The following is a 115343-nucleotide window of genomic DNA, read 5'->3' as shown; positions in this document are numbered from 1 at the left end:
TTAACCGGCTCGTTGGAAAGCCCGCTTTTAGTATCAAAAGAAGGCGTTAACCAGTTATTAATAGGTGCTTACGCTACACTTGATGGCCAGCAGGGCGGCGATGCCGCTATTGGCGGCGGTGGCGCATGGGAAGCATCGCCAGATAACTGGATCTATGGTGGTGTTGCCGGCGGCGATGCTAACAAAGGTAGCGACCCGGGCGACCAAACCCCCATAGAGCTAATCCAAAAATACAACAGTGATGCAACCAATGGCTTTTTTAACAGTAAATGGAAGGCAGATTATGAAGGAATATCACGCACTAATGTTTTGATAAATACCATAGGAAAGGTTACCACCTTTTCGGCGGAAGAAAAAGCAAACCTGCTAGGACAGGCCCGTTTTTTACGCGCCCACTATTACTTCGATCTTAAAAAAATGTTTAATAACGTGCCTTACATTGATGAGCATACAACTGATTTTAATCAACCAAATAATACTGATATATGGTCTAAAATTGAGGACGATTTTAAGTTTGCATACGAAAATATGCAAGGCGAACAAGTTGATGCAGGTCGGGCTAATAAATGGGCCGCGGGGGTATATCTTGCTAAAGCCTATTTGTATGAGCATAAGTTTGCGGAGGCCCGCGACCTTTTTGAGACCGTTATCAATCAGGGTACAACAGCATCAGGCGCCAAGTATGCTTTGAACGATCGTTTTGAGGATAATTTCAGGGCAGCTACCAATAACAGCCCCGAATCTGTTTTTGCAGTACAGGCAGCCGCCAATGCCGACCCTAGCGGGCCGTCTAACGCTAATAACGGCGATATGCTAAACTTTCCGTACGGTACAGGCAGTCCGTTTGGTTGTTGTGGCTTTTACCAGCCATCCATAGATTTGGTCAACCATTTCAGAACAGATGCGACGGGGTTACCTTATTTAGATAACTACAACGATCATCCAATAAAGACGGATATGAATTTATCCTCGGCGCAGCCCTTTACACCTGATGCCGGTAATATAGACCCCCGTTTAGACTGGACAACAGGACGCCGCGGGATTCCATATCTTGACTGGGGTAATCATCCTGGAAATGATTGGGTAAGGAACCAACCTTATGCCGGCCCGTACTCACCTATTAAAATGGTGTTTGGCCAAGCCGCTCAAGGTACCGAAGGTGATATGCTTTCCTGGGCGCCGGGCTCGGGTATTAACAACAACATTATCCGCTTTTCTGATGTACTGTTGATGGCCGCAGAAGCAGAAGCACAAACAGGAGGCTTAACAAGGGCTTTGGCCTTGGTAAATATGGTGCGCGACAGGGCATCTAAGCCGGTTGGCTTCGTTTACGAATACAAAAATCCGGATAAACCAACCGCAGGTTTTTCAAGTACTCCTGCGGCTAATTACAAAATAAGAACGTATCCTTCTGGTTATTTTAGTAGTAAAGACTTGGCTTTGAAAGCTATCTATTATGAGCGTAAAATCGAGCTGGCTTTAGAGGGGCACCGGTTTTTTGATTTAGTGAGGTGGGGTATCGCCGCACAAGAATTGAACGCTTATATAAGTTACCAGGGCCAGTTTACCCAAGATGTTAGAGGAGGCCATTTTACAACTGGCAAAAATGAATATTATCCTATACCGCAAAGGCAGATAGACTTAAGCGGTGCTGGTGGGGCCGCTATTTTAAAACAAAATATCGGATATTGACGAATAACCGGATCGTAAATCAGGCTATTTATAGAGTTAGCTTGGTTTACGATTATTGTTGTCACCTCGAATACTTAAATGAAAGTTTAAGGTAAATATTCATTTAAGATAGATGAGAAAGATGAGTGGATGAAAAAGAAGCTGGTTAAAGTCCAGTCTAAACACAACCTGGATTAGGCTTATTAGTCGTTATTAATAACGATGTGACGTTGATTGGATAGACCTTACGCTAAAGAGTAAAATTGCACTCTCAAAAATTGACAATAAATCATCCTATATGGTGGTCGGAATTGAATTAACACAAATCCTTCAAAGCACAAAAATTAGACAATTAAGTACAGCCTTATATAAGACTTAATAGTTTGGCATTATCAATTTATGCAGTAAGTACTGCGGCGTAACAAAAATGGAGCGGGGGGGATTTAAACAGTTTTTCGCCAGTTGTTGTATTACAGGGGTTTGTATTTCACCGTTACGTACAGGTCTCTAATAGGTAGCTAGAGGGGAATAATAAACTGTTTTCTCTACAACGGGCCAATTTGATAAACATTTCTATAAATGCTATAGGTTCCTAAATCAAGAAGGTTTTATTAGCTTTGGTTTATGCAGGAAACTATGCAGTCCCGGTTAGAGTCTTCCAGAAAGGAACTGCTGGACCTGGGTCTTAGAAACCCTTTAAGCTGTAATCAAGATGTTCACTCACTGAACAGATTGTATTACAGTAACTTATGATATTTCGGTGACCTGTTTTTGAATTATTATAGGCGGAGAAGGAGGGAAACAAAGACGATTATCTTGCGCTGTCTAAATCAATGCTTTATATATCTTAAACTTACTCGGGTCACCAAATAGGGTACCTGAAAAAAATATTCAAAATTGCTAATGCTTATAAAGTAAATGTCGTTATAGAATTAAAGACTATCAAGTATTGCTCCGTATCTTTAGTATCAACCCCAACTTACTAAAATCTTAATATTATCAACGCCTGCTTTCTACAGTGTACACAAAGCTATCTGCCTTGTAATAACCCAGGTTATATTCAAGCGGGCGCTCGCCCTGGTCAAATACAAACCTTTTACGTAATAAAACAGGGCTGCCTGCTGTTATGCGCAGTTTTTCGGCAATATCTTCTTCGGCGGCATGGGCGCTTATTTCTTCTTTTGATAAGGTAGCTACTGTAGAATATTCCATCTCCAGCAGTTCGTAAAGCGGTCGTTTAAAATCCTCGTCGCCGGTTAGGCCAATACGGGGGTGGAAGTAGGAAACGAAATATACGAACGGTTCATTGGGTTTACCGCGGACACGTTCCATTTTAAGTACTTTACGGTCTGCTTTTATTTCAAAAAAATTAGCCAGTGCTTCATCAGCATCAACCCACGTAACGTGTAGTTCGAAGTTTTTTATGGTGATGCCTCGCAATTTCATCTCTTGCGAAAAACTGAGCCAGTTGTTTGATTTTGAGCTTACCGTAGCTTGGTTAACTTTGGTACCTACACGCTTCTTGCGGATCAATAACCCCTCAAATACCAACTTGTTTATTGCCTGGCGCAACGTAGTGCGCGATATGGCAAGCATTTTGGCAAGTTCTACCTCGTTAGGCATCAATTTTCCATTCTGAAATTCATCCTCGTTAATTAGTTTCCTTAAAAGTTCTTCGGCCTGTATATGCAGGGGGATAGGGCTTTTATGATCTATAGAATATTTCATGACGGTTTATAATTACACAATAATAACGAATTTAATTAAGTGTATAATTTGTACATACATATCAAATGGCTTGATTTCGCATAATTATAGCTAATGTGTACGTTTTACACCATCTAAAAAATATATTTAGATAAATTTGGTATTTTAAATTTTGTTCATATGTTTGTACATTATAACCACAAGCCAATTATAAATTTGCATTTCCTGATAACATAAAGAGCCCTTTCGAAGGGGTTTTATTTAGGATTTATATGTGCATACATTACTATAAAAATGAATATCGATTTAAAAGATTACAAGCAACTACCAGATCTTAAAAACCAAGGCAGGAAAACATCACAGTTTTTAATGCCCGCAAAATTAACGGATACATTTAACGATGGGGGCGGTTATAATGTGTACCCGGCATCAGCATTAGGTAACGGTAAAATATTTAACGGTTTCGATTCCCTTGCCAAATATATCATCGGTAACAAAACAGTACTGATAGATGGTTACGTGGGTGTTTTTTGGGATAGAATACAGAATGGCCTGGAGAACTGCTTTGCCGAACAAGGGCTTACCGTTAATTGGATCCACACGGCCGATCACCTAAAACCTGCAGATGAAGTAAATAAATTGGTTAACCCATTTTTGGGCGAACAATCGTCTGTATGGGGTACTAAAACTACGCTATCGCTGAAAGACCTGTTCGAGGCCGGCATTACGGAACAAGTTGCCGATAAAAATAGCGACATCAATATTATTATAGGTACAGGCGCTGCATTATCCGGCTGGGATGTGCCTGTTATTTATTTCGATATCCCTAAGAACGAGATCCAGTTTAGGATGCGCGCGGGTAGCATCACCAACTTAGGGGCCACTGAAGCTAACGAGCCATTCCAGATGTACAAACGTTTTTACTTTGTGGATTGGGTGATGCTTAACAATTATAAAAAAGCGCTCCTTAATAAAATAGCCGTAATAGCCGACGGCCAATGGCCTGACACCATTAACTGGATGCACAAGGCTGACTTTGCCGAAGGATTAAGCAAATTAAGCAAATCTGTACTTCGGGTGCGCCCATGGTTCGAGCCCGGTGCCTGGGGTGGCCAGTGGATGAAAGAACACATCAAAAACTTAAACACCGATGTTGTGAACCTGGCATGGTCGTTTGAACTGATCGTGCCCGAGAATGGTTTGGTTTTTGAAAGTGACGGTAATTTACTGGAGGTATCATTTGATACCATCATGTTCAGTAATAATCAAAATATTCTGGGTAAACATGCCGCCCGTTTTGGTGATGAGTTCCCTATCCGTTTCGATTTCCTGGACACTTTTAAAGGCGGTAACCTTTCAATCCAATGCCACCCTAAACTAAAATATATTCAGGAGAATTTTGGCGAGAACATCACGCAGGACGAAACCTATTACATTTTAGATTGCGATAACACCGCGCAGGTATATCTCGGTTTCCAAGATAGCATTAACCCCGATGAATTTAAAAGCGTGCTGGAAGAAAGCCAGAACTTGGGCGAGGCAATAGAAATAGAGCAATACGTACAGGCCCATCCAGCTAAAAAGCACGACCTGTTCCTGATCCCTAATGGCACCGTGCACAGCGCGGGCTCGGGTAACCTGGTGTTAGAAATAAGCGCTACACCTTATATCTTCACCTTTAAAATGTACGATTGGGTGCGCCTTGACCTTGACGGGAACCCGCGCCCCATCAATATAGACCATGCCTTTAACAACCTTGATTTTAGCCGCAAAGGCAAACAGGTTTACCGCGAACTGATCTCGAAACCAGAGGTAATTGAGCAGGCCGAAGGTTACCAGCTGGTACACATGCCAACCCATGCCGATCATTTTTATGATGTGCACCGTGTAGAATTTGATAAGCAAACTACTATTGAAACCCATAATGTTTGCCATGTGCTGATGCTGGTAGAAGGCAAAGCTATAGCTATCGAAACCGCCGATGGTACAAAACACGATTTTGCCTATGCAGAAACATTTGTAGTGCCCGCGGCAGCCGGTTCATATACCTTAACCAACCTGGGTAAAGGGCGTGCAAAAGTTATTAAAGCCTTTTTAAAATAAACAAAATGATTGACACGATAACTCATATCCAAAATAAAAAAAGCACCACCTATTTATACCTGGTGTGTGTAGTGGCCGCGCTTGGCGGTTTCCTGTTTGGGTTTGATACCGCCGTAATATCCGGCACGGTTAGCCTGGTGAAAAACGATTTTAGCCTGAATGCCGTAAGCGAAGGCTGGTTTGTTAGCTGCGCATTGCTGGGGTGTATCATAGGCGTAAGCTTTTCAGGTAAACTGAGCGATAAATATGGCCGCAAAATAGTATTGATACTATCGGCAGTAATGTTTTTAACATCGGCGCTGGGTTGTATGTTTTCAAACTCTTTTACGGTATTGATCATCTTCCGGTTAATTGGCGGGCTTGGTATTGGCGTGGCCTCTATGGTGTCGCCATTATATATCTCAGAATTTTCTCCATCGCGCTACCGTGGTATGATGGTGTCGCTTTATCAACTGGCTTTAACAATTGGTATTGTACTGGCTTATTTCTCCAATGCTTACCTGGCAAACCATGCGTCAGATGCTTACGGGGATGGCAGTATGCACACCATTTTTTCGGCACAGGTTTGGCGCGCAATGCTGGGCCTTGGCGCAATACCCGCGGCTGTGTTTTTGGTAAGTCTATTTGTAGTACCCGAGTCGCCAAGATGGCTGTTGCTTAATGGCGAAGAACAAAAAGCGAAAGACATCCTGATAAAAATTGACGGTGCAGAAGCTGCCGCCAACGAAATTAACGCCTTTAAAGCGCAGGACGATAACGACGATACTTCGTTAAAAGAATTATTTAAACCCGTTTACCGCAAAGCATTGTGGATAGGGTTGTTACTGCCGTTCCTGTCGCAGGTATGCGGTATAAACGCGGTGATCTATTACGGGCCAAGGATTTTGGAACAAGCCGGGTTTACCTTAAATAACGCCCTTGGCGGCCAGGTAACCATAGGCCTGGTAAATGTGGTATTTACTTTTGTTGCCATTTTTACTATAGATAAATGGGGGCGCAAACCCCTGTTGTTTGCAGGCGTAGGCGGCGCGGTGGTATCGCTGGTTATCATAGGGTCGCTGTTTGCGTTGGGCGTAACTTCCGGCCCCTGGATCCTGATATTCATATTGGCTTTTATCGCCTGCTTCGCGTTTTCATTTGGCCCGGTATGCTGGGTTGTGGTAGGCGAAATATTCCCTAATGCCATTCGTGGTAAAGCAATGGCACTGGCAACGTTATCCTTATGGATAGGTAATTTTTTAGTTGGGCAGTTAACCCCCTTAATGCTGGAAGGCCTGGGCTCGTCATGGACGTTCTGGATCTTCGCCATCTGCTGTTCGCCGGCATTATGGATCACATGGAAACTCATCCCCGAAACTAAAGGCCGCTCGTTAGAAAATATCGAAAATTACTGGAAAGAAACCTATAAACGCGAAGCATAGAGAAGAATGCGCGCACCAATAACCTCTAAATAAATAAACCAACAAAACCCATTAATTATGAGATTAAAACTATTACACAAACTAAAAAAATTAAAGCGGCTTTATACAAGGCCACTTGTAGCCGGGCTGCTTGGTTTGGCTGTGCTGCCTTGTTATACGGCAAATGCCAAAGCGGTAAGTATAACCCATAAAGTAAGCAAAAGTGCTTTCAATATTACAATAACAGGTAGGGTTTTGGACGATACAAACCAACCGTTACCAGGTGTTAGTGTGGGTGTATCAGGCACAACTATTGGTACCGTTACGGATGTTAACGGCCGCTATTCTCTTAGCATCCCCGATACTGATGCCGGTAAAAGTTTAACATTCAGTTTTATTGGATTTGCCAAACAGGAAGTTGCCATTGCCGGTAAAACCGAGATCAACGTTAGCCTTAAGGCCAACAACACCAGCCTTAACGAGGTGGTGGTTGTAGGTTACGGTACACAAAAACGTATCAACGTAACCGGTGCGGTAAGTACCATCAGTTCAAAAAACATCGAGAACAAACCGGTGCTTAATACCTACCAGGCGCTGCAGGGCGAGTCACCCAACCTTATCATCCAGCAAACCAACCTTAACCCGGGTAGCGATGTAACTGTGAATATCCGCGGTGTGGGCACGCTTGGCGACAACACGCCACTTGTGGTTATCGATGGTAACTTAAACACAATCAACCCAAATGATATTGCAAGCGTATCCGTATTAAAGGATGCGGGTTCGGCAGCTATTTACGGTTCGCGTGCGGCTAACGGGGTTATTTTGGTTACTACCAAAGGCGGTAAATTTAACTCGAAAGCCACGGTTAGCTATAATGGCAGCTATGGTATACAGGATGCAAATGTATTGGTACACAAGGTTGATGCCTGGGATAATGCTTATTACAAAAACCAGTCACTTATCAACTCAGGGTTGCCGGCTGCCTACACGCCCGACCAGATCCAGGCTTTAAAAGATGCGGGTAACGGTACGTGGGATATCGAACACTTGTTGAAAAAAGCACCGTTGCAATCCCACAACGTGAGCATTACTGGTGGTGGCGAAACCAACTCGTACTACATATCTGCAGGTTACCAAAACCAGGGCAGCAACCTGATAGGTAACGGCGGCACAGGTGCCGATTTTGGCTACCAGAAGTACAACCTGAGGTTAAACCAAACTTCGATAATTGGCAAGTTCAGGACCAACATTATCTTAAACTACACCAAAACGCGCAACAAAAGCAACAGCGTTGGCGATAACAATATTTTTGCCGATGCAAACCGCGTACCTCATAATTATAGTTGGAAAGACGAGAATGGAAACTATCTGACTAACCCCGTTGCATCTCAATACAACGAGTATGGCGTGCTCGAAAAGGGCGGTTACAACCAGGCTGATAACGATGAGATCTTCGGTGCGTTCAACGGTCAGTTAAGTATCACCAAAGATTTGAAACTTACTGGTGAGTTTGGTGGAACCATACAAAACAATGGCACTTTCTTTCGCCGTACACAGGTTAATTACCTGCCTGCCGGTGTATACGGTAACGACCTTACCGTGTTAGACGGTAACAGCAAATCATTACTTACCAACACAAAACTTTACGCCGAGTACAACAAAAAAATAAGCGACCACACGTTTAAGATCCTTGCAGGTGTATCAAGCGAAACGTATAACCAAAAGGGGTTTCAATTGCAAAAAACACTAACAGACCCATTATTAGGCACCCCTACCACGGGTACTATTGTTGATACGCAAAACTCAAATAACAGTATCGCGGTAAACTCAACCAGCTTGCTGTCAGCATTTGGACGTGTAAATTATTCGTACAAAGACAAATACCTGTTAGAGGCGATGTTCCGCGAGGATGCCTCGTCAAAGTTCGCTGCAGGAAACAGGGCAAGTTTCTTCCCGTCGGTAAGTGCCGGCTGGATAGTAACCCAGGAAAGTTTTATGGAGCCTGTTAAAAACACATTAAGTACTTTTAAAATAAGGGCATCATATGGTATTGTAGGTAACCAAAACGTGGGTAACTACCAATATCAAACTACCTACTTTAACTACGCCAATGCATATGGTTTTGGTAATAATATAGTAGGCGGTGCAGGTACCAATATTGCTAACCGCGATATCACCTGGGAGAAAGCAGCTAAACTGAACATTGGTTTTGATGCCGGCTTATTTAACGACAGGATAACCGCTACCTTCGATTACTTTAGGGCTACTACCAGCAACATCCTTGCACCAAGGGCCGATGTGCCGTTCATTTTTGGCGCGGGTTCTCCAGACTATAACGTAGCCAAGGTACGCAATACCGGTTGGGAAGCATCTTTAACCTATAACTTACGCAGTAAAGACCTTACCCAAAGCTTTAGCGTTAACGTTGCCGATAACCAGAACAAACTGCTGCAACTAACCGGCGATGCAACCCAAACCATTTACAATCAGGATGTATTCCAATTGATCAGGAAGGTAGGTGAGCCGGTAACCCAGTACTACGGTTACGAAACAAACGGTTTTTTCCAAAACGAGGATGATATAAACAACTCTCCGAAAATTGCAGGTAACTCCGTACAACCCGGCGATTTGAAATTTAAAGACCGCAATGGCGATGGCATCATCGACGAGAAAGATAAAACTGTTTTGGGTAACCCGTTCCCGCGTTATACGTTTGGTTTTACCTACCGCGCGTCTTATAAAGGTTTCGATCTTTCGATATTCATCCAGGGGGTTGGCAAACGCGACGAGTTTTTGCGCGGCGAACTTATAGAGCCGTTCCATTACGGGTACGGTGCAACAGTTTACGAGCACCAAACAGATATATGGTCGCCAACTAACCCCAATGCCCGGTACCCCATATTGGCTAACATTGGGTCGCCGTCAAACACTAATAACTGGCGTACAGGATCTGACTTGTATAAATACAATGCGGCCTACGTACGTCTAAAGAATGTAAATATTGGATACAGCTTTAGCCCGACAGTGACAAAGAAACTGGGTATACAACGCCTAAGGTTGTCGCTTATAGGCCAAAACCTGGCAACGCTAAGCAAACTTAAATTCATTGACCCGGAAACCTCAGAGTTTGGTAACAACCTAAACCCCGGTTCGTCATCTAACAGTGCAAGGCAATACCCGCTGCCGGTATTTTATGGTGCAGGCCTCGACTTAACATTCTAAACAGATAATATTTAAAACATATAGATATGAAATTTTTAAAAAAGCTTTTGATCGTATCTGTTGCGGTTTTTGCGGCATCGGGTTGTAAAAAACTCGACATCGCGCCAACAGACCGTTTCTCTGACCTTACCTTTTGGCAGGTAGAAGCAAACGTTTACAACGCCCTGTATAATAATTACAGCCTTATTTATAACAGCGGCTTATATTTTGATGCCGAGGCGATATCTGATAACGCTTATTCGCCATCGGGCGACCTTAACCTTATTGCCAGTGGGAATGCCACATCGCAAACAGGTAAATTTGCCGGCGATTGGAACAACTATTACTCGGCCATAAAATCGTGTAATATTTTCCTGGCAAACGTGGATAAAAACACAATTATATCAGCGGCAACTAAAACAAGGCTAAAGGCCGAAACTCGTTTTATCCGCGCGTTTGAGCACTTTAACCTGGCTAAATGGTATGGCGATGTACCCATTGTTGACCATGATGCCACGCCCGAAGAAGCGCAAACCATTGCCCGTTCACCAAAGGCAGAAGTTATAAAATTTGTGATGGATGAACTGGAAGCAGCAGCTAACGATCTGCCGTCAAAAGATGCTATCGCTGATACAGAAAATGGCCGTATTACTAAAGGCGCGGCACTGGCTTTAGAGGCCAGAGTGTTGCTTTACCAGGGCGACCGTATGGCCGACGTGGTAACCGTGTGCGAGAAACTGATGAACAACCAGGGCACCAACGGTAACTACGCTTTAGAAACCAGTTACAGCGCGTTATTCAGTGACCCTAACGTAAATAAAAACACTAAAGAGAGCATCCTGTCGCTGCAATATGTGCCTACGCTTCGTACATGGAATAACTTTTGGGATTTTGCGCCACGCACAGTGGGTGGCCGCGTCAGCAATATGGCCCCAACGCAAGAGCTTGTTGACGATTACATTATGCTGAACGGTAAAGGCATCAAGGAAACAGGTTCGGGCTATGTGGAAAGCAACCCGTATATAAATCGCGACCCACGCTTAACCGCTACCGTTGTGTATGACCGTTATACCTGGGTAAATGCAAATAACTCAACAAAAACCATTTACATAAAACCGGGCACAGACCCTGTACAACCCGGCCTGGATGAGTACAACGCGGGTTCGCAGGCGGCATCTGCTACGGCTTACTACTGGCGCAAATATTTCGACCCAAGCGCGCTGGCAAACTTTGTATCTGGTAACAACCTGCACCTGATAAGGTATGCCGAGATCCTGTTGGATTATGCCGAAGCCAAACAAAGCCTTGGCCAGATGGATGCAACCGTTTGGAACAAAACCATTGGCGCTTTACGTGCAAGGGCCGGCTTTAACGAAGCTGGTGCATTAAACTACCCCGGGGCTGCCGATATGACCAACATCATTCGCCGCGAAAGAAGGGTGGAACTCGCCATGGAAGGCTTGCGTGTTGACGATATCAGGCGATGGAAAACCGCCGAAACTGTTATGAACGGTTACGCGCACGGTGCCAAATTCTCGGTAGATCAAAATACCGATAACGGGTACATCCGTACTCAGTTACGCAAGTTTAACCCGGGTAGGGATTACCTGTGGGCTATACCCGCGCATGATATCGACCTGAACAAAAACCTGAAACAAAACCCGGGTTATACCAACTAAACCAATTAAAAAATTACAACGATATGAAAAAATTGATGAGGGCAGGTGTAATGCTGCTTGCCGTAATTGCAGTAAGTTCCTGCAAAAAAGAGAACCGGCCCCTTGACCTTAGCCTTACCCCGGTTGGTACACTGGCTACGCCTAATGATAATGCCGATGTAAAGCTCGACCCTACCAGTGCGGCAAATGTGCTGTTCAAATGGGATGCCGCGTCTACAGATGATGGCGGGGTGATCTTATATGAAATTGCCTTTGATAAAGAGACCGGCGATTTTAGCAAACCGGTGTACAAAGTTGTATCAGACGGTGGCGGTGCCAAAACGGAAATAACGCTAACCCATAAAGATCTTAATAAGATAGCTAACTCGGCAGGCATTGCCTCATCAAGCACTGGCAAGTTAAAATGGACGATTATCGCATCAAAAGGTACCAATGCGAAACCATCATCGGCGTCGCGTACACTACAATTAGAGCGCCCGGCAGGTTTTGCAGAAAACCCTGCGGAACTTTACATCACCGGTTCGGCGACCGAAGGTGGTGCGGATATTTCTAAAGCTGTAAAGTTGAGAAAAATAGAAGACGGCATTTTTGAAGCCTATACCTCTTTAAAAGCAGGCGATTATTACCTTACGGATAAAAACACAGACGGCGGGAAAAAATATTATATCGAGAACGGCCTGATCAAAGAGGGTACAACTGCAACTACTGTAACAGGGGCGCAAAAAGCGTTTCGCTTAAATTTTGATTTTACATCGGCAACTGCCAAATCTGTCGAGATCCAGTCTATCGGGTTGTTTATGTCTGCCTACAATACCGAAATAGGTACATTAAACTACATTGGTAACGGTACATTCGAAACGCCTAAAACCGCTGTAGAATTCTACCAGTTTTCGTGGGGACGTGATGAACGTTATAAGTTTATTATACATACTGCAGCCGGTCTGGAGTATGTAGGCAGCAGCGCTCAAAACAACGATGCGCCGGCAGGTAAACCGGCTTCTTATTTTTACTTATTACCGGTAACCAACGATCAGTGGAACAACACCTACAAGTTTGATCCATCTGCCGATAAGAAAAACGTTAAGGTAGATGTAACCTTTGGCCCAGATGCTTATACACATAAAGTAACGGTTATATAAACCGTTGCAAACCAAAGCGCCTGCGGCCTAAAGCTGTGGGTGCTTTCTAATTCTATCATCAATGAAAAAAATATTATTTGGGTGGATAGCCGTTGCTTCGTTGTTAGCGGTATCGTGCAGTAAGGATAAACAAGTTACACCTGGTAACGGTGGTGGTACAAAGCCGCCCGTTGTTGTGCCGCCGGTTACAACCACTTCATACCTCGACCAGGCTAAGCAAACGCGCAGTTTCATTAGCAATAACCTGCTTACCTCGAGCTTTAGCTACAGGGCAAATACCACCACGGGTGTCAACGCGTGTTACGAGTGGTATAACGTAAGCCAGATATATGCCGACGCTGCTTTGGTGGCGGCAGGCGATGCATCGGCATTAACGTACATGAACAAAACCTTTGCTTTTATGGATGGCTTTTGGGATAAGGCCGATCTGCGTGGCGGTTACTTTGCATCTGTAAACCTGAACGGTACAGGTGCCGCCGGCGATAAATATGTTGATGATAACGGCCTTACGGGTATGGTTTACCTGGAGGCTTATGAAATTACCACCGGGGCAGATAAGGCAGCGTACCTTGCCAAAGCCAGGGCATGTGCCGATTGGCTTATCAACAGCGGCCTTTGGGATAATACCTATGGTGGCGGATTTTGGTGGAACACCGCCAAGCCGGATAAACCAACACAATCTAACGGTGTAGCCATGCAGCTATTTGCCAAACTATATACCATTACTGGCGAAACCACCTACCGCGACTGGGCAACCCAGGTAAATAACTGGCTGCGCAATACCATGTACGATTCGGCAAGCGGCTTATACATCTGGAAGATAGACGGCAGTGGCTCAGGTACCAAGCATTTCGAAAAATTTACATATGATAATGCAGTTATGTTAGAGGCCGATATCCTTTATGGCAAGGCTGTTAATGATGCATCCTACCTAACAAAGGCACAAGCCATTGGCAATGCTATGAATAATGTTTTATGGAACGCCCAATACAAAGGCTACATTTTTAATACCGACCCAACCCAAACCCGTGTTAATCCTGCCTGGTGTGGCTGGGGGTCGCAAGGGATGATAAGGTTATACGAGCAGGATAAAGATGAAAAGTGGCTTACCTTCGCCCGTAATAATATTGACGCTTTGAACAAGGCGACCCGCAATGCCGACTCGCACGCCTACTACTTTTTTGCAGCCTTTAACGGTAGCAACCGCTCGCCCGAAATTGAGGGTGTAGACCAGGCATGGATGCAGCGCGTGCAGGCAATGATGGCAAAATACGATAAGTAAATACCCGGTGGCCGCGGCCGCTGTTATAAATAACTACAAATGAAAATAAAGTTCGGTACGGGTGTTGCTTTGATGGCGCTGGCGTTGTCTGCATGCAGTGTAAAGCGTGAAAATGTTTCACGATACGTAGACCCTAATATTGGTACGGCACACAGCCGCTGGTTTTTTTATACGCCTGCAGCCGTGCCTTATGGTATGGCTAAACTGGCGCCATCTACCAACGGGCATTACGGTAACCCGTCTGGCTGGGAAGCAGTAGGGTATGATACCCGCCAAAACTCGATAGAAGGCTTTGTGCATTTTCATGAATGGCAGGTTGGCGGTGTAAGTTATATGCCAACAACGGGGACATTAAAAGTCCGACCTGGTGAGTTGGAAGGCCCCAATATCGGATACCGCTCAAAATTCGACCGGAAGAACCAGGTTGCCGAACCCGGATACTATAAAGTGCTGCTTGATGATTATAAGATAACAACCGAGCTGACCGCGACAAAACGCGTAGGCTTTCAACGCTATACTTTTCCTAAGAATGAGTTGTCGCACATAATATTGGATATTGGAAACAAACAAGGCGAAAGTAGCGATGCTACCGATGCATCCATAAAAATGATAGATGATACGCACTTTGAAGGTTTTGTAAGCACTTATCCCAAATATGTAAACATTTACGACCCTCAAGGCACGGTGAACATGTATTTTTACGGCGAGGTAAGTAAGAAACCCGCATCTGTTTATGCTTTTATTGGCGATGATGTAAAAGAAAACACTGCCGTTTCTAAAGGTAAAGGTGCCGGTTTGGTGCTCAATTATAAAACAGATGATAATGAAGTAATTGAGGTTAAAACAGGCTTGTCCTATACCTCAAATGCCAATGCCAAAGCTAATTTTGTAGCCGAAGCCAATGGCCTGTCCTTTGATAAGGCTAAGGCAAAAGCACAGGAAACCTGGGAGCAGCAATTAGGCAAAATTACGGTTGAGGGTACCGATGCACAAAACAAGACCAAGTTTTATACAGGCTTATTTCATTCGTTATTAGGCAGGGGCATAGCCAGTGATGTTAACGGCGATTACCCGAAACATGGCGGGCAAACAGGCCGCTTACCTACGCAAACGGACAAAAAGCTTAAAGCAGAATTTATAGATACCGATGCTATCTGGGGTGGATTTTGGAACATTACGCAGTTATGGTCGCTCTCTTACCCGGAATGGTACGGCAGCTTTGTGAACACCCAGTTACAGATCTATAAAGATAAAGGCTGGTTTAGCGATGGGGTTGCCAATAGCGAGTATGTATCTGGCGTAGGTACCAACTTTGTGGGGCTTGCCGTGGCCGGAGCATATAATGTAGGCATCCGCAATTACGATGTTAATTTGGCTTACGATGCTGTAAAAGCTAATGAATTAAACTACAAGAACCGCCCTGTAGGCTCGGGCAAGTTAGATACCAGGGCATTTGTAGACCACGGCTATGTGCCGTTCTTTGACCAGAAAGGCCGGGATTTTGTGACAGACTCTACAGGATCGAATTTTGCAGGCTCGCACACTTTAGAGTACAGCTACAGCGCGTTTGCTGCGGCGCAGATGGCCAAGGCGATGGGCAAAACGCAGGATTATAACCAGCTTATAAAGCTATCAAATGGCTGGCGACAGATCTTTAATCCGCAGAATAAATTAATGCAGCCAAAAAGGGCGAACGGAAACTTTATTGAAAAATTCGACCCTTACCAACCCTGGAGAGGTTTCCAGGAGGGCAATGCCGTGCAATATACTTTCTATGTTCCTCAAAACCCCGCAGGTTTAATTGATGCCATAGGTAGAGATAATTTCAACAAACGTTTGGATAGCATCTTCACCGTGTCAGAAAAATTGGGCTTTGGCGGTGGTAAAACTATAGATGCATTTGCAGGCATCAATTCCATTTATAACCACGGTAACCAACCCAATCTGCACATTAGCTGGTTATTCAACTTCTCGGGTAAACCATGGCTAACCCAAAAATGGACAAGGTTGATAGGACAGGAGTTTTATGGCATCGAACCCATCCATGGTTACGGATACGGGCAGGACGAAGACCAGGGGCAACTTGGATCGTGGTACGTAATAAATGCTTTGGGCCTTTTTGATGTGAAGGGCTTTACAGATCTGCGCCCTATTATTGAACTGGGTAGCCCGTTGTTTGATAAGGCTACCATCACCTTAGGCGATGGCAAAACACTAATCATCGAAACAAAAAATAATTCAAAAGACAATGTGTACATCCAGTCGGCAAAGTTTAACGGCGCCCCCCTTAACAATTGCTGGCTGTACCGCGACGAATTGATGAAAGGCGGTAAAATAAGTTTTGTGATGGGCAACCAGCCAAATACCAACTGGGGCACCAAAACGCCGCCACCATCGGCACAATAAAAACAGCTTTTTAACATGGGCAGGAGATAAGATGAAGAGGGCTTGTACGTAGAAACAATTTAACCGATATAAACATCTATTTATGAAAGCTAATCAAAACTCAAAGCTGCTCGCGGCATGTTTGCTGATAGGGGTGTGCCTTTTTGCGTGTAAAAAAGACCAGGCGCCATCAACCGCAAAACCAATTGTCGAAGCAACGGACGTAACAGGCAAAAAGCAAAAAGTGCAAAGTACATCATCTGCTTATTACATTAAGGCGAACGAAACGCACAATTTCATCTACGGCAACCTATTAACCAGTTACAACAGTTACCGGGTTAACACTACTACCCAAACCAACACCGCTTACGAATGGTACAACATCAGCCAGATCTATGCCGATGCTGCCATGGTAAAGGTGGGTGCCACGGCATATGCCCCGTACATGAATAACACCTTCACGTGGATGAACAACATGTGGAACGATGCAAACCCCAACGGTGGCTACTATGCCTCGGCAAATGTTAGCGGTGCAGGTGCCTCAGGCGATAAATACACGGACGATAATGCTCTTTCGGGTGTGGCCTACCTGGATGCCTACGCAGTTACCACAGGCACTACGCAAACCAATTACTTAAACGCTGCAAAGGCTTGTGCAAACTGGCTTATGAACAGCGGTCAGTGGGATAATACCTACGGCGGCGGCTTTTGGTGGAATACCGTTAAAGAAAGTAAACCTACCCAAACCAACGGGTTGGCCCTGCAGCTATTTCTAAGGCTTTACCAGATCACCGGGCAAACTTTTTATCGCGACTGGGCGGTATCGGTAAAAAGCTGGCTTTTGGCCAACATGTTAGACTCCGCCACCGGCCTATACATCTGGAAAATAGATGGCGCCGGCGCGGGCACAAAGCACTTCGAGAAATTTACCTATGATAACGCCATTATGATAGAGGCCTTTTTGCTGTACGGGCAAATTATGGCCGATAATACTTTTATAACCAAAGCGCAAAGCCTTGGCAGCAGCATGAATACCACGCTTTGGAACAGCACCTACCACGTTTACATCTTTAACACAAACGACGGCCGCATAAATCCGGCGTGGTGCGTATGGGGGGCGCAAGCGATGATAAAACTCTACCAGCGCGATGGCAACACCGCCTGGCTGGATTACGCCCAGCAAAATATTAATTATATGAACAGCAAGTTGCGCAATACTGCCAACCTGGGTTATTACCACTTCTGCAATTTTGATGGCAGTAATGTAGAGACCAGGCAGGAGGGAGTAGATCAGGCCTGGATGCAGCGTACCCAAGCCATGCTGTCTGATTATAGATAAGTTATAATAATAGACTAATGAGTTTTAACAAGAAATATTTTCGTTTGATAGTTTGCGCATTAGGGATGGTTGGGTTTTTCCAACCATCCATCGCGCAGCAAAAAAGCAATTCGTTGCTGTATAAACAACGTGCCGAGGCAATGTATGCCAATATCTGGAAGCATTATCGGGTGCCGGGGCAAAAAGGCTTGTTTACCGAAAACTATCCGTCCAATAAAAAGGCTACGCTCGACTATTTCCAGGGGAGTGGGGTAAAAGAGAAGGAAGTGAGCTTTTTATGGCCATTTTCGGGCGTTTTCTCGGCTACCAATGTGCTGATGAAAGTGCCGGGACTAAAAGCCAAATACAATATCTATCAGGATAGTTTGGTGATGGGGATTGAGCAGTACCGCGATACGGTGCGTAAGCCGGCGGGCTACCAGGCATACCCGGTTAAATTTGAAAAGGCCGACCGCTATTATGACGATAACGGGCTGGTGGGTATCGATTATATGGAATCGTACTTTAATACTAAAAACCCGGTTTACCTGCAACGTGCTAAAAATGTTTTCAAGTTTATTTTAAGCGGTTGGAACAATGATGCCGGCGGCGGCGTAACCTGGTTAGAAGGGCATAACGACCAAAAACCCGCCTGCACAAATGGTATGGCTACTTTAACCGCGCTAAAGATATATGAAGGTAGCAAGGATAAATACTATTTAGAGCAAGGAAAACGGTTTTACAGTTGGATGTATAATACTTTGCGCGATAGCACTACCGGTATTATTGTGAACGATATTAAATTAGACTCCAAACAAAACCGAGTGTTTTGGACATATAACACCGGGTCGTTATTAGAGGCCGCTGTAATGCTTTACCAGTTTACCGGCGAAAAACAATACCTGCAACAGGCACAGCAACTGGCTGCAGATAGTTATAAATATTACCGCGCCGTGCCACATGATAAAAATTTAACCTTGCACATCGATCTGCCGTGGTTTGTGACCGTGCTTTTTAGAGGGTACGAAGCATTGTATAAAGTTGACGGCAACTATAAATACATAGCCGCAATTGAGCATGATGTTAACTATGCTTGGAAAAACGCGCGCGATAGAAGTAATTTAACAACCCATAGCTGGCTACCCAAGCTGGATGAGTTAAGTAAACCCAAGTGGCTATTAGATGAAGCCTGTATAGCGGAGCTTTACGCCCGTTTATGTATCCTCAAACGAAATTAATATTGGTTGTATAATTTGATTAGTGTGAACCGTCGGTTGTGAGAGCCGGCGGTTCTTTTTTGTATTATTTGCAATGGCGTAAGGCATGATCGTTACCTTCATTATCTTTCAAAAATCATGAAATTACTGTTCAGATTGAGTTTTTGATGGTTTTGTTTTTCATTTTCGGCAACCTCAAGTTAGTTGCAAAAGTTCAAGCCATTACTATCAAAAGCCTAGATCAAAATGTAACAACAAAGATTTTTTTTGATAATACCTTATTAAAATATTATAAGCCTATATATCCGTGTCTTTTTTAACAAGTTAAGGTTCCACCTGCCGGATATTAAGTAATGACAAAAGCAAGAATGGGATTGATGGCAAAATTAAAATCGTTAAGGACAAATAATAGTCGACTTAATCCGGTGACGGACTTATGGCGATATTTAACCCTTTAAAATATTAAAGGCACCTTCTAATAATTGCTGTATGATATATTTTAGTTAAATACAATCCTATCAATATATTAAATTAAACATGAGCGGGCTGGATTTAAACAGTTTTCGATAGTTGTTGTATTACAGGGTTTTGTATTTTACCGTTAAGTACAGGTCTATAATAGGTCACTTGAGGGGAATTATAAACTGTTTTCTCTAAACTGGACCAATTTTGACAACCATTTCTGTACATGGTACTGGTTCCTAAAATCAACAAGGTTTTATTAGCTTTGGGTTATGCAGGAAACTATACAGTCCCGGTTAGAATCTTCCAGAAAAGAATTGCTGGACCTGGGTCTTAGAAACCCTTTACTCAACTTTAAGATCACAAAAGGTAAAGGTGTTCATATTGTTGATGAAAAAGCGGAGTTTATTTATGATATCCTGGTAAGGCAGCAAAAGTCGATGACCTTCTTGTCACTAAAAGAGGGTGAGAGTTTCCCGGAAGGCGAAACTAAATACCAGGACACCAAATTGCAGACCGATGAGGATGAGCAAAAACTGCAAAGCCGTTTATTAAATACTTATTATTTTGCCCGTACCAGTATCGAGGAGCAGGGTGTGAACCTTTTGTATATTGCCTTGGGGATGTTGCGTTGGTATGATGCGGGAGATAGCGAAACAATGCGTTCGGCGCCATTGGTTCTGGTGCCTGTAAGCCTGGAACGGTCAAGCGCACAAGAAAGGTTTCGCCTGAGATATACTGGTAGTGAGATCGGTGCCAACCTGTCTTTGCAGGCCAAAATGAAAAGCGACTTCAACCTCACCATTCCAGATATGCCGGAAACGGAGGAGTTTGTTTTTAACGACTATATTAACGAGATCCGGTCGCACACAACCAAACAGACTAATTGGTCAATTGATGCGGATGCTGTGGAACTGAGCTTTTTCTCTTTTGGGAAGTTTTTGATTTATAATGATCTGCATACCGGCAAGTGGCCTGCAACGGCCAAACCTGAAAATCATCCAAACATAACAGCGCTGCTTGAAAGAGGGTTCCATGAAGATGTACTGGAGGATGAGCATGACCTGGATGCGGATACTAAAGCCAATGATCTGTTCCGCGTGGTTGATGCCGACAGTTCACAACTGATGGCAATGCTTGCAGTACAGGATGGTGGTAACTTGGTTATCCAGGGCCCGCCCGGCACGGGTAAATCGCAAACGATTACCAATATAATAGCTAACGCTGTAGGGCATGGAAAAAAAGTTTTGTTTGTCGCTGAGAAGATGGCAGCGCTTGACGTGGTAAAACGCCGGTTGGATAATATTGACCTGGGCATGGCCTGTTTAGAATTGCATAGCCATAAAACCAACAAGCGAGATGTATTACAGGAGATAAGGCGGGTAATGGAACTGGGTAAACCTCAAACAGCGAAACTGGAACTGGAGATCCAAATGCTGGAAATTTATCGCGTTGAGTTGAATGACTACTGCCGGGCAATAAACCATCAACTTGCCGGAAGTGGATTAAGCGCGCAGCAGGTGATCGGTTTTTTGTTAAAGATTGACGAAAAGGCGAAAAACCGCAACCTGGTTAAACTCCCGATTGACAACATTACGAGCTGGAACGCGGAGAAGATACGGCTGGCAGAAGAGTGGGCTGACCGTGTCCAGGCCAGGGTAAAAGATACCGGTGCCCCGGCTGATCTGGTTTTTTACGGTAGTAAACTGATGCTGGTATTACTACACGACAAAGGCACCATTTTACAGCGGATGGAAGCTGCCCTTCGCTCAATTTCTGAATTGCACTTGCTACTAAAAGGCATTCAAGAAAAAACAGGGTTTCCGTTGCCTGCCGACGCTGCTAAATTGCCCGCACTGGAGAGTTTGCTAAAAAAAGCTGCCGAATCACCTGATTTGAGCGGGTTCAAAATAGAGGATCCCGCCTGGCAAACCAAAACTGAAGTTATTAAAGAACTTATTGCTACGGGAGAAGAACTAGAAAGCTTGTATCGCAATTATAAGGAAACATTTGTCGCCGAAGCATGGTCGCAGGATATCCTGGAGATCCGGCGCAACATTGTTACTTACGGCGATAAATGGTACCGAAACTTAAATGGTAATTACCGCAAAAGCAAGCAACAATTAGCAGCATTACTTAAGGTAATCTTGCCTGATGAAGCTGGCGAAAAACTAAGGTTGGTGGATGCAATTTCAGAGGCAAGGCGGCTGGAAAATTTCTTGCAGCAGTTCGATGCTTTTGCAGGCAGTTTATTTGGAAACAGATGGTTAAAACAACGTTCCGACTGGCGTTCGTTACAGTCAGCAGCAACTTACCTTGCAGACGTTAAAGACACGGCTCTGTTGCGGTACTTAAGCAAACAGGAAGAGCCATCTGCGGCTGCCGGTTACCTCTCGGCCGTACAGAACATGATGAAGATGGTAAACGATCTGAATACGCAAGCATTGGGCGCTTTAGATATCGAGACGTTACCAGCGGTTTATAAAGATCAGGAAGAAACGTGGAAACACCGGGTTGAACATTTTGCAGAACTGCAATTGGTGATAGACTGGAACCAGTTGTGCGCACAGGCTGACAAGGATGGATTTGGGTTTCTGACGCAGGCCGCTATTGCCTGGCAAGAAGCAGGCGATCTGCTCAAGATCAGCCTGCAAAAAACGTGGTATGAGTATTTGATTGGGGAGGCTTTTAAAAGAAGTCCGGAAATATCCAGGTTTGAGCGGGCAAGCCATGAAGAGGTTATCGGCAAATTTAAAAAGCTGGACCAGGTAAACCTGTATTATAACCGGGCAAGAGTAGCCCTTAAACACTGGGAGGAACTGCCCAAAGGCAATGCGGGTGGGCAGGTGAATATCCTTAAAACAGAATTTAATAAAAAGGCCCGGCATATGCCTATTCGTAAACTGGTAGAAGAGGCAGGCAAGGCCATGCAGGCTATTAAACCTGTATGGATGATGAGCCCCATGTCCATAGCCAATTATTTGCCTCCTGGGGCGATTGATTTTGACCTCGTTATATTTGATGAGGCTAGCCAGGTTAGGCCGGTGGATGCTATAGGTGCAATTGCGCGTGGGAAGCAACTTATAGTCGTTGGGGATACCCGGCAATTACCGCCAACCAGTTTTTTTGACAAGCTCAATACAGATATTGACGAAGAAGAAAATGTAACCGCAGATATGCAAAGCATCTTAGGGATGTGCGACGGACAGGGTGCCCCAACACGGATGCTGAAATGGCATTATCGGAGCCAGCATGAATCGCTTATTACCCTATCTAATCATGAGTTTTATGAAGATAAACTGGTGATCTTCCCCAGCCCGGGTTCAAGGCAAAATTTAGGTCTACGCTTCCACCATTTGCCGGATGCTGTTTATGACCGGGGTAAAACAAGGACCAATCCGCTGGAAGCGCAGACTGTAGCCAAGGCCGTTATTGAACATGCCGCCAAATATCCGGCGCAAAGCCTTGGTGTGGTAGCTTTTAGTACGGCCCAAGCCCAGGCAATACAAGCCGCACTGGAAATTGAGCGTAAAGCCAGCCCTGGTACGGAGAGCTTTTTTAACGGTAAGCCGGAAGAGCCATTTTTCATTAAGAACTTGGAGAATGTTCAAGGCGATGAGCGGGATGTGATCATGATCAGTATTGGTTACGGCCGTACAGAAGAAGGTAAAGTGCCGATGAATTTTGGCCCGCTGAATAACGAAGGCGGCGAGCGCAGATTAAATGTATTGATCACTCGTGCAAAAATGCGCTGCGAAGTATTTACCAATATCACTTCGGAAGATATAAAAGTAAGCGAATCGGCCCGTTTTGGCATCCGGGCACTAAAAAGCTTCCTTTATTTTGCGCAGTACGCCAAATTTGATAAGCCCGATACCATTGTTTCTAATGAGATCAGGCCGTTCGAGGAAGAGGTTGCAGCACAGCTTACTGAGGCAGGGCACATTGTTCGCAGTAAGGTTGGTTCACCCGGTTTTTATTTAGATCTGGCCGTTGTCGATCCGGAAAACCCGGGTCGTTATCTAATCGGTCTTATCTGCGATGGGCAAGCCTATGATAGTGCAGCTTCTGCTACCGACCGTGATCGCCTGCGTTCGCAGGTGCTGGAACTTTTTGGCTGGAACCTATATCAGGTATGGAGTGCCGACTGGTACCGTAACCCTTCCCGTGAATTAACCAGGTTATTAGCTGCTGTTGAGCAAGCGAAACAAGTTACAGAGATCATTGATAAAGAAAACGAAGCCTGGCAGCAGGAGGTAAGCCGTGAAACAGTAGCAGATACCAACATATCTACAGATGAATACCGGTTAGCAGATATCCATATCGAACACATTCGGGAAGAGTTCCAACTATATACTTTTGCGGAGCTGGGTGACTGGATAAGTGAAGTTGTACAAGTGGAAAGCCCGGTACATTTTGACGAAATGGCTAAACGAATTACTGATGCCGGGGGAATTGCTAAAGTAGGGTCCCGGATCCGCTATACGCTAACCCAAGCTTTGGAGCAGGCAAAAGATGAGAATAAAGTGGTTGTCCGGGGTGAGTTTTTGTGGCAACCGGAAATGCAGGTAGCTACAGTACGAGACAGGAGTAAGTTGCCAGCGGCGTATCGGAAATTAGCCTTGATTGCACCTGAAGAAATTTACGAGGCAATACGTCAGGTCGTAGGCAGCGCCATTGCGATCACCGAGCAGGAAGCGATTCCGCTGGTTGCAAAAATGTTGGGTTTCTCACGGGTGACGGATGAAATGCGGCAACAGCTTTCGGAAGCTATAGGCAAAACCATACAGGCAGACATATTGACTTTTGAGGGAATTAATTTAAAGATCGGTTACGTGTAATCAAGATGTTCACTCACTTAAACTATTGTATTACAGTAATTTATAAGCTTTCTGGTGATCTGGCGGTCTCTACATGCAATAGGTCACCAGAAGGATGCGATTATTGAACAATTCGGATAGGTCTTAAAACAAAAACGCCTTAAATACATCATTTAAGGCGTTTTTGAATATTATAGGCGGAGAAGGAGGGATTCGAACCCTCGATACCCTTTTGAGGTATACACACTTTCCAGGCGTGCTCTTTCGACCACTCAGACACTTCTCCGTATCTATTAAATTCCTTAGTAAAATTGGTGCTTCTGGAAAAAGACACTTCTTTGTTTTTTTTAAGGATTGCAAATGTAAAAATAAACCCCAATAAAAAAGCGGAACCTTTTGGGTCCCGCTTTTAAAACGAAAACTTTAACTCACAAAAACTAAACTTATATGCAGTTATTACTAACTATTATAATAGAGCGTAAAACCGAGTAAAGGTTTAATGGGCGTAAAAGTATTTGTGGTTTACGCATATATATCTTTTAAAGCTTATGTTTGCTGCGGATTGCCAGGTAAGGTAATTGCATAAAAAGCGTGTTTTGTTTCAATGCTGAACATCAACGAAATTAAAAAACCTATTGCTGCGGAAATTGATGTTTTTGAAGAGAAGTTCAAAACTTCTATGCAAAGCTCTGTGCCTTTGCTTGATCGTATTACCCACTACATCGTAAAGCGTAAAGGCAAGCAGATCAGGCCCATGTTCGTGTTCTTTTCGGCAACCCTTTGCGGGGGCATAAACGACTCTACCCACCGCGGGGCAGCCCTTGTTGAATTGCTGCATACCGCCACCCTGGTGCACGATGATGTGGTTGATAATTCTTACCAGCGCCGTGGTTTTTTCTCTATCAACGCATTATGGAAAAATAAGATAGCCGTTTTAGTGGGCGATTACCTGCTAAGCAAAGGGCTTTTATTATCTATAGATAACGGCGACTTTAAACTGCTTAAAATAGTATCTGAAGCGGTTAAACAAATGAGCGAGGGCGAATTGCTGCAGATAGAAAAAGTGCGCCGTATGGACATCAGCGAAACGGTTTACTACGAGGTTATCCGCCAGAAAACGGCATCTCTTATCGCATCTTGCTGTGCCTGTGGTGCGGCATCTGCAAATGCAGATGAGGAGACCATCGAAAAAATGCGACTTTTCGGCGAGAAGATAGGCATCGCGTTCCAGATCAAAGATGATATGTTTGATTTTGGTACCGATGATGTAGGTAAACCGCTTGGCATCGATATTAAAGAAAAGAAAGTTACGCTCCCGCTCATCTACGCGCTTAATAATAGTGATAGCAGCGACAAAAAGCGCATGATCCAACTGGTGAAAAACCATAACGACGACCCTAAAAAGATAACAGAGATAATCAACTTTGTTAAACAAAAAGGCGGACTGGAATATGCTGAGACCCAAATGAAGAAATACCAGGACGAAGCCTTTGCTATCCTAAATACCTTCCCCGAGGGCGAAGCAAAAACCGGCCTTGAGCAATTGGTACGCTTTACTACCGAGCGCAGTAAATAAAAAGCCTCTCCGCTGGCGAGGGAGTAATTACATTTCTAACAGTGAAAAGTAAATGTCCTGTACGTTCGAGAGATTTACGCGAGGCAAATAAATCTTTCCTAAAACTTGTTAACTTCGTAACATGCCTTCGTTTGATTTCAGTAGCTTAAAAATAACGCCGTTTGCCATATTGGATGTGTTGCTGTTAGCGATAATTATTTATCAGCTATATAATCTTATCAGGGGTACCATCGCGGCAAATATTTTTATTGGGTTAGCCATCATATACGCGCTGTACTTTATAGTGCCCGAAAGCCGGATGCCCTTACTGGCAGGCATCCTTAAAAAGGTAGCCGATGTAGGTATTATAGCCGTTATAGTGTTGTTTCAACAAGAGATCCGCAGGTTTTTATTGTTGATGGGCAAGAATGCATCCTTGCAGCGTAACAAGGCCTGGTGGCGCTATTTCTTTGGCAAGGCCGAAACTGAGAAGAACAATTACGCCCGTATCAAACCTATTATTGATGCCTGCAAAAGTATGAAGCAAACCCGTACCGGGGCGCTTATCGTTTTTGCTAAATATTACGACGAACAGTTTTATCAAAACAGTTGTGAGGTATTGGATGCAAGGATATCGAAACGGGTGCTCGAAAGTATCTTTCAAAAAAACAGTCCGCTGCATGACGGGGCAGTGGTGATATCAGAAAACAAAATCAAATCGGCCAGTTGTATCTTGCCCGTTACCGAAAAATCTGACCTGCCTGCCCAGTTTGGGTTGCGCCACCGTGCCGGTATAGGTGTTACCGAGGCTAACGATGCCACAGCTATTATTGTATCCGAAGAAACGGGCGAGATCTCGTACGCCAAACAAGGCCGTATAAAAATGGATATCAGCTTCGCCGAACTGGAGAAACTACTTAATAAAGATTTTTAGTTAGAGACAGGCGTAGCTAAAGTAACCCTTTTTGCTTTCGTCATATCCTTACCCGCCACAGGCATATTAGAATAACCCTCCAAAACCACAACAGGCATTTTAGATGTATTATTCAAGTTGAGGATAGGCATCTTATATCCTTCAACAGCAATAAGAAAAGGCTTCTGGTTTTCAAGCCTAAGTTTGCTCAAATCAATATCTTCCTGATTAAAAAACTTGTCATTAGATAACGCCGGAGGATTAGTACGCCATGTGCTGTCCGTTTTAAAGGGCTGGAATAATTTACCGCCAAAGGTAGTATCAAATGGCGCGGGCGTTGTTGCCTTTTGAGCAATTAGCCGGCCTGCGCAAAAAAACAGGGCTATAAATAGTAATGATTTTTTCATAACAGTTTTTGTTAGCACTAAGTTAGCAAATTGTACGCCCATTATAAAAACCGGCAAATGTTAAATAATATTATTTAACATTTGATTATAAGCACAAAAAAAGCCGCCCCGAAACGGGGCGGCTTTTCAATTATATTTACCCTGAATTATTCGGGTTTATTCAGTTCGATAGTGGCTTTATCAATAGCAGCAACTGTTACTGTATCGTTTAGCTTGGCGCGGTCGGCTTTTATGCCGGTTAATATACCCACCACTTGCGGGGCAACACCGTATTTTTTGTATTTCATACCAAAATCAATCATGGCGTTTGTACCTTTTAAAGCTTGTTCGTTGCTTTTGACACGGCCGGTAAAATCAGCAAATTTTTTCATGATGTTAAACTGGGTTTGTGGCTGGCCTTCGGTAAAGGCCTTATAAACGTAATCGTATTGGGCATCGGTACCGCTGGTGGCATACACGTTCAGAATAGCCTGGGTCAATGCACCTTCGCTGTCTTTCTCGTAGGTTTTAGCCAGGGTCAAAGCAGCAGCAGGGTTTAACAAACCAAGCGCAGTTAAGGCCGAACCTTGTACCGCGTATGATTGGCTCTTCAATGCATCTTTAAACAAGTTTGTATTGCCCGATGCTTTTAGCTTACCTAAAACCGTAATTGCAGCAGCCCTAACCAATGTGTTTGGATCTGTTTGTGCCAGTTTGATCAATACCGGTTGTGCGGAGTTACGTACATCATCATTGGTCATATCCGCGCCGCGGATGGCTTTGATCTGTAACTCGTAGTATTTATCGTTTAATGCAGCAATAACCACTTTACGTGCACCTGCATTGCTCTGTTGTTTAACAGCAGCAGTGATAGCCTCAGAACGGTCTAAGTATAAAGGCGCGTTAAAGTACTGGAAGGTAAACTCATCTATAGATTTACTATCCGTCTTTTTAACCAACAGCATTTTATCACCGTCTACATTTACCAGGCTTGGTTTTGTAGCCGAGTGGAATACCAAACTATCAGCTTTATTACGGATCCAGAATTTGCGGCGGTCCATTTTACCACCTGCGTAAACATCAATAGCAATTGGTAAAATAAACGCGTTACCATCTTGTGTTTGGTTCATATAAACCGTTTGCGTTTTGGTAGCGTCATCCCATTTGTAGGTGATGTTCAAGATAGGGTGCCCTGCGCCAAAGTACCATTGGTTAAAAAACCAGTTCATATCGCGGCCGCTTGCTTCTTCCATCGCTAAACGCAGTTGGTGTGCTTCGCCGTTTTTAAACGCGTTTGTTTTTAAGTAGATGTTTAGGCCTTTGTAAAATGCGGCATTGCCAAGATAGTTGCGCATCATGTATAAAATGCTGCCACCTTTTTGGTAAGTAACGGCATCAAATACTTCCTCTTTGTCCTTGTAATGGAAACGAACCAGGTCCTTAGTTTTAAGGTTTGGCTGGCTCAGGTAGTTCTGCCTGTCATCGTTAATGTGGGCATCACCTGCATCTTTACCGTATTTGTGCTCGGCCCAAATAGTTTCGCTAAAATCAGCGAATGATTCGTTAACGGTTAGGTTGCTCCAACTTTCGGCAGTAACATAATCACCAAACCACTGGTGGAACAATTCGTGTACGATAGTGCTGCGGCCCTGGCTGTAGTAAGCATCAATAAGCTCGCGTTTGGTAGCTTGTACATATTCGCCGTGCAGGGTAGCACTGGTGTTTTCCATCGCGCCGCTCACGTAATCGCGTACTACAATTTGCGAATATTTATTCCACGGGTAATCAACACCCAAAGTTTTCGAATAAAAATCGATCACCTCTGGTGTAAAACCGAATATGTCCCTTGCGTAAGGTGCGTATTTAGGCTCCAGATAGTAGCTAACTTCTTTGCCTTTCCACGTATCTTTTGTGATCTTGAAATCACCAACAGCCATCATAAACAAGTACGGCGAATGTGGCAATTCCTGTTTCCAGGTATCGGTACGGGTACCATCGGCATTAACTTTTTGCGAAGCTAAACGGCCGTTTGATAGCGTAACGTATTTAGCCGGAACGGTCATCACTATCTCGTCGGTAGTTTTTTGGTTGGGCTTATCAATAGTAGGGAACCATGCAGATGAACTTTGGGTTTCGCCCTGCGTCCAGATCTGGGTTGGCTTATCTTTTTCGGTACCATCCGGGTTTATAAAGTATAAACCTTTGGCATCGGTTATAGCCGCGCTGCCCTGTGCTTTAAGCAGGTTTGGTTTTGAAGTGTAATCGATGTAAACGGTATAAGTTTCGTTGTTACGGTAAACCCTGTCCAACCGGATGTTGATAGTAAGGCTATCGTAAGTAAATTTAAGCGGGGTATTTTTGCCGGCGTTAACAATAGATACGTTTTTGATATCCATACCCTGCGCATCTAAACGAAGCGAGTCGGTTGGGTAAAAGTGTGGTTTTAAGGTTGCCCACTCTTTACCATACATAAAACGTTTTTTGTAATCGAAACGCACATCAAGTTTTGTGTGCACCAGGTCGTTATATTTCGGCGTGGTTTCGCGGTAGATACTTAGGGCCGGGTCTGCTGCAGGGGCCGCAGTTTGCGCTACGGCAGTGCTTAGTGCACAAGCGCTGATACTACCGATAAGTACGGCAGCGTAAAGAGTTTTCATATATTTTAGTTTGATTGATATGCATGCATAATAAAAGCTAAAATATTAGTTTTTATTTGATTTAAGACTGCTAAATAATATTAATGTTACAGGGAGATTAATATTAAACTCCTAAATTAGCCGTTACCAATTATTGCGCTAATACATCACCAAATACCTATTTGTTATGCAACGCAGAAAATTTATTCAGAACGTGGCTGTTACAGGCACCAGTTTATTAATAGGCTCTAACTTGGCTGTGGCCGGCATTTATAAAGGATCGCCCGCAAAAAAAGTAGTGTTAGGGGTTATGGGCGTTAACAGCCGGGGTGCTTTTCTTGCCTCAAAACTTGCCGCTTTAGCCGATGTGGAAATAGGCTATATATGCGATGTAGATAGCAATGCCATGAACAAATGCATTGCTGATATTGAAAAGATAACCGGCAAAAAACCGCAAGGCATAACCGATGTGCGCAAGCTTTTAGAGAAAAGAGATCTTGACGCACTGGTAATTGCCGCCCCCGATCATTGGCACGCCCCGGCAACCATACTGGCTTGCCAGGCGGGTAAACATGTGTATGTAGAAAAACCCTGCAGCCATAACCCGCACGAGGGTGAGATGGCAATAGCGGCTGCCGCTAAATATAACCGACTGGTACAAATGGGCAGTCAGCGCCGCTCATTTGATAATGTGCAAAAGATGGTGAACGAGCTGCATAGCGGTATTATTGGCCGTGCTTATTTTGCACGTGGCTGGTACGTAAACAACCGCAAAAGCATTGGCATTGGTAAACAAGTGCCTGTGCCTGCAAATTTAAATTACGATTTGTGGCAAGGCTATGCCCCACGCAGGCCTTATGTAGATAACCTGATCCATTACAACTGGCACTGGCATTGGAACTGGGGCACCGGCGAGGCTCTTAATAACGGCACGCACGAAATTGACGTGATGCGCTGGGGTTTGGGTGTCGATTTCCCCGACAAGATAACATCATCTGGCGGGCGTTTTGCTTTTAAGGATGATTGGGAAACCCCCGATACGCAGACGATATTAGCTAACTTTCTTAATAACACCGCGCTATCCTGGGAAGGACGCAGCTGTAATGGTTTTAACTCCGAAGGGGTTGGCCGCGGCGTAGTCTTTTATGGCGATCACGGCACCATCAACTATGGTGGCGGCAATGGCTACCAGGTGTATGATTATGATAACAAACTGGTGAAAGAGATAAAGGACGAAACGCCGGTGGATGCAACAAACAAGGTAAGCCCTACTGAAATGCTGGACCGAGTGCACCTCCAAAATTTTGTGAATGCTATCCGTGGGGATGAAAAACTGAACCAGACCATCATCAACGGGCACCGCTCTACCCTGATACCGCAGTTGGGCAATATTGCCCAAAGGGTGGGCAGGGTGCTAAACCTCGACCCGACCAACGGACATATTCTGCAGGATGCCGATGCCACCAAACTTTGGGGCCGCGAGTACGAACCGGGATGGAATTTAAAAGTTTAACACATCAGCCTGATATACATTATGAAGAACCTGAAAACTTACCTACTGGCGATTGCAATTGCTGCCGGCATGCAAAATGCATCAGCACAAACTAAAGCCGGCTATACCAATTTGTTTAACGGCAAAAACCTTAACGGCTGGAAAATACTTGCCGGCAAAGCCGAATACAAGGTAGAGAATGGCGGCATTACCGGTACGGCGGTGCTGAATAGCGGCAACACCTTTTTAGTTACCGAAAAGCAGTACGGCGATTTTATTTTAGAGCTGGATGCCAAAACAGAAAGCACGCTCACCAACTCGGGCATACAAACACGCAGCCACTATAACCCCGCCGGGCACGAAGGTAAAGGCCTGGTCTACGGCCGCCAATGCGAGATAGACCCAAGCGACCGCAAATGGACGGGTGGCATCTACGACGAAGGTCGCCGCGACTGGCTGTACCCAATGGAGTTAAACGCCAAAGCACAATCTGCATGGAAAAACGGGCAGTTCAATCATATAAAAATTGAATGTATCGGCAACACCACTAAAACCTGGATAAACGGCATTGCTACTGCTTACGTGATAGATACCGTAGATACCAAGGGATTCATCGGGTTGCAGGTGCATGCCATTGATAACGAGAAGCAAGCCGGTAAAAAGATCTATTTCAAAAACATCCGGATAAAAATCACTAATCTTAAACCGCAGCCATTTGCTAAAGATGTTTATGTGGTTAATCTACAGCAAAACATACTTTCTACTTACGAAAAACACGATGGTTGGAAGCTACTGTTTGATGGCAAAACCAATACAGGCTGGCACAGTGCCTCGTCAGCTACATTCCCGGTTAAGGGATGGAAGGTGGAGGATGGTATGCTCTCAGTTATCGGCGCTAATGGGGGCGAGGCTACCAACGGCGGCGATATAATCAGTGATGGACAGTACAGCGCTTTTGATATGTCGTTCGAATTTAGGATGAGCAGGGGGGCTAACAGCGGGGTTAAATATTTTGTTACACTCGACGGGAAAACGCAAGGCTCGGCCATTGGGTTGGAGTATCAGGTTTTGGATGATGCCGTACACCCCGATGCCAAACTGGGCAGGGACGGCAACCGTACCTTAGCATCTTTATATGACCTTATTCAAGCCAAAAAACAGCCGCGGTTCGTCCATTCGATAGGGGCATGGAATATTGGCCGTATAGTGGTATCGCCCAACAACCACGTTACCCATTACCTCAACGGAATTAAGGTATTGGAGTATGATCGTGGCTCAAAAGAATACCGTGACGTGGTAGCACTAAGCAAATACAAGATCTGGAAAGATTTCGGTGAAGCCAAAGAAGGCCATATCTTACTGCAGGATCACGGCTTTGATGTGAACTACAGAAATGTGAAGATTAAGGAGTTGAAATAAATGTCAGTCCGAGCTTGTCGAATGCCTTTCACTCGAACGGTTCGACAAGCTCATCATGAACCGGGCTTGTTATTTCGATCCGTCCCGCATCAGTTAACCTATTCATTACTACGTTTATAACCGAACACTTAACCGTCCGTTTACGAACGCTTGGCTATCCTCCTGTGGTTTTAAGTATCTAACTATCAATAGTTTATTAAATTGGCACGTATGTTATAATATACTTGCGTAGCAAGCTTGCTTGCTACGGTTTGCCAACTAAACTATTACTATAATGTTAAAAAATTATCTGAAAATATCGTGGCGCAACCTTACTAAAAACAAGGTGCATACATTTATCAACGTAACCGGCCTTTCGGTCGGGATGGCAGTTGCTATGTTGATAGGCCTCTGGATCTGGGATGAGTTGCAGTACGATAAGAACTTTGATAACCATGCTAAGATAGTACAGGTATGGCAGCACCAAACCTTTAACGGTAAGGTAGGCAGCCAGATAGCTATGCCTATCCCGCTGGGTACGATGCTTAAAAGCGATTATACAGGAAAAGATAAAGATTTTAAATACACCGTAATGTCCAGCTGGAATTACGAACATATACTGGCTCTTGGCGATAAAAAAATAACCCAGCAGGGTAGTTTTATGCAGGCTGATGCGCCCGACATGCTGTCGCTAAAAATGTTGAAAGGTACACGTGCGGGTTTATCAGACCCATCATCTATCCTCCTGTCAGAAAAAGTTGCGAAAATTATTTTTGGTAACGACGACCCGTTGAACAAAACCTTGAAGCTCGATAATAAACAACTGGTTAAGGTTACAGGTGTGTACGAAAATATGCCGCATAACAGCTCCTTTAACGAACTGACGATCATCCTGCCGTGGGACCTGTACGTTTCGTCGCAAGATTGGGTCCAGCGTGCGTTAACACGTTGGGGAAACAACTCGTTCCAGATCTTCGGGCAGCTAAATGATAATTCCGATATAGAGAAAGTAAACGCACGTATAAAAGGCCTTAAAGAGAAAAATATCGCCCTTGCCGGCGACAAGGTTGGCGCATCGTTTAAACCTGTTGTGTTTTTACACCCTATGGATAAATGGCACCTGCACAGCGAATTTAAAGATGGTTTAAATACAGGTGGAGCTATCCAGTTTGTTTGGATGTTTGGTATCATTGGCACGTTTGTATTATTGCTGGCCTGTATCAATTTTATGAACCTTAGTACCGCCCGGTCAGAGAAGCGGGCGAAGGAAGTGGGAATCCGTAAAACGGTAGGCTCGTTACGCAGCCAGTTGATCGCCCAGTTCTTCAGCGAGTCGTTGATGGTGGTGGCGTTCGCGTTCATCTTATCAATAGTATTGGTGTTACTGATACTACCGTGGTTTAACCAGGTTGCTGATAAAACAATGGGCGTGCTTTGGGCAAACCCTATGTTCTGGCTGCTGGGCTTAGGCTTTAGCTTGCTTACCGGGATTATTGCAGGGAGTTACCCTGCATTTTATCTTTCGTCCTTTCAACCCGTCAAGGTGTTAAAAGGCACATTTAAAGCAGGCCGTTTTGCCGCGCTGCCGCGTAAGATATTAGTGGTGCTGCAATTCACCGTTTCGGTTACGCTGATTATTGGTACTATAGTGGTTTTTCTGCAAGTGCAGCACACCAAGAACCGGGCGGTTGGGTATGATCGTGCAGGTGTTGTGCAGATCAACATGAAATCGGACGATATTCACAAAAACTTTACCGCTGTACGTAACGATCTGCTGCAAAGCGGCACCATCGAAGAAATGGCAGAATCGGGCAGCCCGCTTACCGATGTTTACTCTAACAACAGCGGTTTAAACTGGCGCGGCAAAGCGCCAGATCTGCAGGACGATTTTGCCACCATTCGCTTAACCCACGGCTACGGGAAAGTTGCTAAATGGAAAATATTGGAAGGCCGCGATTTTTCTACCGCTTTTGTAAGCGATAGCACAGCCATGATCGTTAACGAAGCGGCGGCTAAGTTCATGAACTTTAAACACCCCGTGGGTGAGATAGTAGGGTGGGACACAAAATTTAAAATAATTGGTGTAGTAAAGGATATGGTGATGTCGTCGCCTTATGAGCCCGTTAAACCCAGCATTTATTTCTTGAGTAACAGGTTAGAGGGCATGGCACTTATCCGCATCAAACCAAACGTAAGCACACGCGATGCCCTGGCTAAAATAGAAAGCGTATTTAAACAATATGACCCGGGCAGTCCCTTTGATTATAAGTTTGTAGACGACGAGTATAATAAAAAATTCGCTAACGAAGAGCGTGTGGGCAAACTGGCAGGCTTTTTTACCCTGCTTGCCATTTTTATCAGCTGTATGGGCTTGTTTGGCATGGCATCGTTCATGGCCGAGCAGCGCATTAAAGAGATAGGGGTGCGCAAAGTATTGGGTGCATCTGTATTTAACCTTTGGCGTTTAATGTCTACAGATTTTATTATCCTGGTGAGTATCGCTTTGCTGATAGCCATCCCAACCGCTTATTACTTTATGCACGGCTGGCTGCAGGATTATAAATACCGAACCGAACTTTCCTGGTGGATCTTCGCCCTTACCGCGGTGGGCGCAATTGGTATAACCATTTTAACGGTGAGCTACCAAAGTATAAAAGCAGCGCTTACCAACCCGGTAAAAAGTTTAAAAACGGAGTAAACGGATTTAAATAAAATAGCTAACATTTAAAATAGTATGATTAAAAATCATTTAAAAATAGCCTGGCGGATCTTATTACATCAGAAAGTTTTTTCGCTTATCAATATAGCGGGTTTGGCTATCGGGCTGATGGCCTGTTTGCTAATTGTGCAATACATTAGCTTCGAGCTTAGCTACGATAATTTTCAGAAAAATGGGGCCAATATTTACCGGGTAAAACACGAGGCTTATAGCGATGGTAATTTAACCGAGAACCTGGCCAAAACCTATTCGGCGGTTGGCCCGGCGCTAAAGGCCGATTTCCCGGATGTACAAGAAGTGGCAAGGGTGTCAAAACTGGAGGGCCAGGTAAGTGCACAACAACCTAACGGCGAAGTAACGGCTTTTAACGAACGCCGCCTTTACATGGTAGATGCATCGTTCCTGAAAGTGTTTACCTTCCCTATGATTAAGGGAACGTTGGCCGCCCTTAACAACCCCAATTCGGTTGTGCTGACGGAATCTGCGGCGAAAAAATACTTTAGTAACCAGGATGCCATAGGTAAAACCGTCAAAATACAGCAACAGATCTCGGGCACAGATATTACGGCATCGGTTACCGGCATCTGCCGCGACGTACCTGCAAACTCGCACCTACAGTTTGATTTCCTGGTATCTCAGGACCTAAAAGCAGGCGACTGGATCTATCCCGACTTTTATACCTACGTTTTGCTTTCGCCCAACACAACCCGGCAGGCTTTTGAGGCAAGGTTGCCGGCTTTTATGCACAAGCACATTAGCGATGGCAACCCAAGCGCTAACTTTACTTTAGGTAAAACCAATATTGGCAATATCCGCCTTTCTTTACAGCCGCTAAAGGATATTCACTTATACTCCAATCTTTCGCAAGATATAAGTGCAGGCGGTAACGGCAAAATGGTGTGGTACCTGGGTATTATTGCGGCCCTTATCCTGCTTATTGCTTATATCAATTATATAAATCTTTCTACAGCTAAGGTAATCGAGAGGGCCAAAGAGGTAGGCATCCGTAAGGTGCTGGGTTCGCGGCGCATCCAACTTGTAATCCAGTTTTTGTTCGAGTCGGCACTTATCAATGTATTTAGTATAGTAATAGCCGTTATTGCAGTGGTTATAGCCATGCCATGGTTTAGTGCGTTGTGTGGTGTAAACATGCAATTTACCCTTTGGAAAGGGCCTGTATTTGTTTTAAGTTTTACCGGCATTATTATAATCGGCATTATACTATCGGCATTATACCCGGCGCTGGTGCTGTCTAATTACAAACCCATACAGATCTTAAAAGGCAAGTTCCCGAATATGGGGGGTAATATCACCCTGCGTAAATCATTGGTTGTTTTCCAGTTTGCTGCCACTATTACTTTTATGATAGGTACGCTGGTTGTTTACCGGCAGGTTAGTTTCATGAAAAATGCCAAACAGGACATGGATATGAAACAAACCCTGATTGTACTGGCACCGCAAATTGTAAGGGCAGATGATGCCGCGGCCACTAATTATGCAGCTAAAGACAGTGTTTTTCAGGCCGAACTTTTGCGCAACCCGCGTATCCAAAGCGCCACTTCATCATCAAGCATACCGGGGCAAAACATTGATTATGTTATGTCGTACAGCCGCCCGGAGATAGGTGCGGAGGGAAAAAATGTGAGGTTGCCAACATTTGAGATCGGTGGAAAATTTATTTCCCAGTTTAAAATGAAATTAATTGCCGGCGATAATTTTAAGTTTGATTTTATGGCCCGCCGGCAGCCCATGATGCTTAACGAGGCGGCCTTGTTATCATTAGGCTTTAAGAGCCCGCAGGATGCCATTGGTAAAATAGTACAAACAAAAAATGGCAGGGGCCGTGTATTTGAAAATGAAGTTGTGGGCGTTATCAAAAACTTTCATCAAACATCATTAAAAGATGCGTTTACGCCTATTGTGTTCCGGGAGATAGACCCATCGAGCATTACACATTATGAGTTGAAAGTAAATAGCGCCGATATGGCCGGCACTATTGCCCAGGTACAAAAAACTTATAAAGGCGTTTTTACCGGTGCCGCCTTCGATTACTTTTTCCTGGATGAGTTTTTTAACCAACAGTATAAAACTGAACAAAGTTTTGGGCAGGTATTTAGCCTGTTTTCGGGGTTTGCGGTTTTTGTGGCCTGTTTAGGGTTATTTGGTTTAACGCTTATTACCTTATCGCAACGCATAAAAGAAATAGGGATCCGTAAGATACTGGGGGCATCGGTACCTAATATTTTAATGCTGATAACAAAGGATTTTATCGGCCTTATAATTATAGCAAACCTTATTGCCCTGCCGCTGGCATATTGGGGCAGTTACCAATGGCTGCAAAATTACCAGTTTAGGATTCAGTTTAGCCTGTGGTTTTTTGTATTGCCCATGTTAGCCGTTTTATTAATAGCTTTAGTAACCATAAGCTTCAGGGCTATAAAGGCAGCTTTATCAAACCCTGTTAATAGCCTGCGGGCAGAGTAGTCATAACCTTAAATTATAATTATGAAAAAAACAGGATACGCCTTGCTGCTGCTGTTGGCCGTCGCATCTGCCGCAAATGGCCAAACGGCAGTTAACGATTCGGTTCAGAAAAAATATAAATCTGGTTGAGAAAAACCTGGTGGGTTTGATCCAAACCGAAGGTGACGGGCCATGGACCATACAGGACCGAATGGTTCATTATAAAGTAAATGGTATTTCCATCGCGGTTATACGTAATTATAAAATGGAATGGACTAAAGGCTACGGCTTTGCCGACGCTACCCGTAAGGTACCCGTTACCGATAAAACCCTTTTTCAGGCGGCATCCATCAGTAAATCGTTAAACGGTGTTGGTATATTAAAGCTTGTGCAGGATGGTAAGCTGGATCCGGATAGAGATATAAATCAGTATTTAACCACCTGGAAATTCCCTTATGATACTGTCGCTAAAGGCAAGATCATCAACACAAAAAATCTGCTGAGCCATACCGCCGGGTTAACCGTGCATGGCTTTGAGGGCTATAGCACTAAAGATACTTTGCCAACTATTGTACAGATCTTAAATGGTAAAAAACCTGCAAACTCAGACCCCGTCCGCTCCATGTTTGCACCAGGGTTACGCTCCGAATACTCGGGTGGTGACATCACTGTATCACAACTTATGCTGATGGATATAAGCCGCCAGCCCTATGATCAGTTTATGTATCAAAATGTGCTAAAACCCTTGGGTATGGTAAGCAGTACCTACGCGCAACCACCTGTTGATGTCAAACCCGAATTACTGGCTAAAGGTTACCGTGGTGATGGCAGCGAAATGAAAAGTAAATACAATGTTTACCCGGAACAGGCTGCCGCCGGTTTATGGACCAACCCTGCCGATCTGTCGAAATATATTATCGAAACACAATTGGCCTTGCAGGGCAAATCAAGCAAAGTACTTAACCAGGCTAACACAAAATTACGGCTTACACCTTACATGGATAAATCGGCAGCCTTGGGCGTTTTTATAAATGATATGGATGGCACTAAGTATTTTGAACATGGTGGCGCGAACGAGGGCTTCCGTTGCCAGTACTTTGGTAGTTTAGAGGGCGGCAACGGGGTGGTGGTGATGGTGAACTCTGATGATGGCGCTATTATGAACGAGATCATAAACAGCGTAGCCAAAGTTTATAACTTTAAAGGTTTATACCATTCTAAAGTTTATAAAGAAGTAGCGGTAGATAGCACAATTTTGCAAACATATGTAGGGAAATACGAAATGAACCAGGGCCGGATCCTTTCTATAACCCGAGACGGCAATAAATTATATGCACAGGCTACAGGGCAGGGCAAACTTGATATTTTTGCAGAAGCGCAAAATAGATTCTTTTTGAAAACTGTCCCGGTTGAGATAGAATTTATTAAAAATGATAAGGGTGCAGTTGTAACCTGCCGAATTTACCAAGGCGGTGTAAACGATGCAAAAAGGATAGAATAATAACCATCATGAAAATATATAAAACTTTACTGCTTGCCGCGATTATACTGTGCGGTAAAAATTGCTTTGCCCAAATAGCATTGCCAAAAGTGGGCGACCTAACCGTTGTTAATCGTCAATTAAGTTTTGGTGCCGATGGAAGCCTGCACTTGAATGAGGTAGACAATGCCGGTTTTGCATGGATCAATAACAGGCATTTTAAAAGCGGCACAATTGAGTTTGACGTTAAAGGCAACGATAAATTGCAGGGCAGTTTTGTAGGGATAGCTTACCACGGCTTAAACGATAGTACGTACGAATGCATTTACTTTAGGCCGTTTAATTTTAAAGCTGATGATGCTGTAAGAAGAAGCCACGGCGTGCAATACATTGCCACCCCAAAATACGATTGGCCTCTACTCAGGGAGAAATTCCCGAATAAATATGAACAGGCGGTTACCCCGGCGCCCGATCCTAACGGATGGTTTCATGTGCGGATCACCATCGACCCCAAAAATGTGAAAGTGTATGTTAACGGTAACCCCAAAGCTATGCTACAGGTGGAGCCATTGGTAAGCACCGGCGGCACTAAAATTGCCTATTGGGTTGGCAACGGCTCGCCCGGCGATTGGAAGAACTTAAAAATAACCGACGCTAAATAAGCAGAATGTAAGAATCAAGGGACAAGAATCAGGACTGAAAAATAAAAAGCCCGGTGCAATCGCATCGGGCTTCCTTTTTTATCTTGTTTCCTGACTTTTACAGTCTTGATTTAATTAGCAGTATTGCTCAAATGCGCCAATAAGGTTATCGGCAATCATTTGTGCAGGGCGGCCTTCAATTTGGTGGCGCTCTATAATGTGAACCAATTTGCCATCTTTAAACAAAGCCATTGATGGCGATGACGGAGGGTAAGGCAGCATCAGGTTACGGGCAGCATTAACTGCTTCGGTTTCCATACCGGCAAAAACAGTAACCAAGCGGTCGGGGTGTTTTTCATTAGCAGCAGCGGCACGTGCAGCAGGGCGCGCGTTAGCAGCAGCACAACCACAAACCGAATTTACCATTACAAATACAGTTCCTTCGCCTTTAATAGCTGTATTAACTGCATCAGCATCTTTTAACTCTTCGAAACCAACTTTGGTTAATTCTTCCCTCATTGGGGCAACTAAATATTCTGGGTACATAATTTACTTCGCTTATTTTCAGTACAAAAGTACCAATTTCAAAATAAAAATAACCCTTGTTCAGAATAATCCGTAATAATTGACGTTTCCGTTATAATAGCAAGAGGGAGTAGGCGAGCAGGATGTTATGACGGAGATCGCTATATTGCATACTAAGTGTTTTAACCCTAATTAAAACTATAGAATGAACTTAAAATTAAAGATTTAGGTATGGGATTTATAACGAAAAAAAATGACGCCCAGCCGCGTATTGTACAAGTAAAAGCCAAGCACTTTAATTCGTTAAAAGTAACAATAGCCGCCGTACTAATTGTAGTTATGGTACTAATGACCGCTATCACGCGCTTAAACACACAATCGTTACAGCAGAGGCAGGAAAACAGCAGGCTGCAATCGCAGGTAGCTGCATTACAAGGGCAGATCGACAAAGAATCGGAAGACGCCTTGCTGGTAAACGCCGAAAAAGAAGGCAACCGCAGCAAGGCTGTATCTTATATTCAAGATATTCAATCCAAATTAAAAACGATAAATAATTACATGAGCAAACGCGGTTTGCGTGGTTTGTCGTTCCGTAACCTTAACGTTGCCGAGAAACCAAAAAGCGACACTAAGTTATACTCGGATTTTAGCAACTACCTGGATAAGCTGGTAAACAACATCGCTTATATGCCTATGGGCTACCCAAGGCTAAGTTCGTTTACGTCGTTCTTTGGCGCGCGCGGTAACCCGTTCGATTTTGGCGGACGCGAGTTTCATCCTGGGATAGATTTTGCCGGACATCGCGGCGACCCGGTTAAATGTACCGCAAGCGGCAGGGTAGTATTTGCAGGCAAGGCGGGCGGTTATGGTAACTGCATTAAAATACGCCATGCTAATAATATCGAAACATGGTATGGCCATCTGTCAAAAATTAATGTGAAAGAAGGCCAGCGTGTAACCGTAGGCGACCTGATAGGTAAGGTAGGCTCCACAGGCCGCTCAACCGGGCCGCATCTGCATTACGAGATCCGTAAGGATGGGCACCCGGTTAACCCTAAACAGTATTTAAGCTTAAATATTTTATCACTATTGAGGATACTGTAATTAGTTATATTAGCTGCGTAAATTAATACCCTCATAAAATGGAAGACAACTCAAAACAAGAAAAGCCTAAAGAAACAGGCAATGTAATCGTAGTATCTGCAGAACTATTGGCTAAAAACAAAGGCGATCTTACCCCCAAGGAGCGTTGCGAAGCAGACCACGCCGGCCGTTGCGGTAGCTGCGACAACGACGGTTACTTTACCCCCTGCGCATAATGAGGATAGCTGTACTTTGTTTTTGGATAATACTAACCCGTGTTGGTTACTATTTTTTAATACAAGGTAGCCACAGCGGGTTATACTACATTCAAATGAGTAACCTAAAGGACATTTGCCAATACCTTGGCATTGCGGGTTGTTTATTTTTGCTGTACAAACGGCAGCTATCGGCGCCAATAAGGTATTTGATAGTTTTAGCGGTGGCCTATTGTATCTCCTTTGCCTGTGTAATGCTTTACCCTTTCTTAGATGGCGAGGCCCGAAGCAATAGCGACCAGTTTTTATTTGCGTTTAACATTTTCTGGGCTGTGGCATCAAGTGTGATGTTCCTGTTCATGATTTTTTATACCGAGCAATTCTCTACAAAGAATGTAAGCAGCTAAGCGTATACCTGTTGCATTTATTACAAGCTCATTTGCTACCACAACAGGTTGTGCAATTGCCCTGTAATGTTATTGTATCCAATTTCTTTTGGATATTTATATTCACTACTTTTGCATTTCATAAAAACTAATATTATGTCGACAGTAGAAACTGCATACGTTAAGTATAAAGTGAAAGATTTTTCACTGGCCGAGTGGGGCCGTAAGGAGATTGAATTGGCCGAGGCAGAAATGCCGGGTTTAATGGCTTTACGTAAAGAGTACGGCCCGGCCAAAATATTAAAAGGCGCACGTATTGCAGGCTGTTTACACATGACCATCCAGACTGCCGTTTTAATTGAAACTTTGATAGAACTGGGTGCCGAAGTTACCTGGTCGTCATGTAATATATTTTCTACACAAGACCACGCTGCTGCTGCAATTGCTGCCGCTGGTACTTCTGTTTACGCCTGGAAAGGTATGAACGAGCAGGAGTTTGACTGGTGTATAGAGCAAACATTATTCTTTGGTGAAGACCGCAAACCGTTAAACATGATATTGGATGATGGCGGCGACTTAACCAATATGGTTTTAGACCGTTTCCCTGAGCTTATCGGCGAGATAAAAGGTTTATCTGAAGAAACTACTACAGGTGTACACCGCTTGTACGAGCGTATGAAAGCCGGTACATTGCCAATGCCTGCCATCAACGTGAACGACTCTGTTACCAAATCAAAATTTGATAACAAATACGGTTGCCGCGAATCATTGGTAGATGCCATTCGCCGTGCTACTGACGTGATGATGGCCGGTAAGGTTGCTGTTGTTTGTGGTTATGGTGATGTTGGTAAAGGTTCTGCAGATAGCTTGCGTAACTCTGGCGTACGTGTAATTGTTACCGAAATAGATCCTATCTGTGCTTTACAGGCAGCTATGGAAGGTTTCGAAGTGAAAAAATTAGGCACTGCTATTAAAGAAGCTGATATTGTTGTTACTGCAACAGGTAACAAAAACATCGTTCGCGAAGAGCATTTCCGCGCGTTAAAAGACAAAGCAATCGTTTGTAACATCGGTCACTTTGATAACGAGATTGACATGGCCTGGTTAAACGGAGCTTATGGCAACAGCAAAATCGAAATTAAACCACAGGTTGATAAATATACTATAGACGGTAAAGATGTTATTGTATTAGCAGAAGGCCGCTTGGTAAATTTAGGTTGTGCTACAGGCCACCCAAGCTTTGTAATGAGTAACTCGTTCACCAACCAAACTTTGGCCCAAATAGAACTTTGGACTAACGGCGCGGCTTACAAAAACGAAGTTTACACCCTGCCCAAATATCTTGACGAAAAAGTTGCCCGTTTACACTTAGAAAAAATTGGTGTTGAATTGGAAGTTTTAGACCAGGACCAGGCGGAGTACATCGGCGTGACTGTTGAAGGTCCGTTTAAACCGGAGTACTACCGTTACTAAGAAGAAAAAGGTGCTAAATGTTCACGTTCACGGCCGTGAACGCCGGTTAAGTTTTGCAAATTGCTTATAATCAGTTGTTTCAAAATTTCGTGAACTGACAAAATAGCGCCACCAATACATAATAAAAAAGGGATATGGCTTTTAGCCATGTCCCTTTTTTGTTTTATTAATACGTCATGCCGAACTTGTTTCGGCATCCCACAAGTCAAGTCGACTTATGTTTAACATCCGTCCTGAGAGATCCTGAAACAAGTTCAGGATGACTGGCTTTTTAAAGTATCTCATAGGATCCCCTTATCCACGCAAATAACTGCGGACGCAAATCATTTACTGAATTTAATCTGATGTGGTTTTGGAAGCGCTTTGATGTGGCTGCTATGCTTTTGATGATGGGTGGTTCGTCTATTTTAGTGGCCGAGTAAAATTTCAACTCCAGCTGCTTTTGCATGGGGCGGATCACGAAGAACGTTTGCCTGTGTACAAAGGTAATGCAGTTTGGGGTAACGCCTACCAATACGTTGGGCCAGTCGGCAACCTCGGCAAGGAGTTTATCAAACGTAAGTACAAGCTCGTCAGATTTTCCTTTAAAAAGGTCATCAAGATTTATGCGGGCGCAGTGGTGCCACTGGCTTTCCCTGGTTAATTCACGGTCGCATTTTGGGCAGGTGTAAGGCATTAAAAAACTATGGTAAACTTCGTGCCAATATTTGGCTCGCTCTCTACGCTGATCTTCCCGCCGAAGGTTTCTATCTGGGTTTTGGTCATGAACAGGCCAATGCCCTTGCTATCGTGCCCGGCGTGGAAAACGCTGTTCAGTTTAAACATATCGTTGCCGTGCCTCACTAAATCTATCCCCAGACCGTTATCCTCAAAAGTTAGGGTAACATGGCCGTTTACCAATGCCGAGGTAATGTTAATAACAGGCGGCACATCCGGCTTGCTGTATTTAAGCGAGTTGCTCACCATATTGTAAAAAATACTCTCAAGGTACATTTTAGGGAACTCCATACTGGTTACCCCAAAATCTGTAGTGATCCGCGCTTTCTTCTCTATCATCTGGCCCTTAAGCATGGCATCGGTAACCTTTACCATTTCGTTTAGGTCGCAGGTATCGTAAGCGATGTTTTTGCTGTTACGCACTTCTAATACGCGCATCAACTCATTCAGGGTTTCGTTTAATGATTCGCTGCTTTGGTTCAGCATCTGCAAAAACTCATCCTTCTCCTCATCGTCCGCGCTATCGCCAATCATGTTTAATATCATGCGGATGCTTCCTGCCGGGCCGCGCAGGTTATGCGCCACAATCCGGTTAAAATCTTCATATTGGCTAATGCGGTTCTCGAGGTCCAGCGCGCGTTTGTATTCGTCAATATCATAGCAGGACCCAAACCATTTTAATATTGTACCATCCGCGGCAAGCATAGGTTGCGCCATAGATTTATGCCATTTATAAACGCCATCCTCCGCCCTGCGGAAACGGACTTCGGACTTATACGGCTCTCCGGTGGCTAAAGAATGATGCCAGTCTGCATAATCTTTAGGTGCATCATCAGGATGTATCACCGGCTCCCAACCGTAAAGCAAGGTGTCCTCCAGGCTAAGCCCGGTATAATCAAACCAATGTTTGTTATAGTAATCCATGGTGCCATCAGGGCTCGATGTCCAAATGATCTGTGGTATGGAATCTGCCAGGAACTTAAACTCCTGGATCTTTTCGATGGTTTTATCCTGCTCCTGAACAAGTTCTATCTGTTTTATCAGTGCAAGGTTAAGCGCCTCTTGTGTTTCTATCGATTTTTTAAGGGCAAGCTCGGCGTTCTTATAATCATTTATATCCTGGAAAGTACCGTATAGCCTTACACAAACACCCTTTTTTAATTCGGCGTTGCCCAGGGCGCGTACCCAAACTTCTTTGCCATCTGTATTAATTATCTGCAGTTCCTCGTTCCATGGGGTGCCATCGGCAATAGTTTTATTTAAAGCGGCGGTTATGCGGTCGCGGCTGTAGCCTTCCTTATAAAAGTTAATGCCGGTTTCTAATTGCGGTTCATAATCTGCAGGCACGCCGTGGATCTCTTTGGTAACAGATGTCCAGTAAACCTTTTGCTGTAAAATATCAACCTCCCAGCCACCTACGCGGGCAACCTGGTTGGTTTGCTCCAGCATTTCTTTGGTACGCTCAAGGTCTTTTTCAAGGCGATAGCGTTCGGTAATATCAATGGCATTGCCAATAATATAGGTGCCCTCGCGCGGGGATATTTGAAGTGTATTATTATATAACCAAACCTTCAGGCTGCCATCTTTGTGCTTGGTAAGCATCTGGCCCGACGATTGGCCCATTGTGGTTATTTCTTTTAAATAAGCGTTTAAAAACCCGTGCCTGTCTTTAGGTACAATATCAAAAAGGCTCAATTCAACTATTCAACTATTTCATCTGGCGTGTAACCCAATATACCTGCGCCCGCTGCATTCACCGACAGGAATTTACCTTTCACATCATGCGTACACATCAGCCCTTGCGAATTTTCGAAAAACACACGTAGTTTTTCTTCGCTTTCCGCAAGAAACTTATCTTTTAGTACAATGGCAGTTACATCGCGCCCGATGCCAAAAATATGACTCGTTAAAGCTTCGGGGGTAGATGTCCATTCAATGGTTTTATAATCGCCATCGATGGTTTTCATGCGCTGCAAAAAGTTGGTGGTTTCCTTCCCGCTCATCATGCCCTTAAGCTGAGCTTCGGTTTTTGTTAGGTCATCCGGGTGGATAAACTCGAATGAAGACGTGGTAAGCATATGCCGCTCGCTCCATCCCAAAATTTTGGTAAAGGCCGGGTTAACGCGCTTAAAAAAGCCATCCATACCACCCACAAAGATCAGGTCGTTTGAGTTTTGAAAAAGCTTCTCAAAGTTCTTCAGGTCCTGCTTTTTACGGCGCTCAACTATCAGGGATATAACCTCTTCAGATAATAGCTGCAGCGCGCGCTTTTGGTTTTCGTTTAGCGTGCGTGGTTTACGGTCTATAACGCAAAGCGTGCCCAGGGCGTAACCGTCGGGGTCTATTAGCGGGTAGCCCGCATAAAAGCGGATCTCGGGGCCGCCGGTTACCAGGCTGTTGTGTTGAAACCTGATATCGCGCGTGGCATCGCTCACTTCTAAAAACTGGGCATCGGTAATGGTGTAGCGGCAAAAGGAAACATCGCGCGGGGTTTCTTTTACCGGCAAACCCACGGCCGATTTAAACCACTGGCGGTGCTCGTCCAATAACGAAACCAGCGAAATAGGTACCTCGCAAATTATAGAGGCCAGCTCGGTAAGGCGGTCAAACTCGTGTTCGCTTAACGTGTCTAATATATCATAGTCGTCCAGCGCCTTTAAGCGTTCAATTTCGTTGGCTGGTTTAGGGGAGTTGCTCACGTTGCTGCTGCTGTTGTTAAGGTATACGAATATATCGAATCAATAGTTTCCAATATCCATTGGGGAGATTAATTAATAGTTAAACGCCGCTTGCTTTACGTTATTATAGATTATCATTAGGCTATCGGCATAGTTTGATTTTATTTGTAACTTGATCCCGTTTTTAACACCTTATTACAATGAAACTGATCAATAAAAAAACTATCGTAGCGGCAGTATTGTGCCTGGGCGCGGTAACGGCATTTTCGCAGGAAAGCCAAAACATCCCTAAAGATTACCTGACCAAAGAGTTCCATGCCGGCAGGCGCGAGGCTTTGCGCAAAATGATGCCCGCAAATTCGGTAACGGTGATATTTTCCTACCCCGAGCAGGTTTTCTCTAACGATGTAAATTATGTTTTTCATCAAAATCCCGACATGTATTATTTCTCGGGCTATAAAGAGCCGGATGCCGCGTTACTGGTTTTTAAAGATCTGCAGGGCGCGGGTGATACCAGCTATAACGAAGTGCTTTTTGTGCGCAAGCGCGATGCGCAACGCGAGCAGTGGACAGGCCGCCGTTTAGGTGTTGAGGGTGGTAAAACCCAGTTAGGCTTTAAATGCGTTTACAATAGCGGCGAGTTCGCTAAATTCCCTATAGACTTTAAAAAATTTAAAACCGTTATTTATGATGACCTTAATGAAGATGCCGGCGGCGATCTTAAGGAACTGATCAGCACCTTCAAAACCAAAGCGGGTGTAGTTGCTGTTGGTAAAGGCTTAAAGGCCGATCTGGATATTATTACCAAATATGCCCGCCCTGCAAACCTGCCGCAAATAGTGGCCTACATAAAACCACGCGCTAATGACGAAGCGCATAAGAATAGCGCCATCATCCAGGAGTTGTTAGCCAAGCCGGACTCTGCGACATTAGCCGGCGTTAAGGCGAAAATAGCGGCGACATATGGTGATGCCGGCTTATTTGGTGAATACACAACTGCTTTACGAGGTGTTAAACAGCCCCAAGAATTAGCGCTGCTAAGCAAATCTGTACAGCTGTCATCTATTGCACATGCCGAAGTGATGCGTGCCGTAAAACCGAGCATGAGCGAGCGCGAACTGGAAGGCATTTTGCTATACGTGCACAAAAAATATGGTGCCGAAGATGAAGGTTACCCGCCAATTGTTGGTGTAGGCGCAAATGCCTGCATTTTGCATTACGAAGAGAATAACGAAACAATGCTAAACAACCAGTTGGTACTGCTTGATGTAGGTTCGGAATACCACGGCTACTCGGCAGATGTTACCCGTACCATTCCGCCAAGCGGCAAATTCAGCGAGGAGCAAAAAGCCATTTATCAGATAGTTTACGACGCGCAGGAAGAGGTGTTTAAAATGTGTAAAACAGGTGTGCCATATTCTTCGCTTGAAGCCAAAACAGGGGAGGTATTAGCGGCCGGACTTATCAAACTGGGTATCATAAAAGATGCCAAAGAACTGCGTACCTATTACCCGCATGGTGTATCTCACCATTTGGGGCTCGATGTACACGATAAAGGATCGTATGACGGTAACCTGGTAGAAAACATGGTGATTACCGTTGAGCCCGGCATCTATATACCTGCCGGCAGCAAGTGCGATAAAAAATGGTGGAACATCGGTGTACGTATCGAGGATGATGTAGTTATTGGAAAGGACAAAGGCACCATATTGTCATTAGATGCCCCAAGAAAATGGGACGAAGTGGAGAAAATGGCTGCCGAAAAAAGTATCTTTGACGGTGCGAAATTCCCGCCGCTTAAATAGGATTACTTATTATATTAGCAAGCCCCGGTGCAAACCGGGGCTTGCTTGTTTATGGGCCAATCATAAATATGTTTTTATTGTTACTTATGGAATAGTGATATTTGCACAAACACTGCATACTATGGCCCGCTTATCTGTCAACATCAATAAAATTGCTACGCTGCGTAACGCACGCGGCGGCGATAACCCGAATTTGGTACAGGTTGCTAAAGATTGCGAACGCTTTGGGGCGCAGGGCATCACCGTACACCCCAGGCCCGATGAAAGGCATATCCGCTACCAGGATGTGTTCGACCTGAAGAAAATAGTGACCACCGAGTTTAATATTGAAGGGAATTGCCAGGAGCAAAAATTTATTGACCTGGTACTGGCCGCCAAGCCCGAGCAGGTAACCCTGGTGCCCGATGTTTTGGGGCAGATAACATCTAACCATGGTTGGGATACTATTAAAAATCAGGATTATCTAAAGGATATCATTAAGGTGTTTAAAAATGCCGGCATCCGCGTATCCATATTTGTAGACCCGGTTACTGAAATGGTAGAAGCTGCCGCCACAACGGGTACAGACAGGATAGAACTTTACACCGAAGCCTACGCCCATCAATACCCGGTAAATAAAGAAGAAGCCGTTGCGCCGTATATAAAAGCTGCCGAAGTCGCTCATAAACTTGGCCTCGGCATAAACGCCGGCCACGACCTTGATCTGCAAAACCTGCAATACTTTGCGCAAAACATCCCTGCGCTTGACGAAGTAAGTATAGGCCACGCCTTGATAAGCGACGCTTTATACTATGGGTTAGAAAATACTGTGCAAATGTACCTGCGCCAGTTAGTTTAACAGGAGGTGTTTTACGTACAAAGATCTATAGGATAGTAGCTTGTAAAACCAGTGTCACTATCGTATTACCCAATTGTTATTCAACCGCTAATTTGTACCTTTGCGGTAAATTTAAGGGATACCCATTTCAATGAAGCTGAACATAGATTACCAGGAAAAATTCCAGCAAAGGCACATAGCGCCCAACCAGGCCGATACTGATAAAATGCTAAAAACTATCGGTGTAAATACGCTTGACGAACTGATAGACGAAACTGTGCCGGCTAAGATCCGGTTGAAAGCCCCGCTTAACCTGCCGCCTGCCAAAAGCGAGTTCGATTATCTGAACACGCTTAAGCAAACAGCTTCAAAAAACAAGGTGTTTAAATCGTACATCGGTCAGGGTTACTATGATGTGATCGTACCAGGTGTAATTCAGCGGAATATTTTGGAAAATCCGGGATGGTACACCCAATATACCCCGTACCAAGCGGAGATTGCGCAGGGCCGTTTACAGGCTTTGTTAAACTTCCAGACCATGGTTATTGACCTTACCGGGATGGAAATCGCGAACGCATCGTTATTAGATGAAGGTACCGCCGCTGCCGAGGCCATGTTTATGCAATACAGCTTGCGTAAGAATACCGCTGCAAACGTTTTCTTTGTAAGCGAAGAAGTATTCCCGCAAACCATCGATATTTTAAAGACCCGCAGCGAGCCTTACGGCATAAAACTGCAGATAGGCAACCATGCCACTACTCAGCTAACCGACGATATGTTTGGGGCTATGGTACAATACCCTGCAGGTAACGGCGCGGTGTATAACTACACTGATTTCGCTAACGCGCTACACGCCAAAAACATTAAACTAACGGTTGTTGCCGATATTATGAGCCTGGTATTGCTTACCCCTCCGGGTGAGTGGGGTGCAGATATAGTTGTTGGCAGCACGCAACGCTTTGGTGTACCAATGGGTTTTGGTGGCCCGCATGCCGCGTTTTTCGCCACTAAAGAAGAATATAAACGCTCTATTCCGGGCCGTATCATAGGTGTAACTATTGATAGCGCGGGTAACTACGCTTTGCGTATGGCTTTGCAAACCCGCGAGCAGCACATCCGCAGGGATAAAGCAACCTCAAATATTTGTACCGCGCAGGCGCTGCTGGCTATTATGGCCGGTATGTATGCCGTGTACCATGGCCCGCAAGGCTTAAAACTGATTGCCCAACGCATCCACGGCTTAGCGGTGTTGCTGGCTAACTCGCTAACCGAACTTGGTTACGAGCAATTGAACGATACATATTTTGATACTATTAAAGTTGAGCTTGGCGCATTAGCCGGCCCGGTTAAATCCGAGGCGTTAAACAATGAGCTTAACCTTAACTATAAAGGTACGGTAGCTACTATTTCTATCGATGAAACTACATCGCCGGAGGATATCAAAACCATTGTACGTTTCTTTGCTAAGGTTAAAGGCAAAAACTTTGCATACTCAAACTACGAAACACTTAAGAAAAACGTTGAGGGTGTTATCCCTGCCGAATTGCAACGTACTTCTGCTTATTTAACCCACGGTTTGTTTAACTCGCACCACTCAGAGCATGAGATGCTGCGTTACATTAAAGCGCTGGAGGCGAAAGATCTTTCGCTTTGCCACTCGATGATAGCCTTAGGTTCATGTACCATGAAGCTGAACGCTACTACCGAGATGGTGCCCGTTACCTGGGCCGAGTTCAGTAAAATGCATCCCTTTGCACCAACCGACCAGGTTGGCGGCTACATGCAATTATTTGACGAACTGAATAAATGGCTAAGCGAAATTACAGGCTTTGCAGCCATGAGCTTACAGCCAAACGCAGGCGCGCAAGGCGAGTATGCTGGCTTAATGGTTATCCGCGCTTATCATAACGATAGGGGCGACAGCCACCGTAACATCGCATTGATCCCATCATCGGCACATGGTACCAACCCTGCATCAGCCGCTATGGCCGGGATGAAAATTGTTGTGGTGAAATGTGACGATAACGGTAACATCGATGTTGCCGATATGAAAGCCAAAGCCGAGCAATATAAGAATGAACTTTCCTGCTTAATGGTAACATACCCATCAACTCACGGTGTGTTCGAGGAAAGCATCATAGAGATCTGCGAAACTATTCACCAAAATGGCGGCCAGGTTTATATGGATGGTGCCAACATGAACGCGCAGGTTGGTTTAACAAGTCCGGCTAATATTGGTGCCGATGTTTGCCACCTTAATTTGCATAAAACTTTCTGCATCCCACACGGTGGCGGCGGCCCCGGCATGGGCCCAATTGGTGTAGCTAAGCACCTGGTGCCTTACTTACCGGGCCACGCGGTTGTTGATATCGATAACGGCAAAGCTATCCACGCGGTGTCTGCGGCGCCATGGGGTTCTGCATCTATCTTAATTATATCACACGCGTACATTGCCATGATGGGCGGCGACGGTTTAACCAACGCTACCCGTTACGCTATACTGAATGCCAACTATATTAAAACGCGCTTAAAAGATCATTACAGCGTATTGTACACCGGCACAAAAGGCCGTTGCGCGCACGAGATGATCCTGGATTGCCGCTCGTTTAAAACTTTTGGCGTAGAAGTGGTTGATATTGCGAAACGTTTAATGGATTACGGTTTCCACGCGCCAACAGTATCGTTCCCGGTTGCAGGTACGGTAATGATAGAGCCAACAGAATCTGAACCTAAGCACGAACTTGACCGTTTCTGCGATGCCATGATCTCTATCCGCGGCGAGATAGAAGATGTACAAAAAGGCGTATCTGACAAATTAGATAACCCCCTGAAGAACGCGCCACACACCGCCGCTGTTATTACCGGCAACGAGTGGGAGCACCCTTATACCCGCCAAAAAGCAGCATACCCACTACCTTACGTATCGCAGTTCAAATTCTGGCCATCTGTTGGTCGTGTAAACGATACTTATGGCGACAGGACATTGATTTGCTCTTGCCCGCCGTTAAGCGATTACGAGTTTGAAGAAACTGAAGTAACCACGCCTGAATACGGAACATGATTATAGATGTGCATATGCGGGAACGTACAGATGTGCAGATAAATAACTAAATTGAGGCTCCTTATTAAAGGGGCCTTTTTTATGCAATCAATTTATACCGATGATGAAATATTAATCCTAACAGCCGGGAGTTAAATCATACATGACGCTTCGGTGTCAAGATTTGATATTTACTTAAACGAGCACGGGCTGTGTATTGATGTTTATTTCATTTCAATAGAATCTAAACGTATTAACCAAACACATTTTAAACTTAGTTTTATCGATGTGCTGGAGTACGATCTTCGTTGGGATAAAAATTATAGCTTTTATAACGTAGAAAGGTATAAACTGCTAAAGTGCGATATGGGATTTTATCTTAGCCTTGCCCCGGCAGACGAATCGGTCAATGTTTTAGAGGATGACGCAGAAATTATTATAAGCACAAATATCACCGGCTGCTTTCTTTAATTTCTGCCCTTGTTGGTGTTGTCACCAACAAGCCGCCAGTGCATTAACGCATGGATAATTTGCAGTCCTAAATGTTGTTGAGACAACACCAACAACGGCGAAAGTTAGTTTTCATTCCTGTAATTACTGTCATTCCAAGCCGCAGTATTTACTTTGTATTTGTCCCCGTTTTGGATGTTGTTGGTTGAGGGTGTCAACAACAGAGAATTAGTAGCTTTGTTATTAAGAAGACATTGTCGTATATTTAATAACTGTAACCTCAGATGCCGGTTTTTCGTAAACTACTTTATATTTATTGGATACTATTGGGTGTTAGATAAAGTTGCCTGGTTATCGATAATTGTATTTTTAACAGTTGTGCCCCAAAATTTTACAGAAAAAATAGCGTTACAACTTTAAGGAATATAACCTTTTTATTTGCATTTTCGTATAAGAGAACATATGAGCCCTAATAACGACAAACCAGTAAGTGTTTTATTGGTTGATGACGACGAAATAAACAACTTTATCTCTATAAAATTGATAAAGAAGGCTTTGACCAACACGGATATTATGGCCTGCCTTAACGGTAAATTCGCGATCGATACGCTGGCTGACATTCAGTACAAAGACCCTGCAAAACTGCCGGATTATATCCTGCTGGATATTAATATGCCGATTATGAACGGCTGGGAATTTTTGGACGAGTACAAGCGTTTAAACCTCGATCCATTGGGTAAAAGCAAGATCTATATTATTTCTTCCTCGGTCTTTAGCAACGATATTAACAAAGCACGCTCATACCCGTTGGTTAAAGATTTTATTTCTAAACCGCTTAACGTGGAAAAAATAAAGGAACTTTTCGGCGTATCGTCTAATTAAACCGGAATAATCGCAAAAGTTTCATCATCGTATTCAACCTTGCCGATGGCGGTTGCGCGCGCATGGTAAAACAGGCATATATCGCCATCTGCCGCTGCTTTTTTGCCATACGCTATTCTCAGTTCTGCCGAGCGTTGCCCATCGTAGTCATACTTAGCTACAAATTTTCTGATCAGTTGCTCAGGCTCGGGTAGCTCATCGCCACCAAAAAATACTTTTTGGCCTTCGATATCGATCCAAAAAACCTGGTGAAACTTGCTGTGCCCGCCGGATAGTTCATATTTAATGCCTGGCTTATATTCACCATTGCCCGCTACAAAATCTATTTTGACAGTATTTTGCAAAGCCTGGAAGATCTCTACATGATAGGAGCTGGATTTCCCCGTCAATCCGAATTCAAACTCATCTTTTTGGATCACGTGTGTAGCCTGCGGGAAACTTGGTTCAAACTTACCGCTGCGTTCTACCACCAACCCACCTGAATGGTCATAATGCAGGTGCGACATCAATACTAACGTAACATCCTCCGGGTCGAACCCCGCGTTGCGGATATGCTGGTGAAGCAATAGTTCGTCGCGGGTATCTTTATAACCAAGGCCAGCATCAAGCAAGATAAGATCGTCGGCAGTTTTGATCAGGAAAGGGTTTACGTGAATAAAAAGTGAACCCGGACGGTCGCGTTTACTATCGGTTTCAGGATTAAAAGGAATGAATTTCTTAGTAGCATCAACCGAATACGAGCCCTCGCCCAAAGCAAAAATTTCCATAGAGAATGTGTTTGTGCAAATATAAACTACAGAATTTAAGCAGGCGAATATGGGCGGTTTAAGTACGTTTTTGTGACTAAATTGTAACGTTTTAAAACCAGTAACGTCTATTAATCAAACAAAAAATAAAAATATTTTAAATAAAATTTTGATATACGAAAACTATCGTACATATTTGTACGAAGAAATTCGTATAACTTATAACATGGATCTGAAACCGACGGAAAGCGAGCTGGAAATATTACAAGTGATTTGGAAAACGGGGCAATGCAGCGTTCGTGATGTGCACGAGGAACTGGCCAAGAACAAAGATGCAGGTTACACCACAACCCTTAAACTAATGCAGATAATGCACGAGAAGGGTTTGGTAGAGCGCGATACAACCGCCAAAACGCATTTGTATAAAGCCCTCATCAGCCGCGAACAGGCACAGCAAGGCGCGCTGGATAAAATATTATCCACTGTGTTTAAAGGTTCCACATCGGATCTGGTGATACAGGCCCTGGGCCAGCACCGCGCTTCAAAAGATGAGATAGATGCGATAAAGAACTTTTTAGATCAGTTTGAGAAGAGAGATTAGTGGCCCGATAGCTATCGGGAAGAAATTAGAGATCAGGATTGACATAGCTCGATAATTTAGGTTTTGAGTTTAGGATTTAGCTTTTATCATTTAAGACAATGGAAAATATACTGTACAACATCAGCCAGGTTTTGGGGATCACCATCATCCATTCGTTATGGCAGGGGCTGCTTATCTATTTCCTGTTAAGGGTGGTGTTGCTGTTAGCTACCGGGCTTTCGTCCTCAAAAAAATATTTGTTTGCCGTAAGCAGTTTGCTGGCAATTACCGGCTGGTTTGCTTATACCCTGATCACCGAAATTCAGCTTTACGACTGGCTGGCCAAACCAACCGATCTTAAAAATATGCCGCTGCTGGCAGGCTTTCCGCAAAACATACAGCAGTTTGGTAACCAAACCGTGCGCTACTATTACAATATCGAAAAATACCTGCCGTACGTAACCGCTGTATATATATCAGGGCTGTTATTGAACCTGGCAAGAGTAATATTGGCGCATCGCAAAATACAAACCATTAAACGTACTATGAGCCTTGGCGTGCAACTGCAGCAGCAAATAAGCGCCTTTGCTAAAAAACTGGATATCAGCAAAACGGTAAAAGTTGGCTTTAGCCAAATGGTTGATGTGCCTTGTATAGTAGGGTACTTTAAGCCGGTTATCCTGCTGCCGTTTACTTTATCAACCTACCTGGGGTCCGAAGAAATTGAAGCCATATTAATGCACGAGCTGGCTCATATTAAACGTAACGATTACGTTATTAACCTGCTGCAGCAAGTTGTAACCACGTTGTTATTCTTTAATCCGTGCGTGTTACTTATCAATAAAATAATAGGCGAAGAACGCGAGAATAGCTGCGACGATATGGTTGTAGATGCTACGCAAAACCCTGTTATTTATGCTAAAGCCTTGTTCAAGTTAGAGCAAAGCCGCCAAAACGAGTTACAGTTAGCGCTGGCTGTGACCGGTAAAAAGTACCATTTATTAAACCGAATCGAAAGAATCATGAAAACAAAAAAACAAATGCCAAGCGTGCGGCCAACATTAGTGGCCATGCTTATACTAACCTTAAGTGTTGGCGGCTTAGCGCTGCTTAACCCCGAAATTGCACAAGGTAAAATATCAGTAAAAAAGATAACTCCCGAAACAATAAAAGCTATCATAGCAGATACAATCCCCGCAAAAAAAGCGGTTAAATTTCAGGCGAGGGCTGCTAAAGCCACCACCCATAAGGCAAAGACCGAAGCCCGGTTTAGCGCCAAAGTAAGAGCCGAAGACAATGTGACGATTAACTTTGGCCATATTTACAACAACGGCATGAAAGATCCCGAGTTGGACCGCCTGAGCAAGGAAGTATCAAAACATGGCGACGCTATAGGCAGGTACTACGATAGCCCGGCATTTAAAGCCCAAAGCGATCAAATGGATAGGTTGGGTAAGGATGTTGACGCTTTTTATAATAGTGCTAAAGTGAAACAAGCTACTGCCGCGCAAGAAAAGGCCGCCGCCGAGTTTGAGAAGCAATGGGGCAGCCGTAGCGGCAAGATAGACGAGTTAAGTAAGCAAATGTCGGCTTCTGGCGATGTGATGAGCAAGTATTACGAGTCGAAGGATTTTAAGGATATGGACGCTAAGATCGCGAAAAAATATGGCGTGCCGATAGATGGTGTTTTTAGCCGCGACGATAGCAAAAACGATGAAAACTACCGCCAGTACCAGGCCGAGTTAAAAAAGAATATCCCTGCGGATGTATTGCAGCAACAGGATAAAATGAAGGAACTGGGCAAGCAAATGCGCACGTACACCAATAACCCTGATGTTAAAAAGTCGCAGGATGAGATGCGTGCAGCTGGTGATGAAATGCGTAAAGCATACAACAACCCGGATATTAAGGCTAAACAAGAAGAGATGCGTAAAGTTGGCCAGCAAATGCACCGCTTTACTGCCAGCCCCGATATTGAAAGGGAGAAAAAGTTATTACACGAAGCATCAGAAAAATTAAGGGCTTATACCCAATCGCCGGAGTTTAAAAAGAAGGCGGCCGAGTATAGGAAAACGCATCCAGAGAATGTTTACAACTGGAACAACAGCGAGGATGTAGAAAAACCCGAAGCCCCCGAAAAACCTGAAGCTCCCGAAACTCCTGAAAAAAATTAAGTTATGGTGCGTTGTGTCCCGATAGCTATCGGGCGGTTAATTGAATGAAAGGTTTTATAACTACTCACTTAATCAACCACTCACAATTCCTATTAAAATTAGTAATTTAGTATCCTCAAAAAAGGGGATACTTTTTTTATGCTTCAAAGGCTAACCATACAAAATTACGCGCTGATAGATAACCTCGAGATCAACTTTGATGAGGGGTTAAACATCCTTACAGGAGAAACCGGCGCGGGTAAATCGATCATTTTAGGTGCGCTATCGCTGATATTGGGGCAACGTGCCGAGAGCCGTTACTTTTTTAATCAGCAAAAAAAATGTGTGATAGAAGGCGCTTTTAAAATTGCCGGCTTCCACCTCAATACATTTTTTGAAGATAACGACCTTGATTACGAGGGAGAAACCGTATTGCGCCGCGAGATCTCGGCAGATGGTAAGTCGCGGGCTTTTGTGAACGATACCCCGGTTAACCTCACCACCCTAAAACAACTTGGCGAAAGGCTGATAGATATCCACTCGCAGCACGCCACTTACGAAATAAATAACCCAGAGTTTCAGCTGCTGGTGGTTGATGGCGTATGCCGCCATGATGAACTGCTTATGGGCTATCAAACCAAATACCGCGCGTATAAAAAGTCGTTGAAGCAATTGGATGACCTTATAACGCAAAATGATAAAGCGAAGGCCGATCTTGATTACTACCAGTTTCAATTTGATGAACTGGACAAAGCCGCCATTGCCGCCGATGAGCAGGAAGGGCTGGAGAAAGAACTGGCAACCCTGAGCAATGCTGAGGAGATAAAACGTAACCTAAGCGGTGCGCATTACTTAATGCACGAGGGCGAAACATCTGCCATCATACAGCTGCGCGAGGCGGGTCAGCAACTAAGTACTATTGAACAATATAACCCGGAAGTAGAAGACCTGCACGAACGCTTGAAAAGTACCCTGATAGAACTGAAGGATATTGCTGCCGAGCTTGAAAATATAGAACAGCGCACATTTACCAACGAGGCCCGCGCCGAGGAGGTAAACACGCGACTGAGCATGTTGTTTAATCTGCAAAAAAAGCATCGGGTTAACACCAATGCCGAGCTACTGGCAATTCAGGACGACCTGTCGGATAAGATCCAGCAAGCTGTATTTGGCGACGAAGCAGTAGAGAAACTGCAAAAACAGATTGCTGCCGACGAACTGGAACTGGAGGACATAGCAAGTGAGCTATCCACCAATCGTAAAAAGGCTATCCCGGTAATACAGGACAAGGTACTGGCTAACCTAACCGAAATGGGGATGCCGAACTCGGTGTTACAGATAGAGCAAACGGCACTTGAAGACCTGGCGAAAAACGGTAATGATACCATTCGCTTTATGTTCTCAGCTAATAAAGGCCATGCTTTGGCCGATATGAGCAAGGTGGCATCAGGTGGTGAGTTGAGCAGGCTGATGCTGAGCATCAAATCCATCATTGCCGAGTACACCGCATTGCCAACCATTATTTTTGATGAGATAGATACCGGTGTAAGCGGCGAGGTTGCCAACAAGGTAGGCCAGGTGATGGAACGCCTGTCGCAAAACCTGCAGGTAATTACCATAACCCACCTGCCGCAAATTGCCGGCAAAGGCAAAAGCCATTACTTCGTTTACAAGGACGATTCGGAATCTGTAACCAAAACCCGCATCAAAAAACTCAACGATACCGAACGCGTTTTAGAGATAGCCAAAATGCTAAGCGGCGATAACCCCGGCGAAAGCGCGTTGCAAAACGCGAGGGAACTTTTAAGTATTTAAGATGTACGATTTTAGATGTACAATTTGGGAAGCCAATCTAAAATCGTAATTCTAAAATCGTAAATAAAACATAACTTTGCCCCACTCATAAAACTAAAAACAATGGCTTACAATTTATTAAAAGGTAAAAAGGGAATTATTTTTGGTGCGCTTAACGAGCAATCTATCGCTTGGAAAGTGGCGCAACGTGCAGTGCAAGAAGGTGCTGAAATAGTTTTATCAAATGCTCCTATAGCTTTACGCATGGGCGAATTGAATAAGCTTGCCGAAGAATGCAAGGCACCGGTAATAGCCGCGGATGTAACAAGTAACGATGATATCAGCAACTTGATCACCAAAACAATGGAGCATTTTGGTGGTGGTGTAGATTTTGTATTGCACTCTATAGGGATGAGTGTAAATGTGCGTAAAAACATAGCCTATCCCGAAAATAATTATGATTTTACCCACAAGGGTATGGATATATCCGCTTTAAGCCTACACCGTATTTTACAGGCAGCCATGAAACACGATGCCATCAACGAATGGGGTTCAGTTGTTGCCTTAAGCTACATAGCCGGCCAGCGTTATTTCCCGGGATATAATGATATGGCCGATAATAAAGCATTACTTGAAAGTATTGCGCGCAATTTTGGCTACGAATACGGAGTTAAAAAAAATGTGCGTGTTAATACCATTTCTCAATCGCCTACCCGTACTACAGCAGGTAGCGGCGTAAAGGGTTTTGATGGCTTTATTGACTTTGCAGAAAAAATGAGTCCGTTAGGAAATGCTGATGCAAATCAATGTGCAGATTACTGCGTGAGTATGTTCTCTGACCTAACTAAGATGGTTACTATGCAAAATCTTTTCCATGATGGTGGTTTCTCCTTCACGGGGGTAACACAAGCTGTGATAGATCAGATGGGGAAATAATTTTAGTACGATGATGCTTAGTCTTCGAGCGGATCAGACTAACAAGAACTTTAAACAGAAAAGGCCTCCGGATTTCCGGAGGCCTTTTCTGTTATGCTTTTTTGGTAATTAATCAATATTAGAATCGATCAATACAATTTTAACGTCTATAGAACCTGGTTTAACAGGTGTACCTGTACCCGATGGATTTTGCGCATAAATAGAAACACGACCTACGTCATGCGTAAAGCTATACGCGCGTCCGGCATATACATTTGGAATTTGTTCCCATTCGGTACTTCCCGGTTGAGCGATATAAACCAAAACGGCACCATTTTCACTGTAGGTTTTGTCCAATTTGTCCACAGAAATGTCCATAACATATGAACCCCCTCCATCAGGGATCAATTGCCAATTAGATACGTTAGTTGCATAGACGGTTTGATTAGTATTACCGCCTTGTACAACAGTTTCTTTTTTACATGATGCAGCCGTAAGTGTAATAACAGCCACGCATAGGATAGATAATAATTTTTTCATATGAGATTTTTGTTTTTGATCGTAGGCAACGCCATAACCGTAATCATAACGCTTTTATGATGCCTTTATATATGTAAGAACAAAAAAAACAAAAAAGGTTTAATCAATTTTTTAAAAATATATGATGGATAAATAACGTGCATAGCGTTACTTGTTATAAAACTTCTTTAATATTCAATTTCACCATAAAAAAGCCCCGCTTGCAAATGCAAGCGGGGCTGTAATTTATCCCTTATCCGGTGAAGATTATTTTTGTTCTTCTTCTTCGGGTTTGGCTTCGTTCTTTTTGTCAATCACCTTGATCTGGTCGGCTTCTTTGTCGTAGTCCACCATTAGGGTATCGCCTTCGGTAAGTTCACCTTTCAGGATCTCTTCGGCAATTGGGTCTTCCAGGTATTTCTGTATGGCGCGTTTAAGCGGCCTTGCACCAAACTGCGAGTCGTAACCTTTCTCGGCAATAAAATCTTTGGCAGCCAAAGTAAGTTCGATCTTGTAACCCAGGCTGTTTACACGGCCAAATAAGAAACCAAGTTCAATATCGATAATTTTGAAGATCTCGTCTTTACCCAATGAGTTAAACACGATAACATCATCGATACGGTTCAAAAACTCGGGAGCGAAAGCGCGTTTCAAAGCGTTCTCTATCACACCACGAGAGTGCGAATCTGCCTGGGTTGTTTTAGCGGCGGTACTGAAACCAACACCTTGTCCAAAATCTTTCAACTGGCGTGCGCCGATGTTAGATGTCATGATAATGATGGTGTTCCTGAAATCAACCTTGCGGCCTAGCGAATCAGTCAACTGGCCTTCATCCAATACCTGTAGTAAGATGTTAAACACATCCGGGTGGGCTTTCTCTATCTCATCTAACAAAACAACGGCGTATGGTTTACGGCGTACCTTTTCGGTAAGCTGGCCGCCTTCTTCGTAACCTACGTAGCCCGGAGGCGCACCCACTAAACGTGACACCGCGAATTTCTCCATGTACTCGCTCATATCAATCTGTATAAGCGCGTCTTCGGTATCAAACATAAAGCGTGCAAGCTCTTTGGCAAGTTCGGTTTTACCCACACCCGTAGGGCCCAGGAATATGAACGAACCGATAGGCTTTTTAGGGTCTTTTAACCCGGCACGGGTACGTTGTATGGCACGGGTAAGCTTTTTAATAGCTTCGTCCTGCCCAATAATTTTGCTTGCAATGGTATCACCCATGGCTAATAGCTTAGCGCTATCGGCCTGGCCAACACGTTGTACCGGGATACCGGTCATCATGCTTACCACTTCGGCAACATTATCTTCGGTTACGGTGTAACGTTTAGATTTTGTTTCGGCCTCCCAAACGGCTTTAGCCTGTTCAAGCTCTTCAAGCAAATGTTTCTCGGTATCACGTAGTTTGGCCGCTTCCTCGTATTTCTGGCTGCGTACAACTTTGTTTTTCTCCAGTTTTATTTGCTCAATCTTTTGCTCGATATCCAAAATTTCCTGCGGAACGTGGATATTGGTCAAGTGCACACGAGAACCAGATTCGTCCAGGGCATCAATAGCCTTGTCAGGTAAAAACCTGTCGGTAATGTAACGGGTAGTTAAAGAAACACAGGCGTTTATAGCTTCGTCTGTATAAGTTACACCGTGGTGTTCTTCGTATTTCTCTTTAATGCGGTTCAGGATCTCTACAGTTTCGGCAGGGGTGGCAGGTTCTACCATTACCTTTTGGAAACGGCGGTCTAAAGCGCCATCCTTTTCGATGTATTGTCGATACTCATCAAGGGTAGTCGCGCCAATGCACTGGATCTCGCCACGTGCCAACGCAGGCTTAAACATATTTGATGCATCAAGCGAGCCAGATGCGCCACCTGCGCCCACAATAGTGTGGATCTCATCTATGAATAGGATCACATCCGGAGATTTTTCCAATTCATTCATCACAGCTTTCATACGCTCCTCAAACTGGCCGCGGTATTTTGTACCTGCCACTAATGAGGCAAGATCTAAGGTAACCACGCGTTTGTTAAACAATACACGCGATACCTTACGCTGTACAATGCGCAAGGCAAGGCCTTCGGCAATGGCACTTTTACCAACGCCCGGTTCGCCTATCAAGATAGGGTTGTTCTTTTTCCGGCGCGATAAGATCTGAGATACACGTTCAATCTCTTTTTCGCGGCCAACAATAGGGTCAAGCTTGCCATCTTCGGCAGCTTTCGTTAAATCGCGGCCAAAATTGTCAAGTACCGGTGTTTTTGATTTAATGTCAGAAACTTTTTTAGGCTGGCTGAAAGAGTCGTCTTCTTTAAAGTCGTCATCGCCGCCAGTTGATGAACCCGGCATTTCGTCTGTAACATCATTTTTGTTAGATTCTACTTCGCTTTTAAATACCTCGTAGTTTACATTAAACTGCATCAGTATCTGCGAAGCTATGTTATCCTCGTCGCGCAGGATAGACAGCAGCAAGTGCTCGGTGCCTATCACATCACTTTTAAAAATTTTAGCTTCGAGGTAAGTTATCTTCAAAACCTTTTCGGCCTGTTTGGTTAACGGGATACTGCCAATATGTACATTAGTGCCAATTGTACCTTTAACAGCATCTTCAACGGCGCGGCGTAATTTAGCGGTATCAACGGTTAGCCCCTTTAATAGTTTTATTGCCACCCCATCGCCATCGCGAATAAGGCCAAGCAAAAGGTGCTCAGTACCAATATAATCATGCCCAAGGCGCAACGCCTCTTCCCTGCTGTACTGTATCACATCCTTAACCCGTGGCGAAAATTTAGCTTCCATATATACCTTTCTGATTATTGATCGTCCTAATCTATAAATTTGTTTTTATCTGTCAAGACGATTGTTGTAACATTTATCAACAATATTGCCAACTTTTTTGCTTTATCGTAAACAGACAGTTTGATGATATAACCCCTGGCCAAATAAAATTTAAAGAATTGCAATTTTGCCTGTAAAACCCACAAAACGCCTGATTACTAATATTAAACGGTTAAACCCTAACTATTTGATAAGCCCGCCATCAAATAGTTTAACCCAAATCGAATTATAAATAATTACCCTGATAAAGCAGGGCAATTAGTCATTGTTTATGACAATACGGCATACACTGTAGAAAGGGTTGCCAGTATAAATGCACTTTTAACAAACCAAGCGATTTACATTGAAAGATACAAATTATAAGATGAATTTGTGGTGAAAATTAAGCACAGCCTGTTAATAACGCTCTTTTGATTATAGGGGCCTGCCTTGCACATAAATTTTGCTGGCAGTTTTTAACCGTGTTTTAATAAAAGCCTCGTCCCGTATGTATAGGGTGTTGTGCTCGGTTTTACGGTTGGCATTAACTAACTCCCTTTTAAATGGGAGGTAGGCAACTACTTTAAAGCCATGTGTAAGCAATCGCTGATGTATCGTTTCTTCATCAAAGCCAAAGTTACTACCGGCGCCGTTTAATTCAATAATAATCGCTTTTAAACCAATTGATTTTAAGGTATTTGCAGCACCATTTAAAACTTCGCTTTCAAAGCCTTCAACATCAATTTTTAATAATACAGGTGTTTTTCCATTAAGGATGTTATCGAGTGTATCAACATTTACTTTAATAACATCGGTATCGGCATCTGTTGCTACATGGTTAGCGGTATCGTATGTTTTGGTGAATTTTAGCACGCCTTTCTCTTTACCAAGGCCTATATTTAATGCCGTTGCTTTGTTGCCGATGTTATTCAGCGCAATATTTTGTGTGAGATATCCAAACGTTTGCGGGATTGGTTCTATAGCAATAGTATTTGCCCCCGCTTCGGCAGAGGCCAGCATGGTGTAGCTGCCGATGTTTGCGCCAATATCTATAAATAAATCATCGGGCCTTAACAGGTGCAGCAAAAAGGCCATATCTTCAAACTCGTGCAGGCCACAGTAAATATTGCCTGTTGCGCCGGTTAGGCCTTTCCAAACCCATAACTTACTGTTTTTGGTAAATTGATAAACAACAGGTTGTTTGCGTAAACGCGATAATAATTGCCATTTAAAAAAGCTTGCCAGTGCAGTAATACGGTGTCCCTTTGTAAATGGATGGTTTAATACAAACTGTATTGTCCTTTGCATAGCGCAAAATAGAACTTTATACCTACTCTTTAATTAAAAGAATATTGGCAATGCAAAAAAATCACTTCCCGTAGTATTATTTATGTTTTTAGGTGATATTTGCTTCCTCTAAAATTATAACCAACAATGGCTGACGAAAAGATCATATTTTCAATGGCAGGGGTAAGCAAAGTTTACCCGCCGCAAAAAAACGTGTTAAAAAATATCTACCTATCGTTTTTCTATGGCGCTAAAATCGGCGTTATCGGATTAAACGGATCGGGGAAATCATCGTTGTTGAAAATTATTGCAGGGATAGATAAGACAAATATTGGCGAAGTAGTGTTTTCGCCGGGCTATACTGTTGGCTACCTGAGCCAGGAGCCCGAGCTTGACCCCGACAAAACCGTAAAGGAAATTGTAGAGGAAGGCGTTGCTGCCACTACTGCGCTTTTAAAAGAATACGAAGACATCAACGAAAAGTTCGGCTTAGAAGAATATTACGGCGATGCCGATAAAATGGACAAGTTAATGGCCCGCCAGGGCGAATTGCAGGATCAGATAGATGCTGAAAATGCCTGGGAGCTTGATACCAAACTGGAGCGCGCCATGGATGCCCTGCGCTGCCCTGAGCCGGATACCAAAATTTCGGTTCTATCGGGTGGTGAGCGCCGCCGCGTAGCATTATGCCGCCTGCTTTTACAGGAGCCGGATGTTTTATTGCTGGATGAGCCTACCAACCACTTGGATGCAGAATCTATCGACTGGCTGGAGCAGCACCTTAAACAATATAAAGGAACCGTTATTGCCGTAACGCACGACAGGTATTTCCTGGATAACGTTGCGGGCTGGATCCTGGAGCTTGACCGCGGCGAAGGTTTGCCCTGGAAAGGTAATTACTCGTCATGGCTGGATCAAAAATCGAAACGTTTAGCACAAGAAGAAAAAGGAGAGAGCAAACGCCAGAAAATTTTGGAGCGCGAACTGGAATGGGTGCGTATGGGGGCTAAAGGCCGCCAGGCAAAAGGTAAAGCACGTTTATCAAACTACGAGAAACTGGCCAGCGAGGAAACCAAAGAAAGGGAAGAAAAGCTGGAGCTGTTTATCCCGCCGGGCCCGCGTTTGGGTAACATCGTTATCGAAGCAAATGGCGTAACTAAGGCTTATGGCGATAAAGTATTGTTCGAGAACCTTAACTTCTCGTTACCGCCTGCGGGTATTGTGGGCATCATTGGACCCAACGGTGCGGGTAAAACCACGTTGTTCCGTTTAATAACCGGGCAGGATCAGCCGGATGCAGGTACTTTCCGTGTAGGAGATACGGTTGCCCTGGGTTATGTCGACCAGATGCACGATGACCTTGACCCTAACAAATCTGTTTGGGAAAACGTTACCGATGGCCTTGATAATATTATGGTTGGTAATCGCCCGCTTAACTCGCGTGCTTACGTATCCAAATTCAACTTTAACGGTGCCGATCAGCAGAAGAAGGTTGGCGTACTATCCGGTGGTGAGCGTAACCGTGTCCACCTGGCTATCACGCTTAAAAAAGGGTCGAACGTGTTATTGCTGGATGAGCCGACCAATGATATTGACGTAAATACTTTACGTGCTTTAGAAGAAGCACTTGAAAATTTTGGGGGCTGTGCCGTTATCATCAGTCACGACAGGTGGTTCCTTGATAGGGTTTGTACCCACATCCTGGCGTTCGAAGGTAATTCGCAAGTGTACTTCTTTGAAGGTAACTACAGCGATTACGAAGAGAACTACAAAAAACGTGTAGGCGATGTAACCCCAAAACGTTTGAAATATAAAAAGCTGACGGTGTAGGTTAGAGCCAAGAAGTTAGAATCAAGAGATAAGAAAGCCCGGTTGTGTAAGCAGCCGGGCTTTCGTTATTTACACCTTTAACGCAGGATATTTCTTTTTGTATGTTTTAAAAACTATCCATAGCCCGGCTCCTGCAAGTAGTAACACCCAAAGATTTGCGAGGCCAAGTATCAGTTCAACAAACAGATACCATCCATTGCTTAAAGCCATCAACAGACGGTTACCAAAAGGCATTTTGTAAGCCGACGGATCGTCATTGGCGATACGCTCCTTATAAATAGTATTGCTTTGATAAAAGTTTAGGCTTACTACGCTATAATTTACCGCCTCGTCTATCCGCTGGTTATTGATCTGGCCATCAATCATATCATCTTTTAGCCAAAGCACGGCTTCGGGGTTTTTGATCTTTATTTTGCCGTTTTTTTGCTGGGCCACCATTTCGCGGCGGTTCTTTAGTTTAAGTTTCGCTGATAGATAATCAAGCGATTTATCCTCGATATCCATCTTGCGCGAGGTAACGTAGATCCCCATGTGGCTGATGTGGCTCATAAAATCTTCGAGTTTTTCTGACGGGATCTTCACCGTCATATCGGCGGTGGTGTTAAATGCCGATACCCGCATAACCGAATCGCTGCTCAACCTGATGTCTTCGCTCCGTTCAACAGACGAAGCCATTTGGTGATGCACTACCATGCCATTTAGTTTGGCTATGACACGCGAGATGGAGTCGCCTGTTTGCTGCACATTTTTAACCTTAAAACTCATGTCGGCGGTTTTTACGAGTTTAGTAGTTGCCATGGTATCAGCAGAGGTGCTTGCTGTGTCTGCGCTGCTGTTGCCATTGTTTACAACTTCGTAGCCACCATCCCGGCCTTTACAGGCTGCAAATAAGGCCACAGCCATTATCGCGATAAAGATCTTAGTTTTCATAATTGTTTGATTTAGTTGATTTAGTATTTATACCGATCATCAAACAATAGTAACCCTCTTAAATATTAATAACCAGAATGTTACAAAGAGAGGGAGGGGAGAAAGAGAGGTATGAAACAAAAAAAACAAACTATGTCGTTTTGCAGCGATAGCGCGGTAGTCTAAGAGGAAAATCGGATATGCTGAGATTGCCACGTTGCTAAGCTTCTCGCGATGGCATAGTTGAATAAAATAGATTAAAAAAACAAAAAGCCCCGCATCTCTGCAGGGCCTTCGTAAATCTAACAAGTCGCTATTACGACATTTTTAGTTTCTTTTGAATATCGGCTACGTAGCCTTTAAATTTTTTATCGGTATCTATCAAATCTTCAACCGTTTGGCAGGCGTAGATAACGGTAGAGTGGTCGCGGCCGCCAAAGAAGCTGCCGATAGATTTTAATGAGCTTTTGGTGTGTGCCTTTGCAAGATACATAGAGATCTGGCGGGCCTGCACAATCTCGCGTTTGCGGGTTTGTGATTTTACCATTTCGATAGGTACTTCAAAGTACTCGCACACCAGGCTCTGGATATATTCCATCGAAATTTCCTTGGCAGAATTTTTTACAAAATTCTTAAGCATTTGCTTAGCCAGGTTCAGGTCTATCTCTTTACGGTTTAAGGTACTTTGGGCCAATAATGATACCATGGCGCCTTCCAGTTCACGTACGTTATTATCAATGTTATGGGCAACGTACTCAATCACATCGTTAGATAACTCGATGCCATCCTGATAAGTTTTGTTTTTAAGGATAGCCATCCGGGTTTCCAGATCAGGTATCTGAAGATCTGCAGAAAGGCCCCATTTGAAACGGGATAGCAAACGTTCTTCTAAACCGGCAAGGTCCTTTGGAGCTTTATCTGATGTGATGATCAGTTGTTTGCCACTTTGGTGCAGGTGGTTAAAAATATGGAAGAAGAAATCCTGTGTTTTTTCTTTACCTGCAAAGTTGTGCACATCATCCATGATCAATACATCAATGGCTTGGTAAAAGTTCACAAAATCGTTTATGTTATTGTGCTTTAGGGCATCAACAAATTGCTGGGTAAATTTCTCACAGCTTACGTAAAGTACAAGCTTATCTGGCAGGGTACGTTTAATTTCGTTACCAATAGCTTGGGCAAGGTGGGTTTTACCAAGGCCAACGCCACCATATATCATCAACGGGTTAAATGATGTGCCGCCAGGTTTGGCAGCAACAGCATAACCTGCAGAACGCGCTAAACGGTTGCAGTCGCCCTCAACAAAATTCTCGAAGGTGTAGTTGCGGTTTAGCTGCGGGTCTACATTCAGCTTTTTAAGGCCCGGTATTACAAACGGGTTCTTAATGTCTTTATTTATCGAAATTGGTATTGGCATAGACTGATTTTTTGATTCAGCACCATTTCCATTCGAGGGCATGTTGGTAGTGTACGGTTTGCTTGATGATTGCTCTACAACAATGTTATACTCTAAGCGGCCTTCGTCGCCTAATTGTTTCTTTATTGTTTTGCGCAGCAAGCCTACGTAATGCTCTTCCAGCCACTCATAAAAGAATAAACTTGGTACCTGTATCGTCAAAACGCTACCTTCCATACGCAAAGCTTTTATTGGTTCAAACCAAGTTTTAAAGCTTTGTGCCGGTATGTTGTCTTTTATTATCTGAAGGCAGCTATTCCAAACGTTAGTACAAGTTTTTTCCATATAAGTATTAAGTAATATCCTGATTTACAGTCCCCGAGCAAGCCAAATTTTCAGCCGTTTCTGAACATCGAATATTCTAAAAAAAAGCGGATAAAAAAATAAATTTTAAGAAATATATTTATAAAAATTACGCCCTTTTGTTGCAAATATTAAAGTTATTAACATTATATTTCGCATGCATAAACCCGTTTTATGCGTCAGTTTCGCAGAAATGAGGTTTTAAAAGTTTAAACATCGTTACTGCTAAAAATGTGGATTAAATCCCGATAGATAGTTTCAGGAATTTCTTAATTAGCATGACAAAAATTATCAATATTCTCCAAATATTTCTCGCAGGGTATCGGCTATCTCGCCGAGGGTTGCATAGCACTCAACGGCGATTAAAATATAGGGCATCAGGTTGTCTGTTCCGCGGGCTGCAACTGCTAAATTCTGCAATGCTTTTTCAACTTCTTCATTATTCCGCTGCTCTTTTAAACGAATAAGTTTATCCATTTGTTGCCTGCGGATGGAATCGTCAACCCTAAACACCGGAGGATTTACTTCTTCGGCTTGGGTAAATTTGTTTACACCAACCAGTGTTTGGTCGCCGCTTTCTATATCGTTTTGGTACTGGTAGGCTGCGGCTGCTATCTCCTGCTGAATGTAATCCTGCTCAATGGCTTTTACCGATCCGCCCATCGCGTCTATCTTATCTATATATAATTGCGCGGCGGCTTCCAGTTCATCGGTCAATGCTTCTATAAAGTACGAACCTGCCAGCGGGTCAACCGTATCGGTAACGCCACTTTCAAAAGCAATGATCTGTTGGGTACGCAAGGCGATCTTAGCTGCAGCCTCGGTTGGTAAGGATAATGCCTCGTCGTACCCATTGGTATGCAACGACTGCGTGCCACCCAGCACCGCCGCCAGTGCCTGCATGCTTACGCGCACTATGTTGTTCATAGGCTGCTGCGCGGTTAGCGTAGAGCCACCCGTTTGGGTATGGAAGCGAAGTTTCTGCGCCCCCGGGTCTGTGGCGCCAAGTTCTTTGGTGATATGCGCCCACATGCGGCGCGCCGCACGGAACTTTGCAATCTCTTCAAAAAAGTTATTGTGGCAATTAAAGAAGAACGAAAGGCGCTTGGCAAATACATTTATATCCAGCCCTTTTTCTAAAGCAGCCTTTAAATAGGTTTTGCCATTGGCCAAAGTAAAGGCCAGTTCCTGCACGGCGGTTGAGCCTGCCTCGCGGATGTGGTAGCCCGAGATAGATATGGTATTCCACTTGGGCACTTCTTTACTGCAATACTCAAAAATATCGGTGATCAGGCGCATGGATGGAGTGGGCGGGTAAATATAAGTGCCCCTTGCCGCGTACTCCTTTAATATGTCGTTTTGTATAGTGCCCGAGATCTGCTTAAGATCGGCCCCTTGTTTTTTTGCTAACGCGATGTACATGGCAAGCAGGATGCCCGCCGTGGCATTGATGGTCATGCTGGTGGTAATATCCTTTAATTGGATCCCATCGAACAATATTTCGATATCCTTTAAGGAATCTATCGCTACGCCCACTTTGCCTACTTCGCCATCGGCAAGGTCGTGGTCGCTGTCATAACCTATCTGGGTCGGCAGGTCAAACGCTACCGAAAGGCCCATGGTGCCCTGGCTTAATAAGTAATGGTAACGCTTGTTGCTTTCTTCGGCGGTAGAAAAACCTGCGTACTGGCGCATGGTCCACGGTTTGCCGCGGTACATATCTTTCTGGATGCCCCGGGTGTAAGGGAACTGCCCCGGCAACTCCGTCATGCCCGATGGCTCTGTGTAAACCTCTTTTAACTCGATGCCCGAAATGGTGGTGAATTTTTTATCGGCCATTTGCAGTTAAAATAAATGTTCAAGGTCTTTCCTGATCATATCTATCGCGATATCGTAAGGGCTATCTTCCAGTTTGCTCAGGTGCGTTAGTACAACTTTGCCCAGGTCTAACCCGGTGGCATTTTCGGGCAGGCCTTTTACGGCGTTGGTCACCAGGTTTAAGGTATCGTCTTTTACGCGGCGAATAACTGCCCAGGCTTGCGGGCTCACATAAATTTGCTGGGTAACGTTATGCTGATATTCGGTACGAACTTCGTTTAATATAATGCTGTGCAGTTCGGCGGCGCTATAGCCGTTCCCGTTCAGGCGGATAAGCATGTTCGAGGGGTTTATCCTGTCGGCAAATAAAACTAGACGCTCGTAAGCTTGCAAACGCAGGGGCAGGGTTTGGGTTGTCATGGCTTTTTTAAACTCCAGCACCTGCAGGTTTGATGTTTTATCCAGGTAGGGTTTAAACAGGTAAAAGGCTATATATACAACACCAATGCCGGCAACGGTGTATTTTAAAATATCTAATAGTAAACTGTATAGTTGCATTTTTTATAATGTTATGCGGAGGTCATAAATAAATCGGTTGGTGCAAAAATCCGCATTTTACCTTATATTTGTGTAGTTAATAAAAAATAAGATGAGCGCGATTGTTGATACCCTAACTGCCCCGGTAACTTTCTCAGAAGGTGCCGTTAAAGAACTTTTTAAATTAAGAGACCAGCAAGAACTAAACGATGATTTTGGCCTGCGCATTGGCGTTGAAGGCGGCGGCTGCTCCGGCATGAGTTACGTTTTAGGTTTCGACCAAAAGAAAGACGGCGATCAGGAGTTTTTGATTGATGGTATTAAAACTTACATGCATAAAGCGCACGGTTTATACCTTGCCGGTATGATGATAGATTTTCAGGATGGATTAAATGCCCGTGGCTTTACTTTTAATAACCCTAATGCGGCAAGCACCTGCGGTTGCGGTACTTCGTTTTCGGTATAACCATCTGCTATAAAATATTGAAAAAGGCCTTCGTTATTTAACGGAGGCCTTTTTTGTGGGGTTATTTGTCGTTTTTGATAACCTCGATAGTCTTCCTCATCCAATCGATATAATTGCCGCCGAAACCTACCGCGCTGTATTGAATAACGCCTTTCTTATCGATGATCACATTTGTGGGATACAGGGTGATGCCATACGCATCGCAAAAACGGCGGGCATCGGCAACCTGGCGGTAATCAAAAGGGTGTTGTTTTGTAAATTCTTTGATCTCGCCGGCATCATCAAGGCCAACCGCTATAAATATAACGTTCGGGTCGGATGCGTTTTCGGCCATTAATTTGTTTAGCTCAGGGATCTCTGCCTTGCAGGGCGGGCAGCCAATAAACCAGAAATTTAGCACCACAATTTTACCTTCGGCCATTTTATTATCAACTTTTTTGCCGTCCATGTCGCGAGTGGTAAGCATGTTTAGTTTATAACCTATCGGGAATGCATCTGCCGCGCGGGGCTGCTGGCCTAAGTTTACCGATGATTGTTGCGCCGGGCTTAATGCTGGGGCTGTTCCGAGTGCGAACTGGCCGCCCGTTCTCTCTATAATATGCCGTTTTTCTTCAGCTGTTAAACGGTGCAGCATGTGGGTTGTATCTTTAACAGTATATCTGCTGTGGATGGAATAATCGCCGGATTGGATGAGTGGCTTCCACTCCTTATACTCCAGCATGCGCCCGGTAGAGTCTTTTAGGTGGAGGTTTTCATCCGTAAGGATGTTATGCGGCGCCTTTTGTTGGGCATTAGCCGCAAAGCAGGCAAATAAAATCAACAGTGTTGTTAGCAGACGCGGCATAGGTAGATTGTTTCTATGAAATTAAGTTTTGTTTTTTTAAGATGCAAATGCTGCAAATAAAATTAACAGTTTGCCTGTAACAAACCGTCATATCTCATAGTCATACTGCCGAGTTTTTTTATATTTAAGGCATGCCGGTAAAAACCACCTACAAAGAAAATATAGCCATTGCGTTGCAATCCATTAGTGGCAACAGGTTGCGTACATCGCTTACCGCGTTAATTATTGCTATCGGCATAATGGCTCTTGTGGGTATTTTAACAGCTATCGAAGGGGTAAAGCAATATACTAATGATGCCTTTGCAGGCTTGGGTGCCAACTCATTCACGATACAAAACCGGGGCAGCGGTATCAATTTTGGTAACGGTGGTCACCGTAAAATATATCCTGCCATTAACTATGACCAAGCCGAGCGTTTCGCCAAGCTTTACAAGTTACCCGCTCGTATCAGTATAGACATTAGTGTTACCGGCACGGCCATCGCCAAATACAACAGCATAAAAACCAACCCTAATATATCTGTTACCGGTAGTAATGATAATTACCTGGCTATTAAGGGCCACAAACTGGCACTTGGCCGTAACTTTTCGGCATCAGAGTTAGAGCACGGGGCTAACGTAGTTATTATTGGCGATGAGTTAAGGCTTAAACTTTTTAAAGGCGAGGACCCGATAAATAAATCGATATTATTAGGCAGCAGCAAATTCCGGGTTATAGGTGTTGTTGCGCCAAAAGGTAGCAACAGTTTTGGAGGCGATAAATTTTGTATCATCCCGGTGCAAAAGGCCAGGCAAATTGCGGCTACCTCAAAACCATCTTTTGGTGTAACGGTAAACGTGAATAGCCCCGATGTGCTTGACGCCAACATTGGCGAGGCTACATCACTGATGCGCAACATCCGCGGCATCCACATAGGCCAGCCCGAAAATTTTGAAATATCACGAAGTGATTCTATTCAGCAGGAATTATCAGGCCAGCTGGCGGGTATAACTGTGGCAGGTTTTGCTATTGGTGCTATTACCCTTATTGGCGCGGCCATAGGGTTAATGAACATTATGCTGGTATCGGTAACAGAACGTACCCGCGAAATTGGTTTACGTAAAGCCATTGGTGCCACACCATCCGTAATACGCAAACAGTTTTTGATAGAGGCTATTGTAATTTGCCTCATTGGCGGCGTTATGGGCATTATACTAGGGATGGCTATAGGCAATCTTATAGCCGTACAAATTAGCGGCACCTTTGTAGTGCCATGGTTCTGGCTGTTCTCGGCACTTATATTGTGTACTTTAATAGGCCTGTTATCCGGTTTTTACCCCGCCAAAAAAGCATCCAAACTTGACCCGGTAGAGGCGTTGAGGTACGAGTAGTAACAGAGGCAAGAATTTTAGCGTCAGGAATCAAGAAAAAATAAAAGGGCTAGATAAATTATCTAAGCCCTTTTATTTTCCATTGTTCGATCCTGTTTCTTGATTCGTGCTGTCTTTTCCCTACAGCATTATATTTTTCAGCGGATAATCAACAAGTATTTTTTCGAGGTAAGGCAGGCTAAGCACATTCTCAAAAGCTGTGGCATGGCGGGGGTGGTGCATATCGCTCGAGATAAAATCAACCATTTCGTTATCTATCATTTGTTCGGCTATCTTCTTGCTATGTTTACCATAATAACCTGCCAATGATATGGTGTTTAGTTGCAAATCGCACCCCCAGCTACGGATGGTTTTCATTTGCTCAATATCCATGTAGCCGTACCTCTCCGGGTGTGCAAGAATGGGCTTATAGCCTTTATCTTTCATTTTTTGAATAATTGATATGACGTTTGGCGGTTGATTGACGAACGAAAGCTCAAACAATACAAAGTTATCGCCCATGGTGAAAACTTTGCCATCATCAATACGTTTTTCGAAAGTCTCATCAAAGTAATGCTCGGCTGCTGCTGCTATATCAATGTCGATATTTTGTGCTGTTAGCTCTGCCTTTAATAAAGCCAGCGCGTTGCCAATGGTGGTTTCATCGTTGCGATAGTAATCTATCATAACGTGCGGGGTGGCAATTATTTTTTTGATCCCCAGCGACATCATTTTTTTTATCAGGAAGATAGATTCTTCCACGTTTTGTGCCCCATCGTCAATACCGGGTAGCACGTGCGAGTGCATATCTGTTATAATGCTGCTGTAGTCTAAATTTGCAGTTCTTGCAACTTCTTTCTTCTTGAATAATCCGAACATTTTTAGCGATTAGTGTACTGGCCGTTATAATAATCCTGGTAGTGGCCGCTGGTAACATCATTTAACCATTGCTCGTTTGCAAGGTACCATTCCACCGTTTTTTCCAGGCCTTCTTCAAAGGTAATAGATGGTTCCCAGCCCAATTCGTTTTTAAGCTTGGTGGCATCTATCGCGTATCTTAGATCGTGCCCGGCGCGGTCTGTTACATAGGTTATCAGTTTTGCCGAGTCACCTTCGTTACGCCCCAGTTTTTTATCCAGTATAGCACACAACAATTTAATAAGGTCAATGTTTTTCCACTCGTTATGGCCGCCAATATTATAGGTGGTACCTATAGCTGCTTTATGAAATATCACATCAATTGCCCTTGCATGGTCTTCCACCCAAAGCCAGTCGCGCACGTTTTCGCCCTTGCCGTAAACAGGCACAGCTTTGTTCTGCTTGATGTTATTAATGGCAAGGGGTATAAGCTTCTCGGGGAAGTGGTACGAGCCGTAGTTGTTTGAACAATTTGATATTACTGTGCCCAGGCCATAAGTGTCATAATAAGCACGAACAAAATGGTCTGAACTCGCTTTTGATGCCGAATACGGCGAATGCGGGTCGTAAGCGGTTTCTTCGGTAAACATATCCGTATCGCCCAGGGTACCGTAAACCTCATCGGTTGATACATGGTAGAAACGCTTTTTATCGTACTGGCCTTTCCAAAGGTTTTTAGCGGCGTTTAATAAATTTACCGTACCCACAACATTGGTCATCACAAACTCCAGCGGGTTGGTGATAGAACGGTCTACGTGCGACTCTGCCGCAAGGTGGATCACCGCGTCCGGCTGTTCCGTTTCAAACAGATTGTTAATAAACTCAAGGTCAACAATATCGCCTTTTATAAAGCGGTAGTTGGGTTTGTCCTCAATATCTTTAAGGTTGGCCAGGTTACCTGCATAAGTAAGCTTATCCAGGTTGATAATGGTATAATCGGGGTAATTGGTTACAAAACGGCGCACCACATGCGACCCAATGAACCCGGCACCGCCTGTAATAATTATCTTTTTCATGGACTATTTTTTATAACGGATTCTCGGCAATGTATTTTTCCCAAGCCCATGCTGATGACATCATGGTGCTTAGGTCAAGTTCTGCCGTCCAGTTCAGTTTTTCGGTAGATTTGGTAACGTTGCCCCAAACCTTTTCAATATCGCCACCACGGGGGGCACCTATCTGGTAGTTTAGTTTTACGCCCGTAGCATCTTCAAAAGCGTGTACCACTTCTAAAACCGTTGAGCCATTACCTGTACCAATGTTAAATACATCGTAACCGGTAAAAGTTTCTTTCTCCATTAACTTTAACGCGGCAACGTGAGCCTTAGCCAAATCAACTACGTGGATGTAATCGCGAATGCAACTGCCATCAGGAGTATCATATTTGTCGCCAAAAACAGTAATTTTTTCGCGTTTGCCAATGGCCGTTTGGGTGATGAAAGGGACAAGGTTTTGCGGAACGCCGTTTGGCAATTCGCCAATTAAAGCGCTATCATGAGCGCCAACGGGGTTAAAATAACGTAAGGCAATTACTTTATAGTTAGTGCCGGCAGCAACCATATCTTTTAAAATCTCTTCAGCTATTTGCTTGGTGTTACCGTAGGGAGATTCGGCCGGTTTAACCGGCGCGTCTTCGGTTACCGGTAAAACATCCGGCTGGCCATAAACTGTACAGCTTGATGAGAATACGAAATTTAAGGTTTTACCATCGTATGCCTTAAGCAGGTTTATAAGCGAAAAGAAATTATTGTAATAATATTTCAACGGGTTTTCTACCGATTCGCCAACCGCTTTTGAAGCAGCAAAGTGGATGATGCCTGCAACATCGGGTTGTTTTGCTGCAAAATCTTTTACAGCGGCTTCGTCACACAAATTAAATTCGTAAAAGGCGGGTTTGTATCCAATAATGCGGGCCAGTTGGTCAAGCATTTTTATATTGGAATTTGATAGGTCGTCGATGATGATCGGGTCGTAACCTGCGTTAACTAACTCAACAACGGTGTGGGTGCCAATAAAACCTAAGCCGCCCGTTACTAAAATTTTCATAGGGATATTTTTAATAGATTTAAGGATAGGCGCATACCTTGCAGTACGCGCCCTATGAAATGCCGAAAATACTATTGTTTATTGAAGTACTTGAAATCTTTATGCAGTATTTCTTTCTCAGGCAGCGATTTAAAGTATTCGTAAGTTATTTTTAAACCTTCGCTGCGCGATACTTTCGGCTCCCATCCCAAAATTGCACGTGCCTTTGTAATATCCGGGCGGCGCTGTTTAGGGTCATCGGTAGGTAGGGGCAGGCTTATCATTTGCTGATCAGTACCGGTAAGTTTAATGATCTCTTCTCCAAATTCGCGGATGGTAATTTCATCGGGGTTACCAATGTTCATCGGTTGTGCGTAATCGCTGTGCAGCAGGCGGTATATACCTTCTACAAGGTCATCAACATAACAAAACGAACGGGTTTGTGAGCCATCGCCAAACATGGTTAATGGTTCGCCGCGCAGGGCCTGGCCAATAAAGGCAGGCAAAACGCGTCCGTCGTTAAGGCGCATACGCGGGCCGTAAGTATTAAAGATGCGGATGATCCTGGTTTCTAAACCATGGAAAGTGTGGTATGCCATGGTAATAGCTTCCTGGAAACGCTTAGCTTCGTCATAAACCCCGCGTGGGCCTACGGGGTTTACATTACCCCAGTACTCTTCTGGTTGCGGGTTTACGTTAGGGTCGCCGTACACTTCAGATGTTGAAGCAATAAGCATCCTTGCGCCTTTGCTGCGTGCCAAACCTAACAGGTTATGTGTACCTAATGACCCTACCTTTAATGTTTGGATCGGGATCTTCAAATAATCTATAGGGCTTGCCGGCGAAGCAAAATGCAGGATATAGTTAAGCTCGCCGGATACATGTACAAATGTGGATACATCGTGGTTGTAAAACTCAAAATTCTCCAGTTTAAACAAATGTTCGATGTTGCGCAGGTCGCCGGTTATCAGGTTATCCATACCAATAACATGGTAATCTTCCTTAATAAACCTATCGCACAGGTGCGAGCCTAAAAAACCGGCTGCGCCGGTTATTAATATTCTTTTACGTTCTTCCATTAGCTAATTATTTTTCTGCCTATACTGTTGTAATAAAAACCAAGGTCAACCATTTTTTGCAGGTCGTAAAGGTTACGCCCATCAAATATAACCTTGTTTTTTAAGCGATTAGTTATTTGATCAAAATTAGGATTGCGGAAAGCCGACCATTCAGTAACAATAAGTAAGGCATCAGCATCATCTAAAATTTCGTAGGCATCAGTACCGTAGGTGATCTTATCGCCCACCAATGCTTTAACATTTTTCATCCCTTCAGGGTCGAACACGCTGAGGGTTGCCCCTTCTTTCAAAAGCTCATCAATAATGTATAAAGCAGGTGCTTCGCGGATATCATCCGTTTCCGGTTTAAAGGCAAGGCCCCACATGGCAAATTTTTTGCCTTTAAGGTCGCCGTTGTAATATTTTTTCAGTTTTTGAACAAGTACCTTTTTCTGGATCTCGTTAACTTCCATTACCGAGTTAAGGATCTTAAAGTCGTATTTGTTCTCTTCGGCCGATTTTGCCAAAGCCTGTACATCTTTAGGGAAACAGCTGCCGCCATAGCCAATACCCGAGAACAGGAAGCGGTTACCAATACGATTATCGGCACCAATACCACGGCGCACCATATCAACATCGGCACCAACCAGTTCGCAAAGGTTGGCAACCTCATTCATGAATGATATTTTGGTAGCCAGGAAAGAGTTGGCGGCATATTTTGTTAATTCGGACGAGCGCTCGTCCATAAATATCACCGGGTTGCCCTGGCGTACGTATGGTGCGTAAAGCTCCGCCATTAATTTGCGTGCGCGTTCGTCAGTAGTACCAACAACCACACGGTCGGGTTTCATAAAATCTTCTACAGCTACACCTTCGCGTAAAAACTCGGGGTTTGATACTACCGCAAATTCTACGCTGGTGTTTTCGTTCATTACCGCTTTAACTTTATCGGCAGTACCGACCGGCACGGTGCTTTTTGTTACTATAACTTTATAGTCGGTAACTAACTTTGCAATGTCTTTAGCTGCGCCCAAAACGTAGCTAAGGTCGGCAGAGCCGTCGCCACCCGGAGGGGTGGGCAACGCCAGGAAAATGATCTGCGCATCGGCAATTGCCTCGGCCAGGTTATTGGTGAATAATAACCTTTTTTGGCTGATGTTACGGTGAAAAAGTAACTCCAGGCCCGGCTCGTATATTGGAAGTTGACCTTCCTGCATCATTTTAACCTTTTGTTCGTTAATATCAACACAGGTTACCTCATTACCGGTTTCTGCTAAACATGTGCCTGTTACCAGGCCCACATAACCTGTTCCAACAACAGCTATTTTCATAAATACTTTTGTTATTAATGTTATTACTTTTATGCCGAACGAAGATAGGAATACAAATTAAAAAATGCTTGTACTGTACAACATCGGCATCAACTTATACTACACACTTGTGTATATGGTTTCACTTTATAAAAATAAAGCCAGGTTGTGGATAAACGGCCGCAAAGATCAGCAGGTACAACAGTTAGAATCCAGCATTTGGTTCCATTTTGCCTCATTAGGCGAGTTTGAACAGGGAAGGCCGGTTTTAGAGGCTGTTAAAAACGACTACCCACTGTACAAAATTGTAATAACTTTTTTTTCGCCATCGGGATACGAGGCACGTAAGAATACCCCGTTGGCCGATGCTGTGTATTATTTGCCTCTTGATACGGCAGGCAATGCCCAGCAGTTTGTGGATGCGATTAAGCCCGTAATGGCCATATTTACCAAGTACGAATATTGGTACCACTTTTTTAACGAATTGCATAAGCAGCATGTGCCTTTATACATGGTATCGGGCATCTTCAGGCCCGGGCAGGTGTTCTTTAAATGGTATGGCGGCCTGCACCGCAAAATGCTAAAAATGGTAACCTGGTTTTTTGTACAGGATATACCCTCGAAACATTTATTGCACGATGCGGGCATCACCAACGTAACCATTAACGGCGATACCCGGTTTGACAGGGTATGGGCAAACGCAGGGCAGCCAAAATCATTAAAATTTATTGCTGAATTTAAAAACGGACAAAAGCTATTCATAGCAGGCAGCACGTGGCCGCAGGATGAAAAATTGTTACCAGAGCTGATTGCCCGACACCCCGACTGGAAATTCATTATTGCCCCACACGAGATAGGCGAGGATAAGATAACCGGATTGATGAGCTTGCTGCCAAAAGAAACAACCGTAAGGTTTTCACAATTACCGCCGCAATCCGTACCTTACACTACACTCATCATCGACAACATTGGCATGCTCTCCTCGCTTTATCAATATGCGGATATAGCTTACATAGGCGGGGGCTTTGGCGCGGGCATCCACAATACACTGGAAGCCGCTGCTTTTGGTATGCCCGTAATATTTGGCCCGAAATACGATAAGTTTAAAGAAGCTAAAGATCTGGTGGAACTTAAGGCAGGGTTTGCTATTAATAGTCAGGACGAATTAAACGCCATTACAAGTTTGTTAATGAACGACGAAACCGCCCGCTATGCTGCTGCTGTAATCGCGAAAAATTACGTAGCGCAAAATGTGGGTGCAACCGAAGCAATAAGGGCGTATATAAAGGAGAGGCACTAAAAGAGTATAAACGAGAAATCTTCTACACCATGCAAGTCTGCTCAACGCTTTTATAAGATTTCTCTATCGTTAGAAAATGACACGCATATTAAGAGAGTAATTCTTAATATTGCCGCTATGGGCTTTTTGGACATCCCCGGCTTAGGTAAGGCACACTTTCATGAATACGGCAGCGGCAGCAAACCACTGTTGGCGTTTCACGGGTATGGAATGACGGGCAGGCAGTTCCATGTGCTCGAAAAATCCATCCTTAAAGATTACCACGTTTACGGTTTCGACCACTTTTTTCATGGCGAAAGCAAACTGGGCGATTGGACAGAGCAGCAAATAATTGAAGGTATGCCCAAGCCAATGGTAAAGGCTTATATGGAAGAGTGGTTTAAACTGTATGGAATGCAGCGGTTTTCAGTAATGGGGTATTCCATCGGTGCTAATGTAGCCCTGATATTGGTTGAAGAATATGCCGACCTGATTGATGAAATTATCCTGATGGCGCCCGACGGCTTATCGGTATATAAAGGCTTCAATTTTTTAACATTTAAGCCAATAGGTAAGTACCTGTTTAAGCGCGTTACCAAAAGCAAATGGCTTGCACCAACACTGCTCAAAAATCTTAAAAAAGTAAAGTTTATTGACGAGAGCCTGTATCACATTGCCTACAATGAAATTGATACCGAACAAAAACGGCAGGATGTTTATTATACCCTAAACCTTATCCGTTTGTTAAAGCCCGATACCCATAAAATAGCAGCGCTCATCAATCGGCACAATATTAAATGCAGGCTGATATTTGGCAAGCACGATAATTTGTTCCCGATGAAGGCTGCAAAACCGTTTATTGATCTGCTGCCAAATGCCGAAGTGCACGAGGTAAATATGGGGCATTGGCTGGTTACCAAACAATTGGATGAGTATTTATTAAATTTACCGCAATGATACCTGCCCGCCGCGTAAAACTTTTTAGCAACTGGTTTGCCATGTATATGCGTTACCGTATGCGCAAAGCTTTTAACCGGCTGGTGGTTGCAAATAAAGTTGTTATAAAACCAGGGCATTCTATCTTGTTGCTATGTAACCATTTTGGTTGGTGGGATGGTTTTTTGGCCAACTACCTGGCGTATTGGCACCTGTTTCGTAAATCGTATGTTATGATGCAGGAAGACCACCTGAAAAAGCGTATGCTGCTGAACCTGTTCGGCGGATTTTCGATAAACAGATCATCGCGTGAAATGGTTAAATCCTTGCAATACGCTGCCGGTTTGCTCAATGATCCCGAGAACCTGGTGGTGGTATTTCCGCAGGGCGAATTGATATCCAACCATACCAACGAAATTAAGGTAGAAAAAGGCATCGAACGCCTCATTAAAAATATAAAAGGCCCCTGCCAGATCGTGTATAACTGCGCGCTGATAGATTATTTTGAAAGCCTTAAACCGTCTGTATTTTTCCACCTGTTTGATTGCGGCGTAGCAGGCGAAGTGCCCTTTGATGAGCTGGTAGAAAAAATTAACGCCTTTCATCACCAAGCCCTGAAAGCGCAGATAGATGTGGAGCATTAATCTATAAATCCGAAATTTCATGATTTATCCGCAGAAAAATAAATTAATCACATGGTTCTTTCACAATTACATCGTGCGGATCGTAAAGGGGGATTTCCACGCGGTAAAGTTTAATGCGGTAGAGGTAGAGAGGGGTAAGTCGGTATTGCTATTAGCCAACCACTTTAGCTGGTGGGATGGTTTTTTAATGTACTACATAAACCATAAAGTATTTAGGAAGCGTTTTCATGTGATGGTGATAGAAGAAACGGTTAAAGAGGTATCCTTATTTAAATATATGGGGGCGTTTTCGGTAAGTAAAAGCTCCCGCGAGATGCTGGCTTCGCTTGATTATGCCGCGCAGTTACTGAACGACCCTGAAAACCTGGTGCTGATATTCCCGCAGGGTAAACTATATTCCAACTTTGTTGATGAGGTTGATTTTCAAAAGGGGCTCTCGAAAATAATGCACCAGGCGGCCGGAAAGTTTCGAACCATAATGGCCGCGACATTTATTGAGAACCTCCAATATAGAAAACCGACTGCAAGCGTTTACTTAAAAGTGGAGGGCGATCTGTCAGACGTACAAGCCGCCTATCAGCAACATTACGACAACGCCAAACAGCAGCAAACCAAAATAGTAGTATAGTGATAATTGCCCTATTAGTAACCTTTATATTCCTGATACTGCGCTTTACGGTTACGCTGTTCAATTTTATTTCGAACCCAAAATTACCGCGGATAGGCAAGCATTACGAGGATAAGGTTTCCATCCTCATCCCGGCCCGCAACGAGGCGAAAGACATTATCGCCTTACTGCAATCCATTGTTGAGCAGGATTACAGCAGCTATGAGGTAATTATCCTGGATGATAATTCAACGGACGATACTTATACGCTTTGTGACAATTTTGCGGCGAAAAATAAGCGTTTTAAGGTAATAAAAGGCGATGTATTGCCTGCCGGATGGCTTGGTAAAAATTATGCCTGCCACCAACTGGCCCAACACGCCACCGGCGATTATTTCTTGTTTTTAGACGCCGACGAAAAAGTTTACAACGGCTTAATAAATAGTGCGGTCCACCGTATTAACTTGTGCAGGTTAAGTTTGCTGAGCCTGTTTACAAACCAAACCATGATAACCCCCGGCGAAATGATGGTGGTGCCCCTGATGCATTATATATTATTGAACCTATTACCGCTCAGGCTGGTTTACCTGGTTAAAAGTGCCGCTGTAGCAGCAGCCAGCGGGCAGTTTATGCTATTCAACGCCGGCGATTACAAACAATACCAATGGCACCAACAAGTGAAAAATAAGGTGGTAGAAGATGTAGAGATCATGAAACTGGTAAAGGCCTCCAAGCTGAACGGCGAAGCATTACTTGCCAACGGGATGATAAGTTGCCGCATGTATAAAGGCTATAATGAAGCGATAAACGGGTTTGGAAAAAACTTTTTGGCCGCTTTCAACTACAATATCATTGGCTTTTTGATTTACCTGCTGTTGATTATTGGCGGGCCCGCCATCGTGGTCATGACCATGAACCTTAATTTTATATTGATGATGGTTGGATTGATTGGGTTAACCCGTATCATGATCTCGCTATCAGCCGGGCAAAACGCTTTGCTTAACCTGTTTTTACACCCGGTACAGATGTTTAGTTTATTGCTTATAGGCATAACATCCATACAGAAATACCTCACTAAAACTACAGTATGGAAGGGCCGCCGCATATGAGCAACCCGCCACGGATAGCCATCGGTATCATCATCCTGTTCCACATAGTTGGGTTGGTTGGCTTATCATTGCCGGTAAGCAGGCCGTTGTTTTTGCTGATAGTCCCTTTCCATTTATTGCTTATGCTTGGCGTTATTATATTCAGTCACCATAAACTGAACAGTAGCTTCGGGATATTTATCTTAATTATATTTTGGCTCGGCTTTTTAGCCGAGTGGATAGGGGTGCACAAAGGCTGGCTTTTTGGTAATTATACCTATGATAGTACGCTCGGCATGAAACTATTCGGCATCCCGCTGATGATAGGCGTCAACTGGTTTTTACTAATCTATGTAACCGGCGTAACGCTGCAACGCAGCCGTTTAAGAAGCATTTTTTTTAGAGTGATAGCAGGTGCCGGTTTGCTAACTACACTTGACGTGTTGATAGAACCCATCGCCATTAAGTTTGATTACTGGCATTGGCTTGACGGAAGCATCCCGCTAAAAAATTATCTGTGTTGGTTTTTAGTAAGCGCAGTAATGCTGTATATTTTTGAACTGTTCCGGTTTAAAAAGCAAAGTGTTGCCGCACCTGTTTTGCTGGTAACGGAGTTTGTATTTTTTGGGCTGTTAAATTTGTTGGTGCTTTTGTAATCTCGTCAATCCTGAAAATCGACGTAATTCCGGTTTAAAAACAATGACCAACCTTTTACCGTTAACCTTTCGCCTTTCACTTTATAAATAGTTATTTTTGTACTACAATGGGTGATTATCAGCTACAAGTTACTATAGACCAGGATTCGGGCTTTTGCTTCGGGGTGGTTTACGCTATTGATATGGCCGAAGAGATCTTGGCCGAAGATGGTTACCTATATTGCCTGGGCGATATTGTGCACAACGACGAAGAGGTGGAGCGCCTGAAAGCCCTTGGCCTGCGTATTATTGAGCACGAAGAACTGGTTAACCTGCGCGATGAAAAGGTACTGATCCGTGCGCATGGCGAAGCACCCGAAACTTACAAGATAGCCTTAGAGAATAATATTACACTGATTGATGCATCGTGCCCGGTAGTTTTAAAACTGCAGAACCGCATCAAAACATCATACGATAATAACGAGAAGATCCTGATCTTCGGGAAGCATGGCCATGCCGAAGTGGTAGGCTTGCAAGGCCAAACCAATGGCGATGCCTTGGTTTTCCAGGATATTACCGAGCTTGACGATGCCGAACTGCCCGCCAGCTTTACGCTTTATAGCCAAACTACCAAAAGCATGGAGAAGTTTTACAACGTAAAAGAGCAACTGCTATCGCGCGGGTACGAGGTTAAGGCCAACGATACTATTTGCCGCCAGGTGAGTAACCGTGATAAGGATTTGCCCGCTTTTGCGGTAAAGTTTAATAAGGTGGTATTTGTATCGGGCAAAAAATCCTCAAATGGTAAAGTGCTTTATGAGGTATGCCGCAAGCATAACCCGAACACTTACTTTGTATCATCCATTAGCGAGTTGAACCCAACTATGTTTAGCCAAGGCGATAAAATAGGCATTGCCGGCGCTACATCAACCCCTATGTGGTTGATGCAACAAGTAAAAGCCGAACTGGAAAGCTATTAGCAGCACGCTTATTGCTTTATAAAATTGTGGTTCAAAAATCCCCATCATATACCGGTTTATTTATTGCCCTGCTTGTGCTGGGTAGCTGGATTACGTCAACTGTTTTACTGATGCAATGGCAGATTGATTTTACAAATCCGCTGCTGTATTTGATGATCCTGGTGCAAATGCACCTTTACACCGGCCTGTTTATTACCGCTCACGATGCCATGCACGGCACTATTGCACCTAATAATGTTTTAAACAATAGTATCGGATTTATTTGCACGTTTATGTACGCCTCGTTCTGGTACCCTAAACTATACACTAAACACCACCAGCACCATAACCATGTACACACGGATGCCGACCCGGATTACCATAAAGGGACGTTTTTGAGATGGTATGTACAATTCATTCGTAACTATCTGTCCATCTGGCAAATTGTGATTATGGCGATTGTATTTAATGTGCTAAAGATTTGGATCCCGCAGCTTAACCTTTTATTGTTTTGGGTGGCGCCATCGCTGTTGAGCACATTGCAGCTATTTTACTTTGGTACCTACCTGCCACACAAAGGCGAACACGATAATAAACACCAATCGCGCAGTTTACGGCGCAACCATTTCCTGGCATTTTTTAGCTGTTATTTTTTTGGTTACCATTACGAACATCATGATGCTCCCTGGATGCCCTGGTGGAGGTTGTGGCAAGTGAAAAAATAACCAATACGTTTGTTAGTTATCTTTCTAAATTAACATTAGCCTGATATTTAATACTTACAATCACAAATACTTATTTTATTTTTGCACCCGTATAAATTATGGCAAAAAAGGGAGTTTTACTGGTAAACTTAGGTACGCCGGATAGTCCGTCGACAGCGGATGTACGCAAGTATTTGAACGAATTTTTGATGGATGGGCGCGTTATTGACGTTAGTGCAGCGCTACGCACCGTATTGGTAAAAGGCATTATCGTCCCGTTTAGGGCGCCAAAATCGGCTAAACTTTACCAGGCTATCTGGGATAAAGAAACAGGCTCGCCATTACTACACTATAGTTTATTACAACAAGCCGCTTTACAGCAGCGCCTTGGCGATGGCTACATGGTTGAGCTGGCTATGCGTTACCAAAGCCCCTCTATAGAATCTGCCTTGCAGCGTTTAAAAGATGCTTTGATTAGCGACATTCAGGTGATCCCGCTCTTCCCTCAATATGCATCAGCAAGTACAGGGTCTGTACAAGAAAAAGTGATGGACCTGGTTAAGGAATGGCAAACCATTCCTACAATATCATTCCTAAATTCGTTCCACGATAACGAACTTATGATAGAAACTTTTGCTGATAATGCTGCGAAATATCAACCCGAAACTTACGACCATATTCTGTTCAGTTTTCACGGTTTGCCACAGCGCCAGCTAAAAAAATGCGACCATACGCACAGCTACTGCCTGCAGGTTGATGGTTGCTGCAATACTTTAAATGATACCAATAAATTGTGCTACTCGGCGCAATCGCACGATACGGCCCGCCTGATTGCCGGCAAAATGAATTTGCCAAAAGACAAGTACACCGTTTGTTTTCAGTCGCGCCTGGGCAGCGACCCATGGGTGCAGCCCTACACCAGCGAGGTGATTGCCCATCTGGCTAAAGAAGGTAAAAAGCGCCTTTTGGTATTTTGCCCCGCCTTTGTTGCCGACTGCCTGGAAACCGTTTTTGAAGTAACCCGCGAATATGGCGACGAATTTAAAGCGCTCGGTGGCGAACATGTGCAATTGGTAGAGAGCTTAAACGACTCCCCAAAATGGATTGAAGCGCTTGCGGGGATGGTTGAAGAATAGAACAAGAGATAAGAATCAAGAGCCAAGAATCAAAACAAGTGCCCTTTCCCCCGCGCGTCATTGCTTCGTAACTCGCAATAACGGGTTGTTGAAATAGATTGTTATTTTATAATATCCGCAGTTATCTTTGCCGATAACAAACAGAGCGGTATCCCGCCGCCCGGGTGGACACTTCCTCCGCAAAAATATAACCCCTCCACTTTTGACGATTGATTGGCATGCCTCAAAAATGCCGCGAATTGATTGTTGGAACTTGTGCCATAGATAGACCCTTTATAAGAAGATGTTTTACTTTCGATGCTGCGCGGATCAAGGATGCTCTCGCTGACTATTAATTCGCTAATTCCTTCCCTCAAAATCCGCGATAACTTTTCAAGGATGTTTGCTTTTGCATCCGCTATCAACTTATCCCAATCCTGCCCGTTATTAGCGGGGACGTTGATCATCACAAACCAATTTTCGCACCCGGCGGGCGCATCGTCTGTTTGGTATTTAGAGCTGATGTTGAGGTAAACTGTAGGGTCGTGGTAAATATCCTGCTGTTTCCAGATGTGGTCGAACTCGGCCTTGTAGTCCGCGCTAAAAAATATGTTATGAAGGTCCAGTTCAGGGAATTGCTTTTTTATCCCCCAGTAAAATATTAATGCCGAACTGCTGCGTTCCTGGTTCAATATTTTCTGCGGATGTAGCTTTGGGTATTTGCCAAGCAGACGGTTGTAAGTAAACCAAACGTCCATATTGGAAATTACCACGTCAGCCAAAATATTTTCGCCTTTGGCGCGGACGCCTTTTGCTATTCCGTTGATGACAACAATTTCATCCACCTTATAATTGTAATGGAACTTTACATCCAGTTCTTCGGCAAGCTTCACCAGACTTTGGGTAATGCTGTACATACCGCCGTTGGGGAAGTATGCACCAAAATGATGCTCGAGATGTGGGATAACATTCAACGTGGCCGGCGCCTGGTACGGATCGGAGCCATTGTAAGTAGCATATCGGTCAAAGAATTGCACTACCCGCGCATCCTTAAACCCCGAAGCATTTGCCTTGTGCATGGTACGGAACGGGTCTATCTTAGGAAACCTGATTATAGACTTTATTGTATCCCACCGCAAATAAGTCTTTAATTTATGCAGCGATCGCTCTAAAAATACGTGGTTGGTAATGCTGTAAATATCGCTGCTGTTTGCCAGGTGTTTAATAACGGCAGTAGCAGGTTCGCCGGTTTTATCCTGGATCTCTTGCGCAAACTGTTGGGTATCGGCGTAAGCGCTTAAGCGTGTGCCATCCTCATAAAAATATTTGCAAACAACACTAAGTTTTTGGTAGGTGAAGTAATCGGCCGGGTTTTTACCGGCAAGGTGAAAAAGTTCGTCCACATATTGCGGCATGGTGAAAAGGCTTGGCCCGGCATCAAAACGGTAGCCATCCTGCTCAAATTGCGAGAGTTTACCACCGGGGTAACTGTTGGCCTCGTAAACGTCCACCGCGTAACCCTTAGCCGCCAACCGGATAGCCGTTGCTATACCAGCTATACCGGCACCAATAATTACAGCTTTTTGTTGAGGCATGGGGTAAAGATAAGGAAACCCCCTAACCCCCTGAAGGGGGAATAGAATATAAAGGATGTTTAAATGCATGGTGAGCAAAGGCATCTGCGCGCCCTTCGGCAAGCTCTCCCAAGGAGTCTCTCGGACAGGGTGACCCCCTTTACGTCATTTTCCCTCCAAAGTCCCGCCGGGATTGGTAAACCCAGGGTAACAAATTTTGATGCTGATCCTTCTGACCCGGAAAGATAAAAGACAATGACCCTCCCGATGGCTATCGGGAGAACAGCTAAGGGTAATACCTCAATGACAATGATGGTGGCGCTATTTTGTCAGTACATGTAAAAATTGAAAACGCTGATTATGAGTTAGATACGAAAATTCACGCGCATGCATGGCCGTGAACGTGAACATTTTGCAGTTACGGCGGGCGTTTAAGGGCGTTTTAAGGGCGTTTTTTGGTAGTGCTGGTCGGGTCGAAATAAAGCATCTAAATAACGCTTTTTTTGTCCTTTTGGGCAGGGTGACAACCCTCTTGACGTCATTTTCCCTCAAAGTCCCCCGGGGATTGGTAAACTTAGGATGACAAAGGGGGAAACATAAAATGACAATCTAACAGATTGTCATTTTATGTTTAGTGAAGAACTAATCTCTAACTATGCTTCTACAGCCTGCCCTATCAAATGCTTTTCAGCTAAATACTCTGCAATTTGCACGGCGTTTGTGGCGGCACCTTTACGCAGGTTATCTGATACTATCCAGCAGTTAAGGGTGTTATCCTGGCTTTCGTCGCGGCGAAGGCGGCCGATAAATACGTCGTCCTTATCGTGCGCGTCAAGCGGCATTGGGTATTTCAGGTTAGCGGTATCGTCAACCACAACAATACCCGGCGAGTTTGCTAAAAGTTGGCGTACTTCGCTTAGGTCAAAATCATGCAAAAATTCAATGTTAACCGACTCTGAGTGGCCGCCCATAACCGGGATGCGCACAGTGGTTGCAGTAACCTTAATGCTGTCATCACCCATTATCTTTTTGGTCTCCAATATCATTTTCATCTCCTCTTTGGTGTAACCGTTCTCGGTAAACACATCAATCTGAGGGATCACGTTAAGATCGATAGTATAAGGGTAAACCTTTGGCCCGTCGATGCCCTTACGCTCGTTAAATAATTGCTCAACCGCTTTTACGCCGGTACCTGTTACCGATTGGTAGGTTGATACCACAACGCGTTTAATTTTATAAGTATCGTGCAGTGGTTTTAAGGCCACTACCATTTGTATGGTTGAGCAATTTGGGTTCGCGATGATCTTGTCATCAGCGGTAAGTACATCCGCGTTAACTTCGGGCACAACCAGTTTCTTGGTTGGGTCCATACGCCACGCCGAGGAATTATCGATAACGGTAATGCCTGCTGCCGCAAATAAGGGGGCCTGCTCTAAAGATGTGCTGCCACCGGCACTAAAAAGCGCAACGTCCGGCTTTTGTTTTATCGCATCCTCAACAGAAACCACCTTAAATTGCATACCCTTAAAAGTGATCTCTTTACCAATACTTTTTGCGGATGCTACGGGAATTAATTCTGTAACGGGGAAGTTGCGTTCTGCAAGAACCTGCAACATTTTAGTGCCTACCAACCCGGTGGCACCTACTACGGCGACTTTCATTTCTGTTTTTAAATTATGTGTATGTTGATCAAATAGTCAATTCACCCCCAGCCCCTCTCTGCTTCAAAGAGGGGAGACCTTGATGATATCTCCTCTTATTTGACCCTCAATGCGCGGAGCGAAGAGAGGGTGGTCGAGCGTAGCGATGACCGGGTGAGTAACTAAACTCCAAATATGCGATTTTTTTCGGAAATGTCTACTAAATTGGTATGCAAAATTTGCCGGGGGTTTAAAGCCGTCGTCGTAAAAAGCTATGATAATTTTACAAGTTTATTGCGCTTTTACACATGAAACGGGTAAATCTTTAGGCGTTAAAATTCGGGTTCAGACAAAATAATTTACCTTTGTACCCAAACCTGTGACTGCATGAGCGAAAAGATTTTAGTGATTGGTGCCAATGGCCAAATAGGTACCGAACTGGTAACCGCATTAAGGAATATACATGGTGCCGAAAATGTCATCGCGTCAGATATAAACAGCCCAAACTACGCGCTGCGCAATACCGGCCCGTTCGAGTTTGCCAACGTGCTGGATAAAGATAACCTGCATCATTTGTTTGAAAAGCACCGCCCTACACAAGTGTATTTGCTGGCAGCCATATTGTCTGCCGTAGGCGAGCAAAAGCCCAAAATGGCCTGGGACCTTAACATGACCGGCCTGCTTTACGTGCTTGATTTTGCCGTTGAATTTAAAACTTCAAAAATATTCTGGCCAAGCTCTATAGCTGTTTTTGGGCCACATTCGCCACAACATAATACACCACAATATTGCGTTATGGACCCTAACACGGTTTACGGCTTTAGTAAACTGGCCGGCGAACGCTGGTGCGAGTATTACTTTACCAAATATGGTGTTGATGTGCGCAGCATCCGTTACCCCGGCCTTATTGGCTGGCGTGCAAACCCGGGAGGCGGCACTACAGATTACGCCGTGCATATTTTTCACGAGGCATTAAAACAAGGAAAATACCAGGGCTTTTTATCGGCACAAACCGCATTGCCAATGATGTATATGGATGATGCCATCCGCGCTACCATTAATTTGATGGATGCGCCTGCCGAAAACCTGAGCATCCGGTCGAGCTATAACCTGGCAGGAATCAGCTTTACACCAGAGCAACTGGCCGAAGAAATTAGAAAGCATATCCCCGATTTTGAAATGAGCTACGCCGATAACGACCCGCGCCAGGCCATTGCCGATAGCTGGCCAAAATCGATAGATGATACGCAGGCGCAGCAGGATTGGGGCTGGCAGTTAGATTATGATCTTCCTAAAATTACGGAGGATATGCTAACCAATTTAAAAAATGTAATTTAGAGCCCCCTAACCCCCTGAAGGGGGAACAAGTAGGCTTATGGTATAACAATAAAAAAATATCCGGCTCCCCCTTTAGGGGGCTGGGGGGCTAATATGGGAAGAGCATTCGAATTCCGTAAAGAAAGAAAATTTAAGCGTTGGGCCAAAATGGCCGTGCAGTTTACCCGTTTAGGGAAAGAGATAGTAATGGCGGTAAAAGCCAACGGCGGCGATCCTAATACCAACTCGCGCCTGCGCACGGCTATCCAAAACTCAAAGGCAGTTAACATGCCTAAGGATAGGGTGGAGGCCGCTATTAAACGTGCTACGAGCCGTGATGAAAAAGATTACGAAGAAATTGTTTACGAAGGATACGCGCAGCATGGTGTGGCTATTTTGGTAGAAACCGCTACTGATAACCTTAACCGTACCGTAGCCAACGTACGTAGCTATTTTACTAAATATGGCGGTACGCTGGGCAAAACAGGTTCGCTGGATTTTATCTTCAGCCGCAAATCTGTATTTACGTTTGACCCGGGCGACCGCGACCTGGAAGAACTGGAATTTGAATTGATAGATGCCGGATTAGAAGACCTTTTTGTGGAGGCCGACGAAGAAGGAAACGATATTGCCGTATTACACACCGCATTTGAAAACTTTGGCAAAATGCAAAAGGCGTTAGAAGAGATAGGTATCGAAACCAGATCTGCCAAGTTGGAACGAGTTGCACAATCAAACATATCGGTAACCGAAGAACAGTCTGTTGACGTTTTCAAGATCATTGACCGTTTAGAGGAAGATGACGACGTGCAGGCAGTTTATCATAATATGGCGGAGTAATAAATTTGAAGATTTGAAATTGAGGTGATTTGAAATTTGCCTATTCATTTTCAAATTTTCAAATCAATAAATTTTCAAATTCAAAACATGCCACTATTCTCATCAAGCAAACAAAAAAAAGAAGTCAAGGTAACCTTCGCTAATGGTTTGCTTTTTGTGGAAGGTGCCGATGGCAAGCAGCAAGCTTTCCCGCTGGAGTGGTTCCCCAAACTGATGAACGCTACTGAAGAGGAGCGCGGGGACTGGAAACAAACAGCAACCGGCATCCATTTTAATGCCCTGGACGTGGATGTAGCACTTTAATTAATCAATTTAAAGATGTGGCAATTTGAAAATGAATTAAATTTTCAAATTTTCAAATCAACAGATTTTCAAATTATCAAATGACTTTTGAAGAGTTTTTTAATAAGAAGCGGATAGACCTTGTTGCCTTAAGGGCGGCAGAGCCGGGCCTGTTTACCGAATTTGAAAAACACTTTACCCAAATGGGCGAGAAAAGCTTTGACCATACCAAAAAATATTGGTTTAATAAATTAAGGTTGCAATATCACCCGGCACCCGAGCAAAAGCCGGAAAAGATGCACCTTGAAAATCAACTGGCCGAGCAAACCATTGTAGAAGCGCTTACAGAAAGCATCCCCGCGCCATCCACGGGCTTTAAACCAAGATTTAAACCTGGAATGGTAAGCAAGCCTGCGCCAACCAGCGATGTAAAAGATCTGCCATATAAAGATAGCGCTACTTCAACACCGGAAGTTAACGAGGCTGCCCAGACGAAAGATCAAAATCCTCCTTTTCAGCAAGAAAAGGCTGCTATGCAAGATATGGCGGATAATACAGCGCGAACAACTGATACAGGAGAAGTAAAGGCGGAAACACCTGCATCCAAACCAGGGTTTAAACCACGGTTTAACATAAAAATGACCCAGGGAGATGGGCCGCAAACTAAAGATTTTGATAAGGAAGTTGAGCCGGGAAAGAGTAGCAATGAGCCGGAGGGATCATCTGAACCTACTACGCCAAAGCCTGCATTTAAACCACGCTTTAAAATGCAGATGGCCGCGCCCAAACCTGCGGACGCGGAGGAAGTAAAACCTGAAGCAGAATCTGCGAAAGAAGCTATCGATCCAAACCCCGAAGTAAACGTTGCCGCCCCAAAACCGGGTTTTAAGCCGCGCTTTAATATGAAGGCAATGGCACCGAAACCTGACGAGGCCGAAGCGGCAAAAGCAAAAGAGCTTGCCGAAGAAACTAAATCTGCCGAAGAAGAAAAACCCGCTGTTGAAGATGCACCTGTTGCTCCAAAGGTTGGTTTTAAGCCGAGGTTTAATGCTAAAACAACCAAACCACAAACTCCACCCCAAGAATAATAATATATACTATTGATATGGAAGCTGAAGAACTTTTTAACAAAGACAGGGGCGCGGAAGATAAACAGCCGAAGAAGGATAGCCCGCTGGTAAGTTTAGAACGCGACCTCAAATTTTTTAACGAATCTATCCGGGAGGTAGCCGTTGAAATTATGGTTGAAGGCTTGTCGTTACACCCGATATTCATTGCGCATCAGCATGAAATTAAGCTTGGTGAGCTGATCCTTGACAGGGTAGAATTAAACACTGCCTGGAGCATCCACGCTTCAACTATCGAAGAATTTACAGAACGCGGCATTATCAAAGCCGAATTAAAAGAACGTTTCCTAACCACCTACAAAAACCCCAACGACTTTATGTGCCTGTTTGTGGTAGTACCCGAGGGCGCAAATTTTGTATATTATCCGTATGTAAAAGGGTAAGGCTTGTTGAACGTTTGAAAGTTGAAATGTTGAAACGTTCCTTTATATTTACATTTCAAAAGCACCTTAACGTTTCAACCTTACAACATTTCAACATCTTCACCATGTCTGATAAAAAGATCCTGATATTAAACCAGCAGCAAATACAGCAAAAGATAGATCGTATTGCTTACCAGATACTGGAAGATAACTTTGATGAGACCGAGATCCTGATCGCAGGCATTCTGCCTCGCGGCAACCATATAGCACAACGATTAAAAACCATTTTAGATAAAATTGCACCTTTTACAAGCCGTTTATTAACTATTGAGCTGGATAAACAAAGCAGCCAGCTTCACGCTAAAACTAATTTTGATGTGCAGGAGTGCAGTGATAAAGTAATTGTTTTGGTGGATGATGTGCTGAACAGTGGTAAAACCCTTGCCTATGGCTTCGGTGTGTTTTTGGATGTGCCACTTAAAAAATTACGCACTGTGGTATTGATAGACCGTAACCACAAGAACTTCCCGGTAACTACTGATTATGCCGGTATAGCGCTTTCCACCGTTATAAAGGAGCATGTTGATGTTGTAATTGATGTGGAAGGACAGGAAGATGCGGTTTATCTGAGATAGAAAAGCCATATAAGTAAATTGTCAAACGACAAGGTTAAATTATTTTAACCCCAAAACTTCTATCAAACCTTCTACACTCATGTCAATACCGCTAACCGTGTGGGTAGCCTGCAAATAAAAATCTTCGCGTTCGGCTAATTTGTGTTCAATGAACTCTACCAGTTCGTCGCCTTTTTTGCCTTGCAGAACAGGGCGTGGGGTTTTAGCGTTTTCCAGGCGGTTGCCTAAGGCTTTGGGAGAAAGCTGGATATAAAGGGTTTGCCCATGGCTGTTCATCCAGTCCATATTATCAAAGAAGCAAGGCAGGCCGCCGCCGGTTGATATTACGGTATTCTGTGGATAGTCAGTTGTTTTTAAGATCTCACATTCCAGTTTGCGGAAGGAATCCTCGCCATGCGATGCGAAGTACTCAGCTACAGTGGAGCCAATTTTTGCTTCCAGCGCATGGTCAAGATCGATAAAATCGTAGCCTAAGCCCGCTGCCAGTTTGCGGCCCCAGGAGGTTTTGCCGCAGCCCATAAATCCCACTAAAAATATCAGTCCCATTATTACTTGCTCAGGTAGGTTTTAACAATATCGTCGTACTTGGGCATGTTATGAAAATGCCATTTATTTACCACCACGCCATTTTTTATCAGCATAATACCGGGATTAGATCGCACCATACTTTTCAGCGGAACGCCATCAGCATAAAATAATTCGCTAACCAATTTATGTTCTTTGGCGAATTTTTGTGCACCCTCGGGCGCGTTAGAGGTAAGGAATATGGTACGGGTATTGTAATTCTGGGTTAGATTGGCAGCCAACGCGTTAATGCGGTTCACTGCTTCGGGGTTGGTTTCATCCAGATTATACGCTACTACCCACAAACTATAAAATGGGCTCGACAGCAATTCTTCATTATAATTATTCCCCTGCGCATCCTGGATGTTCAGGTCGCGAATCTTAGGTTCAAATCCTTTTTTGATCAGTTTGCTTTCCGGGGTACCCTGTACTTTCCAGGTGGTATCCTTCCAAATGCCCGATTTAAGGTATTCCTTGTCCGACATCGTTTTGGTATCCTGGGTGTTCTTGTTTTTCAATACATAAGTAACCTCAAATTCATCGGGTGCGGCACCCGGCGGGGTTTTCATCGCTTGCAAAATATTAGCGCCAACCTTGTAGGGTAAAAAATCTAAAACTGGCAAAAAGTTATAAGTGTAAAGCCCAAAGCCTATGGAAATAATGGTAGCACCAATTAAAAGCCTGTCGCCGGTTTTGGCATTGGTTAAAGCTTTTACGCTTTTGCGGTTTACAAAAAGCACCAGCACCAAAAGCAATAATATCAGGTCTTTAGTGAACGATTGCCAAGGCGTAAGCGGTATAGCGTCGCCAAAACAACCACACGTTTGCACCACGTTAAAGTATGCCGAGTAAAACGTTAAAAAGGCAAAAAATATGATGAGCAACAATAACCCCCAAATAACCTGTATGGCGCGCGCACCAACAAGCAGGGCAAAACCGAGTATCATTTCCAGCGCGCAAAGCAATATGGATAAACTTAAAGCAAACCCGTTAAGCCACGTCATGTGGAATACTTCGAAATATTCTTCCAGCTTATAAGAAAAGCCAAGCGGGTCATTAGCTTTTATCAGCCCCGAAAAAATGAATAGCAAACCAACCGCTATACGGCAAAACCAGATCAGTTTGTTTCTCATTGCACCCCCAGTTTTATAAGCGCGAACACCGAGTAATTCAGCATATCCTGGTAGTTGGCTTTTACGCCTTCGGATGCAAGGGTTTGGCCCTTGTTATCTTCTATTTGTTTTACGCGGAGTATTTTCATCAAAATCAGATCGATAAGGGAGCTGATGCGCATATCACGCCAAGCCTCGCCATAATCATGGTTTTTGGCGAACATCAGCTCTTTGGTTTCTGTCACCTTGTTGTCGAAGATCACTTCCACCTCGGCAGCATCCAGTTCATAGGGTGTCTCGGGGCCGCAATCCAGTTGCATCATAGCAATAACGCAATAATTTACAATGCCAATGTATTCGCCTGTAATGTCCTCGTCAATTTTAGAAACCTTTTTTTCTTCGAGCGTACGGATGCGCTGGGCTTTAATAAAGATTTGGTCTGTGATAGATTCTGGTCTTAGGATGCGCCACGCGGTACCGTAATCGCGGGTTTTTTTGACAAAAAGCCCCCTGCAAATATTAATGACCGCTTCGTATTCTGCTGCTGTGTTTCTCAATTTTTGTTGTAATGTTTTAATGTTACAAAGTTGGAATGTTGACGTTGTGAGATAGGAAAATTTGAATAAAGTTCACTTAACTTTACAACTTTCAAACCATTCAACGTTTCAACAAAACAAAGTGGCTAAAGATACATTTTTTCAGAAAAAAGTAACCGTAAATGCGGGCGGTAAATTGATAGACCTGTCCACTCCAAAAGTGATGGGCATCATAAACATCACGCCCGATTCTTTTTTTGCAGAAAGCCGGAAGATAACTGCCGAAGATGTGCTTTTACAAGCCGAAAAAATGCTGTTGGAGGGCGCTACATTCCTGGATATTGGTGCCTATTCGTCGCGCCCCGGTGCTGAAGATATTTCGGTACAGGAAGAAACTGATCGCCTGCTGCCCGCTGTTGAAGCTATCTCAGCTAATTATCCCGAAGCCATTATTTCAGTAGATACATTTCGCGCAAGCGTTGCGGAAGCGGCCATAAAAGCAGGGGCGCATATCATCAATGATATATCCGGCGGTAGCCTTGACGAAGATATGTTTGCCACCGTTGCCCGCCTGCAGGTGCCCTATATTTTAATGCACATGAAAGGCAACCCGCAAACCATGCAGCAACTGGCGAATTATGAGGATGTTTTTGCCGAGGTGTACAACTACTTTGTGCAGAAGATATACCAGTTAAAGCAGTTAGGCGTGCACGATATCATCCTTGATCCCGGTTTCGGTTTTGCTAAGAAGGCCGAACATAGCTATGAGCTGATGAACCGTATGCAAGGATTTCAAAGCCTGCAACTGCCAATACTCGCCGGGATCTCCCGCAAAAAAATGATCTACGGCTTGTTAGATACCAACGCCCAACAAGCCCTTAACGGCACTACCGTTTTAAATACCATTGCTTTAATGAAAGGCGCGAGCATTTTGCGGGTGCACGATGTTAAAGAAGCTATTGAAGCTGTGAAATTATACCAGGCAATTACTTCTTGATCCTGATGAACTGATAGGTTGGCCCGTCAGCTGCTGAACTTCCAATGTTAATGGTGTCGGCTTTAACGGCGAAAGCATCAGTATAATCTGGGTTTGTAAATGTAATTGAACCTATTTTGTAGCCCTTATATTCATCTGTAAGGTTTAGTCTGTACTCGCCGCGTGTTTCAGTTTTAGAAGCGTCTGTTTTAAGGTACTTGCTGTTAGTAGTGAATTGGTAGGTAACTCTTTTATCAGCCTCAACTACTACAGCCGGGCCAAAGCCGCCGGATACCGACCTTAATTCCCATGTTCCATTAAGCGTAGGTAGAGCAGGGTGATCTTTTTTGCAGGATGCCAGGCAGGCTATCACCGCAACCATTAGTAAAGCTTTTTTCATTTTGTTTAGTTTATATAACCCTTACGGCTACATTCTTTGCAATGAAACACGTATAATATTAAATGATAGTCAACTTTGTGTTAAATAATTACGAGAAGCGTGATTCGCAATACACTAATTTTTGATAAGTTCTGTCATTTTTAGAATAGCGTCCACATACTCGCGGTTGTTGGCGAGGCGTGGTACTTTATGCTGACCGCCGATTTTTCCTTTTTCTTTCATCCAGTTAAAAAAGGTGTTTTGGGCGACGATCTTTACCTGCGGGCGGCGCAGGGCCATATCTTTAAAGCGTTTTGCGTCGTAATCGGAGTTTACGCGGCGCAGGGTTCCATCCAGGAGGTCAACAAAACGTTCAAATTCTGCTGGGCGTTTTTCAAATTCTATCAGCCACTCGTGCGCGCCGCATTCTTTATCGTTGAAGTAGATAGGAGCGGCGGTATAATCCCGGATGATGGCACCGGTTTGCGAGCACGCTTCGGCAAGTGCCCGTTCGGCATTGTCGATGATCAATTCCTCGCCAAAAGCATTTATAAAATGTTTGGTGCGGCCGGTTATTTGGATGCGGTAGGGCACAAGTGAAGTAAAGCGCACCGTATCGCCTATCATGTATCGCCATAAACCGGCGTTTGTAGTAATGATAAGCGCGTAGTTTTTATTCAGTTCAACCTCATCAAGCGTCAGCGTATTTGGGTTTTCCTGGTGCAGGTTTTCAAGCGGTAAAAACTCGTAGAATATACCATAATCAAGCATCAGCAGCAAGTCGCCGGGCTCTTCCAGGTCCTGGATGCCAAAGAAACCTTCTGAAGCATTGTAGGTTTCCAGGTAATACATGTCATTATTCGGGATCAGTTTCCTGAATTGTTCGCGGTAGGGCGTAAAGTTTACCGCGCCATGGAAATAAAGCTCGAGATTAGGCCAAACTTCCAGCAAGTTGTTTTTGCCGGTGATCTCCAGGATGCGTTTAAACAGCAGGATGTTCCAGGTAGGCACACCGCTGATGCTGGTCACGTTTACATCCTTAGTGGCATAGGCCATCTTTTCAATCTTTTCTTCAAAATTATCCAGCAGGGCGATGTCCAGATGCGGGGTTCGATAAAACTCGGCCCAAAGGGGCAGGTTTTTCATGATCACGGCAGATAGGTCGCCAAAAAAAGTATCAGAGTTTAACTGACCTATTTGATGGCTGCCGCCAAGTGTTAAACTTTTACCGGTAAAAATGCGGGCATTTGGGCGATTGTTAAAGTAGAGCGTAAGCATATCCTTTCCGCCCTTAAAGTGGCACTCCTCTAACGACTCTTCACTTACAGGAATAAATTTACTCCTATCGCTGGTGGTGCCCGACGATTTAGCGAACCAGCGGATCTCTGACGGCCAAAGTACATTTTGCTCGCCCTTTAGCATCCGCTCGATGTAGGGTTTTAGCGTATCGTAATTTTGGATGGGCACGCGCTCTTTGAACGTGGCAAGGTTTTCAATGCTTTTATAGCCGTATTGCTTGCCCCACTCGGTGTTTTCAGCACCGGCAATAAGCTGCTCAAACCATTCCTCCTGTACTTCGTTGGGGTATTTCATAAAAAGCTCTATCTGGTGGATCCGCTTTTTCATGAACCAGGTAAATACGGAGTTAAAAATGGTCATAGTAGAGAGTCAAGATGTTAGAATCAAGAGTCAAGATATAAAAAAATAAAGTTAATCCTAAAAGGTTTATCAGCCAATGGTGTTTACTCTTGATTCTTATTGAGGGAATGTTTTTCTTTTCAATACAAAATTGGCACCCAGATAAACCTTACGTACCATTTCGTTTTCGGCCAATACTTCGGGCACGCCCGATTCCAGGATCTTGCCTTCAAAAAGCAGGTAGGCGCGATCTGTAATGGATAGCGTTTCCTGTACGTTGTGGTCGGTAATCAAAATACCGATGTTGCGATGCCTCAATTTGGCAACCATCGCCTGGATCTCTTCTACCGCTATCGGGTCAACGCCGGCAAAAGGTTCATCCAGCAGGATAAAGTTCGGTTCGGCAGCAAGGGCACGGGCAATTTCAGTACGTCGGCGTTCACCACCAGATAGCAGATCCCCTCGGTTACGGCGGACTTTGTGCAGGCTGAACTCGTCTATCAACTCTTCCAGTTTATCCTGCTGCTGATCCTTGGGCATTTTACCCATTTCCAACACCGCCTTAATGTTGTCTTCTACAGAAAGCTTGCGAAAAACCGATGCTTCCTGCGCCAGGTAACCAATTCCTTTTTGCGCGCGGCGGTACATAGGGTCGGTAGTTATATCCTGGTCATCCAAAAATATCTTGCCTTCGTTAGGTTTTATCAAACCTACTATCATGTAAAACGATGTAGTTTTACCCGCGCCATTAGGCCCAAGCAAACCCACAATTTCGCCCTGTGCAACATTAAAAGTCACATCGTTCACAACAGCACGTTGCTTATATTTCTTGATTAAATTTTCTGCTCGTAATATCATGTAGCCCCCTCTAAATCTCCCCCGGCAGGGGAGACTTTTTGAAATAATAGTTTTAAAGCCCTCCCTCTCGGGGAGGGTTTGGGTGGGGCGCAATCCCCTTTATATTTAATTGTATGCTGCGTTGCTCGCGCCACACGTTTTCTTCAATAGTGTAACAAATATCGAAAGGTACGCCTGGTTTTAATTGCGGTAGCAATTCGCCCTGGTTAAAGGCAATGCTGCTAAACGCTGTCGATCCTGGTTGCATTACAAACATTTTAACATGCGCGCTGCCAACTAAACCCGCATTACCGCTAACATACACATTTTTGCTCAGGAAAACCGGCGCCATGTTCTCCGGCCCGAAGGGCGCAAACTGGTTCATCACCCGGAAAAACTTAGCGTCGATATCCTTCAATTCTATCTCCGCATCTATGCTTACCTGCTGTACCAGTTGCTCATCGGTAATGGTTGAACCAACCACTTCTTCAAATTTTTCTATAAAGGCAGGGACGTTCTCCGGGTGCATGGTTAAACCAGCCGCGTATTTATGCCCGCCAAATTGGGTGAGCAGATCGCTGCATCCGCAAAGTGCTTCGTACAGGTCATAACCCAAAACCGACCGTGCCGAACCTGCCACATGCCCGTTTGAGCGGGTAAGCACCACGGTTGGGCGGTAATATTTTTCGGTTAAACGCGATGCCACAATGCCAATAACACCCTTGTGCCAGTCTTGGTTGAACACCACGGTAGATTTACGGGCGATCATCACCTCATCATTATCTATCATGCTCAGCGCCTCGTCGGTAATTTGCTGGTCGTGCCCTTTACGTTCGGTATTGCGGACGTTGATCATGTCGCCTTTTTCTTTGGCGGCATCTTCATGGCAGGCTATCAAAAGTTCAACGGCATGCTTAGCATCGTCTATCCGGCCGGCGGCATTTATCCGCGGGCCTAACAAAAATACCACATCACTAATAGTATAAGTGTTGCCACGGCCTGCAACCTGCATCAGGGTTCTTACACCGATGCATGGGTTTTCGTTGATCTTTTTAAGGCCTAAATGGGCAAGCACCCGGTTTTCGCCGGTTAGGTGAACAATATCGCAGGCTATGCTGATGGCTACCAGGTCGAGGTACTCGGCAATGCTTTCAAAAGGCAGGTCGTGCTTTTCTGTCCAAGCCTGGATCAGCTTAAAGCCGATACCCGCACCGGATAATTCTTTATAAGGATAACCGCAATCGGCACGTTTAGGATCGAGCACGGCGATAGCGGCGGGCAATACCTCGCCGGGTAAGTGGTGATCGCAAATAATGAAATCTACCCCAAGGGTGTTGGCGTAAGCGATTTTATCAACAGACTTTATACCACAATCCAGCGCAATAATTAAACTGAAGCCATTTTGGGCCGCATAATTAATGCCTTGGGTAGAAATGCCGTAACCTTCTTTATACCTGTCTGGAATGTAGTATTCTATGTTTTTGTGGATCTTTTCGAAAAAGCTGTAGGTAAGTGCAACAGCCGTTGTGCCATCCACATCGTAATCGCCGTAAATTAAAATTTTTTCTTTTTGGGCGACGGCTTGCTCGATACGTTCGATGGCCTTTTCCATATCCTGCATCAGGAATGGATCGTGCAGGTGTAGCTCGGTAGGGCGAAAAAAGTATTTGGCTTCATCAAAATTATTGATGCCACGCTGTACCAATAAGGTCGATAAAACAGGCGTTATGTTGAGCCGTGCAGTAAGTTCCTGTACGGTTACCGCATCTGCCGCATCTTTTAACACCCAACGTTTAGTCATAAATAATCTGTCGCTTAAAAAGAGTAAAGATAGTTAATTCGCCCGAACCCGAATTTCCAGAGTTAACGAATTTTTGGAATTTACGGTATCGTCAATTTGATAAATTCTTCAAATTTTTTGATTCGAGATCGGTAATGCAAAATAAATTAGGAAGCTACTGAACTATGAGGTATGTTTGTGTTACATACTAATTAGTATTTAAAATATGTCGAAAGCCGCCAATACACGTACTATGATCCTGACCAAGTCCTTCGAGCTTATTTATAAGCAGGGTTACCAGGCTACAAGTATCGATAATATTTTGGCTACTACCCGGGTTACTAAGGGCGCTTTCTTTTACCATTTCAAAAATAAGGACGAGATGGGCCTGGCGATGATCAACGAGATCATTTACCCCGGTATGTTCACCTCGCTTGTAAAACCATTGCTTGATGCTAAGAACCCAATAAACGATATCCACGAAATGATGCGTGTGGTTTTGTTAAAGGTGCCATTTCTTCGCGCTAAATATGGCTGCCCCGCGGTTAACTTAATTGAAGAAATGTCGCCGCTGAATGAGGATTTTAAAAAAGCCCTTTTAAAACTTACTGATGGTTGGCAGGACGCTATTAAAGAAAGCATCAGCCAGGGAAAAGCTACGAAAGAGATTCGCGAGGATGTAAACCCCGAGTATGTGGCTTGTTTTGTGGTGGCCGGCTATGGCGGCATCCGTAACATGGGCAAGGCAATGGGCTCGGCGTGTTATAATATTTATTTGCAGGAGTTGAAAAACTACCTTAAACAATTGGGATAGTATATTTTTTTGAATTGTAACATACCAATTGGTATGTTAATTACAAGTTTATTCATGTTCGATACGCTATTATTCTTTCATTCGCTTTTCCGTTGGGCCGTGTTGGGTACGCTTGTTTATTCTATTTATAGGGCGTATACGGGGTACAGTAACAATAAGGTTTTCACCAAAAAAGATGACCAAATACGCCACTGGACAGCCACTGCCGCGCATATCCAATTGATGCTGGGTATTTTAGTTTACACACAAAGCCCCAATGCTAAGTTCTCATTCCATCCCGTTGGGCCAAACAGGCATATTACCCAGCCATTCTTTTTTGGTGTGCTGCATTTAGTGCTGATGGTATCCGCAATAATAATTATAACCATCGGCTCGGCACTGGCTAAACGCAAACACACCGATGCTGAAAAGTTTAAAATCATGCTCGTATGGTTCAGCCTGGCGTTGCTAATTATATTCGTCGCTATACCGTGGCCGTTTTCGCCGTTGGCGCAAAGGCCTTATCTGCATTAAGCCTTATCCCAGTTTTCTACCAAGGTGGGAGCGTATATCTAAAATCATATTATGAAACAATTGCTATCAACAAACATCGGCCGACTACGTATAATCGCTTTCCTGGAAGGGATCTCTTTGCTTTTATTAATTTTTATCGCCGTCCCTTTAAAATATTTTGGGCACGATGCTTCCATGGTAAAAGCGATAGGGCCAATACATGGCGCATTATTCCTGCTGTTTATAGTGAACACGGTAAGCGCAGGGGTAGAGCAAAAATGGAAATGGGAAACAACGGGCAAGGTATTGCTGGCCTGCATCATTCCCTTTGGGACGTTCTATATCGACAGGAAGATCTTAAGGAATATCAAGCCGGTTTAAGATCGTGGTTATTGGTACGGGGAGCGGTATTCTGGATTTTAAAAATGTATCCCGCTTTCAAAAACTCGCTCCCCGAAACTACTTTCCTTTCAACGCCTGGTATTTGCCGCCATTAGCTGGGTCGGCGAGGGAAAGGGTGTTCATGGCCTGCAATCTGTCCTGCGGTGATGCATTGCTAAATATGGAGACAAACTCCGCATTTTTAGCCGTAAAAAATGCCAGCGGAAAGTAAGATCCTAAGCGTTTACGATCTACCTGGTTTAGTACGGGCAATATGCTGCTGATGTATTTACGGCCTTTAGTGGCATTATCTGCCATTATATCCAAGCCGTTACGGTGATAATTATAGATAAACTCGCGCAGGTTACAGTAAATCTTATTGTTAAGGTTCTCTACCAGCCAGTAACGGTTAAGGTTATTGTCAAAGCCTTTCCAACCTTTAAAAGATGTAGTTTGCGCATTAATGGCAATGTTTTGTGCATTAGCAAAGTACTGCGTGCCACCATATTTGGAAAACGAATCATAGTCCATCCCCACAATAATGTAAGCGTAAAACGCCATTACCGAACTTAGGTTGCTCTGAAAATTTTGATCGCTATAGTCAATGGTCTGGCCTTCGGTGTAAGTGAAATCAAAATCCTTGTCATTTATATTAACCAGCGTAGCGGTGTAAGTGGAATTATAAACCGGCCTTGACGACTGCACTTGCAACTCGCCGCTAAAGTTGCTGCTGCCATCCCATGCGGTAACGTTCAGCACAAAATTACAATCGATACGTTCTTGGGGGGCAATATCATCTGCGCTCCACTTGCGTCCGTTCAGGAAATCTTTCATGGCGGTTTCCAATGTTTGCAGGGCCCGCTTGTTGGTAACCTGTATTTTTGGCGCTACAACCTTTACACGTGCGTTCAAATCCTGGGCTTTTGCAGCGCAACAGGCGAATAATAACAGGGTAAAGGTTATATATATTTTCATTTTTTCAGCAATTCAATCAGCTTAATACAAATATCGCGGGCCACTTCGGCTTTGTTTTTAAGATCGTAAGTAGTTTTATTCAAGTCGCGGTCTATCAAAGTTACTTTATTAGTATCACTCTTAAAACCCGCGCCGGCATCGTTTAACGAATTTAACACAATAAGATCCAAGTTTTTCTTTTGCAGTTTACCAATAGCGTGCTGCTCTTCGTTCTCGGTCTCTAAGGCAAAACCCACTAAAATCTGCCCCGGCTGCTTTTGCGCGCCAAGGGTTTTAAGTATATCGGTTGTTTTTTTTAGTTCGATGGTAAGGCCGTCGTCTTGTTTTTTTATCTTTTGTTTGGCAACTTCAGTAGGGGTATAGTCGGCGACGGCAGCGCACATCACACAGGCATTTGCTGCCGGGAAGTACGTTAAACACTCTTGCAACATATCTGCCGCGCTGGTAACATCTATCCTTTTAATGCTTTGGTATTTGCTGATCTGCGCGGTTGGCCCGGCCACAAGCGTAACATCAGCACCAAGCGAAACCAATTCATCCGCCAAAGCAAAACCCATTTTACCGGATGAATGGTTCCCTATAAAACGCACAGGGTCTATCGCTTCATAAGTAGGGCCGGCTGTAACCAGTATGTTTCGGCTAAACAAGGGCAATTTCTTTTTAATATCATCTGTCAGGAAAGATACTATCTCCTCCGGCTCGGCCATGCGGCCTTCGCCATGCAACCCACTTGCCAGTTCGCCATTACCCGGTGGGATAAGGATATTCCCAAAGCCCTTTAACACGGTAATATTGTGCTGCGTAGCGTCATGCTTCCACATATCCAGGTCCATAGCGGGGGCGAAGTACACCGGGCACTTGGCCGATAGGTACACGGCTGTAAGCAAATTATCAACCAAACCGCCGGCCATTTTTGCCATAGTGTTTGCGCTTGCCGGTGCTATGATCATGGCATCGCCCCAAAGCCCAAGCTCTACGTGGTTATTCCACTCACCGGTATCTGGTTTAAAATAGTCGGAATATACGGGGCGTTTAGATAGGGTAGATAGCGTAAGCGGAGTAATAAAATTGGTAGCATCGGGCGTCATCACTATCTGCACCTGCGCGCCGGCCTTAACCAGCAGCCTCACCAGCGTTGCCGATTTATATGCCGCAATGCTCCCGCAAACTCCTAAAATTATCTTTTTACCTTCTAACATACACCCTAATCCCTAACGGGACAATTAAAATCAAATATATAAATAAGCCAACGTTATTAAACAAATAAAGCCCCCATCGGTATGACAGAGGCTTAAAATGTTGTGATCCCGTAAGGATATTACTACAGATCCCTTGCTTCTTTAGCAGGGTTGCGGTAGTAGATCTTATTATCCAAAAATTCCTGCACAGCTACCAAAGTAGGTTTAGGCAATTTCTCGTAGTATTTAGATATCTCAATTTGCTCGCGGTTTTCAAATACCTCTTCAAGGTTATCGTTAGCAGATGCAAACTCAGAAAGTTTTTGGTGTAACTCTTCTTTTATATTGTTAGAGATCTGGTTCGCCCTTTTTGACATAATTACCAACGACTCGTATATATTGTCGGTTTTCACATCCAGTTCACGCAGGTCACGGGTAACTGTACTGCTGGCTACAGCTGGCTTGTTAGTTGGGTTGTTAACGTTCATGTCTTTATTATCTATTATTAATATGGTATTTTCTGATTATCTCTGTCCTTAATTGACGGCGGTTGGCCGGTATTGGTTGTATCCTTCTTAGCTAATTTCTCGGCCAGTTTAGAATCAACAGCAGCTTCGGCTAAAACGCGTTTAGCACGTTCTATACCCTGTTGGCTGTTTTTCTTATAATTATTGGCATCGCCCAAAAACTTGCTCGATGGGTATTTCTCTAAAAACTGATCTGCGTAACCAATTGTCTGCTCAAAACGCTCGGGCTGTTTACGCTCAAGGCTTACTTTAGAAAACTCGTATTGTGCACGTATGGTTAAAAACTCAAGCTCCTCGGCATATTTGGTGTCAGGGTAATCGCGCAGGGTATTGCCAAAAGCGATAACGGCCGATTGATAATCGCCGATGGTTAAGTATAACTTAGAGTTAGCGTACGATTTTTGCTCCAGCTTATCGCGTAAGTTTTGGATCAGTTTGCTTGCCTCGGTAACACGGTCGCTTTTAGGGTAAAGGTTAATAAACAACTGTAAGGACTCTATTGCTTTGGTGGTGTTCTCCTGATCTAACGAATAGATGGGCGAATCCAGGTAAAAACAATAAGCAGCAATAAAGCGGCACTCCTCAGCACGCGGGCTGGACGGGTAAGTATCTGCAAATGTTTTAAAGTGGAACCTTGCCGATGTGTAATCCTTAAGCTTATAGTTAGTATAAGCGTAATAATAAAACAGATCCTCAGCTTCGGCGCGGCCACGGTAACGGGTTACCAGGTCCTCAAATAAACCAAGTGCTTTTGTATAGTCCTTTTTATTATAAAACTTAACCGCCTCCTGGTATTTTTTAGCGTTATCGTTACTTGCTTTTAACTTTTCGTACTTGCTTTTACAACTGCCAAGCGTAACAATAAGCAGGAACATTACGCCCGAAAATATGAGTAGTTGTTTTTTAAACATTTTGCAAAGATAGTTGAATATTATAAATCAGTCAATTATTTATTTAGAGGACGAATATATAACGACAAAAGCGCTCCTTATATATATAATGCATGTATTTAACATCTTTTAACGTTGTGGGATTTTTGAGGATGATTCAGTAACGAAATGCTGCGGCAGCTTTCGGTTATATAATAGGATAAGTTTATACTTAAGTGTAAATCTAATTGGCGTACATATATAGTATATAAGCTTGCTGTTTTAATAGCTCTACTTTTACAAGTGTAGCAAGCTACAACGCGCTGTATATGCCAAAGATGTGGAGTAGTATATACTATAATAGTATGCCCCATTAATCTTTGCTTATTGCACATAGTATATATAGGTATTAGTGAAGCGGTGATATTGATAATTTGGGCGTTGCCTGCGGCCCGGGCTATCGCTGCAACTCTTCATTCCGGGTTGCCGGTAGAAGCAACCCTGTATTCGGGGTTTTCACTACTATCCCTAACGCGAAGAAGTTGCAAGTGTAAATCAATTGGTATGCCCACATTTATAAATTACCGCTATGGCACAGCTTTCCCTTAAATGGGAATACTACCGTAATTACCAGTTGCAGATGCGTTGATAAGGATAAAGCCATGTCTGAACCATGATCACTCGATTTTGAAGATTCTCATGATTTATGCTTTGCCACAGCTATCACTGTGTATTTAACACCTATCGCTACTTCAAGTTTTATAAGTAATATATAGCACTAATAACCGCAAAATGTGCCTATTTGCAACCAATAACCATATTACTCATCATTATAACGCATTAAAAGTGAATTTTTGAGCCTCATTTACTGTGTGTTACAAATACACTATCAATAAAACATTCAAAGCATTTGCTTAAGTAAAATTTGTACTTACCTTTGCAGCCCGCAAACGAAATAGCGGGACGTTCTCTGAAAATATAGCATAACATTTATTTTAAATAAAGTTTGCAAAATCAACAAAGGTTAATACCTTTGCAGCCCGCAAAAGAGGAAACAAAATTGCGTTTGTACATTGAAAAAAGCAGCTTTAAAATATTAAAAATAAAGTTTGCAAATTTAACAAAGGTTACTACCTTTGCAGCCCGCTAAAGAGGAAACGATTTACGGTTTGTACGTTGAAAAAGCAGCTTGAAAAAATAAAAAATAAAGTTTGCAAATTCAGAAAAGGTTTCTACCTTTGCAATCCCAAAACGAGGGAGAAAAAATCGGAAACGGTTTCAACAAATAACGTTAACAAACTAAAAGCGATTTTTAGTTTAAAGCATTGAGAGTTTAGGCCGCAATGGTCGACAACATAAAAGCAGAGCCGCGAGGTGAAGCACACAGTTCTTAAAAGAGATAGAGAATAAATTATGCAGCGTAACGGCAGGGAATTCGAGAGAAGGAACTGATTGTTATTAAAGCGAGCTTAAGATAGTGGATAATGTAAGAGAATATTTTTTTTTACAGATTTCTATTGATGAGTTAATAGGGTCTGGATTTGAACAAACACATTATACAATGGAGAGTTTGATCCTGGCTCAGGATGAACGCTAGCGGCAGGCCTAATACATGCAAGTCGAACGGGATTGAGAAGCTTGCTTTTCATGAGAGTGGCGCACGGGTGCGTAACACGTATGTAACCTACCTTAATCTGGGGGATAGCCTCTCGAAAGAGAGATTAACACCGCATAACATTATCGGATAGCATTTTCTGATAATCAAATATTTATAGGATTAAGATGGGCATGCGGAACATTAGCTAGTTGGTAAGGTAATGGCTTACCAAGGCTACGATGTTTAGGGGATCTGAGAGGATGACCCCCCACACTGGTACTGAGACACGGACCAGACTCCTACGGGAGGCAGCAGTAAGGAATATTGGTCAATGGGCGCAAGCCTGAACCAGCCATGCCGCGTGCAGGAAGACGGCCCTACGGGTTGTAAACTGCTTTTGTACCGGAATAAACCTTTTCACGTGTGAGAAGCTGAATGTACGGTAAGAATAAGGATCGGCTAACTCCGTGCCAGCAGCCGCGGTAATACGGAGGATCCAAGCGTTATCCGGATTTATTGGGTTTAAAGGGTGCGTAGGCGGTTCTTTAAGTCAGGGGTGAAAGACGGTAGCTTAACTATCGCAGTGCCTTTGATACTGAAGAACTTGAATACACTTGAGGTAGGCGGAATGTGACAAGTAGCGGTGAAATGCATAGATATGTCACAGAACACCAATTGCGAAGGCAGCTTACTAAAGTGTCATTGACGCTGAGGCACGAAAGCGTGGGGATCAAACAGGATTAGATACCCTGGTAGTCCACGCCCTAAACGATGAATACTCGATGTTGGCGATATACGGTCAGCGTCTAAGCGAAAGCGTTAAGTATTCCACCTGGGGAGTACGCCCGCAAGGGTGAAACTCAAAGGAATTGACGGGGGCCCGCACAAGCGGAGGAGCATGTGGTTTAATTCGATGATACGCGAGGAACCTTACCCGGGCTTGAAAGTTAGTGAATGATTCAGAGACGAATCAGTCCTTCGGGACACGAAACTAGGTGCTGCATGGCTGTCGTCAGCTCGTGCCGTGAGGTGTTGGGTTAAGTCCCGCAACGAGCGCAACCCCTATGTTTAGTTGCCAGCATGTAATGATGGGGACTCTAAACAGACTGCCTATGCAAATAGAGAGGAAGGAGGGGACGACGTCAAGTCATCATGGCCCTTACGTCCGGGGCTACACACGTGCTACAATGGATGGTACAGCGGGCAGCTACCTGGCAACAGGATGCCAATCTCGTAAAGCCATTCACAGTTCGGATCGGGGTCTGCAACTCGACCCCGTGAAGTTGGATTCGCTAGTAATCGCATATCAGCAATGATGCGGTGAATACGTTCCCGGGCCTTGTACACACCGCCCGTCAAGCCATGGAAGCTGGAAGTGCCTGAAGTGCGTAACCGTAAGGAGCGTCCTAGGGTAAAGTCGGTAACTGGGGCTAAGTCGTAACAAGGTAGCCGTACCGGAAGGTGTGGCTGGAATACCTCCTTTCTGGAGCATTATCCAAAATTACCTTGAGTACGCAAATGACAGTTTAACTGTTACCTGCATGATTATTTTCTTATTTATTCTCTAAAAAAACAACCCGGAAGATGAAGCCATCAGTGGTGCAACCGCTAGGCAACGAGATTGTAAGTAATTACGATTTACGATTTACGAATTAAGATTGATAAATCCGAAATCGAAGATCTAAAATCCGAAATCAACACAGTCCTGTAGCTCAGTTTGGTTAGAGCACTACACTGATAATGTAGGGGTCAGCAGTTCAAATCTGCTCGGGACTACGAGGTGAAGATACCAGAATAACATGGTATTAATAAACATCTGAAAGGGGGATTAGCTCAGCTGGCTAGAGCACCTGCCTTGCACGCAGGGGGTCAACGGTTCGAATCCGTTATTCTCCACCACACCCTCCGTTTCCTTAACAGGATAGGATATAATGCAAGTTACTGTACACGTTGTGTAGTATAGGGTAAAGTTCTTTGACATATTGGAAGAAGTAATTAAAAAGAGAAAACAACAGTAGAGACGTTGTTTGGCTTTAAATACTTGCAAAAGGAAGAAAGAAACAAGATAAAAGACTTCGGTCCAAGTCTTGGCTCGGATCTCCCGGCACATTTATTTGAACGAACAACATATCAAAAAGCATACAGTGATGAGCAAAAGCATCACAAGTATAGAAGAAAGTAAGAAAGGGTACACGGGGGATGCCTTGGCTCTCAGAGGCGATGAAGGACGTGATAAGCTGCGATAAGCCGCGGGGATTAGCAAATATGAATTAATCCGCGGATTTCCGAATGGGGAAACCTAACTATTTGAAGAATAGTTGCATAAATGCGCAAACCTGCTGAACTGAAACATCTAAGTAAGCAGAGGAAGAGAAAATAATAATGATTTCCTGAGTAGTGGCGAGCGAAAGGGAAGAAGCCCAAACCAGTTATGTTACGGCATAGCTGGGGTTGTAGGACCACAACATGAATATCAAAATGAACCGGAAGGGGGTGGGAAACCCCGCCATAGAGCATGAGAGCTGCGTACGGGTAAGTAATGATAGGATAGTGGTATCCTGAGTACCGCGAGGTCGGAGACGCCTTGTGGGAATCTGCCGGCACCATCCGGTAAGGCTAAATACTCCTGAGAGACCGATAGTGAACCAGTACCGTGAGGGAAAGGTGAAAAGAACCCCGAACAGGGGAGTGAAATAGAACCTGAAACCGTGTACTTACAAGCGGTCGGAGCACCTTCGTGGTGTGACGGCGTGCCTTTTGCATAATGAGCCTACGAGTTACTCCTCTCTGGCAAGGTTAAGTGTTTAAGACACGGATCCGAAGCGAAAGCGAGTCTGAATAGGGCGTATAGTCAGAGGGGGTAGACGCGAAACCTTGTGATCTACCCATGGACAGGTTGAAGGTGCCGTAACAGGTACTGGAGGACCGAACCGATAAACGTTGAAAAGTTTCCGGATGATCTGTGGGTAGGGGTGAAAGGCTAATCAAACTGGGAAATAGCTCGTACTCCCCGAAATGTTTTTAGGAACAGCGTGGTGGTTAAGTTATATAGAGGTAGAGCTACTGATTGGGTGCGGGGGAGTCAAATCCTACCAAATCCAGACAAACTCCGAATGCTATATAATATACACTGCAGTGAGGCTATGGGTGCTAAGGTCCATGGCCGAGAGGGAAAGAACCCAGACCATCAGCTAAGGTCCCCAAATTAACGCTAAGTTGAACTAACGAGGTCCGATTGCACAGACAGCTAGGATGTTGGCTTGGAAGCAGCCATTCATTTAAAGAGTGCGTAACAGCTCACTAGTCGAGCGATCGGGCATGGATAATAAACGGGCATTAAGCGTTATACCGAAGCTATGGATTATATACTATGTATATACTGGTAGGGGAGCATTCTAATTGCCGGTGAAGCAGGAAAGACAATTGACTGTGGAGGAATTAGAAAAGCAAATGTAGGCATAAGTAACGATAAGGCGGGAGAGAAACCCGCCCACCGAAAGACTAAGGTTTCCTGATCAACGCTAATCGGATCAGGGTTAGTCGGGGCCTAAGGTGAAGCCGAAGGGCGTAGCCGATGGACAACTGGTTAATATTCCAGTACTTTTTATAACTGCGATGCGGTGACGGAGTAGTGACACTGACGCGAACTGACGGAATAGTTCGTTAAAGGCCGTAGGTATAGGAGAGGTAGTTAAGTACGCCACTCTTGCTGAAAGCTGATAGTACACTGAGCCTTCGGGTAAGGTGATAGTTCAGGTAATCAGACTTCCAAGAAAACCCGCTAAGCTTCAGGTTATAAAAACCCGTACCGTAAACCGACACAGGTAGTCGAGGAGAGAATCCTAAGGTGCTCGAGTGAATCATGGCTAAGGAACTCGGCAAAATGGCCCTGTAACTTCGGGAGAAGGGGCGCTGGTAGCAATATCAGCCGCAGTGAAAAGGCCCAGGCGACTGTTTAACAAAAACACATGGCTATGCAAAATCGAAAGATGACGTATATGGCCTGACACCTGCCCGGTGCCGGAAGGTTAAGAGGGGATGTTATTCAGCAATGGAGAAGCATTGAATCGAAGCCCCGGTAAACGGCGGCCGTAACTATAACGGTCCTAAGGTAGCGAAATTCCTTGTCGGGTAAGTTCCGACCTGCACGAATGGTGTAACGATCTGGGCGCTGTCTCAGCCATGAGCTCGGTGAAATTGTGGTATCGGTGAAGACGCCGGTTACCCGCAACGGGACGGAAAGACCCCATGCACCTTCACTACAACTTAACATTGATATCGGATACAGGATGTGTAGGATAGGTGGGAGACTGTGATCATGCTTCGCTAGGAGTATGTTAGTCAACGTTGAAATACCACCCTTTCTGTATTTGGTGTCTAACTCGATAATGTCGAGAACATTGTTTGGCGGGTAGTTTGACTGGGGTGGTCGCCTCCAAAAAGGTAACGGAGGCTTTCAAAGGTAAGCTCAGTACGCTTGGTAACCGTACGTGGAGTGCAATAGCATAAGCTTGCTTGACTGTGAGGCAGACAAGCCGAGCAGGGTCGAAAGACGGATATAGTGATCCGGTGGTTCTGCATGGAAGGGCCATCGCTCAAAGGATAAAAGGTACGCTGGGGATAACAGGCTGATCTCCCCCAAGAGCTCATATCGACGGGGAGGTTTGGCACCTCGATGTCGGCTCGTCACATCCTGGGGCTGGAGAAGGTCCCAAGGGTTGAGCTGTTCGCTCATTAAAGTGGCACGCGAGCTGGGTTCAGAACGTCGCGAGACAGTTCGGTCCCTATCTGTTGTGGGCGTTGGAAGTTTGAGTGGGGCTGACCTTAGTACGAGAGGACCGGGTTGGACTAACCTCTGGTGAATCTGTTATGCCGCCAGGTGTACTGCAGAGTAGCTACGTTGGGAATAGATAAGCGCTGAAAGCATCTAAGTGCGAAACTAGCCACAAGATGAGACTTCCATTGAGGATCGTAGCAGACTACTACGTTGATAGGTTACAGATATAAAGGTGGTGACATCAAAGTCGAGTAATACTAATAATCCGAAGCTTTCTCATAGCAGGTAATGAATGGTGTTAGAGATCCGAGGCCGTAAGAAGCAAGGACCAGGAGCAATCCCGGTTCCCATATCCGATCCCTTGCCTCTAACACCGAGCAAAACAAAGCTGTTGT

General features: G+C 44.1%; 88 protein-coding genes, 3 tRNA genes and 2 rRNA genes (1 of these 93 only partly in view). 58 read left to right on the top strand and 35 right to left on the bottom strand.

Annotation, left to right across the window (positions count from 1 at the left end; all coding sequences use genetic code 11):
- Positions 1-1692, top strand: partial view of a RagB/SusD family nutrient uptake outer membrane protein gene (locus ACVW0P_RS01010; RefSeq protein ID WP_457130422.1) — the 3' portion only. The gene continues 81 nt to the left of window position 1, outside the view; 1692 of the gene's 1773 nt are visible here — the last part of the coding sequence; its start codon lies off the left edge, out of view; its stop codon occupies positions 1690-1692.
- Between the two features lie 978 nt (positions 1693-2670).
- Here the strand turns inward: ACVW0P_RS01010 and ACVW0P_RS01005 are convergent.
- Positions 2671-3399, bottom strand: a complete 729-nt coding sequence (locus ACVW0P_RS01005; RefSeq protein ID WP_457130421.1) for a GntR family transcriptional regulator — start codon at positions 3397-3399, stop codon at positions 2671-2673.
- 273 nt (positions 3400-3672) lie between these two features.
- Between ACVW0P_RS01005 and ACVW0P_RS01000 the strand changes: the two genes are divergently transcribed.
- From ACVW0P_RS01000 to ACVW0P_RS00955, 10 genes are all read left to right on the top strand, one after another.
- Complete coding sequence (locus tag ACVW0P_RS01000) at positions 3673-5481, top strand: class I mannose-6-phosphate isomerase (RefSeq protein WP_457130420.1); 1809 nt, start codon at positions 3673-3675, stop codon at positions 5479-5481.
- 5 nt (positions 5482-5486) lie between these two features.
- Complete coding sequence (locus ACVW0P_RS00995; RefSeq protein ID WP_457130419.1) at positions 5487-6902, top strand: sugar porter family MFS transporter; 1416 nt, start codon at positions 5487-5489, stop codon at positions 6900-6902.
- 57 nt (positions 6903-6959) lie between these two features.
- Positions 6960-10103, top strand: coding sequence for a SusC/RagA family TonB-linked outer membrane protein (locus tag ACVW0P_RS00990; protein WP_457130418.1), 3144 nt, complete (start codon positions 6960-6962; stop codon positions 10101-10103).
- Between the two features lie 26 nt (positions 10104-10129).
- Positions 10130-11761, top strand: a complete 1632-nt coding sequence (locus ACVW0P_RS00985; protein WP_457130417.1) for a RagB/SusD family nutrient uptake outer membrane protein — start codon at positions 10130-10132, stop codon at positions 11759-11761.
- A 23-nt stretch (positions 11762-11784) separates the two neighbouring features.
- Positions 11785-12900, top strand: a complete 1116-nt coding sequence (locus ACVW0P_RS00980; protein ID WP_457130416.1) for a SusE domain-containing protein — start codon at positions 11785-11787, stop codon at positions 12898-12900.
- A gap of 61 nt (positions 12901-12961) precedes the next feature.
- A complete protein-coding gene (locus tag ACVW0P_RS00975) occupies positions 12962-14182 on the top strand; it encodes a glycoside hydrolase family 76 protein (RefSeq protein WP_457130415.1) in 1221 nt (406 codons plus the stop codon).
- A gap of 39 nt (positions 14183-14221) precedes the next feature.
- The gene (locus ACVW0P_RS00970; protein ID WP_457130414.1) at positions 14222-16588 is read left to right on the top strand and encodes a GH92 family glycosyl hydrolase; all 2367 of its coding nucleotides are present in this window, start codon (positions 14222-14224) and stop codon (positions 16586-16588) included.
- An 82-nt stretch (positions 16589-16670) separates the two neighbouring features.
- Positions 16671-17906: a glycoside hydrolase family 76 protein gene (locus tag ACVW0P_RS00965; protein ID WP_457130413.1), complete on the top strand. Its 1236-nt coding sequence runs from the start codon at positions 16671-16673 to the stop codon at positions 17904-17906.
- A 17-nt stretch (positions 17907-17923) separates the two neighbouring features.
- On the top strand, positions 17924-19123 hold the full coding sequence (locus ACVW0P_RS00960) for a glycoside hydrolase family 76 protein (protein ID WP_457130412.1): 1200 nt from the start codon (positions 17924-17926) through the stop codon (positions 19121-19123).
- Positions 19124-19836: 713 nt separating this feature from the next.
- Positions 19837-24405: a DUF3320 domain-containing protein gene (locus tag ACVW0P_RS00955; protein WP_457130411.1), complete on the top strand. Its 4569-nt coding sequence runs from the start codon at positions 19837-19839 to the stop codon at positions 24403-24405.
- Between the two features lie 177 nt (positions 24406-24582).
- Here ACVW0P_RS00955 and ACVW0P_RS00950 read toward each other — a convergent pair.
- Positions 24583-24670 (bottom strand) — tRNA-Ser (locus tag ACVW0P_RS00950).
- A 318-nt stretch (positions 24671-24988) separates the two neighbouring features.
- On the opposite strand from ACVW0P_RS00950, the gene ACVW0P_RS00945 reads away from it, so the two are divergent.
- Together ACVW0P_RS00945 and cdaA are read left to right on the top strand one after the other, a co-directional pair.
- A complete protein-coding gene (locus ACVW0P_RS00945; protein WP_457130410.1) occupies positions 24989-25960 on the top strand; it encodes a polyprenyl synthetase family protein in 972 nt (323 codons plus the stop codon).
- A 121-nt stretch (positions 25961-26081) separates the two neighbouring features.
- Entirely contained in the window at positions 26082-26873 is a 792-nt protein-coding gene (gene cdaA / locus ACVW0P_RS00940; protein ID WP_354428181.1) for a diadenylate cyclase CdaA, read from the top strand.
- On the opposite strand, the gene ACVW0P_RS00935 is transcribed toward cdaA, so the two are convergent.
- Positions 26870-27259: a hypothetical protein gene (locus ACVW0P_RS00935; RefSeq protein ID WP_457130409.1), complete on the bottom strand. Its 390-nt coding sequence runs from the start codon at positions 27257-27259 to the stop codon at positions 26870-26872. The genes cdaA and ACVW0P_RS00935 overlap by 4 nt on opposite strands.
- A gap of 146 nt (positions 27260-27405) precedes the next feature.
- On the bottom strand, positions 27406-29895 hold the full coding sequence (locus ACVW0P_RS00930; protein ID WP_457130408.1) for a M1 family aminopeptidase: 2490 nt from the start codon (positions 29893-29895) through the stop codon (positions 27406-27408).
- Between the two features lie 166 nt (positions 29896-30061).
- Between ACVW0P_RS00930 and ACVW0P_RS00925 the strand changes: the two genes are divergently transcribed.
- The 6 genes from ACVW0P_RS00925 (at position 30062) to ACVW0P_RS00900 (ending at position 40088) form a co-directional block, all read left to right on the top strand.
- Positions 30062-31387, top strand: a complete 1326-nt coding sequence (locus tag ACVW0P_RS00925) for a Gfo/Idh/MocA family protein (RefSeq protein ID WP_457130407.1) — start codon at positions 30062-30064, stop codon at positions 31385-31387.
- A gap of 21 nt (positions 31388-31408) precedes the next feature.
- Complete coding sequence (locus ACVW0P_RS00920; protein WP_457130406.1) at positions 31409-32785, top strand: 3-keto-disaccharide hydrolase; 1377 nt, start codon at positions 31409-31411, stop codon at positions 32783-32785.
- A 274-nt stretch (positions 32786-33059) separates the two neighbouring features.
- The gene (locus ACVW0P_RS00915; RefSeq protein ID WP_457130405.1) at positions 33060-35462 is read left to right on the top strand and encodes an ABC transporter permease; all 2403 of its coding nucleotides are present in this window, start codon (positions 33060-33062) and stop codon (positions 35460-35462) included.
- 36 nt (positions 35463-35498) lie between these two features.
- On the top strand, positions 35499-37967 hold the full coding sequence (locus tag ACVW0P_RS00910; protein WP_457130404.1) for an ABC transporter permease: 2469 nt from the start codon (positions 35499-35501) through the stop codon (positions 37965-37967).
- A 145-nt stretch (positions 37968-38112) separates the two neighbouring features.
- Entirely contained in the window at positions 38113-39447 is a 1335-nt protein-coding gene (locus ACVW0P_RS00905; RefSeq protein ID WP_457130403.1) for a serine hydrolase, read from the top strand.
- An 8-nt stretch (positions 39448-39455) separates the two neighbouring features.
- Positions 39456-40088, top strand: a complete 633-nt coding sequence (locus ACVW0P_RS00900; RefSeq protein ID WP_457130402.1) for a family 16 glycoside hydrolase — start codon at positions 39456-39458, stop codon at positions 40086-40088.
- A gap of 114 nt (positions 40089-40202) precedes the next feature.
- On the opposite strand, the gene ACVW0P_RS00895 is transcribed toward ACVW0P_RS00900, so the two are convergent.
- Entirely contained in the window at positions 40203-40613 is a 411-nt protein-coding gene (locus ACVW0P_RS00895) for a BrxA/BrxB family bacilliredoxin (RefSeq protein WP_457130401.1), read from the bottom strand.
- A 210-nt stretch (positions 40614-40823) separates the two neighbouring features.
- Here ACVW0P_RS00895 and ACVW0P_RS00890 point away from each other — a divergent pair, with 210 nt between their 5' ends.
- From ACVW0P_RS00890 to ahcY, 4 genes are all read left to right on the top strand, one after another.
- On the top strand, positions 40824-41696 hold the full coding sequence (locus ACVW0P_RS00890) for a peptidoglycan DD-metalloendopeptidase family protein (RefSeq protein WP_457130400.1): 873 nt from the start codon (positions 40824-40826) through the stop codon (positions 41694-41696).
- A 38-nt stretch (positions 41697-41734) separates the two neighbouring features.
- A complete protein-coding gene (locus tag ACVW0P_RS00885; RefSeq protein WP_457130399.1) occupies positions 41735-41911 on the top strand; it encodes a hypothetical protein in 177 nt (58 codons plus the stop codon).
- Positions 41912-42006: 95 nt separating this feature from the next.
- Entirely contained in the window at positions 42007-42297 is a 291-nt protein-coding gene (locus tag ACVW0P_RS00880) for a hypothetical protein (RefSeq protein WP_354428201.1), read from the top strand.
- A gap of 135 nt (positions 42298-42432) precedes the next feature.
- A complete protein-coding gene (ahcY, locus tag ACVW0P_RS00875) occupies positions 42433-43749 on the top strand; it encodes an adenosylhomocysteinase (protein WP_457130398.1) in 1317 nt (438 codons plus the stop codon).
- 271 nt (positions 43750-44020) lie between these two features.
- Here the strand turns inward: ahcY and ACVW0P_RS00870 are convergent, their stop codons facing one another.
- The 3 genes from ACVW0P_RS00870 to ACVW0P_RS00860 are packed head-to-tail and all read right to left on the bottom strand — an operon-like array spanning position 44021 to position 47165.
- Entirely contained in the window at positions 44021-44425 is a 405-nt protein-coding gene (locus ACVW0P_RS00870; RefSeq protein WP_457130397.1) for a DUF5655 domain-containing protein, read from the bottom strand.
- Positions 44425-46161 carry a PAS domain-containing sensor histidine kinase gene (locus ACVW0P_RS00865; protein ID WP_457130396.1) on the bottom strand — a complete coding sequence of 579 codons (1737 nt, stop codon included), beginning with the start codon at positions 46159-46161 and terminating at the stop codon, positions 44425-44427. Before ACVW0P_RS00865 ends, ACVW0P_RS00870 begins: the two co-directional genes overlap by 1 nt.
- Positions 46162-46166: 5 nt before the next feature.
- The gene (locus ACVW0P_RS00860; RefSeq protein ID WP_457130395.1) at positions 46167-47165 is read right to left on the bottom strand and encodes a PAS domain S-box protein; all 999 of its coding nucleotides are present in this window, start codon (positions 47163-47165) and stop codon (positions 46167-46169) included.
- Positions 47166-47344: 179 nt separating this feature from the next.
- Between ACVW0P_RS00860 and ACVW0P_RS00855 the strand changes: the two genes are divergently transcribed.
- From ACVW0P_RS00855 to ACVW0P_RS00835, 5 genes are all read left to right on the top strand, one after another.
- The gene (locus ACVW0P_RS00855) at positions 47345-48949 is read left to right on the top strand and encodes an aminopeptidase P family protein (RefSeq protein ID WP_354428209.1); all 1605 of its coding nucleotides are present in this window, start codon (positions 47345-47347) and stop codon (positions 48947-48949) included.
- Positions 48950-49070: 121 nt separating this feature from the next.
- Positions 49071-49787 carry a pyridoxine 5'-phosphate synthase gene (locus ACVW0P_RS00850; RefSeq protein ID WP_354428211.1) on the top strand — a complete coding sequence of 239 codons (717 nt, stop codon included), beginning with the start codon at positions 49071-49073 and terminating at the stop codon, positions 49785-49787.
- Positions 49788-49917: 130 nt separating this feature from the next.
- Entirely contained in the window at positions 49918-52827 is a 2910-nt protein-coding gene (gcvP, locus tag ACVW0P_RS00845; protein ID WP_457130394.1) for an aminomethyl-transferring glycine dehydrogenase, read from the top strand.
- A gap of 153 nt (positions 52828-52980) precedes the next feature.
- Positions 52981-53277, top strand: coding sequence for a hypothetical protein (locus ACVW0P_RS00840; RefSeq protein WP_457130393.1), 297 nt, complete (start codon positions 52981-52983; stop codon positions 53275-53277).
- 441 nt (positions 53278-53718) lie between these two features.
- A complete protein-coding gene (locus tag ACVW0P_RS00835; protein ID WP_457130392.1) occupies positions 53719-54138 on the top strand; it encodes a response regulator in 420 nt (139 codons plus the stop codon).
- Here the strand turns inward: ACVW0P_RS00835 and ACVW0P_RS00830 are convergent.
- Positions 54135-54905, bottom strand: a complete 771-nt coding sequence (locus ACVW0P_RS00830) for an MBL fold metallo-hydrolase (protein ID WP_457130391.1) — start codon at positions 54903-54905, stop codon at positions 54135-54137. The two genes, ACVW0P_RS00835 and ACVW0P_RS00830, sit on opposite strands and share 4 nt — an antisense overlap.
- Before the next feature lie 205 nt (positions 54906-55110).
- On the opposite strand from ACVW0P_RS00830, the gene ACVW0P_RS00825 reads away from it, so the two are divergent.
- From ACVW0P_RS00825 to ACVW0P_RS00810, 4 genes are all read left to right on the top strand, one after another.
- On the top strand, positions 55111-55485 hold the full coding sequence (locus tag ACVW0P_RS00825; protein WP_354428221.1) for a BlaI/MecI/CopY family transcriptional regulator: 375 nt from the start codon (positions 55111-55113) through the stop codon (positions 55483-55485).
- A 98-nt stretch (positions 55486-55583) separates the two neighbouring features.
- Entirely contained in the window at positions 55584-57638 is a 2055-nt protein-coding gene (locus ACVW0P_RS00820) for a M56 family metallopeptidase (protein ID WP_457130390.1), read from the top strand.
- 138 nt (positions 57639-57776) lie between these two features.
- Positions 57777-59432 carry a DNA repair protein RecN gene (recN, locus tag ACVW0P_RS00815; RefSeq protein ID WP_457130389.1) on the top strand — a complete coding sequence of 552 codons (1656 nt, stop codon included), beginning with the start codon at positions 57777-57779 and terminating at the stop codon, positions 59430-59432.
- Between the two features lie 102 nt (positions 59433-59534).
- Positions 59535-60347: an enoyl-ACP reductase FabI gene (locus ACVW0P_RS00810; RefSeq protein ID WP_457130388.1), complete on the top strand. Its 813-nt coding sequence runs from the start codon at positions 59535-59537 to the stop codon at positions 60345-60347.
- 108 nt (positions 60348-60455) lie between these two features.
- On the opposite strand, the gene ACVW0P_RS00805 is transcribed toward ACVW0P_RS00810, so the two are convergent.
- The 3 genes from ACVW0P_RS00805 to ACVW0P_RS00795 all read right to left on the bottom strand — a co-directional run bounded on the left by ACVW0P_RS00805 (position 60456) and on the right by ACVW0P_RS00795 (position 64970).
- Positions 60456-60866, bottom strand: coding sequence for a hypothetical protein (locus ACVW0P_RS00805; protein WP_457130387.1), 411 nt, complete (start codon positions 60864-60866; stop codon positions 60456-60458).
- A gap of 246 nt (positions 60867-61112) precedes the next feature.
- Positions 61113-63644, bottom strand: a complete 2532-nt coding sequence (locus ACVW0P_RS00800) for an ATP-dependent Clp protease ATP-binding subunit (protein ID WP_457130386.1) — start codon at positions 63642-63644, stop codon at positions 61113-61115.
- A 453-nt stretch (positions 63645-64097) separates the two neighbouring features.
- Positions 64098-64970 (bottom strand): FkbM family methyltransferase, encoded by an 873-nt coding sequence (locus ACVW0P_RS00795; protein ID WP_457130385.1) that lies wholly within the window; start codon positions 64968-64970, stop codon positions 64098-64100.
- 126 nt (positions 64971-65096) lie between these two features.
- Here ACVW0P_RS00795 and ettA point away from each other — a divergent pair, with 126 nt between their 5' ends.
- Positions 65097-66779, top strand: coding sequence for an energy-dependent translational throttle protein EttA (ettA, locus tag ACVW0P_RS00790; RefSeq protein ID WP_457130384.1), 1683 nt, complete (start codon positions 65097-65099; stop codon positions 66777-66779).
- A 69-nt stretch (positions 66780-66848) separates the two neighbouring features.
- Here the strand turns inward: ettA and ACVW0P_RS00785 are convergent, their stop codons facing one another.
- The 4 genes from ACVW0P_RS00785 to ACVW0P_RS00770 all read right to left on the bottom strand — a co-directional run bounded on the left by ACVW0P_RS00785 (position 66849) and on the right by ACVW0P_RS00770 (position 71823).
- A complete protein-coding gene (locus ACVW0P_RS00785) occupies positions 66849-67709 on the bottom strand; it encodes a DUF4349 domain-containing protein (RefSeq protein ID WP_457130383.1) in 861 nt (286 codons plus the stop codon).
- 295 nt (positions 67710-68004) lie between these two features.
- Positions 68005-69429, bottom strand: coding sequence for a chromosomal replication initiator protein DnaA (gene dnaA, locus ACVW0P_RS00780; RefSeq protein WP_354428241.1), 1425 nt, complete (start codon positions 69427-69429; stop codon positions 68005-68007).
- Between the two features lie 309 nt (positions 69430-69738).
- Complete coding sequence (locus tag ACVW0P_RS00775) at positions 69739-71286, bottom strand: acyl-CoA mutase large subunit family protein (RefSeq protein WP_457130382.1); 1548 nt, start codon at positions 71284-71286, stop codon at positions 69739-69741.
- A gap of 6 nt (positions 71287-71292) precedes the next feature.
- Positions 71293-71823 (bottom strand): DUF7935 family protein, encoded by a 531-nt coding sequence (locus tag ACVW0P_RS00770; protein WP_457130381.1) that lies wholly within the window; start codon positions 71821-71823, stop codon positions 71293-71295.
- A 91-nt stretch (positions 71824-71914) separates the two neighbouring features.
- Between ACVW0P_RS00770 and ACVW0P_RS00765 the strand changes: the two genes are divergently transcribed.
- Positions 71915-72268 (top strand): HesB/IscA family protein, encoded by a 354-nt coding sequence (locus tag ACVW0P_RS00765; RefSeq protein WP_457130380.1) that lies wholly within the window; start codon positions 71915-71917, stop codon positions 72266-72268.
- A gap of 61 nt (positions 72269-72329) precedes the next feature.
- Here ACVW0P_RS00765 and ACVW0P_RS00760 read toward each other — a convergent pair whose 3' ends face one another.
- Positions 72330-73112 (bottom strand): peroxiredoxin family protein, encoded by a 783-nt coding sequence (locus ACVW0P_RS00760; RefSeq protein WP_457130379.1) that lies wholly within the window; start codon positions 73110-73112, stop codon positions 72330-72332.
- Positions 73113-73243: 131 nt separating this feature from the next.
- Here ACVW0P_RS00760 and ACVW0P_RS00755 point away from each other — a divergent pair, with 131 nt between their 5' ends.
- Positions 73244-74482 (top strand): ABC transporter permease, encoded by a 1239-nt coding sequence (locus tag ACVW0P_RS00755; protein ID WP_457130378.1) that lies wholly within the window; start codon positions 73244-73246, stop codon positions 74480-74482.
- Positions 74483-74602: 120 nt separating this feature from the next.
- On the opposite strand, the gene ACVW0P_RS00750 is transcribed toward ACVW0P_RS00755, so the two are convergent.
- From ACVW0P_RS00750 to ACVW0P_RS00730, 5 genes are all read right to left on the bottom strand, one after another.
- Positions 74603-75340, bottom strand: a complete 738-nt coding sequence (locus tag ACVW0P_RS00750) for a tyrosine-protein phosphatase (RefSeq protein ID WP_457130377.1) — start codon at positions 75338-75340, stop codon at positions 74603-74605.
- Positions 75341-75342: 2 nt separating this feature from the next.
- A complete protein-coding gene (gene rfbB, locus ACVW0P_RS00745) occupies positions 75343-76395 on the bottom strand; it encodes a dTDP-glucose 4,6-dehydratase (RefSeq protein ID WP_457130376.1) in 1053 nt (350 codons plus the stop codon).
- Between the two features lie 10 nt (positions 76396-76405).
- Positions 76406-77425 (bottom strand): UDP-glucose 4-epimerase GalE, encoded by a 1020-nt coding sequence (galE, locus tag ACVW0P_RS00740; protein ID WP_457130375.1) that lies wholly within the window; start codon positions 77423-77425, stop codon positions 76406-76408.
- 71 nt (positions 77426-77496) lie between these two features.
- Complete coding sequence (locus ACVW0P_RS00735; protein WP_354428258.1) at positions 77497-78483, bottom strand: UDP-glucuronic acid decarboxylase family protein; 987 nt, start codon at positions 78481-78483, stop codon at positions 77497-77499.
- Positions 78483-79793, bottom strand: coding sequence for a UDP-glucose dehydrogenase family protein (locus tag ACVW0P_RS00730; RefSeq protein WP_457130374.1), 1311 nt, complete (start codon positions 79791-79793; stop codon positions 78483-78485). Before ACVW0P_RS00730 ends, ACVW0P_RS00735 begins: the two co-directional genes overlap by 1 nt.
- A gap of 64 nt (positions 79794-79857) precedes the next feature.
- On the opposite strand from ACVW0P_RS00730, the gene ACVW0P_RS00725 reads away from it, so the two are divergent.
- The 9 genes from ACVW0P_RS00725 (at position 79858) to hemH (ending at position 87760) form a co-directional block, all read left to right on the top strand.
- On the top strand, positions 79858-81072 hold the full coding sequence (locus tag ACVW0P_RS00725) for a 3-deoxy-D-manno-octulosonic acid transferase (protein ID WP_457130373.1): 1215 nt from the start codon (positions 79858-79860) through the stop codon (positions 81070-81072).
- Between the two features lie 117 nt (positions 81073-81189).
- Positions 81190-82008, top strand: coding sequence for an alpha/beta fold hydrolase (locus ACVW0P_RS00720; RefSeq protein ID WP_457130372.1), 819 nt, complete (start codon positions 81190-81192; stop codon positions 82006-82008).
- On the top strand, positions 82005-82631 hold the full coding sequence (locus tag ACVW0P_RS00715; protein ID WP_457130371.1) for a 1-acyl-sn-glycerol-3-phosphate acyltransferase: 627 nt from the start codon (positions 82005-82007) through the stop codon (positions 82629-82631). Before ACVW0P_RS00720 ends, ACVW0P_RS00715 begins: the two co-directional genes overlap by 4 nt.
- Positions 82632-82704: 73 nt before the next feature.
- On the top strand, positions 82705-83259 hold the full coding sequence (locus tag ACVW0P_RS00710) for a 1-acyl-sn-glycerol-3-phosphate acyltransferase (protein WP_457130370.1): 555 nt from the start codon (positions 82705-82707) through the stop codon (positions 83257-83259).
- The gene (locus ACVW0P_RS00705) at positions 83259-84347 is read left to right on the top strand and encodes a glycosyltransferase (RefSeq protein WP_457130369.1); all 1089 of its coding nucleotides are present in this window, start codon (positions 83259-83261) and stop codon (positions 84345-84347) included. The genes ACVW0P_RS00710 and ACVW0P_RS00705 overlap by 1 nt, the downstream gene beginning before the upstream one ends.
- Positions 84326-84982: a carotenoid biosynthesis protein gene (locus tag ACVW0P_RS00700; protein WP_457130368.1), complete on the top strand. Its 657-nt coding sequence runs from the start codon at positions 84326-84328 to the stop codon at positions 84980-84982. The genes ACVW0P_RS00705 and ACVW0P_RS00700 overlap by 22 nt, the downstream gene beginning before the upstream one ends.
- A gap of 107 nt (positions 84983-85089) precedes the next feature.
- Positions 85090-85941: a 4-hydroxy-3-methylbut-2-enyl diphosphate reductase gene (locus ACVW0P_RS00695; protein ID WP_457130367.1), complete on the top strand. Its 852-nt coding sequence runs from the start codon at positions 85090-85092 to the stop codon at positions 85939-85941.
- Between the two features lie 26 nt (positions 85942-85967).
- Positions 85968-86645 (top strand): fatty acid desaturase, encoded by a 678-nt coding sequence (locus ACVW0P_RS00690; RefSeq protein WP_354428274.1) that lies wholly within the window; start codon positions 85968-85970, stop codon positions 86643-86645.
- A gap of 98 nt (positions 86646-86743) precedes the next feature.
- Positions 86744-87760 (top strand): ferrochelatase, encoded by a 1017-nt coding sequence (gene hemH / locus ACVW0P_RS00685; protein WP_457130366.1) that lies wholly within the window; start codon positions 86744-86746, stop codon positions 87758-87760.
- A 101-nt stretch (positions 87761-87861) separates the two neighbouring features.
- Here the strand turns inward: hemH and crtD are convergent, their stop codons facing one another.
- Together crtD and ACVW0P_RS00675 are read right to left on the bottom strand one after the other, a co-directional pair.
- Positions 87862-89334, bottom strand: a complete 1473-nt coding sequence (gene crtD, locus ACVW0P_RS00680) for a 1-hydroxycarotenoid 3,4-desaturase CrtD (protein ID WP_457130365.1) — start codon at positions 89332-89334, stop codon at positions 87862-87864.
- 632 nt (positions 89335-89966) lie between these two features.
- A complete protein-coding gene (locus tag ACVW0P_RS00675; protein WP_457130364.1) occupies positions 89967-90974 on the bottom strand; it encodes an aspartate-semialdehyde dehydrogenase in 1008 nt (335 codons plus the stop codon).
- A gap of 366 nt (positions 90975-91340) precedes the next feature.
- Here ACVW0P_RS00675 and ACVW0P_RS00670 point away from each other — a divergent pair, with 366 nt between their 5' ends.
- From ACVW0P_RS00670 to ACVW0P_RS00645, 6 genes are all read left to right on the top strand, one after another.
- Complete coding sequence (locus ACVW0P_RS00670) at positions 91341-92291, top strand: NAD-dependent epimerase/dehydratase family protein (RefSeq protein WP_457130363.1); 951 nt, start codon at positions 91341-91343, stop codon at positions 92289-92291.
- A 93-nt stretch (positions 92292-92384) separates the two neighbouring features.
- Positions 92385-93110: a YebC/PmpR family DNA-binding transcriptional regulator gene (locus ACVW0P_RS00665; RefSeq protein ID WP_252759035.1), complete on the top strand. Its 726-nt coding sequence runs from the start codon at positions 92385-92387 to the stop codon at positions 93108-93110.
- 87 nt (positions 93111-93197) lie between these two features.
- Positions 93198-93413 carry a DUF2442 domain-containing protein gene (locus tag ACVW0P_RS00660; RefSeq protein ID WP_457130362.1) on the top strand — a complete coding sequence of 72 codons (216 nt, stop codon included), beginning with the start codon at positions 93198-93200 and terminating at the stop codon, positions 93411-93413.
- 80 nt (positions 93414-93493) lie between these two features.
- On the top strand, positions 93494-94480 hold the full coding sequence (locus tag ACVW0P_RS00655) for a hypothetical protein (RefSeq protein ID WP_457130361.1): 987 nt from the start codon (positions 93494-93496) through the stop codon (positions 94478-94480).
- Between the two features lie 17 nt (positions 94481-94497).
- A complete protein-coding gene (locus ACVW0P_RS00650) occupies positions 94498-94902 on the top strand; it encodes a hypothetical protein (protein ID WP_457130360.1) in 405 nt (134 codons plus the stop codon).
- A gap of 104 nt (positions 94903-95006) precedes the next feature.
- Positions 95007-95516: a phosphoribosyltransferase family protein gene (locus tag ACVW0P_RS00645; protein WP_457130716.1), complete on the top strand. Its 510-nt coding sequence runs from the start codon at positions 95007-95009 to the stop codon at positions 95514-95516.
- Between the two features lie 39 nt (positions 95517-95555).
- Here ACVW0P_RS00645 and ACVW0P_RS00640 read toward each other — a convergent pair whose 3' ends face one another.
- The 3 genes from ACVW0P_RS00640 to ACVW0P_RS00630 are packed head-to-tail and all read right to left on the bottom strand — an operon-like array spanning position 95556 to position 97749.
- The gene (locus tag ACVW0P_RS00640; RefSeq protein ID WP_457130359.1) at positions 95556-96062 is read right to left on the bottom strand and encodes a shikimate kinase; all 507 of its coding nucleotides are present in this window, start codon (positions 96060-96062) and stop codon (positions 95556-95558) included.
- A 2-nt stretch (positions 96063-96064) separates the two neighbouring features.
- Positions 96065-97213 (bottom strand): BT_3928 family protein, encoded by a 1149-nt coding sequence (locus ACVW0P_RS00635; RefSeq protein WP_457130358.1) that lies wholly within the window; start codon positions 97211-97213, stop codon positions 96065-96067.
- Positions 97210-97749, bottom strand: a complete 540-nt coding sequence (locus ACVW0P_RS00630; RefSeq protein ID WP_457130357.1) for a DUF1599 domain-containing protein — start codon at positions 97747-97749, stop codon at positions 97210-97212. Before ACVW0P_RS00630 ends, ACVW0P_RS00635 begins: the two co-directional genes overlap by 4 nt.
- Positions 97750-97870: 121 nt before the next feature.
- On the opposite strand from ACVW0P_RS00630, the gene folP reads away from it, so the two are divergent.
- Positions 97871-98725: a dihydropteroate synthase gene (gene folP / locus ACVW0P_RS00625; RefSeq protein WP_457130356.1), complete on the top strand. Its 855-nt coding sequence runs from the start codon at positions 97871-97873 to the stop codon at positions 98723-98725.
- Here folP and ACVW0P_RS00620 read toward each other — a convergent pair.
- The 4 genes from ACVW0P_RS00620 to recJ form a co-directional block, all read right to left on the bottom strand.
- On the bottom strand, positions 98715-99104 hold the full coding sequence (locus ACVW0P_RS00620) for a hypothetical protein (protein ID WP_457130355.1): 390 nt from the start codon (positions 99102-99104) through the stop codon (positions 98715-98717). The two genes, folP and ACVW0P_RS00620, sit on opposite strands and share 11 nt — an antisense overlap.
- A 114-nt stretch (positions 99105-99218) precedes the next feature.
- On the bottom strand, positions 99219-100742 hold the full coding sequence (locus ACVW0P_RS00615) for a GH3 auxin-responsive promoter family protein (protein ID WP_457130354.1): 1524 nt from the start codon (positions 100740-100742) through the stop codon (positions 99219-99221).
- A gap of 96 nt (positions 100743-100838) precedes the next feature.
- Positions 100839-101579 carry an LPS export ABC transporter ATP-binding protein gene (lptB, locus tag ACVW0P_RS00610; protein ID WP_457130353.1) on the bottom strand — a complete coding sequence of 247 codons (741 nt, stop codon included), beginning with the start codon at positions 101577-101579 and terminating at the stop codon, positions 100839-100841.
- A 52-nt stretch (positions 101580-101631) separates the two neighbouring features.
- Complete coding sequence (gene recJ / locus ACVW0P_RS00605) at positions 101632-103359, bottom strand: single-stranded-DNA-specific exonuclease RecJ (RefSeq protein ID WP_457130352.1); 1728 nt, start codon at positions 103357-103359, stop codon at positions 101632-101634.
- Between the two features lie 205 nt (positions 103360-103564).
- On the opposite strand from recJ, the gene ACVW0P_RS00600 reads away from it, so the two are divergent.
- Genes ACVW0P_RS00600 through ACVW0P_RS00590 form a run of 3 tightly spaced genes read left to right on the top strand, consistent with a single transcriptional unit; the run spans position 103565 to position 105025 of the window.
- Positions 103565-104152, top strand: a complete 588-nt coding sequence (locus ACVW0P_RS00600; RefSeq protein ID WP_457130351.1) for a TetR/AcrR family transcriptional regulator — start codon at positions 103565-103567, stop codon at positions 104150-104152.
- Positions 104153-104206: 54 nt separating this feature from the next.
- Positions 104207-104665 carry a hypothetical protein gene (locus tag ACVW0P_RS00595; protein ID WP_457130350.1) on the top strand — a complete coding sequence of 153 codons (459 nt, stop codon included), beginning with the start codon at positions 104207-104209 and terminating at the stop codon, positions 104663-104665.
- A gap of 51 nt (positions 104666-104716) precedes the next feature.
- A complete protein-coding gene (locus ACVW0P_RS00590) occupies positions 104717-105025 on the top strand; it encodes a DUF3817 domain-containing protein (protein WP_457130349.1) in 309 nt (102 codons plus the stop codon).
- Between the two features lie 78 nt (positions 105026-105103).
- On the opposite strand, the gene porD is transcribed toward ACVW0P_RS00590, so the two are convergent.
- The 4 genes from porD to ACVW0P_RS00570 form a co-directional block, all read right to left on the bottom strand.
- Positions 105104-106000 (bottom strand): type IX secretion system protein PorD, encoded by an 897-nt coding sequence (porD, locus tag ACVW0P_RS00585; RefSeq protein ID WP_457130348.1) that lies wholly within the window; start codon positions 105998-106000, stop codon positions 105104-105106.
- Complete coding sequence (coaBC, locus tag ACVW0P_RS00580) at positions 105997-107199, bottom strand: bifunctional phosphopantothenoylcysteine decarboxylase/phosphopantothenate--cysteine ligase CoaBC (RefSeq protein WP_457130347.1); 1203 nt, start codon at positions 107197-107199, stop codon at positions 105997-105999. The genes porD and coaBC overlap by 4 nt, the downstream gene beginning before the upstream one ends.
- Before the next feature lie 122 nt (positions 107200-107321).
- On the bottom strand, positions 107322-107666 hold the full coding sequence (locus ACVW0P_RS00575) for a DNA-directed RNA polymerase subunit omega (protein ID WP_457130346.1): 345 nt from the start codon (positions 107664-107666) through the stop codon (positions 107322-107324).
- 17 nt (positions 107667-107683) lie between these two features.
- Positions 107684-108616 (bottom strand): outer membrane protein assembly factor BamD, encoded by a 933-nt coding sequence (locus tag ACVW0P_RS00570; protein WP_457130345.1) that lies wholly within the window; start codon positions 108614-108616, stop codon positions 107684-107686.
- 1516 nt (positions 108617-110132) lie between these two features.
- Between ACVW0P_RS00570 and ACVW0P_RS00565 the strand changes: the two genes are divergently transcribed.
- The 4 genes from ACVW0P_RS00565 to ACVW0P_RS00550 all read left to right on the top strand — a co-directional run bounded on the left by ACVW0P_RS00565 (position 110133) and on the right by ACVW0P_RS00550 (position 115228).
- Positions 110133-111654 (top strand): 16S ribosomal RNA (locus ACVW0P_RS00565).
- Between the two features lie 218 nt (positions 111655-111872).
- Positions 111873-111947, top strand: a tRNA-Ile gene (locus tag ACVW0P_RS00560).
- Positions 111948-111993: 46 nt separating this feature from the next.
- A tRNA-Ala gene (locus tag ACVW0P_RS00555) sits at positions 111994-112070 on the top strand.
- A 273-nt stretch (positions 112071-112343) separates the two neighbouring features.
- Positions 112344-115228 (top strand): 23S ribosomal RNA (locus ACVW0P_RS00550).
- Together the 16S and 23S rRNA genes with 2 tRNA genes alongside form the textbook arrangement of a ribosomal RNA operon.
- Positions 115229-115343 lie beyond the last annotated feature (115 nt).

It is taken from the genome of Mucilaginibacter sp. UYNi724, assembly GCF_054057495.1.
The sequence above is the reverse complement of the archived record's forward strand: the minus strand, read 5'-3'. Positions and strand labels throughout refer to the sequence as shown.

Coding starts and splice junctions, on each gene's coding strand:
- ACVW0P_RS01005 (WP_457130421.1), bottom strand. CDS start 3,399: ATGAAATATTCTATAGATCATAAAAGCCCTATCCCCCTGCATATACAG.
- ACVW0P_RS01000 (WP_457130420.1), top strand. CDS start 3,673: ATGAATATCGATTTAAAAGATTACAAGCAACTACCAGATCTTAAAAAC.
- ACVW0P_RS00995 (WP_457130419.1), top strand. CDS start 5,487: ATGATTGACACGATAACTCATATCCAAAATAAAAAAAGCACCACCTAT.
- ACVW0P_RS00990 (WP_457130418.1), top strand. CDS start 6,960: ATGAGATTAAAACTATTACACAAACTAAAAAAATTAAAGCGGCTTTAT.
- ACVW0P_RS00985 (WP_457130417.1), top strand. CDS start 10,130: ATGAAATTTTTAAAAAAGCTTTTGATCGTATCTGTTGCGGTTTTTGCG.
- ACVW0P_RS00980 (WP_457130416.1), top strand. CDS start 11,785: ATGAAAAAATTGATGAGGGCAGGTGTAATGCTGCTTGCCGTAATTGCA.
- ACVW0P_RS00975 (WP_457130415.1), top strand. CDS start 12,962: ATGAAAAAAATATTATTTGGGTGGATAGCCGTTGCTTCGTTGTTAGCG.
- ACVW0P_RS00970 (WP_457130414.1), top strand. CDS start 14,222: ATGAAAATAAAGTTCGGTACGGGTGTTGCTTTGATGGCGCTGGCGTTG.
- ACVW0P_RS00965 (WP_457130413.1), top strand. CDS start 16,671: ATGAAAGCTAATCAAAACTCAAAGCTGCTCGCGGCATGTTTGCTGATA.
- ACVW0P_RS00960 (WP_457130412.1), top strand. CDS start 17,924: ATGAGTTTTAACAAGAAATATTTTCGTTTGATAGTTTGCGCATTAGGG.
- ACVW0P_RS00955 (WP_457130411.1), top strand. CDS start 19,837: ATGCAGGAAACTATACAGTCCCGGTTAGAATCTTCCAGAAAAGAATTG.
- ACVW0P_RS00945 (WP_457130410.1), top strand. CDS start 24,989: ATGCTGAACATCAACGAAATTAAAAAACCTATTGCTGCGGAAATTGAT.
- cdaA (WP_354428181.1), top strand. CDS start 26,082: ATGCCTTCGTTTGATTTCAGTAGCTTAAAAATAACGCCGTTTGCCATA.
- ACVW0P_RS00935 (WP_457130409.1), bottom strand. CDS start 27,259: ATGAAAAAATCATTACTATTTATAGCCCTGTTTTTTTGCGCAGGCCGG.
- ACVW0P_RS00930 (WP_457130408.1), bottom strand. CDS start 29,895: ATGAAAACTCTTTACGCTGCCGTACTTATCGGTAGTATCAGCGCTTGT.
- ACVW0P_RS00925 (WP_457130407.1), top strand. CDS start 30,062: ATGCAACGCAGAAAATTTATTCAGAACGTGGCTGTTACAGGCACCAGT.
- ACVW0P_RS00920 (WP_457130406.1), top strand. CDS start 31,409: ATGAAGAACCTGAAAACTTACCTACTGGCGATTGCAATTGCTGCCGGC.
- ACVW0P_RS00915 (WP_457130405.1), top strand. CDS start 33,060: ATGTTAAAAAATTATCTGAAAATATCGTGGCGCAACCTTACTAAAAAC.
- ACVW0P_RS00910 (WP_457130404.1), top strand. CDS start 35,499: ATGATTAAAAATCATTTAAAAATAGCCTGGCGGATCTTATTACATCAG.
- ACVW0P_RS00900 (WP_457130402.1), top strand. CDS start 39,456: ATGAAAATATATAAAACTTTACTGCTTGCCGCGATTATACTGTGCGGT.
- ACVW0P_RS00895 (WP_457130401.1), bottom strand. CDS start 40,613: ATGTACCCAGAATATTTAGTTGCCCCAATGAGGGAAGAATTAACCAAA.
- ACVW0P_RS00890 (WP_457130400.1), top strand. CDS start 40,824: ATGGGATTTATAACGAAAAAAAATGACGCCCAGCCGCGTATTGTACAA.
- ACVW0P_RS00885 (WP_457130399.1), top strand. CDS start 41,735: ATGGAAGACAACTCAAAACAAGAAAAGCCTAAAGAAACAGGCAATGTA.
- ACVW0P_RS00880 (WP_354428201.1), top strand. CDS start 42,007: ATGAGTAACCTAAAGGACATTTGCCAATACCTTGGCATTGCGGGTTGT.
- ahcY (WP_457130398.1), top strand. CDS start 42,433: ATGTCGACAGTAGAAACTGCATACGTTAAGTATAAAGTGAAAGATTTT.
- ACVW0P_RS00870 (WP_457130397.1), bottom strand. CDS start 44,425: ATGCCTTACACCTGCCCAAAATGCGACCGTGAATTAACCAGGGAAAGC.
- ACVW0P_RS00855 (WP_354428209.1), top strand. CDS start 47,345: ATGAAACTGATCAATAAAAAAACTATCGTAGCGGCAGTATTGTGCCTG.
- ACVW0P_RS00850 (WP_354428211.1), top strand. CDS start 49,071: ATGGCCCGCTTATCTGTCAACATCAATAAAATTGCTACGCTGCGTAAC.
- gcvP (WP_457130394.1), top strand. CDS start 49,918: ATGAAGCTGAACATAGATTACCAGGAAAAATTCCAGCAAAGGCACATA.
- ACVW0P_RS00835 (WP_457130392.1), top strand. CDS start 53,719: ATGAGCCCTAATAACGACAAACCAGTAAGTGTTTTATTGGTTGATGAC.
- ACVW0P_RS00830 (WP_457130391.1), bottom strand. CDS start 54,905: ATGGAAATTTTTGCTTTGGGCGAGGGCTCGTATTCGGTTGATGCTACT.
- ACVW0P_RS00825 (WP_354428221.1), top strand. CDS start 55,111: ATGGATCTGAAACCGACGGAAAGCGAGCTGGAAATATTACAAGTGATT.
- ACVW0P_RS00820 (WP_457130390.1), top strand. CDS start 55,584: ATGGAAAATATACTGTACAACATCAGCCAGGTTTTGGGGATCACCATC.
- recN (WP_457130389.1), top strand. CDS start 57,777: ATGCTTCAAAGGCTAACCATACAAAATTACGCGCTGATAGATAACCTC.
- ACVW0P_RS00810 (WP_457130388.1), top strand. CDS start 59,535: ATGGCTTACAATTTATTAAAAGGTAAAAAGGGAATTATTTTTGGTGCG.
- ACVW0P_RS00805 (WP_457130387.1), bottom strand. CDS start 60,866: ATGAAAAAATTATTATCTATCCTATGCGTGGCTGTTATTACACTTACG.
- ACVW0P_RS00800 (WP_457130386.1), bottom strand. CDS start 63,644: ATGGAAGCTAAATTTTCGCCACGGGTTAAGGATGTGATACAGTACAGC.
- ACVW0P_RS00795 (WP_457130385.1), bottom strand. CDS start 64,970: ATGCAAAGGACAATACAGTTTGTATTAAACCATCCATTTACAAAGGGA.
- ettA (WP_457130384.1), top strand. CDS start 65,097: ATGGCTGACGAAAAGATCATATTTTCAATGGCAGGGGTAAGCAAAGTT.
- ACVW0P_RS00785 (WP_457130383.1), bottom strand. CDS start 67,709: ATGAAAACTAAGATCTTTATCGCGATAATGGCTGTGGCCTTATTTGCA.
- dnaA (WP_354428241.1), bottom strand. CDS start 69,429: ATGGAAAAAACTTGTACTAACGTTTGGAATAGCTGCCTTCAGATAATA.
- ACVW0P_RS00775 (WP_457130382.1), bottom strand. CDS start 71,286: ATGGCCGATAAAAAATTCACCACCATTTCGGGCATCGAGTTAAAAGAG.
- ACVW0P_RS00770 (WP_457130381.1), bottom strand. CDS start 71,823: ATGCAACTATACAGTTTACTATTAGATATTTTAAAATACACCGTTGCC.
- ACVW0P_RS00765 (WP_457130380.1), top strand. CDS start 71,915: ATGAGCGCGATTGTTGATACCCTAACTGCCCCGGTAACTTTCTCAGAA.
- ACVW0P_RS00760 (WP_457130379.1), bottom strand. CDS start 73,112: ATGCCGCGTCTGCTAACAACACTGTTGATTTTATTTGCCTGCTTTGCG.
- ACVW0P_RS00755 (WP_457130378.1), top strand. CDS start 73,244: ATGCCGGTAAAAACCACCTACAAAGAAAATATAGCCATTGCGTTGCAA.
- ACVW0P_RS00750 (WP_457130377.1), bottom strand. CDS start 75,340: ATGTTCGGATTATTCAAGAAGAAAGAAGTTGCAAGAACTGCAAATTTA.
- rfbB (WP_457130376.1), bottom strand. CDS start 76,395: ATGAAAAAGATAATTATTACAGGCGGTGCCGGGTTCATTGGGTCGCAT.
- galE (WP_457130375.1), bottom strand. CDS start 77,425: ATGAAAATTTTAGTAACGGGCGGCTTAGGTTTTATTGGCACCCACACC.
- ACVW0P_RS00735 (WP_354428258.1), bottom strand. CDS start 78,483: ATGGAAGAACGTAAAAGAATATTAATAACCGGCGCAGCCGGTTTTTTA.
- ACVW0P_RS00730 (WP_457130374.1), bottom strand. CDS start 79,793: ATGAAAATAGCTGTTGTTGGAACAGGTTATGTGGGCCTGGTAACAGGC.
- ACVW0P_RS00725 (WP_457130373.1), top strand. CDS start 79,858: ATGCTTGTACTGTACAACATCGGCATCAACTTATACTACACACTTGTG.
- ACVW0P_RS00720 (WP_457130372.1), top strand. CDS start 81,190: ATGGGCTTTTTGGACATCCCCGGCTTAGGTAAGGCACACTTTCATGAA.
- ACVW0P_RS00715 (WP_457130371.1), top strand. CDS start 82,005: ATGATACCTGCCCGCCGCGTAAAACTTTTTAGCAACTGGTTTGCCATG.
- ACVW0P_RS00700 (WP_457130368.1), top strand. CDS start 84,326: ATGGAAGGGCCGCCGCATATGAGCAACCCGCCACGGATAGCCATCGGT.
- ACVW0P_RS00695 (WP_457130367.1), top strand. CDS start 85,090: ATGGGTGATTATCAGCTACAAGTTACTATAGACCAGGATTCGGGCTTT.
- hemH (WP_457130366.1), top strand. CDS start 86,744: ATGGCAAAAAAGGGAGTTTTACTGGTAAACTTAGGTACGCCGGATAGT.
- crtD (WP_457130365.1), bottom strand. CDS start 89,334: ATGCCTCAACAAAAAGCTGTAATTATTGGTGCCGGTATAGCTGGTATA.
- ACVW0P_RS00675 (WP_457130364.1), bottom strand. CDS start 90,974: ATGAAAGTCGCCGTAGTAGGTGCCACCGGGTTGGTAGGCACTAAAATG.
- ACVW0P_RS00670 (WP_457130363.1), top strand. CDS start 91,341: ATGAGCGAAAAGATTTTAGTGATTGGTGCCAATGGCCAAATAGGTACC.
- ACVW0P_RS00665 (WP_252759035.1), top strand. CDS start 92,385: ATGGGAAGAGCATTCGAATTCCGTAAAGAAAGAAAATTTAAGCGTTGG.
- ACVW0P_RS00660 (WP_457130362.1), top strand. CDS start 93,198: ATGCCACTATTCTCATCAAGCAAACAAAAAAAAGAAGTCAAGGTAACC.
- ACVW0P_RS00655 (WP_457130361.1), top strand. CDS start 93,494: ATGACTTTTGAAGAGTTTTTTAATAAGAAGCGGATAGACCTTGTTGCC.
- ACVW0P_RS00650 (WP_457130360.1), top strand. CDS start 94,498: ATGGAAGCTGAAGAACTTTTTAACAAAGACAGGGGCGCGGAAGATAAA.
- ACVW0P_RS00645 (WP_457130716.1), top strand. CDS start 95,007: ATGTCTGATAAAAAGATCCTGATATTAAACCAGCAGCAAATACAGCAA.
- ACVW0P_RS00640 (WP_457130359.1), bottom strand. CDS start 96,062: ATGGGACTGATATTTTTAGTGGGATTTATGGGCTGCGGCAAAACCTCC.
- ACVW0P_RS00635 (WP_457130358.1), bottom strand. CDS start 97,213: ATGAGAAACAAACTGATCTGGTTTTGCCGTATAGCGGTTGGTTTGCTA.
- ACVW0P_RS00620 (WP_457130355.1), bottom strand. CDS start 99,104: ATGAAAAAAGCTTTACTAATGGTTGCGGTGATAGCCTGCCTGGCATCC.
- ACVW0P_RS00615 (WP_457130354.1), bottom strand. CDS start 100,742: ATGACCATTTTTAACTCCGTATTTACCTGGTTCATGAAAAAGCGGATC.
- lptB (WP_457130353.1), bottom strand. CDS start 101,579: ATGATATTACGAGCAGAAAATTTAATCAAGAAATATAAGCAACGTGCT.
- recJ (WP_457130352.1), bottom strand. CDS start 103,359: ATGACTAAACGTTGGGTGTTAAAAGATGCGGCAGATGCGGTAACCGTA.
- ACVW0P_RS00600 (WP_457130351.1), top strand. CDS start 103,565: ATGTCGAAAGCCGCCAATACACGTACTATGATCCTGACCAAGTCCTTC.
- ACVW0P_RS00595 (WP_457130350.1), top strand. CDS start 104,207: ATGTTCGATACGCTATTATTCTTTCATTCGCTTTTCCGTTGGGCCGTG.
- ACVW0P_RS00590 (WP_457130349.1), top strand. CDS start 104,717: ATGAAACAATTGCTATCAACAAACATCGGCCGACTACGTATAATCGCT.
- porD (WP_457130348.1), bottom strand. CDS start 106,000: ATGAAAATATATATAACCTTTACCCTGTTATTATTCGCCTGTTGCGCT.
- coaBC (WP_457130347.1), bottom strand. CDS start 107,199: ATGTTAGAAGGTAAAAAGATAATTTTAGGAGTTTGCGGGAGCATTGCG.
- ACVW0P_RS00575 (WP_457130346.1), bottom strand. CDS start 107,666: ATGAACGTTAACAACCCAACTAACAAGCCAGCTGTAGCCAGCAGTACA.
- ACVW0P_RS00570 (WP_457130345.1), bottom strand. CDS start 108,616: ATGTTTAAAAAACAACTACTCATATTTTCGGGCGTAATGTTCCTGCTT.